The organism is Bradyrhizobium sp. 14AA, assembly GCF_054185205.1.
Map to the genome: position 1 here is coordinate 80001 of NZ_JAVAYM010000018.1, position 113124 is coordinate 193124.

Here is a 113124-nt window from a genome sequence, read left to right on the forward strand (position 1 = left end):
ACTTGAACTTCCGACCTCACGCTTATCAAGCGCGCGCTCTAACCAACTGAGCTACAAGCCCCTAACGCATATCCAGTCAAGGACCAGGGATTCTGCAAGCTTGCAGCCCCAGCGCGTGTTCGTCCGCGAAGAAAGAGAAACGAAGACGGCGAAATCCCGCCAATGCAGCTCAACAATCCTGACGATTGTTGGCCACTGATGTTTCTAAAACGATCCGATAGTGAGCCGAAGCTCGCTGAAGGATCATCCTTAGAAAGGAGGTGATCCAGCCGCAGGTTCCCCTACGGCTACCTTGTTACGACTTCACCCCAGTCGCTGACCCTACCGTGGCCGGCTGCCTCCCTTGCGGGTTAGCGCACCGTCTTCAGGTAAAACCAACTCCCATGGTGTGACGGGCGGTGTGTACAAGGCCCGGGAACGTATTCACCGTGGCGTGCTGATCCACGATTACTAGCGATTCCAACTTCATGGGCTCGAGTTGCAGAGCCCAATCCGAACTGAGACGGCTTTTTGAGATTTGCGAAGGGTCGCCCCTTAGCATCCCATTGTCACCGCCATTGTAGCACGTGTGTAGCCCAGCCCGTAAGGGCCATGAGGACTTGACGTCATCCCCACCTTCCTCGCGGCTTATCACCGGCAGTCTCCTTAGAGTGCTCAACTAAATGGTAGCAACTAAGGACGGGGGTTGCGCTCGTTGCGGGACTTAACCCAACATCTCACGACACGAGCTGACGACAGCCATGCAGCACCTGTGTTCCAGGCTCCGAAGAGAAGGTCACATCTCTGCGACCGGTCCTGGACATGTCAAGGGCTGGTAAGGTTCTGCGCGTTGCGTCGAATTAAACCACATGCTCCACCGCTTGTGCGGGCCCCCGTCAATTCCTTTGAGTTTTAATCTTGCGACCGTACTCCCCAGGCGGAATGCTTAAAGCGTTAGCTGCGCCACTAGTGAGTAAACCCACTAACGGCTGGCATTCATCGTTTACGGCGTGGACTACCAGGGTATCTAATCCTGTTTGCTCCCCACGCTTTCGTGCCTCAGCGTCAGTATCGGGCCAGTGAGCCGCCTTCGCCACTGGTGTTCTTGCGAATATCTACGAATTTCACCTCTACACTCGCAGTTCCACTCACCTCTCCCGAACTCAAGATCTTCAGTATCAAAGGCAGTTCTGGAGTTGAGCTCCAGGATTTCACCCCTGACTTAAAGACCCGCCTACGCACCCTTTACGCCCAGTGATTCCGAGCAACGCTAGCCCCCTTCGTATTACCGCGGCTGCTGGCACGAAGTTAGCCGGGGCTTATTCTTGCGGTACCGTCATTATCTTCCCGCACAAAAGAGCTTTACAACCCTAGGGCCTTCATCACTCACGCGGCATGGCTGGATCAGGGTTGCCCCCATTGTCCAATATTCCCCACTGCTGCCTCCCGTAGGAGTTTGGGCCGTGTCTCAGTCCCAATGTGGCTGATCATCCTCTCAGACCAGCTACTGATCGTCGCCTTGGTAGGCCATTACCCTACCAACTAGCTAATCAGACGCGGGCCAATCTTTCGGCGATAAATCTTTCCCCGTAAGGGCTTATCCGGTATTAGCACAAGTTTCCCTGTGTTGTTCCGAACCAAAAGGTATGTTCCCACGCGTTACTCACCCGTCTGCCGCTGACGTATTGCTACGCCCGCTCGACTTGCATGTGTTAAGCCTGCCGCCAGCGTTCGCTCTGAGCCAGGATCAAACTCTCAAGTTGGACTTGAACTTTGAACCGGCTGATCACAACGTTTGACGAGGTCCCACCATTATCGACCGAAGTCGATGTGCTGCCTGCGATTCACATCGCTGGCAACGATGGTGTTTCCTTTGAAACGTGTACCGCCGAAGTCTTTCGTCCGGTCTCGACCAGAAAAGCCGAAGCTTCTCAGGAGCGAGACCCGCAAGGACTCCGCCGTCCACGTTTCTCTTTCTTCATCTTCACTTGTCAAACAGCCCGGAACCGGAGAGGTCCCAACCTTCCTGAGAGGAAGGGTTCCGACACCCTTACCGACGATGGATGAACTCCAACCGACTTGTGTCGGCTGTTGTGTCACTCAACAAGGTGAGGAGCATCAGTGGCGCGTCCGCTCGCCTTGGTCAGTGACCCGGCGGCGCCGCGCTCAGTGGTTGGGTTATAGGCCCCCCCGCCCGGGATTGTCAACGCCCATCGTCAACAAATCGTCGCACAGTGGATTGTCGTAAAAAATCGCGCGATTCCAGTCGGTTAGCGAGGCACCCAGCGCGCGGGTCGGGCCCGCCCGGCAAAAAATCTGAAAAAAAGTTTGGCTCCAGGTGGGCTCCGGAGGGGCTCGGAGGGGGCTCCCCGCGGACTCCCGGAGGCGGCCTGCGGCGCCCCTCCAAGGAGGCGCGTCGCGCCGGGCCGTTCAGGAAACTTTTTCCCTATTAGGCGCCGTACTAGAGCCACAATCCCGCGGCGTTCTGGTATGAGACAAGCTTGAATCGCAGGGACGCCAGTGGGGGCTGCCGGCGGTTTTCATGAGGTCAGAGGAAGGCATCTTGCAGATGACGCGGCCTTCCCCGGACGTTCGAGAGACATCGAGAGAGCTTTTTCCGCCCTTCTGTTCGTAATTTCGGCCGGCCCCTTCGTGGGGCTTTCTGAGCGCGGACATCTGTGCGGCTTGCCTTTTCCCGGCAATCCCCCTTCAAGAGGGCAGCCTGGGACGGGGTTCGAAGCGGGCTTCTTGGGTCGTTGATTGGGGGACTTGAGTGAACCACAGGACGTCACGCGGCGCTTACGGGCGTGAGACCGGGATCATCGATCTCGGCCACGAGCCGCCGCTGTCCGTCGATGGTTCCGAAGCCGCCGTGATCGACCGCCGCCGCGTCTCGGTACAATGGTTCAGCGGGACAATTCTGACCGGACTCTGCGGCGCAGCCCTGATCGGCGGCGCCGTTTTCGCATCTCTCGATGGCGAGATGACCTTCGCCAAGGTGCCGGAGCGGGTCGAAGGCGCGCTGCGCGGCGCATTCGGCGCAGCTGACCGCGCCGCCACGCTGCACAAGAGCGATCGCCTGCCGCCGCCGAACGAATCCACGGCGTCGCGCAACATCGTGCGCGTCTCCACCGTTGCCCGCGTCGGCAACCGCGACGTGATGCGGGTGCGCCCGTTCGTCCGGATCGCCGGCAATCTGTCGATGACGACGAGCGACCTGTCGGCGAAGATCCCGCCGTTCAACGCCCAGCGCCTGCTCACCGATGTCGGCTCCGATCCGAAGACGGCCTCCGACGATCCCAACAATCCGGAAGCGGTCGAGCCCGACGCCGAGGTCTCCTTCGTCACCAAGGACCTGTCGCCGGTGCTGCCGAAGGCCAAGATTTCCGCGGTGGTGGCGCTCGACGACATCCTGATGCGGGTGCGCGATGCCGCCAACTGGCGCGGCAATGGCGGGGTGCGCTACGCCGCGCTCGCCAATGCCGCCGCCGACGTCTCCGGCGCGACCGGCCCCTCCGACATGAAGATGGCCTACGCCACCGAGGCGTCGCCGTCCGATCCCTATGCCGGTTTCGAGACGCGCGTGGTGCCGGAAAACGTCACGCTGCTGCCGAAGACCAAGGAGCAGATCACCGGCGGCAATCCCAACGGCGAACGCGTCCACATGGTCAAGAAGGGCGACAGCGTCGGCTCCGTCCTGCGCGATCTCGGCGCCACGCCTGAGGAGATCAAGGCGATCACCGCGACGCTCGGCCCGCGCGGCCGCGACGGCGGCCTGAAGGAAGGCGAGAAGCTCCGCATCCTGATGGCGCCCGCAAGCCCCGGCGCCCGTTTGCAGCCCTATCGCGTCGTGGTTGCAAACGAGACCATGGTCGAGGCGATCGCGGCGCTGTCCGATCTCGGCAAGTATGTCGCGGTCGACGTCTCCAGCATGAACACCGTCGCCGACGCTGCGGCCAACGCCAGCAGCGACGACGATGACGACGATGACGGCACCGGCGTCAGGCTCTACCAGAGCATCTACGAAACCGCGATGCGCAACAAGGTCCCGATGCCTGTCATCGAGGACATGATCAAGATCTACTCCTACGACGTCGACTTCCAGCGCAAGGTGCAGCCGGGCGATTCCTTCGACGTGTTCTACGCCGGCGAAGACGAGGGCGTGACGTCGAGCGAAAAGAACGACGTGCTGTTCGCCTCCCTCACGGTCGGCGGCGAGACCAAGAAATACTACCGCTACCAGAGCCCCGACGACGGCGTCGTCGACTACTACGACGAGACCGGCAAGAGCGCGAAGAAGTTCCTGGTCAGGAAACCGGTCAACAACGCCATCATGCGCTCCGGCTTCGGCGGCCGCCGCCATCCGATCCTGGGCTATGTGAAGATGCACACCGGCGTCGACTGGGCCACCGCCTACGGCACGCCGATCTTCGCCTCCGGCAACGGCGTGATCGAGAAGGCCGGCCCCGAGGGCGGCTACGGCAAATACATCCGCATCAAGCATTCCAACGGCTACGAGACCGCCTACGGCCACATGTCGGCCTTTGCCAAGGGCATGGAGCTCGGCAAGAAGGTGCGGCAGGGCCAGGTGATCGGCTTCGTCGGCTCGACCGGCCAGTCGACAGGTCCGCACGTCCACTACGAGATCCTCGTCAACGGCCGCTTCGTCGACCCGCTGCGCGTGAAGCTGCCGCGCGGCCGTTCGCTGGAAGGCGCGGTTCTGGCGGGCTTCGAGAAGGAGCGCGACCGGCTCGACGGCATGATGAGCGGCCGTGGCGGCGCCATCGCCCGCATGTCGGATGCGACGGGCGGACCGTTGCAGGTCACCAACCGGTAAGCCGACAACCCTCCGACGCCAGCCGGACATCTTCAGACACGATTGAACGGGACGCTGCGAAACAGCGGCCGATTCATTGCGTCACAACGTCAAGTTTCGTTTGCCAAAGCCGTATGACGGGCGAATACTTTCCAAAAAAGGGAGGTCTCGCCATGAAGAACAGGCTCGCCTGCGCGGCCCTGATTGTCGCGGTTTTCTCCATCACGAGCGCGTCCGCAGAAAACTGGGAGGTGACCAAGCTCGTTCCGGGCTCGGCGTTCCATGGCGTGCACGGGCTTGCGATCGACAAGGCCGGCCATCTGTTTGCCGGCAGCGTCGCCGGCGCGGCGCTTTACGAGGTCGACATATCGGGCGGTACCGCCAAGGTTGCAATCCCCGCGCCCCTTGGAATGGCCGACGACATCGCGTTCGCGCCCGACGGCACCATGGCCTGGACCGGCTTCCTGGCCGGCGATCTCTATGCGCGCAAGGGCGACGGCCCGATCAGGAAGCTCGCGAGCGGGCTTCCCGGAATCAACTCACTCGCCTTCCGCAAGGACGGCAGACTGTACGCCACCACCGTTTTCCTCGGCGATACGCTCTATGAAATCGACGTCGAGGGCGTCAAACCGCCGCGCCAGATCATGGAGAAGATGGGCGGCCTCAACGGCTTCGAATTCGGTCCCGACGACAAGCTCTACGGTCCGCTCTGGTTCAAGGGACAGGTTGCGAAAGTCGACGTCGACAAGGCCGAGCTGACCGTCGTCGCCGACGGTTTCAAGGTCCCGGCCGCGGTGAACTTCGATTCCAGGGGCAACCTCTGGGTGGTCGACACCGCACTCGGCCAGCTCGTTAGGGTCGATCCCAAGTCGGGCACCAAAACCATGGTCGCGCAACTGAAGCCGTCGCTCGACAATCTCGCGATCGACGACAAGGATCGAATCTACGTCTCCAACATGGCCGACAACGGCATCCAGGAGGTCGACCCGGCGACCGGCCAAGCCAAACAAATCATCATCGGCAAGCTCGCTCTGCCCGGCGGCATCGGCGTCACATCGGACGACGGCAAGGATACGATCCACGTCGCCGACGTGTTCGCCTATCGCACGGTGAACGGGGCGACCGGCGAGGTCACCGAGAAGGCGCGCATGCACGCCGCCGGCACCACGCTCGAATATCCGATGAGCGCGACGGCAAGGGGCAACGACGTGGTCCTGTCGAGCTGGTTCACCGGCACGGTGCAGGTGATCGACGGCAAGACCGGCGCCACACGCGACATGCTGCACGGCTTCAAGGCGCCGCATGACGCGATCGTGCTCGCGGAGGGCAGCATTTTGGTGGCCGAACTCGGCACCAAGTCGCTGGTCCGCGTCAGCGGCGAGCACGGCAAGGATCGCACCACGCTGATCGGCAACCTCGAAGGCCCGGTCGGGCTCGTCGTCGGATCGCGCGGCGAGGTCTATGTCACCGAAGCCTTTTCGGGCCTCCTCTCCATGATCGAGAGCAACGGCGAAAAGACCGTGCTCGCCAAGGAGCTGAAAATGCCCGAGGGCATCGCACGCACCGGCGACGGCAAGCTGATCGTCGCGGAGGTCGGCGCCAAGCGCCTGATCGAGATCGCGCCGGAGAGCGGTGAGGTCAGGGAGATTGCGGCCAATCTTCCGATCGGCCTCATGGGTGCGCCCGGCGGCCTGCCGACGCATATTCCGACAGGCGTGGCGGTCGGAGCGAGCGGAGTGATCTATTTCAGCTCGGACATCGAGAACGCGATCTACAAGGTGGTGAGGAAGTAGGCGACGCCAGCGGAATCTGGCTGCGAGGGAGCCGGTCCCGCCGGCTCCCGGTCAGAGGCTAACGGGACCGACCAGCAAGAGGATCGCTCCACGAGCGCGCGTCTTACGCAACGATGTCGTCAAGACCGTGGACCGGGCCGACGACGTCACCATTGCCCAGATCATTGGGACCGGCGCGACCATCGAGGAACTCACTGAGGCCCAGACCTGGCTCGCCAATGATGAGTCGATGCTCACGATTTGCGACCACTGGCGCGGGGACGGGCGCGCGAGGAGCCCGGTCCAGCCGCGGGCTCCGCGCCCGCAGCGATTTGAGGCGGTCAGCATGCCGGATGAATTCTGTCGAGCCGTACTCACCAGTGCCGTGCCGAACCCGGTCAACGGCCGTTCCGCGGCGCCACTCGACGGCGCTGCGGACCCCGAACGTTGAATCGTCAGGTAACCTTGGTCGTTTGATGCTTCGGTGTGCCGGGTGGAACGATGATCTTCGCAATCTGTGGCTGCGTGACCGACGCAGGCCACCAGTAACCTCTGAGCTGGTTCTTCGTCAGAGGCTCAATCTGGACCATATCGTCCTCGTTGCCGCCCAGCACGTAGACCGATTCAGACGTTTCACCGCGATAGAATCCCACGTGCCCTAGTCCCGACCGTGGGCTCTTGCGCCAGAACACTACGACCGCTCCCAGCGCTGGCCCATCAAGCTGCTTGAAATCGGGGCTGCTGCGAAAAGACTGAGATGATGCCGATTTGGTGCCCGTGACAGCAGGCTGACACAGCGCAAACATCGCATTCACAAATATTGCGCACCATGGGTCATGATCGCTGCCGCACTGGGCCAACTGGCGGTAGCGAGCTATCACCGCTCCGCTGTTATTCCCCTCTTCACGCGTCCCGATTTCTCCCATCGCCAACGCATACCATTCCGGTGCGACCCCAGCGCCCGTCGGCGGGGCCGGCGAAACCGGACGTTCGGTGGCCTCACCGATTTCTGTAAGCGGTGGTGGTGCAGAATCGGGATCGTCGAAGACAGCTTTAACGGCCGGTTCGAGCAATGGCGCCGTCGCACCCAGCGCCTGCTGGAGGTTTTCGTCGAACTTCTTCGGTGGGGTGTCGGGCCATTGTTGCAGATAGAGTTCCTTCACGCTCGGATTACGACCTTTGATCGAAACGAAAGTATCGAAAGCACGGTGAGCCATCAGGCCGAATACCGCACACTGCCGGATCGCGCTGCCGATCTGTTCAGGCGTGAAATGAACATCGAATTCTTCATTGTCCCGGTTGGCATTCCATTGGCTTTGCCGCAACTGGAAGGGCCCAATTTGGCCGTCAGCACTCTCATCCGATATGCCCGACCGGTACTGCGCGACGGTCAGCATATAGTGAGGGTGCATGCCGAAAAATGTACCTTGGCGAACACATTCCTGAGCGAACATCGCGCGATCAATGACCATGGCAGGACCATCCGTAAGAACGTTTCAGTTGACGCCGAACTCACGTTTCCAAAGCTCGACCTGCTTGATTCTGTCGGGCAGCCCGTTGATCTTTTCGGGGGACGTGGTCGGATGACCAAGGTTGACGCGGGCCGAGACCTGCACGACGTTGTCGCTATCGCACTCCTGCAGGCAACCAAGCTTCACGAACTCGGTCGCGGCAATGCGAAGCATGTTGTTTGGATCGATCGCCAGATCCGGATTCGCGATCAGATTAAGGCCGCAGCTCTTGCCGATCGCATTATAGCTGTCACGGCCGGTGAGCTGGAGCCCTCCGCGCCCACGGAAGTCGAATCCGTCATTGGAGCCCGTACGATTACCCATGCGTCCATTGTACACCTTGTTGCCGAACGCCCTCTCGTCGTTGACGAAGCCCTGGGTCGAGGCGAGCGTCGGAAAACGCTTTGGAAAAACTTTCATCATTCTCTGGGCGCTGTAGTTCAATTTCTCCACCATCTCGGTGCCACTGCCGCACTCCTGGCTGATTTGCCCCATGAAGTGGGTCATCCGAAGTGGCGTGTTGATCCCCAGCTGTTCGAGCACATCGGCAGTGTTCGCCATGCCCTGAATGAGATCGACGTCCGCTCTAGGCCAACGTCTCTTCAGCATCGCCAGCGTCAACATCGAACTGCTTCCCCCGTTTTCCAGGGGAACATCGGGAAGCGGATCGGAACTGAACTCCTGGACCGGCTCCGCAACGGGCTGATCCGACCTCGCAATCGGCGCTGTCGACTTCGGATCGCCCAGCACGGCCTGCGCCGCAGGCTCGATTAGAGCGGCGGTGTCGTCCAGTGCCTTCTGGAGACCTGTCGCAACGCCATCGGGCCACTGTTGCAGATAGAGCTCCTGAGCGGACGGTGCGCGGCCGTTAGTTTCCTCGAATAAATCGAACGCGCGTAGCGCCATCAACCCGAACACTGCACACTGTCGCGTCGAACTGTGAATCTGCTCTGGCGTGAAATGGACGTCAAACAGACCATCATTGCTGTTTGCGTTCCATTCCGCCTGCGTCAACCGAAACGGGCCGATCCGTGCGCCCTCAGCCTCGTCCGAAATATTTGATCGAAGTTGCGCGACGCCCAGAAGGTAATGCGGTTGAACCGTGAAGAACACGCCCTGCCGGACACATTCTTCAGCGAATAGCGCACGATCGATCGTCATGGATCACCTGATGATCAAACAAGAAATCGGGCAAACAAGGCAATGCGAACATCTTCGTTCGTCTGCAACTACTGAAGTTCAGGGGCATTTCACTTTGCCTTGAGAACTCAGCTCTCTCAGATCGGTGAAGTTGCCAGTGTTGATCCGGTTGGTAACTGTCAGGCCATTGTTCTTCAGTACAGAAGCCAACTTTTTCCGCGCCAGCGAACCTTCGCCGCCGAGATCTGTCTCCGTGTCTGGTCGGCACAGGATGCTCAACGCCGTTCTCATGTCGGGACCCTTCATATCTTCCTCGAACTTCCCAAGGCGCGTCGGTCCTGTCACTCGCGCCGCTCGAACACGATCCATCGGCTTATTGACATCCTGAATTGCCACAACACGCGCGACCGTCGGTGGGCGCGTCAGCAGCGGCTCGGAGCGAAGTCCCTCCGCGCCACCGCGGCTGTAGACTGTCATCGTATTGTTGATGCTCATCTCTATCGAGAACGGCATGCAGATGCGCAGATAATTGCGTAGGATATAGATCGCAGCCGGCCTATTATCGATGGGCGTCTGCGCGACCTTAACTCGGAACTGATTCTGATTGTCGAGCACGACAGCTTGCACGACAGAGTGATCGATCTCCGTCAGCAGCCTGGAATTGATATTGACGAACGTATCCTGGGCAAATCCAAACGCGGCCGCCACGATAGCTATTGGCACGGCATCTACGCCCGTAAGCCCCATGATAGCAGCGGTCGTCGCAGCTGTCGTATGAAGCTGCTTGAGAACGGGCTCTCGCCAGCGCCGCTTGTTGTCAAGCCAAGCTAGATAGGCGTCGCATCGCCTATCAATGTCATTCATTCCGGCTTGAACAAAGGCCATCCATTCTGATGGCCTCATGCCCACTTCCTCGCAAAAGAGGAAGTCGCCATCGCGCAAGACCCTTAGCCCGGCTTGACGACACACCTCGCCGATGTAGACGTCTTGCAGACGGCTCACCTCGGACAGATCGGTAGTCGCCAGGTTGGTACCGATACCCTCTCGCACAAGTGTAAGATCGTTGCAGGCCGTGAGTGACAGCGCCAGCGCAACGCAACTCGCAACGATACCCGTACGCATCGCACGCCCCCAAAAATTCCTTTCGGGTTATGGCGAGCGCCCCTGCCAGGAAGCACACTCTTACGCGAGCAATATCCGGCGTACGCGCCGTGCTTCGCCACAATCCCTTAAATATCTATTAGGGATTGTGGCGGCCCTCGGCCGAATTGTTCAAGAAGATTCATGCACGCTCCAAGAGAAAGCGCACAGCGTGTTCTATTTATATCACACCTCTCCTGCGTGCGTCGCAGTGAGGCAGCCGGTGGTTGTGCTACTCGGCGTGTGTAGAGTGCAGCGCCCGGCCGCCTCGTCGCCTGAGGCACATGGCTCGCGGCACGGCACAAAAAAAACCTCCCCGCATTTGCGGGGAGGTTTGAGCAGGTTCAGTAGGTTGGTTCGCGCCCCTCAGTTCAGCTTCCGCTTCGACACCGGCGTTTCGAACTGGGTGATCTCGGCGGTCTGCGGCGCCTTGCCGTTGAAGGTCAGCACGTTGCCTTCGGAAGAGATCGCGACGCTGTCGCCGTCCCTGACGTCGCCGGCCAGGATCATCTCGGCGAGCGGATCCTGGAGGTAGCGCTGGATCACCCGCTTGAGCGGCCGTGCGCCGTAGGCGGGGTCCCAGCCCTTGGCGGCGAGCCAGTCGCGGCCCGCGGCATCGAGCGTCAGCGCGATCTTGCGATCGGTCAGGAGCTTCTGCAGCCGCGCGAACTGGATCTCGACGATCCGGCCCATCTCGCTCCGCTGCAGGCGGTGGAACAGGATGATCTCGTCGACGCGGTTGAGGAATTCGGGGCGGAAATGTCCCCGCACCATTCCCATCACCTGGTCACGCACGGCCGAGGTGTCCTCGCCCTCCGGCTGGTTCACCAGGAACTCCGAACCGAGGTTCGAGGTCATGATGATCAGCGTGTTGCGGAAGTCGACGGTGCGGCCCTGGCCATCGGTCAGGCGGCCGTCGTCGAGCACCTGCAACAGGACGTTGAAGACATCCGGATGCGCCTTCTCGATCTCGTCGAACAGCACCACCTGATAGGGCCGGCGCCGCACCGCTTCGGTGAGTGCGCCACCCTCGTCATAGCCGACATAGCCCGGAGGCGCGCCGATCAGCCGCGAGACCGAGTGCTTCTCCATGTATTCGGACATGTCGAGGCGGACCATCGCGGTCTCGTCGTTGAAAAGATACTCGGCGAGCGCCTTGGTCAGCTCGGTCTTGCCGACGCCGGTGGGGCCTAAGAACATGAACGAGCCGGTCGGGCGGTTCGGGTCCTGCAGGCCGGCGCGCGAGCGGCGCACGGCGGTTGCGACCGCACGCACGGCCTCGGCCTGGCCGACGACGCGGGTGCCGAGCTGCTCCTCCATCTTCAGGAGCTTCTCCTTCTCGCCCTCCAGCATCTTGTCGACCGGCACGCCGGTCCAGCGCGAGACCACCTGCGCGATGTGATTGGCAGTGACCGCCTCCTCCATCATCTCGCCGGACCCTTCACGCGCCTCGATGTCGGCCAGCTGCTTCTCGAGCTGCGGAATCCGGCCATAGGCCAGCTCGCCCGCCTTCTGGAACTCGCCGCGCCGCTGCGCGTCCGCGAGGTCGACGCGCAAGCCGTCGAGCTCGGACTTCAGCTTCTGGGCGTTGGAGAGCTTGTTCTTCTCCGCACTCCAGCGCGACGTCAGGGCCGCAGATTTCTCCTCGAGCTCGGCGAGCTCCTTCTGCAGCGTCTCAAGACGGGTCTTGGAGCCGAGATCGCTTTCCTTCTTCAGGGCTTCCTGCTCGATCTTGAGCCGGATGATCTCGCGGTCCAGCGAATCCAACTCTTCCGGCTTGGAATCGACCTGCATCTTCAGCCGCGCAGCCGCCTCGTCCATGAGGTCGATCGCCTTGTCGGGCAGGAAGCGGTCGGTGATGTAGCGGTTGGACAGCGTCGTCGCGGCCACGAGCGCGGAATCGGTGATCCGCACGCCGTGGTGCTGCTCGTACTTGTCCTTCAGGCCGCGCAGAATGGAGATCGTATCCTCGACCGAGGGCTCGCTGACGAAGATCGGCTGGAAGCGCCGCGCCAGTGCGGCGTCCTTCTCGACGTGCTTCTGATACTCGTCGAGCGTGGTCGCGCCGATGCAGTGCAGCTCGCCGCGGGCGAGCGCGGGCTTGAGCAGGTTGGAGGCGTCCATCGCGCCGTCGCCCTTGCCGGCGCCGATCAGCGTGTGCATCTCGTCGATGAACAGGACGAAATTTCCCTCGCTCGCAGTCACCTCCTGGAGCACGGATTTCAGCCGCTCCTCGAACTCGCCGCGGTATTTTGCACCCGCAATCAGCGCGCCCAAGTCGAGCGAGAGCAGCTTCTTGTCCTTGAGGCTCTCCGGCACGTCACCGTTGACGATGCGCAGCGCGAGCCCTTCCGCGATGGCGGTCTTGCCGACGCCGGGCTCGCCGATCAGGACGGGATTGTTCTTGGTCCGGCGCGACAGCACCTGGATGGTGCGGCGGATCTCCTCGTCGCGGCCGATGACCGGGTCGAGCTTGCCGTCGCGCGCCGCCTGGGTCAGGTCGCGGGCATATTTTTTCAGCGCGTCATAGGCGTTCTCGGCGGTCGCAGAGTCCGCAGTGCGGCCCTTGCGCAGCGCCTCGATCGCCGCGTTGAGATTTTGCGGGGTGACGCCGCCCTTGCTGAGGATCGCGCCAGCCTCGCTGGTCTTCTCCAGCGTGAGGCCGAGCAGCAGCCGCTCCACGGTGACGAAACTGTCGCCGGCCTTCTCGCCGGCCTTCTCAGCCGCGTCGAAGGTGCGGGCGAGCTCGGGCGCCAGATAGATCTGGCCGGCGCCGCCGCCACTGACCTTCGGCACCTTGCCGAGGGCGTCCTCGGTCGCCTTCAGAATTGCACGGGAATTGCCCCCGGCGCGGTCGATCAGACCGGCGGCGAGGCCCTCATTGTCGTCCAGCAGGACCTTCAGCACATGCAGCGTGGAAAACTGCTGGTGCCCCTCGCGCACCGCAAGCGACTGCGCGGACTGGATGAAGCCCCTGGAGCGTTCGGTATATTTGTCGATATTCATGTCTTTTCTGTCCCTCGGCCTGCCCCCGGAGCCCTCTAAGGCACTCCAGACGGCATCTTCATTGGGTTTCCGCTGCCTGCGTTGACGTTCCTCAACCGGCAACGGTCGTTATCAGCCGGCGCTGGCGCCGGCCTGACCCAAATGTGGGAAGGAGCCCCTCGGATCGGAAGAGGCCAGTTCACAATTTCGTGCACTGATGGGCGGGTTGGCGCCGGGAGGTCGAATCCCGCTAAGTAGCGGCATGACAGTCAGCCAGACCGCCGAGATCATCGGCCTTTACCGTTATCCGATCAAGGGCCTCACGCCGGAGCGCCTGCCCCGCGTCCCCTTGCGGCGGGGGGAGACCCTGCCCGCCGACCGCCGCTACGCCGTCGAGAACGGCCCAAGCGGATTCGATCCGGATGCGCCCGAGTGGAAGCCGAAAATCCAGTTTCTGATGCTGGCGCGCAATGAGCGGCTGGCCAGCCTCGACAGCCGGTTCGAGGACGCGACCAACCGCCTGACCATCCGCAAGGACGGCCAGATCGTCGCCAGCGGCGATCTCGAGACCGCCGCCGGGCGCGCCGCCATCGAGGCCTACTTCCGTGAAAACTTCCAGCCGGAGCTGAAGGGTCCGCCAAAAGTCCTGTCCGGCCGCGACCACAGCTTTTCCGACGTCGCCCGCAAGGTCGTGTCCATCATCAATCTCGGCAGCGTCCGTGCGATCGAGGAGATGCTCGGTGGCGCCGCCGTGAATCCGCTGCGCTTCCGCGCCAATCTCTACGTGAAGGGCTGGCCGGCCTGGTCCGAGCTCGATCTCGTCGGCCAGACGCTCGCGATCGGGCAGGCCCGGCTGAAGGTGGTCAAGCGCATCGTTCGCTGCCCGGCCACCAACGTCAATCCCGAGACCGCGAACCGCGATCTCGAGATACCGCCGACGCTTTCGCGCCATCTCGGCCACATGGATTGCGGCATCTATGCCGAGGTCATCGCCGATGGCGAGATCGGTATCGGCGATGCGGTTGCGGTGGAAGAGCCGAGACTGGTGTGAACTGGCCCCGCTGCCGTAGGGTGGGCAAAGCGTAAGCGTGCCCACCATTCCCGTTCTCGTGCGTTGACGCGCCGCCGGTGGGCACGGCGCTTCGCGCCTTTGCCCACCCTACGGCTCCGTCGTTAGTTCGGCATCACATACGCATAGATGCGGCCGCGCGAGATTGGCGCTTCACGGACGCGATTGCCGTTGTTGCCGGAGATCATGATCGGATTGCCCTGCGCATCGACGCCGGTGATGATGCCGACGTGACCGCCCCGACCGCCGCGCGACATCACCGCGATGGCACCGACCTGCGGACCGGAGACACGCGTGCCGTAACGCGCGAACGAGCTCGCCATGTCGGATCCGGTGCCCTGATGGCCGGTGTGCTGCAGCACCATGTTCATGAAGCGCGCGCACCACAGGCTGCCGCGCCCGGTCGGATTGCCGCCGATATAACGGCGCGCCTCGGACACGAGGCCCGATCCGCCACCGAAGCCGCCACCATTGGCCATTGCAGTGTTGGCCATGCCGTTATGGGCCATGCCGCCGCTGTTGGCGTTCGGATCATAGCTCGCCTGGGTGTCGGCGAAGCCGCTCGCCTGCAACTGCGCCGCGCTGCGCTCGAAGCGAGAGCTGCGTGCATGGTGCCGGTAATGATGATGTCTGGCGTGGTGCACGTAAGCGTGCCGCTCTGCGCTATGACGATGATGCGGCCGCGCTGAGGCCGGAGAAACGAAAGCGGCGACCGCCGCGAAGAAAACCGCCAGCGCGATGACACAACGCGACAGGCGAGACGCAAACAACTCAAACATTCTTCATCCTTCGTTGACACCCCCACTTCCAATCGGCCCGTGCGGTGGCCGACATCCGTCTGGCCGTTAAGCCGCCCGATGTGGCGAGAAAAAGACGCCGCGGCTGCGAATGGCTGCGATGATTTTGCGCCGGTGCTGGTCCGATGCTGCCGCATTGCGGACAACAACATTAACTGCGATCCTGCAAAGGCGGCTTGAAGAGAGGGAAACAGTTAATGCCCCACGCCACGACCAGGGACGACGTCCGCATCTATTTCGAAGAGGCGGGCCAGGGATCGCCGATTATTTTTCTGCACGAGTTCGCGGCCGACTACAGCAATTGGGAGCCGCAGATGCGCTACTTCTCGCGCGGCCATCGCTGCATCACTTATTCCGCGCGCGGCTACACGCCGTCCGACGTGCCCGATGGCGAGGTCTACACCTACAAACACTTCTACACCGACGCGCTCGCGGTGCTCGATCATCTCGAGATCGCGCGCGCGCATCTCGTGGGATTGTCGATGGGGGCCTATTCGTCGCTCCAGATCGGATTGAACGCTCCGCAGCGTGCGCTGTCGATGACGCTGGCCGGTGTCGGCTCCGGCTCGGAGATCGAGAACCTGGAGGCCTGGCGCAAGCAATGCCGCGCCAATGCCGAGCAGTTCGAGACGCTGGGCTCTGCCGAGGTCGCCAAGGTCACGCGCGAGGCGCCGAGCCGGATTCCCTTCCTGGTGAAGGATCCGCGCGGCCACGCCGATTTCTACGCCGCGCTGGCGCGGCACGACGCCAGGGGTTCGGCCAATACGATGCGCGGCTTCCAGGGCGGCCGGCCCTCGCTCTACACGCTGACGGATGCGATCAAGAAGGTGTCAACGCCCGCGCTGATCATCTGCGGCGACGAGGACGATCCCTGTGTCGGGGCGAGCCTATTCCTGAAGAAGCATCTGCCCGCGGCCGGGCTCGCGATGTTTCCGAAATCCGGCCACGTGCTGAATCTCGAAGAGCCCGCGCTGTTCAACGCGAGCGTGGAGCGGTTCGTCGCGCTGGTGGAAGCGGGAAGATGGCCGGTGCGCGATCCGCGGTCGCTGGCGGCGCATTGATCTGGCCGTCATTCCGGGGTGCTCGAAGAGCGAACCCGGAATCTCGAGATTCTCAGGTGCGCAATTGCGCACCATAGTTCGGCACTTCGTGCCGCCCCGGAATGACGCCTACGGCGTCACTTCGCCCCGCCCCTGCTCAGCAGAAACACGCCCTGCTCGCCGAACATGTTCCACACCCACCAGGGCAGGTTCAGCGGCACCGGGCGGCCGTAGAGATCGAGCGCCACCGAGCGCTCCATCTTGACGTTGATCTCGTCGCAGAGCTCGACGAAATCCTTGATGGTGCAGAAGTGGATGTTGGCGGTGTCGTACCAGCTCGCCGGCAGGTTCTCCGTGCGCGGCATGTGGCCACCGATCAGGAGCTGGAGCCGCATCTTCCAGAAGCCGAAATTCGGGAACGAGACGATGGCGCGGCGGCCGATGCGCAGCAGATTTTCCAGCACCACCCGCGGCTGGCGCGTCGCCTGCAGCGTCTGCGACAGGATCACGTAGTCGAAGGCGTCGTCCGGATAGTTGACGAGGTCGGTGTCGGCATCGCCCTGCACCACCGCGAGCCCCTTGGCGACGCAGCGGTTCACGCCTTCGCGCGACAGCTCGATGCCGCGCCCGTCGATGCCGCGGGCCTCGAGCAGCTGAAGCAGGTCGCCCTCGCCGCAGCCGACGTCGAGCACCTTGGAGCCCGGCTTCACCATCTCGGCCACCAGCAGATGGTCGGCGCGAAACTGGCCGGACTGTTCCGCGGTGAGGCCGCCCAGCGGCAGCACTTCCTGTACGGACATCGCTAGCCGTCCTTGAAGGTGAGCCCGCGGGCCTTGCCTGCCGATTGCAGGAAGGCGCGGGAGATGTCGAAGAATTCGGGCACGTCGAGCAGGAAGGCGTCATGGCCGCGATCGGTCTCGATCTCGGCGAACGACACCCGCGCGCTCGAGGCGTTCAGCGCATGCACCAGCGCGCGCGATTCCGAGGTCGGGAACAGCCAGTCGCTGGTGAAGGAGACGACGCAGAAGCGGGTCTGGATTTCCGCGAACGCCTTCGCCAGCACGCCGCCATGATCGGCGGCGATGTCGAAATAGTCCATCGCACGCGTCAGGTAGAGGTAGGAGTTGGCGTCGAAGCGCTCGACAAAGGACGAGCCCTGGTAGCGCAGATAGCTCTCGACCTGGAAGTCGGCGTCGAACGAGAAGGTCGGCAGCTCGCGGTCCTGCATACGCCGGCCAAACTTGCGATGCAGTGCCGCGTCCGACAGATAGGTGATGTGCGCCGCCATGCGCGCCACCGCGAGACCGCGATGCGGATGGATGCCGTGATCGGCATAGCCGCCATTGTGCCAGTCGGGATCGGCCATCACGGCCTGGCGGCCGAGCTCGTGGAAGGCGATATTCTGCGCCGAGTGCCGCGTCGAGCAGGCGATCGCCAGCGCCGAGTACACGCGCTTGGGATAGGCCGCGGTCCATTGCAGCACCTGCATGCCGCCCATCGAGCCGCCGACGACGGCGAACAGCGTGTCGATGCCGAGCCGGTCGATCAGCATCGCCTGCGCGCGCACCATGTCGGGGATGGTGATGACGGGGAAATCGAGGCCCCACACCTTGCCGGTCGCGGGATTGATCGAGGCCGGCCCCGTCGAGCCCATGCAGCCGCCGATCACGTTGGAGCAGATGATGAAGTAGCGCTGAGGATCAAGGGGCCGGCCGGGGCCGACCAGCGTCTCCCACCAGCCGGACTTGCCGGTGACGGGATGCACATTGGCGACGTGCTGATCGCCGGTGAGCGCATGGCAGATCAGCACCGCGTTGGAGCGATCGGCGTTGAGCTCGCCATAGGTCTGGTAGGCGATCTGGAACGGGGTGAGATCGACGCCGCAATCGAGCCGCAGCGGCTGGTCGGCGCCGAAATGCACCACCTGCGAACTCGGATGATCGACCTCATGCGACCGGTCGTCGGCACTGATCGCGGGACTGGGTACAGACTTGACGCCAACCATCATCGACCTCGTTTGCGACGGCCGCTAGAGCGCCGCTGACATCAGGCCATGAAAAACCCGGCCTGAACGATAGGTTCGGCCGGGATCGAAAGCGTCCCCGGCCTGTTTAGCGAGTTTTTTAACGTGGCTGCAAGCCGGCCGGCTCAAATGACCACGGAACAGGCAAAAACTACTGGCTTGGGCGCTTTTCGTCAAGACACGATCCGGATTAGCCAAATTCGTCTCCGTCGCGTCGGCCGAAAAGGCCATCATTTCTCTTTGCTTTCGCCGGCCCGACTGCCTAATCAGGACGTCGACCCCAGCAGGTCCGGCCTTACCAATCTCCTTGGCCCGGCCCGCATTGGAACGCCTCTCAAAAGCCCAAGACTCTCAAAAGCCCAAGTCAGATATGTCCCAACGTCCGCCCGCGCCACCATCGCTCCAGGAACTGCGCAAGGAGATCGACGCGATCGACGAGGGCATGCATCGCCTGCTGATGCAGCGCGGCGACATCATCGACCGCCTGATCCAGGTGAAGCAGACCCAGGAGGTGGGCTCGGCGTTCCGCCCGGCGCGCGAGGCCTCCATGATGCGTGACCTCGTGCAGCGTCATCGCGGCATCCTGCCGCTCGACACGGTCGAGAGCATCTGGCGCGTCATCATCGCGACCTTCACCTATGTCCAGGCGCCGTTCTCGGTGCATGCCGACATCTCGGTGAGCGAACCGGCGATGCGCGATTCCGTGCGTTTCCATTTCGGCTTCACCGTGCCTTACGTCGCGCATTTCAGCGCACAGGCCGCGGTCGAGGCGGTGGCGAAATCCAAGGGCGATCTGGCGCTGGTCTCGGCGACCTCCAGCCGCACGCCATGGTGGCTCTCGCTCGAGGCGGCCAGTGCGCCGAAGATCATCGCGCGGCTGCCCTTCGTCGAGCGCGCCGACCATCCGGCCGCGCTGCCCGTGTTCGCAGTCTCGCGCGTCGCCGACAGCGCGCTGGTGACGGAGGTCGAGACCTTCAGCGTGCGCGTCTCCGGGTGGAACGCCGAGGTGGCGCGCGCGCTGTCGCCGCTCGCCGAGATCGTGGCGGTGCCCGACACCGCCTTCGACGGCGCGGCACTGCTGGTCTCGGTCACCGCGGCAAGCGGCATCGACAAAATCAGGGCTGCCCTGATCGAGGCGGGGGCCTCGGTGCGCTCCACGGCCCTCGTCGGCAGCCACGCAACGCGCTATACGGTGGCCCCGACCGGGCCGAAATCGTAAATCGCGAACCGCCTGAAGCCTATCCGGAGTTGAAGATGTCCCGCCCCGTGCCGAATCCCGGCATTCTCGATATTGCGCCCTACACGCCCGGCAAGAGTCCGGTGGCGGAGCCGGGCCGCAAGGTGTTCAAGCTCTCGGCCAACGAGACGCCGTTCGGGCCCTCGCCCAAGGCGATCGAGGCGTTCAAGCACGTGGCGGGTCACCTGGAAGACTATCCGGAAGGCACTTCGCGCGTGCTGCGCGAGGCGATCGGCCGCTCCTTCGGTCTCGACCCCAACCGCATCATCTGCGGCGCCGGCTCGGACGAGATCCTCAACCTGCTCGCCCACACCTATCTCGGCCAGGGCGACGAGGCGATCTCCACCACGCACGGCTTCCTGGTCTACCCGATCGCGACCATGGCGGTCGGCGCCAGGAACGTGGTTGCGCAGGAGACCAACCTCACCTGCAACGTCGACGCCATCCTCAATGCGGTGACGCCGCGCACCAAGCTGGTCTGGCTCGCCAACCCCAACAATCCGACCGGCACCTACGTGCCGTTCGACGAGGTCAAGCGCCTGCGCGCCGGTCTGCCCTCGCACGTGCTGCTGGTGCTGGACGCCGCCTATTCCGACTACGTCTCGCGCAACGATTACGAGATGGGGATCGAGCTCGTCGCCACCACCGAGAACACGGTGGTGACGCACACCTTCTCCAAGATCCACGGCCTTGCCGCGCTGCGCGTCGGCTGGATGTTCGGCCCCGAGCACATCATTGACGCCGTCAACCGCATCCGCGGTCCCTTCAACGTGTCGACGCCGGCGATGTACGCCGCGGTCGCCGCGATCGAGGACACCGCGCACCAGGCGATGTCGAAGCAGTTCACCGAGACCTGGCGCAACTGGCTCACCGAGGAGATCGGCAAGCTCGGGCTGAAGGTGACGCCGAGCGTCGCCAATTTCGTGCTGATCCACTTCCCGACCGACAAGGGCAAGTCCGCGGATGACGCCGACGCCTTCCTCACCAAGCGGGGCCTGGTGCTGCGCGCGCTGAAGAACTACGGCCTGCCGCACTCGCTGCGCATGACCATCGGCACCGAGGAAGCCAACCGCCTCGTCGTCGAGGCCCTGCGCGACTTCACGGCCGGCAAATGAGCAACGCACCGCACTTCCAGCGCGTCGCGCTGATCGGCTTCGGCCTGATCGGCGGCTCGATCGCGCGGGCTGCGAAGCTCCAGGGCCTGGCGGGCGAGATCGTCACCACCGCGCGCTCGGAAAAGACGCGCGCGCGGGTGATGGAGCTCGGCATCGTCGACCAGGTCGTGGCGACCAATGCGGAAGCGGTGAAGGATGCCGATCTCGTCATCCTCTGCATTCCCGTCGGCGCCTGTGGTCCGGTGGCGCAGGAGATCGCTGCGCATCTGAAGCCGGGTGCGATCATCTCCGACGTCGGCTCGGTCAAGGGCGCGATCGTCAGGGACATGGCACCGCACCTGCCGAAAAACATTCACTTCGTGCCGGCGCATCCGGTGGCGGGCACCGAGCATTCGGGCCCCGATTCCGGCTTCGCCGAACTCTTCATCAACCGCTGGTGCATCCTCACCCCGCCGGAAGGCGTCGATGCGGCGGCCACAGATCGCCTGCGCGCGTTCTGGGCGGCTATGGGCGCCAAGGTCGAGGTCATGACACCGGATCATCATGATCTGGTGCTCGCGATCACCAGCCATCTGCCGCATCTGATCGCCTACACCATCGTCGGCACCGCCGACGAGCTGGCGCAGGTGACGGAGTCCGAGGTGATCAAATTCTCCGCCGGCGGTTTCCGTGATTTCACCCGCATCGCCGCGTCCGACCCGACGATGTGGCGCGACGTGTTCCTCGCCAACAAGGAAGCCGTGCTGGAGATGCTCGGCACCTTCACCGAGGATCTCGCAAAACTCACCCGCGCGATCCGGCGCGGCGACGGCGAGGCGCTGTTCGACCACTTCACCCGCACCCGCGCCATCCGCCGCGGCATCGTCGAGATCGGACAGGATTCGGCGGCGGCGGATTTCGGCCGGCAGCATGGGGCGCTGAAGAAGCCGTAGCGCGCGGCTTCGTAGCCCGGATGAGCGAAGCGACATCCGGGAGAGATTCCCGCATATCGCTCCGCTCATGCGGGCTACGGGAGCTACGAAGAACCTAATACAACGGCGGGATCTGGCCGACCTTGACCGGACCCAGCAGCACCGCGCCGTCGACGAACTTCAGCGGGAAGCTGCGGGCCTTCTTGCCCTCCAGCGTGCTCTCGGTGCCGATCGAATTGATGCCGGCGGCAACGCCGGCATTGGCGTTCTGCTTGATGACCTTGCCGAGACCGGGAACGGCGCGGTCGAGCGCGCCGAACAGGTTGTTGAGGTCCTGCGACTTCACACCGGGCGCAACACGGTCGAGGGTAGCCTGCGGCACGCCCTCTTCCAGCATCTTCTCGATGCCGAGCGCCGGGATCACGCGCTCGAGCCCGGTCACCGTCATCTGCAACTCGCCGTCTAAACGGCCATTGGCCGAGAGGCCGAGCGTGCCGGCCGCAACCGCGATCATCTCGCCCTGCTGGATGCGCGACTGCACGATCTCGATATGGCCGCCGGCGGCCTGGATCTCGCGGAAGCGCTGCGGCCACGGCTTTGGCGTGAGGTCGGAGAGCCCGGTGACCTTGGCACGGGTGTCGGCCTCGAACGGCTCGGCGAGCAAGGGATGAACGCCCTGGATGCTGCCCTGCGCGATCTGGAGCACGGTCTCGATAACAGGATGATCCGACGGCGATCCATCCGCGAGACGCCCGTGCAGCTCGACCTGTTTTGCGCGCGCCAGCGGCACCTGCACGCTGCCGTCGAGCCGGTTGACGGTGGGATCCTCGAACACGATGGAGGCGCGCTCCGGCACGGCAGGCAGGCCCACCACGCTGCTGCGGCCCTTGCTCCAGTTCACCACGAAGGTGTTTTGCGTGACGCCGTCGGTCAGCGTCGCCGGCGCCGAGAATTCGGCGATGACGCGCTTGGGATCGTAGACCTGGGCGACGACGAGGATGTTGTCGAGCTTGGCCGTGAACGGCGTCTTGCTGGCGTTTTGCGAGACCAGGGCGACGCTGGCGCCGGAACACTGGACCTCGAAGCGGAACGGGAAGCCCGCGATCGAGCGCTTGGCGCAATCATAGATGCGGCCGGATTTGGCCTCCTGCGCGCGCCAGGCGTCGGCGGCGATTTCGGCCTGCGAGGCGGCATAGAACCAGAAGCAGCTCCACGCGACCGCGAGGATCAGGAGGAGAACGGGTGCGATGAAAAGGCCCCAACGGGAGCGCCGGCCTGCGGCAACGGTCATATCGGACATGCGGCGACCCTTTGACCCCAGATTTTGTCAAATGTAAGCGAGGTTGGCTTGCTCCGAAAGGCGGAGAATTCGCTTCGCTTGAGGGCGCCGTTCTGGTAGCCGTGCCCGAAATGTCGGAAATCACCCTCCCCTCCGTCTCCACCGCCACGGGCGACCTCTGGGTGTTCGGCTACGGCTCGCTGATGTGGCGGCCGGGCTTCGAATTTAGGGAACGCGTCCCGGCCCGGCTGGTCGGCGAGCATCGCGCGCTCTGCGTCTATTCCTTCGTGCATCGCGGCACGCCGGAGAAGCCGGGCCTGGTGCTCGGGCTCGACCGCGGCGGCGCCTGTCGCGGCATCGCCTTCCGCGTCGCTGAAGAGGACCGCGCCGACGTCGTCGCTTATTTGCGCGCGCGCGAGCAGGTCACCTCGGTCTATCGCGAGGTGATGCGCTCGGTTTGGCTGGAGAACGATGCGCGGCAGCGCGTCTCTGCGCTCGCCTATGTGGTCGATCGCGGCCACGTCCAATATGCCGGCCGGCTGTCGCTCGCCGACCAGCACCGCCACGTGATCCAGGGCCACGGCCAGTCCGGCGCCAACCGCGACTACGTGACCGCGACGGTGAAGGCGATCGAGGCCGAAGGCTTTCGCGACACCCAGCTGCATCAGCTCGCGACCATGCTGCATGGCGATGCGCATTCCCTGCACGCGCCGGCTCCCGCGGAAGATCAAGAGAACCGCTAGCGCTCCGAGGGAGCATAGCTCGGCGCTGAGCCGATCAACTGCTCCTGCTCCCTGCGGCCCGCCTCGACGAGGCGGCCGGTCGCCTCTTCGATCGCTGTCTGCACACGGGAGAGAAATTCGTCCTTCGGCAGGCCTGCGGGCAAGGGATCGAGAAACTCCACCACCAGCGTGCCGGGATAGCGCATGAAGGTCCGGCGCGGCCAGAACAGGCCGGAATTGAGCGCGATCGGCAGGCACTGCACGCCGCAAGACGAATAGATCTGCGCAAAGCCGGTCTTGTAGTCGGGCGGCGCGCCCGGCGCCCGACGCGTGCCTTCCGGAAAAATGACGAGCTGGCGGCCCGAGCGCACCGCTTCGCGTGCGCGCCGCGTCATGTCCAGAAGCGCCTTCACGCCGGCCTTGCGATCGATCGCGATCATTCCGGTCTTGACCAGGAACTGACCGAACACCGGAATCTGCATGAGTTGGCGCTTGAGGATGAAGATCGGGCGATCGAAGAACCCGGGCAACACGAACGTCTCCCAGAACGACTGATGCTTCGCCACGATCACCAACGGTCCCTCTGGAATTTTCTCGACGCCGCGGAATTCCACCTTGATGCTGCAGACCACCCGCATCAGAAACAGCGTTGCCTTCGCCCAGCACTGCGCGACCGTCAGCATCGCGCGCGGCGGCAATGCAAAGGTCGGCAGCGCCACGATCGCGAGGCACACCAGCACGGCGTAGAACAGCACGTTGAATAGGAGCGAGCGCAGGAAAATCAAGAACATCGACGATCCGATCAATTGGCCTGTGCGGTGGCGGGCCGCTTCGGCTGCAGCCCGGGAGGCTGCTCCGACATCTCGGGCGAAAGGTCAATCCCGAAATCTTCCAGCCGTACCCTGAGCTCGGCCGCGATGTACTTGACATATTCCGACAGCAGCAGCCGCAGCGTCGAGGCCGAGGTCCACCATGGCTCCTCGCGCCATTTGTCGCCGACCACCGCGAACGGAATCAGCGTCGTCTCCGGCATCGCATGCGAGAATTCCACCAGCGCGCGCGGCATGTGATAGTTCGAGGTCACCACGATCAGCGATTTGAACCGGCGCTCGTGCGCCCAGCGCCGTGCCTCCGCCGCATTGCCGCGGGTCGTGAGCGCGGTGCGATCGAGGTCGACGCAACAGGTCATGAAGGACTGGTTCTCCGGCAGGGTCCGGGAGATGTCGCTCGCCGTCGACGTCGGGTGCACGCCCGAGATCAGGAGCCGCCTGCCGTAGCCGGCCGCCAGGAGCTCCATCGCATCCGACACCCGGGAGGAGCCGCCGGTCAAGACCACGATGCCGTCCGCCTTGCGGTCCGGCGCAAGCTCGGCGCCGCGCAATTGCGACAGGAACGCAACGAAGCCCGCCGCCGCGCCGACGAAGGCGAACGCGATCGCCGACACGATTATCGCGCGCAGCCAGCCGCGCGGCAGTTTCGGCGATCGATCGTCGGTCGGCGAGGTCATGCGATGTCGGTGGTCCCTTCCCCGGATGATTTTAGGACGTTTTGAGGCGAAGTGGAGTCCGGTTTGTTGGGCTCTGTGAACGCAAAGAATACTCAGGCGGCGAGCTCTTTCCCTCTCCCCTTGTGGGAGAGGGTGGCTCGGCGCGCAGCGGCGAGACGGGTGAGGGGTCTGTCTCCACGAGTCTAGCTCTCATTTGAATCCGCGGAGAAAACCCCTCATCCGGCGCTTCGCGCCACCTTCTCCCACAAGGGGAGAAGGAAGAAATCAACTCAATCCACATCATTCAGCGTCGCGAACAGGGTCTGGCGCGAAGCCACCGCGGTGATGGCGCCGATCAGGACCGCCTGCACCGCGAGCACGATGTAGCCGGATGGCCGCAGCGAGAAGGTGCCGAGCAGGGCTGCGAACTGGTCGCCGACGGGGGTGCCGGAAAACCAGCCGGCGATCGACTCGGAGAAGCCGAACACCAGCATGGCGACGCCGCCGCCGATCACGCCGCCCTCGAGGCCCAGCCTGAGGAAATGCCGCAGGAAGCGGTTGGCGATGTAGCGATCGCCGGCGCCGACGAAATGCAGGACCTCGACGATCGGACGGTTCGCCGCCATGGCGCCGCGCGTCGCGAACGACACCGAGATGATGGTGGCGATGATGACCAGCGCGAGGATGCCGAGGCCGGCAAGCACGGTGGCGTTGGTCATCGAGCGCATGCGCTCGATCCATGCGCGGTGATCGTCGACGCTGGCGCTCGGCGCGACCTGGGTCACGCGGGCGCGCAAGGCGACGAGATCGAGCGCCGTGCCAGGCTGCACGCGCGCGATGATCATGCGCGGCACCGGCAGATCGTCCATCGACAGCCCCGTGCCGAGCCAGGGCTCGAGCAGCTTGCCGCTCTCGTCCTTGCTGAACGGCTTGACCTCGACGATGCCGGCCTGCGCGCGCATCGCCTCGGTCACCGCCGCGGTGTCGCGTTCGAGATCGCGGCCGGTCTGCGGGCGGACCTGGATGGTGATTTCGCTGGCGACGTCCGATTGCCATTCGGCGGCGGAGGCGCTGACCAGCAGCACCGTACCCGTCGTCATCGAGGCGAGGAAGGTCATGATGGCGACGACGGCGACCAGCGCGCGGCCGTGGATCGAGGCGCGCGGCACGATCGGCGACATGTTGCGTGCCTTGGCCGGAAGCTGCGGACGCTCTTGTCCGAGATCCACCAGCACGCCGCGCTCGTCGGTCCTACTCATAGACGTGCAGCCGTCCCTGATGCAGCACTAGCCGCCGCGCCTCGTACTGGTCCATCAGGCCGATGTCGTGGGTCGCGATGATGACGGCGGTGCCTGACTTGTTGAGCTCGATGAACAGCCGCAGCAGGCGGCGGCCGAGCGTGGGGTCGACGCTGCCGGTCGGCTCGTCCGCGAGCAGCAGTTGCGGCCGCGAGATCACCGCGCGCGCGATCGCCGCGCGCTGCTTCTCACCGCCGGACAGGATCGGCGGCAGCGCATCCATGCGCTCGCCGAGGCCGACCCATTTCAGGAGATCGATCACCTCCTTGCGGTAGCTCGACTCGCTGCGACCCATGACGCGGAACGGCAGCGCGACATTCTCATACGTCGTCATGTGGTCGAGCAGACGGAAATCCTGGAGCACGATGCCGATGCGCTTGCGCAAGTCCGCGATCTCGTCCTTGCCGAGCTGTGAGATGTCGTGGCCGAACAGATTGACGAGGCCGCGCGTCGGCCGGTGCGACAGGAACAGCAGGCGCAAAAGCGAGGTCTTGCCGGCGCCGGACGGGCCGGTGAGGAACTGGAAGGAATGCGCCGGGATCTGGAAACTGAGATCGCGCAGGATCTCCGGCCCCAGACCGTAACGCAATCCGACATTTTCGAACCGAACCAAGCTCAGCTCCGTTCGAGAGGGGGCGCGGGCCGCACTGCGCTCCGCTACACGCGATCACCGGGTTTTGCGGCCGTTATGGTTTCCGGTTCGTTAACGGTCACCCTGTAGCATATTGGGTGACATCCCTGCCGCCCGGTTCTCCGCGACCGGGTCATCGTCAAGACTGGTCCAAGACCTCGTTCATGCATCAAGGCTCGTCCATGCATATCGTCTGCCCCCATTGTACGACATCCTACGCCATCAAGCTTGCGAGCCTGGGGGCAAATGGACGGACGGTGCGCTGCTCCCGCTGCAAGGAAACCTGGGTCGCCCATGCCGAGGATGCCATCGAGGAGGCGTCCATCCCGGCTATGGCCGCTGCCAGCCAGGCCGACGACCAGTCCGATCTCGCTGAGCAGTGGAACTCCTACGCCAACGACGGCGCCGCTGATGCCCCCATCGTCGACAGCCCCTCCATCGCCAGCGACTGGCCGGCCGAAGATGCCAAGGAGATCGAGGACGAGTGGTCAGCGGCGGCCAGGGCCGCCGAGGAAGACGTCGCCGGCGCGCAGCACCAATCCTGGTTCCGCGGCCTGTTCTCCCGCCGCGGGGCGCGGGTGAGCCGCCCGGTCGCCACCACGGCACCGCGAAAATCCCATTTCGGCCTGCCGACGGCCTGTGCCGCCATGGGCGCGCTGGTGCTGGCGCTCGTGATCTGGCGCGGCGACATGGTGCGGCTGCTGCCGCAGACGGCGGCGTTCTACAAGATGGTCGGACTCGAGGTTAATCTGAGGGGGCTGGCCTTCAAGGACGTCAAGCTCTCCAGCGAGACCGTGGACGGTAAGCAGGTGCTGGTGATCGAGGGCGTGATCGTCGGCCAGGGCAAGAAGCCGCTCGATATCCCGCGGCTGCGCTTTGCCGTCCGCGACGCGCAGGGCGCGGAGATCTACGCCTGGAATTCGGTTCTGGAACAGACCGTGCTGCAGCCCGGCGAACGCGCCTTCTTCCGCTCGCGCCTGGCCTCGCCGCCGCCGGAGGGCCGCAATATCGACGTTCGCTTCTTCAACCGGCGCGACATTGCCGGCGGCAGCGTATAATCGATCTCGCAGGTCCCGCACGGGAGGGTTGATCCCAAGGTTGGTCTCATGCCGAAAATCCTGATCGCCGACGACGAGGATTCGATGCGCCAGCTGGTGGCGCGCGCCATCGCCATGGACGGCCACGAAACCATCACCGCGCAGGACGGCGCCGAGGCGCTGGAGATCCTGACCCGCGAGGACGGCGCGTTCGACCTGCTGCTCACCGACATCCAGATGCCCATCATGGACGGCATCGCACTGGCGCTCTCCGCCGCGCGCGATTTCCCCGATTTGACGATTTTGCTGATGACCGGCTTTGCCGACCAGCGCGAGCGCGCCTCGAACCTCAATGCGCTGGTGCATGACGTCGTGACGAAACCATTCTCGGTCGCCGACATCCGCACCGCCGTGGCGGATGCGCTGGCGGCGAAGAAGGGGTAGCGGCTCGAATGTCGTAGCCCGCATGAGCGTAGCGACATGCGGGACCAGCGGCCCCGGATATCGCTTCGCTCATCCGGGCTACGCACCGCCGCTGAGAGGCGACATCGCCCCCACCCACTCGATGTCGTCCTGGCTCCCCGCGCGCAATTGCGCGCTAGGCCAGGACGACATTGGGGAGAGAGCCCTTCCTCAAAAATCCTTCAGCAGCCGCTCGATGTAGTCGAGCTCGATCTGCGGGCGCGAGGTGTCCCCGAGGCGGCGGCGGAGTTCTTCGAGGATGCGGCGGACGCGCTGGGCGTCGATCTCGCCGGGGATCTTCACCGTGTAGTCGTCGCTGAGGTCGCGGCCATGGAGGGGGCGGCCGAGCGGGTCGGTCTGATTGGCGCCGCTCTGCTGACGGCCGTTCCGGTTGCCGGGACCATCGCCCTGCCCGTCACCATCGCCCTGCTGCATCGCCTCGGCCATCTTCTGCGCGCCCTTGCGCAAGGCCTCGAGAGCCTTCCCTTGCGAGTCCACGGCACCGTCGGCATTGCCCTCGCCGAGCTTCGAACCGGCATCGCCCATGGCACCGTCGGCGGTGTCCAGGCTGCCGTCGTCGTCGCCCTGGTCGCCGGCCTGATCGCCATCCTGGCCGGACTGTCCCTGCTCGCCCTGCTGACCCTTCTGCCCTTGCTGCTTCTGGCCCTTTTGTCCCTTCTGCGTGAGGCCGCGCTTGGCGAGCTCGTCCTGCAACTTCTTCAGACGGTCGCGCAGCGACTGCTGATCCTGCTGGAGGTCCGACATCGACTGGTCGCCCTGCTGCTTGCCGCGCGAGCGGTCACGCCGGGAGTCCTGGCCCTGCTTGAAGGTCTTGTCACGCAATTGCTGCTGCTTGCGGATCATGTCGCTGAGCTCGTTGAGCGCCTGCTCCATGTCGCTGTCGCCGGATTGCCCGGGCTGCGCCATCTGGAGATTTTCCATGATCTGCGCGAGCTGCTCGAGCATGCGCTGGGCCGCCTCGCGGTTGCCCTCGCGCGCCGCCTTCTCGATCTGCTTCAACAGCTCGTCCAGATCGCGTTGCGTGATGACGTTGCGATCGCGACTTGAGGACTGGCTTCGTTCGGTCGCGCGCTTGTATTCCTCGAGCTTCTGGATGGCGTCGGACTGATTGTTCAGGCTCTTCCCGGATTCCTTCTGCCTGAGGCTGTCGCCGGAATCCTGCATCGCCTTTTCCGCGCTGTCGAGCAGCGCGTCGGGATCCTGATCCAGCTGGGCAGCGACCGGCGAGACGCCGCCCAACAGCAAGGCGAGGCAGGCGATCGAGATCGCCTTGAAGACTGGCGCTCGTGCTAGCTTCCGCATTTCCGGTCCCGCGTAAACTGGTTGGCCCCGTCGTTGCCCGCCTTCGCCCGGTTGTTCGCCGACTTGCGATAGGCCTGAAGCTGCTCCCGCAACGCGTCCTGCTGCTTCGACAGTTCTTCGAGCTGGTCGGGCGTGGCTTTCTGGGTCTTCTGTTTCAGCTCGACGGCCTTGTCGAGGATGAGCTGGACCTCCGCCGGGAATGGCTGCCGGGGCCCGAGCGGATTCTGCTCGGCGCGCCGCGCGAGATCGCGCACCTTGCCGGCCATGGCTTCACGGAGCTTCTGCGTCAGCACCCGGATCTCATCCTCGCTGGCACCGCGTTCCAGCGCCCGCTTGAGCGCGTCCTGCGCGGAGCGCAGCGCGGCGTTGACGCTGCCGGCGACACCGTCGTCCTCGATGGTGACCGCGAACGCCCACATGCTCGCCACCACATTGCGCAGCGCCTCGTCGGTGCGGGCAGCCTCCAGCTGGGCCGCCAGGCTGCGCAGGCCGAGATAGCAGCCGGCATCCGGCGTGAACAATTCCGGCGCGATCATCAGCGCATCGAGGGCGACGTAGACGTCTGAATTCTTGTTGGCGTCGAGCGCGAGGATGCGGCGCTGCTCGATCAGCGCGCGCGCGAGCGAGTTCGTGAACAGGCGCTCGGGCAGGCGCATGTTGAAGGGCTCGCTTTTCGCCTCGTTGCCGGCCTCGTCCTTCGCGGTCAGCGTCAGCGTGACGTCGGCGCCGGCATAGGGATCCTCGCTGAGGTCCTTCACGGTCTGGCCGACGCCATTGCGGGTGCGCGCATTCGGCAACACGAGCGGGAATTGCGGCGGCTGGAACAGCGGGCGCGCGCCGCCATCCTTACCGCCATCCTTGGCGTCCGCAGGCCGCAGGGCAATTTGCGCGTCGGCACCGGTGACGCCGTAATCGTCCTCGATCTTGTAGGAGAGCTGCAGCCCGCCGCGCGCCTGGCGCTCGGGATCCTTGGCGAGCGCGATCGTAGGCGGACGGTCCGGCGTTGCCGCAAACGCCCATTGCGGCTGGCCGGAGGGCGCGCGGACATGCGCGGTGCCGTCGCCGGTGATGGTGAAGTGCTTCTCGTTGGTGCCCTTGGGCGTGGCCTCAGTGGGGGCGACCTCCTTGAGGCCGCCGGAGACGGTGACGTCCAAGGTGCCGCCGGAGGAGCGCACGATCAGGGTCGAGCCGGCGGGCACGGCGAGCGGGCCGGAGGCCGGCAACGCCGCGGCCTCCTTGTTGGCGGCCGACAGGATGATCGGCGGCTTGCCGGTGTAGAGCGGCGGCGTGACCCAGGCGTCAACGCGGACATTCGTCGGCGCCAGCACGCCGTTCCAGTCGAAGGCGGACCCGAGCCGCATCGCACGTTCGTCGCCGGCGGCGAAGAAGGTCGCAACCAGCATCACCATGACCAGCGCGCGCAACGCCCAGGGGTCGTGCAAAGCGAGCCGCGGCTGCGGCAGACCAGCGCGGATGCGCTTGAGCGAGGCCAGCGTGCGCTCGCGCTGCGCTTGCCACAATGCCTGCGCAACCGGGTCCTGCGAGCTCAGCGTGTCCGTGAGCGTCGTGGCCGGGCGGTGGCGGATGCCGGAGCCGCGGTCGAGCCGGCCCAGAGCCTCCTCGCGGCTCGGCCAGCGGAAGCTGACCAGCGGAAGCAGGACGGCAATCGCGATGCCGGCGAAAACGACGAGGCCGATGGCGCGGGCGACGGACGGCAAGGCCAGCCAGAGACCGGCCCAGGACACCACCAGGAATAACCCGACGATGGTCAGCACCCGCGCCAGATGCGGCCAGGCACGTTCCCACGCGATGGCATAAGTGGCCCGCTCGAGGGCCTGCGCCAGCTTCAGCCGCGACAGAGCGTCACTGTTGCGGATCGGGTCTGACGGGTCGGGGGTGACGCCGTTCAATAAGCTCTCCAGGTTGCCCGGTAGAGAAGCGTACCACAACGGCAGCACTGAGGCATCCGTTCCTGTACGGGAGACACCCCTTTTCCCGCATAACACGAGGACGTGACTGGCCCGCCGCAACCCCCTAATTTCCGCGCCGCCATTCCCAAGGAATTGAAGGAAACGCCATGGACAAGAAGATGCACGACAAGGGCCTGGAAGTCCGCAAAGCGGTACTGGGCGAGGCCTATGTCAACAACGCCCTGAAGAACGTCGACGATTTCAACCGCCCGTTCCAGGAGATGCTGAACGAATATTGCTGGGGCACGGTGTGGGGCCGCGAGGAGCTGCCGCGCAAGACCCGCAGCATGCTCAACATCGCGATGATCGCGATCCTCAACCGCCAGCACGAGTTTCGCGCGCATTTGAAGGGCGCGCTGACCAACGGCGTCACCCGCGACGAGATCCGCGAGATCCTGATGCAGGTCGCGATCTATGGCGGCATGCCGGCCGCGGTCGACAGTTTTCGCATCGCGCGCGAGGTGTTCGCGGAGATTGATGGGAAGGCGTGAGGCGCAGCTTAAGGTGAGGGACGCGAAGTCCCTCACCCATCGTCGAGGGTGACCGTGAGCCGTTCGACAAACAACGAATAACAAGCACAAGGAAACACCATGGACATCGGATTCATCGGCCTCGGAAACATGGGTTTCCCGATGGCGCGGCGATTGATCGAGGCGGGGCACAAGCTCGTCGTGTTCGACACGCGCAAGGAGGTCACGGACAAGCTCGTGGCGCGCGGGGCCACGGCTGCGACGTCGCCGAAGGACGTCGCCGACAAGGTGGAGACGGTAATGGCGAGCCTGCCCTCGCTGCAGGCCTCGCTCGCGGTCGCGACGGGCGAGAACGGCGTGATCGAGGGCAGCCGCGCAAAACGCTTCATCGATCTGTCGACCGTCGGATCCGCGATGGCGGTGAAGATTCACGGCCTACTCGCCAAGAACAACATCGTGCAGATCGACTGCCCCGTCTCCGGCGGCGTCGGCGGTGCCGAGAAGGGCACGCTGGCGGTGATGGTGTCGGGGCCGAAGGCGGAGTTCGAGCTGCTCAAGCCCGCGCTCGACGTGATCGGAAAGGTGTTCTTCATCGGCGAGAAGCCGGGTGCGGCGCAGACCATGAAGCTCGCCAACAATTTCCTGTCGGCCACCGCCATCGTGGCGACGTCGGAAGCCGTGGTGATGGGCGTGAAAGCCGGGCTCGATCCCGCCGTGATGATCGACGTCATCAACGCAGGCTCCGGCATGAACACCGCAAGCCGCGACAAGTTTCCGCGCGCGGTGCTGCCGCGAACCTTCGACTTCGGCTTTGCCACCGGATTGATGGTGAAGGACGTGCGGCTGGCGCTGGAGGAAATGAAGCAGCTCGGCCTGTCGATGGAGGTTGCGGACGCGGTCGGACGTCTCTGGGAGACCGTGATCAGCACGGAAGGCGCCGAGTCGGATTTCACCGCGGCGATCAAGCCGATCGAGAAGAAGGCGGGTGTTGTGGTGGGTGGGGCGAAGGGCGGATTGGCGGGGAAGTAGCGCCTGCCTTCCGCCGTCGCCGGGACGACACCGTAATTGTTGAGCGAGGCGGTCTCACAACCACGGCGCCGGCTGATCCATCGCGATCAGCTGCTCGACCTCGATGCGCGGACGCACTACCGCGTACTGGTCGTCCTTCACCAGCACCTCGGGCACCAGCGGGCGGGTATTGTAGGTGCCGGCCTGCACCGCGCCATAGGCGCCGGCGGTCATGATGGCGATGAGATCGCCCGCCTTCGGCGTCGGCAGCGTGCGATCGAGGGCGAGGTAATCGCCGGTCTCGCAGACCGGACCGACGACGTCGGCCGTGATGGTGGCGGCGCCCTTGGCGGGCTGCGTCACCGGCAGGATGTCATGGTGGGCTTCATACAGCGTCGGACGAATGAGGTCGTTCATGGCGGCGTCGATGATGACGAAGTTCTTGCCGTCACCGTGCTTCACGTAGATCACCTTGGCGACCAGGATGCCGGCGTTGCCGACGATCATGCGCCCCGGCTCGAACATCAGCGTGCAGCCGAGATTGTGACTGACGCGCTTGACCATGGCGGCATAGGCGGCAGGCGCCGGCGGCGCCTCGCGGTCCATGTAGTAGGGAATGCCGAGGCCGCCGCCGAAATCGACGTGGCTGATGTTGTGGCCGTCGGAGCGCAGCGTCTGCACGAACTCGGAGAGGATGCGAAACGCAGTCTCCATGCCGGAGAGGTCGGTGATCTGGCTGCCGATATGCACGTCGGTTCCGGTCACCTCGATGCCCGGCAGCTTTGCGGCGCGCGCATAGACCTCGCGGGCATGCACGATCGGGATGCCGAACTTGTTCTCGGACTTGCCGGTCGAGATCTTGGCGTGCGTGCCGGCATCGACATCGGGATTGACGCGCAACGAGATGCGCGCGGTCTTTCCCGTCTCGGTCGCAAGCCGCGACAATAGCTCGAGCTCCGGCTCGGATTCGACATTGAGACAGAGGATGTCGGCGGCGAGCGCGGCGCGCAGCTCTTCCTCGGTCTTGCCGACACCGGAGAAGACGATCTTGCCAGCGGGAATGCCGGCGGCCAGCGCGCGCTTCAATTCGCCGCCGGAGACCACGTCGGCGCCGGCGCCGAGCCTGGCCAGCGTGCGCAGCACCGACTGGTTGGAGTTCGCCTTCATGGCGTAGCAGACCAGCACCTTCTCGCCGGCGAAGGCCTCGGTGAAGACGCGGTAGTGCCGCTCCAGCGTTGCGGTCGAATAGCAATAGAACGGCGTGCCTACGGTCGCGGCGAGCTCGGACAGGTTCACCGCCTCGGCGTGCAGCACGCCGTTGCGGTAGTCGAAATGGTTCATGGCGTTGGCTCGGTTGCCCCAGCTATCTGCTGGGCTTGTCGTCCAGGAGCGGGTCGAGAATAAACGATTTCTTCTTGCCCTTGGCCGCCGCGGGCGGGGCATCCGCACCGTAGGTGGGATTGAACACGCTCGGCGTCTTCTGGGCTTCGGTCTCGGTGTCGGTCGGCGCGACGCCATTGGCCGTGGACGCGCTGGAGGCGGTCGGCGGCAAATCCAGCGGGCCCTTGCGGCCGCAGCCGGCCAGCGCGAGCGCGCTCAGGCTCAAGACAATGATGGCCCACCCCGAGCCGGCCGGGCGAAACTTTGACGTCACGACGAAATCCCCACTACGCGCGGCGCACCATACAGAGATTGGCGCGCTCTGGCGAGAGCCGGATGAGCATGAAAGATAAGCGAAATTTTGCCCTCAGCCCAATTTTCGCTCTTTTTCCAGCCGCTTCGCCCAGGCCTTGGCCTGCGACGTCACGTTCTTCGGCGCGGTGCCGCCAAAGCTGGTCCGGCTCTTCACCGACGATTCGACCGAGAGCACGCCGAGCACGTCCTTGGTGATCTTCGGCTCGATCGCCTGCATCTCCCTCAGCGGCAGCTCATGCAGCGCCACGCCGCTCTCGGCGGCCTTGGCCACGATGCGGCCCGTAACGTGGTGCGCCTCGCGGAACGGCATCTTCAGCGTCCGCACCAGCCAGTCGGCAAGATCGGTCGCGGTGGCATAGCCCTCACCGGCAGCCGCCTTCATCTTCGCCTCGTCGGGCACGAGATCGCGAACCATGCCGGTCATGGCGCGGATCGCCAGCGACAGCGCGGCAAAGCCTTCCATCGCGCCCTGCTTGTCCTCCTGCATGTCCTTTTGATAGGCGAGCGGCAGGCCCTTCATCACGATCAACAGACCGTTGAGCGCGCCGATGACGCGGCCGGTTTTGGCGCGGACCAGCTCGGCAGCGTCAGGGTTACGCTTCTGCGGCATGATCGAGGAGCCGGTCGTGAACTTGTCGCTGAGGCGGATCATGCCGACCAGCGGCGAGGTCCAGATCACGATCTCCTCGGCAAAGCGCGACATGTGCACGGCGCAGATCGAGGCGGCCGAGAGCGTCTCCAGCACGAAGTCGCGGTCGGAGACGGCGTCGAGCGAGTTTGCCATCGGACGGTCGAAGCCAAGCGCCTTCGCAGTGGCGTGGCGGTCGATCGGGAACGAGGTGCCGGCGAGCGCGGCGGCGCCGAGCGGGGATTCATTGAGCCGCTTGCGCGCGTCCTGGAAGCGGCCGCGGTCGCGCGCGGCCATCTCGACATAGGCGAGCAGATGGTGGCCGAAGGTCACCGGCTGCGCGGTCTGCAGATGCGTGAAGCCGGGCATGACGGTTGCGGCATGCTCCAGCGCGCGTTCGACCAGCGCCTGCTGGAACGCGGCGAGCGCCGCATCGGTCTCATCGAGGACATCGCGGACATAGAGACGGAAATCGGTCGCAACCTGATCGTTGCGCGAGCGCGCGGTGTGCAGGCGGCCGGCGGCGGGGCCGATCAGCTCCGACAAGCGGCTCTCGACATTCATGTGAATGTCCTCGAGCGCGCGCTTGAACGTGAAGCCGCCCTTGCCGATCTCTGACAAAATCGTGTCTAGACCCTTGCCGATATTTTTCGCATCAGAGGCCGTGATGATGCCCTGGTTGGCGAGCATCGCGGCGTGGGCCTTGGACGCGGCAATGTCCTGGGCAAAGAGGTGACGATCGACGTCGATGGAGACGTTGATCTCTTCCATGATCTCGTCGGGACGTTCCGAGAACCGGCCGCCCCACATCTTGTTGCTCATGATCCCCTGCTCACGCCTTGCTTTGCCGCATGTTTGCTGGCCGAGGCCAGCCGTATTAAGAGGCCCCTGATAGCCATATCTGCGACCGGATGACAAACGATATGCTCGACCAGAAGCCCTCCGCCACGCGCCGGATCCCCCTCGTCATCGCCACCGTGGCGATCGGGGGCCTGGCCGGCTTCGCCGCGCTGTACGGGCTGGGCCTGAGCCGGGCTCCGTCAGGCGATCCGACCTGCAAGCCGGCGGTGGCCACGGCGCAAAAGATCGCCCCGCTCGCCCACGGCGAGGTGGCGGCCCTGACCATGGCGAGCGCCCCCCTGAAGCTGCCCGACCTCGCCTTCGAGGATTCCGACGGCAAGCCGAGGAAACTGTCCGATTTCCGCGGCAAGACGCTGCTGGTGAACCTCTGGGCCACCTGGTGCGTGCCCTGCCGCAAGGAAATGCCGGCGCTGGACGAGCTCCAGGGCAAGCTGTCGGGCCCGAATTTCGAGGTGGTGGCGATCAATATCGACACCCGCGATCCCGAGAAGCCCAAAACCTTCCTGAAAGAGGCCAATCTGACCCGGCTCGGCTATTTCAACGACCAGAAAGCAAAGGTTTTTCAGGATCTTAAGGCCATAGGCCGGGCCCTGGGCATGCCGACCTCGGTGCTGGTCGACCCGCAGGGCTGCGAGATCGCGACGATCGCGGGGCCGGCGGAATGGGCGAGCGAGGATGCGCTCAAGCTGCTCCGGGCGGCGACCGGCAAGGCCGCCGCGTCGCTTTAAAAGTTCAGGCGGTCACGTTGAGGTTGCCGCCGACGCCGGCACCGACATTGGCGAGCGAAGGCTGACCGGCGCCCATCAGCGTCAGGACGGTGGATTTCTCCATATCCATGTTCTGCTTGGTCAGCGTCGCCGAGATATTCGACTGCAGCGCGCCCTGCTGAGCGGCCAGCATGGTGCTGACCATTGCCATCATGTCCATTACGCGAACCCTCGTACCGGCTGTAACCTAGGCGCGAGAGGTTAACGCGACATGAATTGTCACAGGGCGGATGGATGCGTGCCAATGGGGGTTGTTCCGTGTCCCGGCTCTGCGGTGCGTCACTGCGTGCCGCGCTGCGTCCGGGGCACGAGAGAGCCCTTACCTCGTCGGAACCGGCTTGGCGCCACGGTAATCGTAGAAGCCGCGCTGGGTCTTGCGGCCAAGCCAGCCGGCCTCGACGTATTTCACCAGCAGCGGGCACGGACGGTACTTGGAATCGGCCAGGCCCTCATGCAGCACCTGCATGATGGAGAGACACGTATCGAGGCCGATGAAATCGGCAAGCTCCAGCGGGCCCATCGGATGATGCGCGCCGAGCTTCATCGCCGCGTCGATCGCCTCGACGTTGCCGACGCCTTCATACAGAGTGTAGATCGCCTCGTTGATCATCGGCAGCAGGATGCGGTTGACGATGAAGGCCGGGAAATCCTCGGAGACGGCGACCTGCTTGCCGAGCTTGGCGACGAATTCCTTGGACGCCTCGAAGGTCGAATCGTCGGTGGCGATGCCGCGGATCAGCTCCACCAGTTCCATCAGCGGCACCGGATTCATGAAGTGAATGCCGATGAAGCGCTCGGGCCGGTCGGTAGCGGCGGCAAGCCGGGTGATCGAGATCGAGGACGTATCGGAGGCGACGATCGCCTCGGGCTTCAGCACTGCGCAGAGTTCGTGAAAAATCTTGCGCTTGACCTCTTCCTTCTCGACCGCGGTCTCGATCACGAGATCGCAATCGGCGAGGTCGTCCAGCTTCTCGGCAAGGGTGATGCGCGCCATCGCCTTGGACTTGTCGTCCTCGGAGACGGCCTTCTTGGAGACCTGGCGCGCCAGATTGCCGTTGATGGTGGCCATGCCCGACTTGAGGCGATCGGCCGAAACGTCGTTGAGCACCACGTCGAAGCCGGCCAGCGCCGCAACATGCGCGATGCCATTGCCCATCTGCCCCGCGCCGATCACGCCGACCTTCTTGATCACTGCCGCCATAATGTCATCCACCGGAACGGCGCGCATATCGCGCCTGCCTATCCCCCGAGCCGGGAGGTCTGATTGATCAGAAGCTTGATTTAATCAGAACCTTGGCCCGAAACCTAGATTGGATCGCTTCCCCGGCGTGTCCCACGCCAAAGAAAACGCCTCAAAAATGAAACACCGGCCGGAGTTGATGCCTCCGGCCGGTGTTTTTAACGCGTTTTACTTGCCGAGCTTGCCGAGTTCGGCCGTCAGCTCCGGAACCGCCTGGTAGAGGTCGGCGACCAGGCCGTAGTCGGCGACCTGGAAGATCGGCGCGTCCTCGTCCTTGTTGATCGCGACGATCACCTTGGAGTCCTTCATGCCGGCCAGATGCTGGATCGCGCCGGAAATGCCCACCGCGACATAGAGCTCGGGGGCCACCACCTTGCCGGTCTGGCCAACCTGCCAGTCGTTCGGCGCATAGCCGGCGTCGACCGCCGCGCGCGAGGCACCGACGCCGGCGCCGAGCTTGTCGGCGAGCGGCTCGATGTACTTGGCGAAGTTCTCGCGGCTCTGCATGGCGCGGCCACCGGAGACGATGATCTTGGCCGAGGTCAGCTCGGGACGATCGCTCTTGGCGACCTCCTCGCCGACGAAGGTCGACAGGGCCGGATCGGCAGCCGCCGCCACGGTCTCGACCGGCGCGCTGCCGCCTTCACCCGCTGCGGCGAAGGTGGAGGTCCGCACCGTGATGACCTTCTTGGCGTCCTTCGACTTCACCGTCTGGATGGCGTTGCCGGCATAGATCGGACGCTCATAGGTGTCGGGCGCGACGACCTTGATGATCTCCGAGACCTGCATGACGTCGAGCAGGGCGGCGACACGCGGCATCACGTTCTTGAAGCGCGAGGTCGCGGGCGCGACGATGGCATCATAGCCGGACGCCAGCGAGACGATCAGCGCGGCCAGCGGCTCGGCGAGATCGTGCGCGTAGAGGTCACCGTCGGCGAGGAGCACCTTCTTCACGCCGGCAAGCTTGGCAGCGGCGTCCGCCGCGGCCTTGGCGTTCTGGCCGGCGACCAGCACCTCGACGTCCGCGCCGAGCGCGGCAGCCGCTGTCAGAGCCTTGTTGGTCGAATCCTTCAGCGACGCGTTGTCGTGTTCGGCAATCAGAAGCGTCGTCATCAGAGCACCCCGGCTTCGTTCTTGAGTTTGGACACCAGCTCGGCGACGTCCTTGACCTTGACGCCCGCCTTGCGGCCCGCCGGCTCCGTCGTCTTGAGAACCTCGAGGCGCGCGGCGACGTCGACGCCGTAATCGGCGACGGTCTTCTCGGCGATCGGCTTCTTCTTCGCCTTCATGATGTTGGGCAGCGAGGCATAGCGCGGCTCGTTGAGACGGAGATCGGTGGTGACGATCGCCGGTCCCTTCAGCTTCACGGTCTGGAGACCGCCGTCGACTTCGCGGGTGACCTTGAAGTCGGAGCCTTCGACCTCGAGCTTCGAGGCGAAGGTCGCCTGCGACCAGCCGAGCAGCGCAGCCAGCATCTGGCCGGTCTGATTGCTGTCGTCGTCGATCGCCTGCTTGCCGAGAATGATCAGGCCGGGCTGCTCTTCTTCGGCGACCTTCTTCAGGATCTTGGCGACAGCGAGCGGCTCGACCGTGCCTTCGGCCTTCACGAGGATGCCGCGATCGGCACCCATGGCGAGACCGGTGCGGATCGTCTCCGACGCCTGTGCCGGTCCAATGGAGACCACCACGACTTCGGTGGCCTTGCCGCCTTCCTTCAGGCGCAACGCTTCCTCGACCGCGATTTCGTCGAACGGGTTCATCGACATCTTCACGTTGGCGAGTTCAACGCCCGATCCATCGCCCTTGACGCGGACCTTGACGTTGTAATCGACCACCCGCTTTACCGGCACCAAGACCTTCATCGATCCTCTTTCACTCAATTTGGGAGGGGGATTATCAACTGGCGCGGAACCTAAAGGCCCGATTAGGCGCGGTCAACGCGCGAACGGGCCAAATTTTAGACCTTGGAAATGCGGTAGCTCAAATGGGTCAGCGGTTCTGGCCCGGAACCCAGAGCACGTCCCCGGTGCCGTTATGGTTGGCGGCACGGCTCGCCACGAACAGGAAGTCCGACAGGCGGTTCATATACTGGATGCCAGCCGCACCGACTGGCTCGCCTGGCCGGGCCGCCAGTTCCACCATCACGCGTTCCGCCCTGCGGCATATCGTGCGCGCCATATGCAGATAGGCCGCCGCCGGCGTGCCGCCGGGGAGCACGAAGGAGGTGAGCGGGGCGAGCTTGTCGTTCAGCGCGTCGATGTCGCGCTCGAGCCGTTCGACCTGGCTCGCCACGACCCGCAGCCGCTCGGCCTGGCCTTCGCGCTCGGGGACCGCGAGGTCAGCGCCGAGGTCGAACAGATCGTTCTGGATGCGGCCGAGCATCGCATCGAGTTCTGCCGCGTCATGCGTATGGAGCCGCACCACGCCGATCGCCGCATTGGTCTCGTCGACCGTGCCATAGGCCTCGATACGCAGATCGTATTTCGGACGCCGCTCGCCCGAGCCGAGGGCTGTCGTGCCGTCGTCACCGGTCTTCGTATAGATGCGGTTCAGTACCACCATGTTCAGCGTCCCATCGCCCAGACCGCGATCATCGCGATGATGATCGTCACGAACTGAAGCAGCACGCGCCAGCGCATCAGCTTCTGCGAGGTGTTGGGCGAGCCGCCGCGCATCATGTTGACGAGGCCGAGCAGCAGCACCAACGCCACGGCGCCGGCTGCCGCCGGCAGGATGAAAGTACTTAAGACAGATGCCATTGGGGGTAGATAACACCGTGCGTGCCGGTTCGCTATCTCCCCATCCGCCATTCCGGGGCGCTCGCGATCTGGCTTTTAGGCCCATAATATCAGATGGTAGCTGAATGATTTCCGATTTGCGCCAATTGCCTGCTCCCCCCACCTCTCCCCGCAAGTGGGGCGAGGGAGCGGCGACAGCAGCGTAGGTGCCGCGTGAAAGCGATCCGCACCATCTACATCGTCGTGGAGGACGCCTTCTACACGTTCCTGGCCGACGACGGCTGGGCGATCGCGAGCCATATCGCGCTGTCGACGCTGATGGCGCTGTTCCCGTTCCTGATCGTGCTGACCTCGCTCGCCGGATTCTTCGGCTCCAAGGAACTCGCCGACCAGGCCGCCAGCCTGATGCTCCAGATCTGGCCGAAGCAGGTCGCCGATTCGATCTCGGGCGAGGTGCATGACGTGCTGACCACGACCCGCACCGGGGTGCTGACCATCGGCGCGGCGCTGTCGGTTTATTTCGCCTCCAACGGCGTCGAGGCGCTGCGGGTCGCACTCAACCGCGCCTATGCGGTGGTGGAGATGCGGCGCTGGTACTGGCTGCGGCTGGAATCGATCGGCTACACGCTGGTCGCAGCCTTCACCGCGCTCGCCATGGCATTCCTGATCGTGCTCGGCCCGCTCTTCATCGAGGCGGCGCGGCGCCATATCCCGTTGTTCGTCGAATCCAACGAGAGCATTCTCACGTGGATACGCTACGGCATCACCGTCGGCGCGCTGGTGGTGGCGCTGCTGATCCTGCACGCCTGGCTGCCGGCGGGGCGGCGCAGCTTCTTCCAGATCCTGCCCGGCATCGTCTTCACCATCGTGGCGTCGCTGATCTCGGGCATCGTGTTCGGACAATATCTGGCGCGCTTCGCCAACAACTACGTCACGATGTATGCGGGGCTCGCCTCGGTGATCATCGCGCTGGTGTTCCTGTACTTCATCGCCGCGATCTTCGTTTACGGCGGCGAGCTCAACGCCGCGATCATCAAGTCGCGACTTCCTCACGGCGTGTCGCTTCAAGCAGCGCAGTCGCTAAAGCCCGCGGAGACACAGGCTTGACCAGGAAGGCGTCGGCGCCGGCCTCGCGCGAGGCCGCCTCGTCCTCGCCACGCCCGGACACGCCGATGATGGGGATCTGAGCCAGCGGCGTTTGCATGGTGCGGATCCGCCGGATCGCTTCGACCCCGTCGATGCCGGGCAGCACCATGTCCATCAGCACCGCGTCGAACGCCCCTTGCGCGAGCCGGCCGACCGCATCCTCGCCGCGACCGATGAACTCGGCATGATGGCCGAGCTCGGTCAGGATGGTGTTGAGCACGACGCGGCCGAACGGATTGTCCTCGACGCTGAGCACGCGCAACGCCGCGACCACGTCGGCTTCAGCCTCGCCCTTCCCCTTGCGGGATTTGCCCGATCCCGTCGCATCCAGCGACACCGTCAACGTGAAGGTGGCGCCGCCACCGCGCCGCGGGGCGACCGAGATGTCGCCACCCATCGCGCGCGCCAGTTGCTTCACCGACGATAGCCCGAGGCCGGCGCCGCCGAAGCGCGAGGCGATGGTGACATTGGCCTGGGTGAAGGGGCGGAACAGCCGCTTGATCTCGGCCATGGTGAGGCCGATGCCGCTGTCGGACACCGCGAAGGCGACGCCGACCCTGCCTTTGCCCTTTGTCCTGCCCTTCAGGACACGCAAGGGCGTGACCGCGAGCGCCACGCCGCCGTGCTCGGTGAATTTCACCGCATTGTCGATCAGGTTCTCGAGCGCGGCGCGCAGGCGGACGGGATCGCCGACCACGAGGCCGGGCAGCTTTTCGGAGATCTCGACCTGGGCCTGGAGGCCCTTGGCCGCGGCGCGGCCCGCCAGCGAATCGCCGGCGCTGCGGGCGAGCGTCCGCAGGTCGAACAGATCCTGCCGTAGTGCGCCGCCGCCTGTCCCCGCCCCTTTGCCGGTCCTCGCGGCATCCACGAACAGCGTGGCAAGGCTCGCCAGATGCTCCGCGCCGGCCTTGATGGTGTCGGCCCAGCGCCGCTCCCGTTCGCCGAGATCGGAGGTTGCAAGCAGGTCGCTGATCGCGAGAATGCCGGTCAGGGGGGTGCGGACCTCATGGGCAAAGGCGGCGAGCGCGGCCTGGACCACATTCGGCGCGACCGCCTTGGTGCTGCGCTTACGCGCCTTGCCCACCGCCCCGGCACGCTTCCGAGGCGGCCGTCGCCTGGACGTTCGCGTAGTGCGCGCTGGGCGCGTTTTAGCCGCCATAAATCCCCTTCGAAGTATTCCCTTCGAACCCCGGGCCGTCAGGCGAGCATGGCACGGCGGAACCCCCGGAGTCACGGCGGCGTTTGGCTAAACCCCAGAGAAACTTAACCTAATCCCATCAGCTGGCGGATGCCGGCCGGCGTCATGCCGGCCGCGCGCAACTCGCGCAGACCGGTCGAGCGGCCCGATTTCGACAGCTTCTGTCCCGTCTCATCGCGAATCAGGGCGTGGTGGCGGTAGGCGGGTTCCGGCAGGCCGAGCAGGACCTGAAGCAGGCGGTGGACCGAGGTGGCGTGAAACAGGTCCTGCCCCCGCACCACCTCGCTGACGCCCTGGAGGGCGTCGTCGACGACCACGGACAGATGGTAGCTGGTCGGCGTCTCCTTGCGGGCCAGGATGACGTCGCCCCAGGCCTCCGGCCGCGCAGGAACGATGCCGCGCTCACCATCGGGCCCCTCGCCGAGCTCGTCCCAGGTCAGGTCGGCGGCGTTGCGGCAGGCAGCCGCCATGTCGAGCCGGAGCGCATAGGGCGCGCCCGAAGCGATCAGGCGCGCCCGCTCGTCGTCAGGCAACGATTTGGCATCGCCGGGATAGAGCGGCGCGCCGTCGGGATCGCGCGGCCACGGCCCGTTCGCCTCGCGCGCGGTCACCAGCCTTGCGATCTCGGCCCGGCTCTCGAAGGCGGGATAGACGAGGCCGAGCGCGGAGAGCTTGTCCAGCGCGGCGCCGTACTCGGCGAGATGCTCCGATTGCCGCCGCACCGGCGTCTCCCAGGCGATCCCCAGCCAGGCGAGGTCCTCGTAGATCGCGGTCTCAAACTCCGGCCGGCAGCGTGTCGCGTCGATGTCCTCGATCCGCAGCAGCAGCCGCCCGCCGGTCTCGCGCGCCCGGTCGAAGTTGAGCAGCGCGGAAAAAGCGTGGCCGAGATGGAGGTGGCCGTTCGGGCTCGGGGCAAATCGGAAAACGGGTGGCGCCATATGCAAAAATCTCGTCGTGGCCGGGCTTGACCCGGCCATCCATCCTCCAGGACTCTGTTACGATAGGAGATGGATGCGCGGGTCAAGCCCGCGCATCACGAGTTGAGCCCCATGACCATCCACCTCGAAACCCAGTCCGATCTCGAAGAGGCGGTCCACGCGCTGATCAAGCGCGATCCGCGCCTGAAACCCGTGTTCGAGGTCGCCGGCATGCCCGCCTTGCGGCGGCGCGAGCCGGGCTTTGCGGGGCTGGCGCACATCGTCTGCGGGCAGCAGCTCTCGACCGCGAGCGCGGCGGCGATCTGGGGGCGGCTGTCGGCGGCGTTCGATCCGTTCGACCACGAGGCGGTGGGACGCGCCCGCGCCGACCGGCTGGGACGGCTCGGGCTCTCGGCCGCGAAGATCAAGACGCTGAAACATCTCGCGCGCGAGATCGCCGCGCAGCGGCTGAACCTCGACGTGCTCGCGGAGGAAGATGCCGACGCCGCGCATCACACGCTGATCGCGCTGCCCGGCATTGGGCCGTGGACGGCCGACGTCTATCTGCTGTTTTGTCTCGGCCATGGCGATGCCTGGCCGGCCGGCGACCTCGCCGTGCAGGAGAGCATCAAGATCGGTCTCGGCCTTCAGGCGCGGCCGACGGAAAAACAGATGGCGCCGCTCGCCGAGCCCTGGCGTCCGCTGCGCGGCGCTGCCGCGCATCTGTGGTGGAGCTATTATCGCGCGGTGAAGAAGCGCGAGGGCGTCATCGCCGGCGAGGCGAACGCCGTTTCAAACAATGTTGCTGTTGCAAAGCGCAGAGCCGTGAAAGAGAAGATGTCGGCACGGAAAAAGCCGAGGCCTTCACCATGACATCGACCGATTTCATCGTCGCACGCAACGACCTCGAACAGTGCAAGCTGATCGAGACCGCCATTCCGGATGCCGCCGCGCTGCCGGCGGATGCGCTGCTTGTGAAGGTCGAGCGCTTCGCGTTCACCGCCAACAACATCACCTATGCCGTGATGGGCGACGAGCTGAAATACTGGCAGATCTTTCCGGCGCCGCAGGGCTTTGGCAACATCCCCGTATGGGGCTTCGGCGAGGTGGTCGCCTCGAAACATCCCGGCATCGCCGTGGGCGAGCGGCTGTTCGGCTATTTCCCGATGGCGACGCATCTCGTCGTCGAGGCCACTGACGTCAGCAAGCGCGCGCTTCGCGACGGCGCCGAGCATCGCAAGCAGGTCTCGCCGGTCTACAATCTCTATTCCCGCGTCACCGGCGATCCCGCCTTTGCCGGACGTGAGGGCGACCTTCAGGCGCTGCTGCGGCCGCTGTTCATGCTGTCGTTCCTGGTCGACGACTTCCTCGCCGAGAACGACGATTTCGGGGCCCACACCGTGCTGCTCTCCAGCGCGTCCAGCAAGACCGCGTTCGGGCTTGCTCATCTCCTGCACAGCCGCGGCCGCAAGGTGATCGGGCTGACCTCGGCGGGCAACGCCGGCTTCGTCGGCTCGCTGCCATGCTACGACGAAGTCGTCACCTATGACCGCGTCGGCGCGCTGCCGACGGATAAGCCGGTCGCCTTCGTCGACATGGCCGGCAGCAGCGCGTTGCGGGCCGGGCTGCACCACCATTTCGGCGAGCAGATGGCCTGCTCGGTGCGTGTCGGTTTGACGCATCGCGCCACCGACGCCGATGAAGGCGCCCTGCCCGGCGCAAAGCCGCGCTGGTTCTTCGCGCCCGATCATATCCGCAAGCGCGCCAAGGAGTGGGGTCCCGGCGGCATCGAGCAGCGTTTTGGCGCGGCCTGGTCGGGCTTTGCGCCTCTGTTGGAGAGATGCCTCACCGTCGTCGAGAGCCGTGGGCCGGAAGCGGTGCAGCGCGTTTATCAGGACACGCTGAAGGGCCGCATTCCGCCTGAGCAGGGGCACATGCTCTCGCTGCTCGGGTAAAGCGCTTTCGACGACCGGAGAACCAGTATAGCGTTCGACCCTCTAACGCCGCGAAGACGGCCACGAGGTCGCGCATGCTGGACAGGACGAAGGATATCTCCGTCGCCGCACAAGCCTGGCTCGACGAGCTCGAGCGCGTGCTGGGCAAGCCGGATCCCGCCGCGCTGGACCGCCTCTTCCTCGCCGACAGCTTTTGGCGCGATGTGCTGGCGCTGAGCTGGAACCTGCAGACGGTCGCCGGCCGCGAGCCGATCGCGCAAGCGCTGACTGCGCTTGCGCCCAAGGCGGCGCCGACCAATTTCAAGATCACGCCGAACCGTGCGCCGCCGCGCTGGGTGAGGCGCGCCGGCACCCACAACATCGAAGCCATTTTCAATTTCGAAACCGCAATCGGCCGCGGCAGCGGCATCGTCCGGCTCGTTCCCGATGCCGCCGACGGCGACCGGTTGAAGGCATGGACGCTGCTCACCGCACTCGACGAGCTCAAGGGGTTCGAGGAGCAGCTCGGCATCTCGCGGCCGCGCGGCCAGGCCTATTCGCGCGACTTCCGCGGGCCGAACTGGCTCGATTTGCGCAACGCCTCGCGCGATTATTCCGACCGCGATCCGGCCGTGCTGGTGGTCGGCGGCGGCCAGGCCGGGCTCGCGATTGCGGCACGGCTGAAGCAGTTGCAGGTCGACGCGCTGATCGTCGATCGCGAGATGCGGATCGGCGACAATTGGCGCAGGCGCTATCACGCGCTGACCCTGCACAACCAGGTGCAGGTCAATCACATGCCCTACATGCCGTTCCCACCGAGCTGGCCGGTCTATATCCCCAAGGACAAGCTCGCCAACTGGTTCGAGGCTTACGTCGACGCCATGGAGTTGAACTTCTGGACCGGCACCGAATTCGAAGGCGGCGCCTATGACGAGGCCAAGCGCCATTGGACCGTGACGCTGCGCCGCGCCGACGGCAGCCGGCGTACGATGCATCCGCGCCATGTGATCATGGCGACCGGCGTCAGCGGCATCGCCAATATTCCCGCTATTCCAACCCTCGACAATTTCAAGGGTACGCTGCTGCATTCCAGCCGCTACGAGGACGGCGAGAACTGGACCGGCAAGCGCGCCATCGTCATCGGCACCGGCAACAGCGGCCACGACATCGCGCAAGACCTTTATTCCAGCGGCGCCGAGGTGATGCTGGTGCAGCGCTCTCCGACGCTGGTCACCAATATCGAGCCGTCGGCGCAGCTGGCGTACGCGACCTACAATGAAGGCACGCTCGAGGATAACGACATGATCGCGGCCTCGATGCCGACGCCGCTCGCCAGGAAGACCCATGTCATGCTGACCGAGCAGTCGAAGGAGCTCGACAAGGAGCTGCTCGACGGCCTCTCCCGCGTCGGCTTCAAGCTCGATTTCGGCGAGGCCGGCACCGGCTGGCAGTTCAAATACCTCACCCGCGGCTATTATTTCAACGTCGGCTGCTCCAACCTGATCGTAGAGGGCGCGATCAAGCTCAGGCAGTTTTCCGACATCGAGAGCTTCGTCACCGAGGGCGCGCGCATGAAGGACGGCTCGATCATTCCAGCCGACCTCATCGTGCTCTCCACGGGCTACAAGCCGCAGGAATACCTCGTGCGAAAACTGTTCGGTGACGGCACTGCCGACCGTGTCGGCCCGGTCTGGGGGTTCGGCGACGGTTTTGAGCTGCGCAACATGTATGCGCGCACGAGACAGCCTGGCCTGTGGTTCATTGCCGGCAGCCTCGCACAGTGCCGCATCAACTCGAAATATCTCGCGCTCCAGATCAAGGCGATCGAGGAAGGGATGCTGGAGGCGTGAGGTGGGCACACCCAAGCCCTCGTCATTGTGAGCGTAGCGAAGCCATCCAGACTGCCTCCGCGGAGAGATTCTGGATTGCTTCGCTACGCTCACAATGACTGCGTGGATGCAGATGAGCAGGACAGAGACAGATAAAGGAAGGGACCATCCATGCCAGCCATTCTCGGCAGCGGCGAGCACCGCTACCGTGTCGTCGAAAATTTCGCAAAGCTGCCGGACGGCTGGCAGCTCACCGACGTCGCGTCCGTCGCGGTCGACAGCAAGGACCGCCTCTACGTCTTCAACCGCGGTGCCCATCCGATGGTGGTGCTGGACCGCGAGGGTCATTTCTTGCGCAGCTGGGGCGAAGGCCTGTTCTCCCGTGCACACGGGCTGCACATCGACGCCGACGACAATCTCTATTGCACCGACGACGGCAACCACACCGTGCGCAAATGCACCACCGACGGCAAGGTGCTATTGACGATCGGCATCCCCGAGAAGCCGACGCCGTTCATGAGCGGCAATCCCTTTCATCGCTGCACCCACACCGCGCTGTCGCCGAAGGGAGAGATCTACGTCTCCGACGGCTATGGCAATGCGCGCGTGCACAAGTTCACGCCCGACGGCAAGCTGATGAAGAGCTGGGGCGAGCCCGGCACCGATCCCGGCCAGTTCAACATCGTGCATAATATAGCCACCGATGCCGATGGCTGGGTCTATGTCGCCGACCGCGAGAATCATCGCGTGCAGGTCTTCAATGGCGAGGGCAAGTACGAGACGCAGTGGAACAATCTGCACCGTCCCTGCGCGCTGTGCTGCTGCGGCGGCAAGAGCCCGACCTTCGTGATCGGCGAGCTCGGCCCGGGCCTCGCCATCAACCGCAAGGTGCCCAATATCGGCCCGCGGCTATCGATTGTGGATGCGCAGGGAAAGCGCATCGCGCGGCTCGGCGGCGAGGAGGGGCCGGGCGTCGCCAGCGGCAAATTCCTGGCGCCGCACGGCATCGCGCTGGATTCCAAGGGCGACATCTATGTCGGCGAGGTCGGCGTCGCCGACTGGAAGACGAGCTTTCCGGACGAGGAGGTGCCGGCGGCGGTGCGCGCGACGCGGTGCCTGCAGAAGCTGGAGCGGGTATGGGAGTAACTGCCGCGGCGGAGCCACGACGCGCCGGCGAAGACAGTTCCGCGCCAGCCGCGGGACCGCACCCCAAATCGCGGCGGTTTTACGCATTTTGCCACCCCGCCGCCGCATTGCCTGCGCCTGAATAAGTCGCTCAACGGGCTTCACAATCCCGTCACGCTGCATGTAGTATGTCAGTACATGCTGCTTCGCAGCGTATATTGGAGGCCGGGAGCGTTACTTGAACGCACATGTCTCGCAAGGCAGTTGGCCGGTGTTGGTGCTGAATGCGGACTTCCGGCCGCTGAGTTACTACCCGCTGTCTCTTTGGTCGTGGCAGGACGCGATCAAGGCGGTGTTCCTCGACCGCGTCAACATCGTCGCTCACTACGATCAGGCGGTCCACAGTCCCACGCTGCAGATGCAGCTGCCGAGCGTCGTCTCGCTCAAATCCTTCGTCAAGCCGACCACCCATCCCGCCTTCACCCGTTTCAACGTCTTCCTGCGCGACCGCTTCAATTGCCAATATTGCGGCTCGCCCGAAGACCTCACCTTCGATCACATCATCCCGCGCAGCAAAGGCGGTCAGACCACCTGGGAGAACGTGGTCGCGGCGTGCTCGCCGTGTAACCTGCGCAAGGGCAACCTCACCCCGGCGCAGGCCAAGATGTTCCCGCGCCAGCACGCTTTCGCCCCGACCGTGCACCAGCTCCACCGTAACGGCCGGCTGTTCCCGCCGAACTATCTGCACGACAGCTGGCTCGACTATCTCTACTGGGATACGGAGCTGGATCCGTAGGGCTGGCTTCAGGCCCCGATCGCGATCCTTGCCATCCCGTCGCGATGCATTCAGCAGGCCTGCGCAGACCTGGCCGAGAACGGAACCCGAAGCACCGGTATCCGTTCAGAGTGAGGGACCGGATCTATCCTGGCCCGCCATAGCCCAAGATAGCCCAAGGGGAGAGTCCTCATGCCCGCAGCCGAGACGGATCACGTCTACAAGATCCTGGAACTGGTCGGATCGTCCGAGACCTCGATCGAGGATGCGATCAAGAACGCGGTCAGCCGTGCCGCCAAGACCGTTCGCGAGATGAAATGGTTCGAGGTGGTGCAGACCCGCGGCCACATCGAGAACGGTACCGTACGACACTACCAGGTGACGCTGCGGGTCGGCTTCACGCTGGAGTGATGACGCGGCGGATACCAACCGTCGCGCCACGGCGGCATGGTTAACATCCGCCCGCGAGAGTCGATCAAGATATATCGACCCCCACCGGTTGAATACGGACCGCGCACAATCATCGCGGATATTGCAACAGGCCGTTAAGTCGAAAGTGAGAGGTTTGCACCGATTTGGAGCAAACCCGATGGTCACCAGCCGCGAATTCGGCAAGACGCGCCTTCCGCTCTGGGCGGCGGGTTTCGTCGCGCTGATTTGCGTGGCGATCCTCGGCTTGAGCGCCTGGCGCGAATGGGAAGCGCGTAATGCCGATCTCAGGAACGCCGAGATCGACGTGACCAATCTCGCGCAGTCGCTGATCCAGCACGCGGACGATACGTTCGAGCTCGTCGACACGGTCCTCGTCGGGCTGGTCCATCGGCTTGAAATCGACGGAACGGGCCCGGACACGATTGCAAAGCTGCAGGCCTATCTTCCGACACGCAAATCGTCGGACCGCATCCGCGGCATCTTCGTCTATGATGCGACCGGCCGGTGGCTTGCCACGACTGAGCGCCTCGACTTCTCCAAGCTCAACAACAGCGACCGCGAGTATTTCCGGCGCCATCGCGACTCGCCGGAGACGGGCACGCTGATCGGACCGCCCATCAAGAGCCGCGCCGGCGGCCAGTGGATCATCACCGCATCACGCCGGATCAACGATTCCGACGGCGGCTTCGCCGGCGTCGCCCTGCTCACGGTCGACGTCAGCTATTTCGTCAAGTTCTACGAGCGGTTCGACATCGGTCCGAACGGCTCGGCATCACTGCTCAACAACGGCGGCATCATGCTGGCGCGCAGCCGCGACGAGGCCGGCGCCTTCATCGGACGCGATCTGTCCAACGCGCCCTTGTTCAAGACCTGGGAAAGCCGTCCCACTGCGGCGGTCTATTATTTCACGTCGCCGCTCGATGGCGTGCAGCGGCTGAGCTACTACCAGCGCAGCAGCCGCTATCCGCTGATGGTGCTGGCGAGCAAGTCGCAGGACGACGTGCTGGCCCCCTGGCGCCGCGCGGCGGCCGTACGCATGACCTTCGTCCTCGGCCTCGTCCTGCTGATCGCGGTGATCGGCTTCTACCTGGTCCGGCAGCTGGTGCAGCGGCAGCGCATGGCGCAGGCCCTGGTCGCCAAGGAAGCGAATTTCCGCCTGCTGGCCGAACAGTCCAGCGACATGGTGACCCGGATCGGGCTGGACAACCGGCTGCTCTACGTCTCTCCCGCATGCGCGCGCATCACCGGCTGGTCCGCCGACGAACTGCTGGCGACCTCGGCCCTGGCCGGCATTCACGCGGACGACATGGAACGTGTCGAGCAGGCCATCGCGGCGCTGAAGAATGGCGAGGCCGAAGAGGCACGGTTCGTCTATCGCCAGCGCCATCGCGACAAGGGCGAGATCTGGGCGGAGGCGGCGCTGCACGTGACCCTGGCGTCCGACAGCGGCGAGATCGACGGCGTGGTCGCGGTCGTGCGCGACATGACCGAGCAAAAGGATCTTCAGGACAAGCTCGCATCGCTTGCGACGACCGACGGCCTCACCGGCCTTGCCAACCGGCGCGCATTCGACGAACGCCTCGCCGACGAATGGGCGCGCGCCCGGCGCGACGGCACGCAGCTTTCGCTGTTGCTGATCGATGTCGATCATTTCAAGAAGTTCAACGACCATTACGGACATCTGGCGGGCGACGGGTGCCTTCGCGCGCTTGGCCGGATTCTATCCGCTCAAGCCAGGCGCCCCGCCGATCTCGCCGCCCGCTACGGCGGCGAGGAATTCGCCGTGCTGTTGCCGAACACCGGGGCAGACGGCTGTGCCGAGGTCGGCGAAGGGATTCGCCAGGCGCTGCACGATCTCGCCTTGCTGCATGCGCAAAACCCGCCCTCTCGCCTGGTCACTGTCAGCGTGGGCGCCGCGGCAAGCCTCCCATCCGAGACCACGGCGGACTCCAGCACGCTGGTGGTGGCTGCCGATCGCGCGCTCTACGCCGCCAAGGACAGCGGCCGTGACCGGCTGGTGATGTCGGGACAGGTCGTCCCCTGGCCGGCGAAGACCGCGTAACAGAGAAGGGCGCTCACCAAGCGTAATACGCGCTGCCCGCCCCCGCGGGGATCGTTGGAGAACCCTCTCAGGCGCGATATGACTTTGGATCACGGCCGGATGTTCGGCCGGCCCGAGAGTGTTGCCGTGGCTGATAAGATCGAACTCGTCCTCTTCGACATGGACAATGTCCTCTGCGACTACGACCGAGGAACACGTGTCGCATGCCTGGCGGAGCTTGCGGGGACCAGCAGCGAAGCCGTTCACACCGCGATCTGGGACAGCGGATTCGAGCTCATGGGCGATTCCGGCACTCTCGGCGCAGCCGACTATCTGCGCGGTTTCGGCGAACGCATCGGCTATCCGCTGTCGCTCGACGAGTGGGTGGAGGCGCGGCGCCGTTCGATGCGGGCCGATCGCGCCATGCTGGAGATTGTCGACGGCTTGCGCAAGACCGTCGATATCGCGGTCCTGACCAACAATACCACGCTGGTCGCCGACCATATCGACACGCTGCTGCCGGATTTGCGTCCGCTGTTCGGCTCCCGAATCTACACGTCGGCTCAATTCGGGGCGGCAAAGCCGGATCCGCGCTGCTATCGCCTCTGCCTGTCGGAGCTCAATTTGAGGCCGGAGGCCGTCCTGTTCGTCGACGATCTCCTCGCCAATGTCGCCGGCGCGCGAGAGGCGGGCCTGTTCGCGCATCACCACACGTCGGTGGAGACATTCAAGCGGGCTCTTTCCGAGCACCGCCTGCTTCAAGGGTGAATTCGCGTCGAGCGTTCCCCGGCGTCAGGCCAGATGACACGACACGAAGTGCCCGCCCGCCCCTTCCTTCAACACAGGCGCGCTTTCCGCACAGCGCGGCTGGGCGATCGGACAGCGGGTGTGGAAGTGGCAGCCCGACGGCGGCTTCATCGGGCTCGGCACGTCGCCTTTGAGCCGGATACGCTCGCGCTTGAGTTTTGGATCGGGCACCGGCACCGCCGACAACAGCGCCCTTGTGTAGGGATGCTGCGGATTGCGGTAGAGGTCGCTGGCCTTGGCGAGCTCGACGATGCGGCCGAGATACATCACCGCGACGCGATCGGAGATGTGCTCGACCACCGAAAGGTCGTGCGCGACGAAAAGGTAGGTGAGGTTCAGCTCGGCCTGGAGGTCCTCCAGGAGATTGATCACCTGGGCCTGGATCGACACGTCGAGCGCGGAGACCGGCTCGTCGCAGACGATCAGCTTCGGCTCGACCGCGAGCGCGCGCGCGATCACGATGCGTTGGCGCTGGCCGCCGGAGAATTCGTGCGGATAGCGCCGCATGTGCTCGGCCTTGAGCCCGACCTTGACGAGCAGACCCGCGACGCGCTCCTCCCGCTCCCTGGCGGACGAGGCGAGATTGTGGATGGTGAAGGCCTCGCCGAGGATGGCGCCGACCGTCATGCGCGGATTGAGCGAGGCGAACGGATCCTGGAACACCAGCTGCATGTTCCGCCTCATCGCGCGCAGGTCGTTGCCGCCGAGCTTGCGCACGTCCTGGCCGTCGAACATGACCTCGCCGTCGGTCGGCTCGATCAGGCGCAGCACGCAGCGCCCCGTCGTCGACTTGCCGCAGCCGGATTCGCCGACGAGGCCGAGCGTCTCGCCGCGATTGACCGAGAACGACACGCCGTCGACCGCATAGACGGTGCCGACCTGGCGCGACAACAGGCCGCCGAGCACGGGGAAATGTTTCTTCAGGCCGCTGACGCGGAGCAAGGGCTCGCTCATGCCGCGCCTCCCAACTGTGTATCTCCGAGATGACAGGCCATGCGGTGGCCGGGCGCAATCTCGCGCAGCAGCGGCTCCTTCTCGGTGCAGACATTCATGGCGAACTTGCAGCGCGGCGCGAAGCGGCAGCCGACCGGCGGATTGATCAGGATCGGCACCGAGCCCGCGATCGCCTCGAGCCGCGTCTTGTGCTCGCTGTCGAGGTCGATGCGCGGGATCGAGCGGATCAGTCCTTGCGTATAGGGGTGGCCGGGATCGCCGAAGAGATCGTCGACGAGCGCCTCCTCCACCACCTTGCCGGCATACATCACAACGACGCGCTGCGCGGTCTCGGCGACGACGCCCATGGCATGGGTGATCAACATCACCGCCATGCCGAAGCGCTCCTTCATGTCCTGCAGGAGGTCGAGGATCTGCGCCTGGATGGTGACGTCGAGCGCGGTGGTGGGCTCGTCCGCGATGATCAGCTTCGGCTTGCAGGCGAGCGCCATCGCGATCATCACGCGCTGGCGCATGCCGCCGGAGAACTGGTGCGGATAATTGTGCACGCGGCCTTCGGCGTTCGGGATCTGCACCAGCTTCAGCATCTCGATGGTGCGCTCGAGCGCCTGCTTCCTGGTCACCGCCTCGTGGCGGCGCAGGCTCTCGGCGATCTGCTCGCCGATCGTGAGCACCGGGTTGAGCGAGGTCATCGGCTCCTGGAAGATGAAGCCGATCTCCTTGGCCCTGATCTCGTCGAGCTGATTGCTCGTCAGCGGCACGAGATCGCGCCCCTCGAAGATGATCTGGCCCGCCGCGATGCGGCCGGGCGGCATCGCGATCAGCTTCAGGATCGACATCGCGGTAACGGTCTTGCCGCAACCGGATTCGCCGACGACGCAAAGCGTCTCGCCCTTGTTGATGGAGATATCGACGCCGTCGACGGCCTGCAGAATGCCGTCGTCGGTGGAGAAGTGGGTTTTCAGGCCCTTGATCTCGAGCAGCGGCGCCATCAGATCACCCGTCGCGCATCGAGCGCGTCACGCAGGCCGTCGCCGATGAAGTTGATGGCAACCACGGCGATGAAGATCGCGCCGCCAGGAAACAGCGCCCAGTGCGGGCCGATGTCGAGAAAATCCTTGGCGTCATAGAGCAGCCGGCCCCAGGTCGGGGTGTCGGGCGGAAAGCCGAGGCCGAGGAAGGACAGCGTCGATTCCGCGATGATGGCAGCGGCGACGTCGATGGTACCGGCGATGATCACCGGGCCGACCGCATTGGGCAGGATGTGCCGCACCACCTGCCGCACCGGACTGGCGCCGAGCGCGCGCGCGGCCTCGACGAATTCCTTTTCGCGGATCGACAGGAACTGCGCGCGCACGAGCCGCGCCACCGGCATCCAGCGGAGTCCCCCGATCACGAGCACGATCAGGATGAAGATGCCGCCCTCGGGGCCGAACATCGCCTTCAACCCGTCGCGGAAGAGATAGATCAGCAGCAACAGCAGCGGCAGCTGTGGCAGCGACAGGAACAGGTCGGTGAGCCACATCAGGCCGTGCCCGAGCGCGCCGCGCGACATGCCGGCGAGCGCGCCGATCAGCGTGCCGACGAAGACCGAGACCAGCATCGCGGCGAGCCCGACCGCGAGCGAGATGCGCCCGCCATAGATCATGCGCGCCAGGATGTCCTGGCCGAGATCGTCGGTGCCGAAGGGATGGGCCAGCGAAGGACCCTGCATGCCCGCAACGATATCGATGTCGTTGATCTTGATGCGCCAGACGAAGGGGCCGGCCACGACCGCCAGCACCAGCACCAGCAGCAGGAAGGCGCTGATCACGGCGAGGCGGTGGCGGCGATAGCGCCGCCACGTCTCGCGCCAGGGCGAGTAGACGCCCCGCTCAGCGGAGGGAGATGCGAGGGTCAAGCCAGCCATAAAGGACGTCCGCGATGAGATTGAACAACACGACGAGGCACGCGAAGACGAAGGTGACAGCCATCACCACCGGCGTGTCGTTGGACAGGATGGAGGAGATCAGCAGCGAGCCGATGCCGGGGATGCGAAAGATCTGCTCGGTGACGATGGCGCCGCCGAACACCGCCGGCATCTGCAACGCAATGAGCGTCACGACCGGGATCATGGCGTTGCGCATGACGTGCTTGATGATGACCTTGGCCTGCCCGAGACCCTTGGCGCGCGCCGTGGTGACGTAGTCGAGCCGGATCACGTCGAGCATCGCCGAGCGCACGAAGCGGGTCATCGACGCCGCCTGGAACAGGCCGAGCACCGCCACCGGCATGATCGCCTGCCGGATCATCTCCAGCACCCAGCGAATGCCGGTGCCCTTGATGTCGGTGGTATAGACGAAAGGCAGCCAGTCCAGCGTGACCGAGAAGATCAGGATGAACAGGATGCCGGTGAAGAAGGTCGGCAGCGAGAAGCCGACGAAGGCGAGCGTGTTGGCAATCTGGTCGAACAGCGAATAGGGCTTCGTCGCCGCGTAGACCCCGACGGGGATCGCGATCAGCAAAGCCAGGAGCTGGGCCGAGCCGATCACGTAGAGCGTGGCCGGCAGGCGCTGGAGGATCAGCGTGTCGACGTCCATCCGGCTGACGAAGGAGAAGCCCCAGTCGCCGTGCAGCATGGCGTTGAGCCAGTGCAGGTAGCGAAGGTGGATCGGATCGTCGAGGCCGAACTTGGCGCGGAGCGCAGCCTGCACTTCGGGCGGCACGTTCGGATTGGTCGCCAGCTCAGAGAACGGATCGCCAGGGGCGAGCGCGAGCACGACAAACAGCACGACCGAAATTCCGAGCAGGCTCGGAATCGCGATCAGCAAGCGACGTAGGACGTATCGGCTCATGAGGGAAGGGCCCCGTCTAGAGTTGGGGGATCATTCCTCGCGGTACCAGTCGAACAGATTGTCGGTTTCGTTGGCCCAGCCCGAGATCACCGGGCGCAGCGTGTTCGAGGCCGCCTCCACCTTGAGCCGGTGCTGCGCCGGAATGAACACGGTCTCCTGGAACAGGATGTCGTTGGCCTTGATGAAGAGCGCCACGCGCTTGACCGGATCCATTTCGCCGTCCGCGGCATCGATCGCCGCATCGTAGTCCTTGTTGACAAAGCGCGGGTAGTTCGTGCCCTGCCACTTGTTCTCCTTGGTGGCCACGTTGCTCGAATGATAGCGGCGCATGTGCTGGGCCGGATCCGGCTGGCTCATCGGGATCTGGAACATCTCGATGTCGGCGTAGAACTTCGCGTAGGTGTCGGGATTGGCGACGTCCGACGAGAAGAACACCGAGGCCACGACCGACTTCAACTCGACGTCGATACCGGCCTTCTGACAGGCCTGCTTGACGATCGCCTGAGTCTTCTGGCGCGGGCCGTTGATCGAGGTCTGGTACAGCAGCTTGAGCTTCTTGCCGTCCTTTTCGCGGATACCGTCCGCGCCCGGCTTCCAGCCGGCGTCGTCCAGAATCTTCGAGGCCTTCTCGATGCTGAACTCCCACGAGGTGTTCTTGGAGACGAACTTTTCCGGACCGTTGAGGAAATTCGCAGTGGTGCGGCCGGCGCGGCCGTAGATCGCCTTCTTGATGGAGTCGCGATCCACCAGCAGCGACAGCGCCTTGCGCACCGCAGGATCGGAGAACAGCGGATGCTTGGTCTTCATCGAGGAGCGCTCGCCGTCGACCTCGGTGTTGGGGTCGGTGAAGTTGAGCGCGATGAATTCGGTATCGCCGCCGACGGCGTAAATGGTCTTGCCCTTGCCGCCCTTCTCCAGGCGCAGGAGGACGTCGTCCTCGACCTGGATGTTCCAGCCAAAGTCATATTCGCCGGTCTGGATCACCGCGCGCGCGGCCGAGACGGCGTCGCCGCCGCCCTTCATCTCGAGCGTGTCGAAATAGGGTCGGTTCGGCATGTGATAGTCTTTGTTGATCTCGCCGCGGATGAGATCGCCGGGCTTGAATTCGAGGAATTTGTAGGGGCCGGTGCCGACGGGCGCTAGGTTGGTCGGCGCCTCGCGCGACTTGGAGCCCTTGTAGTCGGCAAACAGGTGCTTGGGCAGAACCTGTCCGGTTGCGCCGACGAAGGCATCCGCCCAGAACGGCGTCGGCTTCTTGAAGGTGAGGCGGACCGTCAGATCGTCCACCTTCTCGACCGTGATGTCGCGATAGGTCGCCACGGTGACGGCGGCCGTCGCGGGATCGATGATGTACTCCGAGGTGAAGACGACGTCGTCAGCCGAGAACGGCTTGCCGTCGTGCCATTTCACGCCGGGTTTCAGCTTCCACGTCACCGACTTGCCGTCGGCGGCGAGCAGGCCGTTCTCGGTCGAGGGAATCTCGGACGCCAGGACCAGCTTCATGTTGCCGTCCGGGTCCCAGCAGGCGAGCGGTTCGTAGAACAGGCGCGAACCGTCCTGGTCCTTGGTGCCGGTGGCGAAATGCGGATTGAGCAAGGTCGGGCCCTGCCACCACAGCAGCTTCAGCGCACCGCCACCACCGCGCTTGGTCGGCTTGTAGGTCGAGGCGCCCTCGGCCATGGCGACGCCGCCAAGCGCGAGGATCTGGTTGGCCAGGGGAACGGTGAGACCGACCGCAGCCATGCGCTTGATGAAGCCGCGGCGATCCATCCGCCCGTCCTTCACCTGGCCGATCAGCGAACGCAGTTCTTTATCCAGCATGGTTGTCCCCCGTCTGGTTCCCGTATGGATGCAGGCGGCCGCGCGAGGCGACCGCCGGGTTTGGCTGGCGGTAGATGGCACACCGAATGGGGCAGTCGTCAACTGCGACCGTGTGTATGCAAACGGTCTTCTGGCTGTCAGTTGGGCAAAACCGTGTTCCGCAGCCCAACGGTTCGGCAATCCGGCGTCAAAACACGCCGGAAACCACGCTGCACTGCGGAAAATTTGTTCGCCGGATCAGACGAAGTATCGAGGCGTAATTCTACACCACGGACATATCGAGCGGGGGCGCGACGTGGTCCGGCAGCGGACAGACATAAGGTGTCTTGGCCGTTCGCTTCGCAAGGTCGGCCTTCGCGGCCTTGATCAGCTGCGGATCGGTCAGCGTCTTGATGCCGAGACCGGCCATCGCCTTGGCCGCCTGCACCATGGCCTTGTGCGCATGCGGGCTCTTGCCCTGCGCCACCACCTGCCAGGTGTGGAACGGCGTGCCGATTGCAACCGTGGGCGCGTGAACCTGCACGGTCGGCACCACCCAGCTCACGTCGCCCACGTCGGTCGAGCCGACCAGCGGGTTGCGCTTGGCATCGAGCGGCACCAGGAAGTCGGCCAGCGGCCGATCGGTCTGCTCCATGCCGATCGCGTAATAGACCGACGAGATGTCCTTGTCGCTCAGCGTGGCGCGGATCTCGGTGGCAAAGCTCTTGTCCGCATCGTCGAAATGCGGCGGTCCGAGCTCTTCCATGACCCGGTGCAGCGCCTGCTCCAGCGGCGTGTTCGGCAGGATGTTGGAGACCGCAGAGATGATCTTCATCTCCACCTTGGTCTCCGTCATCAGCGCCGCGCCCTCGGCGATCTTGCTCACGCGTCCGACCAGTTCGTTCATACCGGGCAGATCGCGGGCGCGGATCGAGTAGCGCACCCGCGCATGCGCCTGCACCACGTTCGGGGCGATGCCGCCGGTATCGAGCAAGGCGTAATGCACGCGCGCATCGCTCGGCATGTGCTCACGCATGTAGTTCACGCCGACATTCATCAGCTCGACCGCATCGAGCGCGGAGCGGCCGAGATGCGGCGAGGCCGCGGCATGCGAGGTACGGCCGGTGAAGATGAAATCCGCGCGCGTATTGGCGAGCGACGGCGTCACCGCGACTTCCCAGAAGCTGTGCGGATGCCAGGTGATGGCGATGTCGGCGTCCTCGAACGCGCCGGAGCGCACCATGAAGGCCTTTGCCGCGCCGCCTTCTTCCGCCGGGCAGCCGTAATAGCGCACGCGGCCGGGTACCTTGTTCTCGGCGAGCCAGTCCTTCACCGCGGTCGCGGCAAGGAGCGCGGCGGAACCGAGCAGGTTGTGACCGCAGCCATGACCGTGCCCACCGGTCTCGACCGGACGATGCTCGGCCACGCCTGCCTCCTGGCTGAGGCCGGGCAGCGCGTCGTATTCACCCATGAAGGCGATGATCGGCCCGCCCTCGCCCCACTCGCCCATCACCGCGGTCGGAATGCCCGCGACATTCTCGGTGATACGGAAACCCTGATGACGCAGCTCGGCGAGATGCTCGGCAGCGGACCGCGCCTCGGTGTAGCACACCTCCGGCATACCCCAGACCTTGTCGCTGAGGTCGATGAAACGTGCCTTGATCGTGTCAATGCCACGCCAGATGTCGCTGCGGTTGTCCATGCTTCGGTCCGTGATCTCTCTTGGTCAAACGAAGCGCCAAGGGTTAGCAGCTTCATTGTACGGCGCCTAGCGCCCCGCCGGACACCAGCCATGCGGCGGGTGCCGGATCGAGCAGCCTCCTACAGACCTTGCTCGATCCGTTTCTGTCAGAGATTTCACGCGGCGTTCTCCGGAATTGTTGCGGAACGAGGCTTTCAAGACGGCCGCCTCCGGCCTAAATTACGCGTGCTTCGCGCGTCGTTCCGCCGGCCACGGTGAAGCGATGCTCTCAGCCAGGAGAACTCCATGCCCGCCCTGACCGAATGGAGAGTGCCGCCGGCCAATCAGCCGCGTGCGAGCGATTACGGTTTCGACCTCGACCGCGCACTCGCCTCCGTCGTCGGCCTGCACGCCATCATCCCGCCGGACGCCTTCAGCGCCGAGACGCTGGGCACCGAGCGCGCCGGCAACGGCGTCGTGATCGACGACGGGCTGGTGCTCACCATCGGCTATCTCATCACCGAGGCGGAGTCCGTGTGGCTGCACGTTGGCGACGGGCGCGTGGTGGAAGGACATGTGCTGGGCTTCGATGCCGTCACGGGCTTCGGGCTGGTGCAGGCGCTCGGCCGGCTCGACGTCGAGCCGTTGCCGCTCGGCTCGTCCGCCGAAACCCGGCTCGGCGACCGCGTCGTGGTCGGCGGCGCCGGCGGCCGCACGCGATCGGTCGCGAGCCAGATCGTGGCCAAGCAGGAATTCGCCGGCTACTGGGAATATCTGCTGGACGAGGCGGTCTTCACCTATCCCGCGCATCCGAACTGGGGCGGCACGGCGCTGCTCAACGAGCGCGGCGAGTTGATCGGCATCGGCTCGCTTCAGCTCGAGCGCGAACGCGACGGCAAGGCCGAACACGTCAACATGATCGTGCCGATCGACCTGTTGAAACCGATCCTCGAGGACTTGCGCAAGTTCGGCCGCGTCAACAAGCCGGCACGGCCCTGGCTTGGGCTCTACTCGACCGAGATCGACAACCGCGTGGTGGTGATCGGGATCTCCGCCAACGGCCCGGCCGCGCGCGCGGAGCTGAAGACCGGCGACGTCATCCTCGCCGTGGACGGCGACAAGGTCACGAGCCAGACTACCTTCTACAAGAAGATGTGGGCGCTCGGCGCTGCCGGCGTCGACGTGCCGCTGACCGTGCATCATGAAGGCGTCACCTTCGACGTCACGGTGACGTCGACCGACCGATTCAAGCTGTTGAAGGCGCCGAAGCTGCATTGACGGGCTCGAACTGACATCAGGCAAGGAAAGCGGCAATGACCGAGGCCGTCGTTGACGACATCGTGGCCGTGCTGCCGCCGCTGCTGAACGCACTGGAAGCGCTCGGCTTCTTCACCCGGCAGCTGCATCCGCCGGCCTTCGCCTCGGTGATGAGCGCCATCGGTGCGCCGGACGAGGCATTGCAAGCGGCGCGAGGCGCGATCGGTGAGTGGCCGGAGCAGTTCGCCGGCTTGCGCGACCGGCTCGATCGCGCCTGCGACGAGACGCTCGCCGCCTTCGCCGGCATTCGCGATGTCGAGCGCGGCAATGGCGATCTCGTCGCCGTGTTCCGCGCACTTCGGCACGTGCCGCGCGCTCAGGAGGCATTGTATCCCCTGTCGGCGCAGTTTCCGCCCGTGAGCAGCTTCTTCCTCAACACCGCCAATCGCGAGAATGACGATCTGCTGACGCGGCTCACAGCGGGCGCAAGCGAGCACACCGGAATCTTCCACGATCACAACGAACCCGGCAGCCGCGGCGGCTTCTCGGTCTATGTGCCCGAATATTACTCGCCCGATCGCGCCATGCCGCTGGTGATGGCGCTGCATGGCGGCAGCGGCAACGGACGCGGTTTCCTGTGGAGCTGGCTGCGCGATGCGCGCAGCCTCGGCGCGATCCTGGTGGCGCCGACGGCGACCGGCCCGACCTGGGCGCTGATGGGCGACGATGCCGACACGCCCAATCTCATGCGCATCCTCGAAACCGTGCGCAGCCGCTGGAGCATCGACGCCTCGCGGATGCTGCTGACCGGCATGAGCGACGGCGGCACCTTCTGTTACGTGAGCGGTCTCGACGGCGCCTCGCCCTTCACGCATCTTGCGCCTGTTTCGGCGACCTTCCATCCACTGATGGCGGAGATGGCGGATGCGGCGCGCCTGCAGGGCCTGCCGATCTTCATCACCCACGGCAAGCTCGACTGGATGTTTCCAGTGCAGACCGCGCGGCAGACGCAGGCGGCGCTCTCCGCCGCCGGCGCGGACGTCACCTATCGCGAGATCGACGACCTCAGCCACACCTATGCGCGCGAGATCAATGCGGAGCTGGTGGCGTGGCTGAATATGAAATGAACAACCTGTCCTTAGATGCGCCGCATGGCCGCGGAACCATCGCGCCGTGCCGACGTTATCGGCGCGTCACCGGAGGTTCGCTATGAAGACGTTTTTTGGAATGATTTTGGGCGCCCTGCTTCTTGCCGGCGGCGTCTATGTCCATGACTCCATGCAGACCTCATCCGTCGCCAATGGCGAGGTCGCAACGAGCAATCGCACCATCGTGAACTGGGATGTCGCCAAGGCCGATTGGGACGCGCTGCGCGATCGCGCGCACAGGGACTGGGTTCGGATCTCGTCGAAGTAACGACGCCGTATCATGAACAAGGCGCCGTCGCGGACTCCGCGGCGGCGCCTTTGTGTTAGGTGCTAGGATATCGCGCGTCAGTTCATCTTGGCCTTGCGGGCGTCGGCGATGACCTGCTCGAACTCGGCCATGCTGAGCACGCCGGGGACGCGGTACTTGCCGACGATGAAGGACGGGGTGCCGCTGAAGCCGAAGGCTTCGGCCTGGTCGTTGTTGCGCTTGAGGAGGGCGTCGATGTCCGAGCCGTGGTTGCCGAGATCGCGCTTCAGGCGATCCATGTCGACGCCGGCGGCTGCCAGCAGCTCGTTGATGCGCGGCTCGGTCAGACGCGAGCTGACGCCCATCATGGCGTCATGGGCCTGATGGTATTTGTCCTGGAATTTGGCCGCGAGCGCGATCCGCGCCGCGGTAACCGAGACCGGCCCGAGGATCGGCCAGTCCTTCATCACCAGCCTCACCTTGCCGTCGTCCTGGACGACCTGGCGCAACTCCGGCTCGAGCTTGCGGCAATAGGGGCAGTTGTAGTCGGACCATTCGACGATGGTGATGTTGCCGTCGGGATTGCCGGCGACGGGCGTGTCGGGATCGCGCAGCACCTTGGTTTCGGTCAGCACCTCGTCATCGTCGGCGGCTGCCAGCGCCGAGGTGATGCCGCCCGCCGCGAGGGCGCCCGCCCCGATCAGCGTCAGCGCCGCACGCCGCGTCGGCACAAGGCCCTTATTCCTGAATCCAGCCATATCTCGTCCCGTTTCGGTCCCATCTCCGTCGATACGGTTCGAGACCGGGAATTGTTACAGCTCATATAGAGCGTCGCGGCGGCGATGTCATCGCACCAGCAGCGTGACCGCCAGCGGGACCAGGAACGAGGTCACCAAAGCGTTCAGGCTCATGGCAATGCCGGAGAAGACGCCGGCAATCTCGTCGACCTGGAACGCGCGGGCGGTGCCGATGCCGTGCGCGGCAAGGCCGGCGGCGAACCCGCGCGCCCTGTAATCGGTGACGCCGGTGCGGTTCATCAGCGGCGTCACGATGATCGCCCCCATGATGCCGGTGAGGATCACCGCCACCGCCGCCAGCGAAGGATCGGCGTGGAGGGATTCGGCGATGCCCATGGCAACGCCGGCCGTGACCGATTTCGGCGCCAGCGACAGCACCACGTCGCGCGGCAGGCCGGCGAGCTCGGCCAGCAGCACCACCGATACCACGGCCGTGACCGATCCCGCAACCAGCGCCACCAGCATCGGCACGATCGAGGCGATCACGCGTCCGCGGTTCTCGTAGAGCGGCACGGCGAGCGCGACGGTGGCGGGCCCGAGCAGGAAGTGCACGAATTGCGCGCCGGCGAAATAAGTCGTGTAGGAGGTCCCGGTCAGGAGCAGGAACGCGCCGATGATCCACATCGCGTGCAGCACGGGATTGGCCAGCGGATGGCGCCGCGTCGCCAGCGACACCGCGTCCGTGGCCGCATAGACCAGCAGCGTCACTGTCAGCCACAGCAGCGGCGACTGCGAGAGATAGACCCACAGCGAGAACGGATTGTTCATCGCACGTCCTGTTGCCGCAAGAGGCGGCTGACGAGGCGAAAGGTCAGCACGGTCGCGAGCAGTGTGACGACCACGGACAGCGCGAGCACGAGGACGATGGCGGTACCGTGGGACGCGAGCAGATCGAGCTTCTGCACGACGCCGACGCCGGCCGGCACGAACAGCAGCGACAGATGCGCCAGCAGGCCCTTGCTCGCCGTCTCGACGCCATCGTTACGCAGCGGCCCGCGCGCGAAAAGTGCAAAGCGATCGCGGGCGAGCAGCAGAACGAGAAGCAGCAAGAGGCCGAGCACGGGTCCCGGCAACGGCAGACCGAAACCGCGCACGACGGTTTCACCGATCAATTGGCAGAGCAGGATGAGGCCGAGACTCGCAAGCATGACCGCCGCATCAAGGGATGCGCCGGCAGCCTTGTCAATCGCCGCGCGATGCGGGGGACATGCGCGACACCTGCGGAGCCTCGCGCGGCAGCATCGCCATCAACGTCCCGGTCATCGTGGCGATCAGCGTGGTCTTGCCTCCATGTTCGGCGAAAGCCCTGGCCTCGCAGAAGGTGAGCGTGCGGCCGGGCTTGACCACCTCGGCCTTGAAGACGAAGCGCTCGCCACGGGCCGGTGCGAGCAGCGTGGTCTTGAACTCCACGGTGAGAATATCGGCCTCGGCCGGCATCAGGGTGAAGGCGGCCACGCCGCAGGCGTTGTCGAGTCCGGCCGTGATGATGCCGGCATGGACAAAACCGTTCTGCTGCGTGAAGGCCGGCGAATGCAGCATGGCCAGTTCGACCTCACCCGGCGCGAGGCGCACGATCACGATGCCGAGCGTGTGCATCGCCGGCTGGCCGTCGAACATGGAGACGGCCGCCGCCCGATAGCCCGGGTTTTTCGGCTCGAACGCAGCCATGGCTCAGGCCTCGGCCGGTTCGGCGAGATGCTTTGAGGCGGCCTCGCGGATGGCATCCGTGAAGGGCGCCGATTTGCGCTGGCTGCGGTCCATGTGCACGGCCGTGATCTCGCACGAGGCGGCGAGCTCGCCACTCTCCGCGTTCGTCATGTCGTGCCGGAAGCGGATCGACTTGTCGCGGATCTCGAGCAAATGACTGCGGACCTCGACGACGTCGCCGGCAAGCAGCTCGCGCCTGTAGGTGATGTTCTGCTGCACCGCGGCCATGCCCCGGCCCGAGGTCCGCAGATAGCTGGGCGTCAGCCCGAGGCGGGCGAACAGGTTCCAGTTGGCCTCGTCGAATTTGCCGACATACCACATGATGTTCATGTGGCCGACATGATCGCACTGCCACGGATAGACCGTGCCGCGATAGGTCGCCTCCTGCTCCATCGCAATCCCCCCTGCCCTTTTCCGTTCTTAGATTGTTGATACGGTAGCGTATCAGCGTCTCCTCGCGTTAGCAATACGGCACCGTATCAAGAATCGGCGAGGCTTCCTTCATGAGCGACGGCAAGGGCGATGTCTGGGTCGAGGCAGGGTTTACCGAGCTCGCCCGCTCGGGGGTCGAGGGTGTCAGGGTCGAAGTGCTCGCAAAGAACCTCGGCGTCACCAAGGGCGGCTTCTACCGACGCTTCGCCGACCGCGCCGCGCTGCTCGGCGCCATGCTGGAACGCTGGCGGGAGGGGCGCGCGGCGACGATCGCACAGCAGACGAGTCTGGACGGCGAGGCCCCCCGCGAGCGGCTGCGGGCGGTGATCCAGCTTTATTCCGAACGGCTCAATCCGGAGGGCATGGCGATCGAGCTCGCGATCCGGCAATGGGCGCGCTCGGACGAGAGCGCCGCGGCGGCGGTGGCGAGCGTCGATGCGGCGCGGCTGAAGCACGTCACCGAACTCTATCGGGCGACCGGCCTTGAGGCCGAGGAAGCCGAGGCGCAGGCCTTCCTGTTCTACTGCTTCATCTTCGGCCAGAGCCTGTTGTTCGTCGAGCGCGGCCCGCGCAAGCGATCGCAGCTCGTGGCGAAGTCAGCCGAAAAGCTCTTGGACTAGAGCTCTTGGACTAGAAACTCTTGGACCAGCGAAATGGCCGGAGCATTGCTCCGGCCACCGCATCAATTCGAAGCTCAGGCAGCGCCCTTCAGCTTCTTGTTGCATTCGCTGTAGTAGCCGCCGCCCTTCTCGATCCACTTCATGCCGCCGTTGCCGTTGGTGGTCTTGTTGGCGTTGTACTGGTCGACGCAGGTGTGCAGGCGCGCCTTGCCGGCGGTCTCCTTGGCGTATTTCGGATCGACCGCGTTCGGATAGATCGCGGGTCCAGCCGGCAGCGCCGGAGCGGCAGCCGGGGCTGCCTCTTTCTTGGCCTGCTTCGGCTCGGCGGGAGCGGCCGGTGCAGCCGGAGCTGCCGCGGTCGGCGCAGCGGCGGGCGTCGCATCGGCGCCACACTGGGCCTTGCGGAAGTCATTCCACTTCGTGGTGCCGAGCGAGCCGTCCTTCTTGGCGGCTTGATATTTCGCGCTGCACTCCTGCGAGGTCAGCGCCTGCGCCGGCGCGCTCGCCACCAGCGCGGCAAATCCCGACACCGCAATCGCACACAGCAATCTTGATTGAATGGTCATCCTCATATCTCCTCCTTGGTCTTCCCCGGCGAAAGTAAAACGAGGATTGCTATCCTAGCGTGCCGCAAGCGCGCGACAAGCAAGCGATGGCCCCTGCCGCCAAAATATAGTGATCGCGCCGTTCAGATTATTCATGTCGCGTTCAGCAACACGAGCCGACGTTGCCAGCCCTTCGCAATTCTCGCAAGAAGAGTGCAACACCATGATCCTCGCCTCTCGCCTCGCCGCCGTCGCCCTCGCCTCCCTGCTCGCCACCGGCACTGCCTTCGCGCAGACCGCGGCGCCGGCCGCCAAGACCGAACCTGCCGCCACCGCCGACAAGAAGGCCCCGAAGGAGCGTTCGGCCGAGTCGCTCGACTGCTCCAAGCAGGCGGATGCCAAGGGCCTGCACGGCAAGGAGCGCAAGAAATTCCGCTCCGAGTGCATCAAGACCGCGAAGGCCGGCACTGCGGCTCCCGCCGCCGACAAGAAGTAACTCCGTCACGATCCTCCGCGAGCCTCCGGCGAGAGGCGCGCGCATTGCGGCATGACGAGCCTGCAATTGTGCGCCTCTCGCCGATTTGCGATAAGGTGGCGTGAAGCAAATCACCGCCTCCCTGCCGTTCGAATGGCCGAGCCGTGCCGAGATCCTGAGCACGCTGGAGACGCTTGTCATCGGCACCGCCGGAGGCCTCGTGTTTCTCCTCGCCGGCCTTCCCGGCGGTCTGATCTCGGGCTCGATGATCGCGGTCGGTATCGCCGCGATCGCCGGCCGCCAGCTGACGCTGCCGCCGATCCTGACCCAGACCGTGCTGGTGCTGCTCGGCATTTCGCTGGGCTCGGTCGTCTCGCGGCACCTGATCCAGCAGGTCAGCGCCTACCCCCTGACGATCGGACTCTTGGCGCTCGCGACCTTCTGCTCGACGTTCGGCTCGAGCTATTACCTGCAGCGCGTCCACGGCTGGGACCGCACCTCGGCCTTCCTCGCCGGCAGCCCCGGCGCGCTCTCGCAGATCACCATTCTTGCGGTCGAGCGCGGCGCCGACCTGCCGGGCATCGCGGTGGTGCAGACCATGCGCGTCATCATCCTCACCGCGGCCTTGCCGATGGTGCTGGCGTTCGCGGGCATGGCGCCCTCCGCGGCACCATCGCTGACGACGGCGATCGCCTCGCCGCTCGACCTCGTGGAGCTGGCCGCGGCCTCGCTGGCCGTGGCGCTCTTCCTGCGGCTGATCAAGTTTCCGGCGAGCTGGATGTTCGGCGCGATGATCGCCTCCAGCGTGCTGCATGGCGCAGGCTGGGTCGAGGGCGGCCTGCCGGACTGGGTTCGCGGCGTGGCACTGGTCGGCATCGGTGCGCTGATCGGCAGCCGTTTCGCGCGGATGCGGATCAAGACCCTCGCCGGCCACATCAACGCGGCGCTCGGCTCATTCACCGTCGCGATCGCCGTTTCCGCCATCTTCGTCGGCATCGTCGTGCTCACCACGCAGGTGAAATTCTCCGATGTCGTCGTCGCCTTCGCGCCCGGCGCGATGGACGCGATGCTGGCGCTGGCGCTGACGCTGCACATCGACCCGATCTTCGTCGGCGCCCATCACCTCTCGCGCTTCGTGTTCGTGACTATCGCGACGCCCGGCATCGTGCACCTGTTCGGCCGCACGCAGGACGATGTGGACGATTGACGGGGCGCAGCTGCCGTAGGGTGGGCAAAGGCGCACAGCGCCTGTAGCCCGCATGAGCGGCTTGTCCGCCGTAGCTCGAAGAGCGAAGGCGGAAGCGACATGCGGGACCGGACACCCGGCAGGACCGAAGCCGATCCGCGCCCTGCGCTCCCGGGCCTCCTCGTCTGGCCGGCTCGGGAGCCCTTCTGCAAAAAAATGAAAAACAACCCCATGCACAGTAGAACCATGGCTGCCGGCCGGCGCAGGGGCCGCTCGGTCAAGCCATTGTTGCGTCGAGCAAATCAGAACCAAACCGGCAAGGATCGCGGCGCCTGCGGCGCGGGCTCGTTTTCGCGACCGGGCACGCCGTTAGCCGGGCGCGATTCACGGTCGGCAAGAATTTCGTCTTTTACGAAAATCGTTTGACGCGTCGGGCAAAACAGTGGCAGTATGGCATGCTCGCCTTTTCGGAAATCGCTGTCGGTTGGTCGCGACGCGCGAGCGGTGACCGTGAAAGATTCGGAGCGGCGGCTAACCATCAAATTGGGTGCACGCGACCAGCCGGATGATGATCGCGATTACGGAGAGCGGTGACCGGGACAAGATGGGTTTCGCAAGGGCTCAACCCATCCTTGTATTAGAGCGATCGCGCAGATTGAGGCGTTACGGGCTAACGATTTCTCAAGTCGGCACCACATTTGGAGCATGTCGGCGCAGGCCAAAATGTACTCGTGTATCCTCTTTCAAAGATGGATGTCCCGCATACAGGACATTTAAAGATGCTTCTCAACCACATGTTTACGGGAAGAAGAAAGATGAAAGCGAGGCCACCAAACACAAGTGAGTATGGTTGACTAGGCCGAAGCGCTGCAAACATAAACCCAAAGGCCGTCAAGAACGCAGCAATTACTGAAAGCAGTGCTCGCGTTCGAAGAGTCATTTAGCATCTAAATCGGATTCTATTGGGCCGGGAATGGTAGTGCTCCCGGAAGGGAGTGCCGATCGTTCGGTTGCCTGCTCTTCCGGCGAAGTCCGCTGAGGCGTCGTTTCTTGGGGCTTGCTGTCGCAAGAGGACCAGCACGTAGGGCTAGTGTAGCTCCAGCCCAACATAAAGTCGAAAGGCGCTCCACGACCTGCGCTCAAATAGCCGCCTGTGACTCGCATCGTCGGTTCTCCGGTTGCGGGGTCCTTCACCGGCTCCGTTATAGAATTAGGCGTGGTTATCGTACCGGCAACCGGCCCCCCACCAACTCGACCCTGAAAAGACCAACCGCCGAAAGTACTGAGAGACTCCGAGCGGCCGCCAGTTATTCCAAGACCTAACCCTATACCTACCCCCAATTCGCCCGTCTTGTAGCCGCCGATCTGCCCGGTTACCGTGTCGTAGCCCGTAGGATGGGTTGAGCTCTTCGCGAAACCCATCGCCACCATAACTCGGATCTCTTCGGCTCTACTCATTCTACGCGCTATTCAGCCGGTTGAGCGGGCGATCAGTCAGCGATGACCGCGATTGCGGAGAGCGAGAAGAGATGGGTTTCGCAAGGGCTCAACCCATCCCACAGGCTACCGGGCATGTACGTTGCAGCTCTTGTAGGGTGGGCAAAGCGAAGCGTGCCCACCAGTGGCTTGTGCGAATGTCGATGAATGGTGGGCACGGCGCGCAAAGAGCGTGCCTTTGCCGCCCTACGGCAGCTACGAACGCTTCGCCGTCCGCGCAAATCCCCACGCGGCGATCGCGGCCATCAGCAGCGAGATCAGCACGTTGTAGCCGGCGAGCGAAAGGCCGAGGAAGCGCCACTGCACCTCGTCGCAGCGCACCACCTTCACGGTATCGAGCCGCGAGAGCAGGTCGGTGGCGCTGCCGAGATTGACGACGGGGCCGGAGCAGTCGGTAGGTCCCTTCCAGAAGCCCCATTCGACGCCGGAATGATAGGTGCCGAGCCCGGCATTGGCGAGCGTCGCCAGCGCGAGGATGGCCAGCCCGGCGAGCAGCAGCGGTCGCGGCGCGCCGCTCCTTGCGGCGAGAGCGATGAGCAGGCCGAGCGGGATCGCGAGGTAATAGGCGTAGCGCTGCTCCAGGCAGAGCGGACAGGGCACGATCCCGAGCACGAGCTGGAAGAACCAGGCGCCCGCGATCGTCGCTGCGGCAATCAGCGTGACGAGCAGCGAGGCGGTCAGCGCGGGGTTCGCGCCCGCCGGCTTGAACGCAGGTATCGCGGCACTCTGGGTCGTCACGGCGGCCTCTTTCGCATGTCTCGCGCTCCAAGCCTCTAGCCCCGGTCCAAGCGGCTGTCGAGAACGGCCGGCATCACTTTGGCGCGGGTTGACCCCGTCTGTTCCATGGCTATAGTCCGCCGGCTTCGCGACGCCCTCCTTCGGAGGGGCCGACCGAGGGCCCCTGTGGCGGAACTGGTAGACGCGCTCGACTCAAAATCGAGTTCCGCAAGGAGTGCTGGTTCGATTCCGGCCAGGGGCACCACGCTTCGCCCTTTCGGGCTTCGCGTGGCACAGCCACGCAAGACCGAAAGGACGAAGCGTGTCCGGCGAAGCCTCTTGGCGAAGACGGACTGTCTCTACCAAACCTTCCCCTCCCTGGCCATCTTCCCATCCCCACTGTATAAACCGGTAGCTTCTTCCGTAACTCGAAGGAGCTCATATGAACGACCTGCACGCGTGGCTTTCAGAGCAGCACCACGGCCTGCGCACCTTCCGGACATTTCAGCAGAAGCTCGATACGCTCGGCCGGGACGACCCCGCCCAGCGCGGCCTGTGCCGCCTGTTGAGCAGCCTCGTCGGCAGCTACGTCGAGGCCTATGACGAGGCCCCGCTGCCGGTCGAGGTGGCCGATGGCGCGTATCGCCGTCTGCTGACGCTGGTCGCGAGCATCGATCCGAATGCCGACGCCGACCGCAGGCTCGCCGACATCAACCGCGTGGCGGAGAGCCGGCTCTGGCAGTGAGGCGACGCTGCCGCGTCAGCTCCCGCGCTATTCCTCGACCGTCCGCTTCAGCGTCGCGAGCGCGCTGCGCCAGTAGAAGGCTGCGTGCTTCCAGCCCGAGTCTTCTCCGATCTCCCAACCCGGTCCGGAGCGCGGAGGCGAGGGCGGCACCTGCTGGTCGACCGTCAGGATCGTCTCCGCGCCGACGGCGCGGAGCGTCATGGTGATCGTCGACCAGAATTGAGGATGATCCGGCAGGCCGGAGACGCGCGACCAATAGGCGTAACGAAGCAACGCGGGCGGCTCGACCGCGACGACGCGACCTTTGTCGCGGTAGCGCTTCGTCCCAATCACGGCCTCGATCTCGAACGGATCGCCGACGCGCCATTCCGTCTCGAAATGGGCGTTGCGCCATCTGTCCCCGGCCTCGGGATCGGTGAGCGCGTCCCATACACGTCCCGGCTCCGCCGCGATCCGGATCGATTCCGTCACCGTCTTGAAGGTCATATCCAGAGGCTTTCGGGCTTGCAGAATCGTTGCGGGGGTCGCCGTGTCGAAACATCCCTGAACCGGCCCACCGCAAGGCGTTCGACTTCGGCGCGCCAGTACCTATATCCTGCCGCAACGCTTATCGATGCAGCGAGCAGCTTTGATGGCCAGAAGACGCGCGACGGAAGCGGACGCCGACGACCTGCCCCGCTATCTCGTCTGGGTCCGGGGCCTCGAAGGCCCCGAGCCGCAGAAATGGATGACGATGGATTTCGGCATCGGCGACTGGAAGCGGCCGCAGGTGCTGGGCTTTCTGGAGCTGCCGGAAGGCGAGCGGCATCTGCCGCTGTCGACGCTGGCGCGGCGTTATCCGCCGCCGCGGGGCGAAATATAGCGGTCTCTCACTTCCCCCCGTGCCGCGGTCGGCGTCAGCCCGAAGCGGCGGCGAAAGCAGCGGTTGAAATAAGACAGATCGTTGAAGCCGCAGGCAAAGGCGATGTCGCTGATGCGGCCCTCGCGATGGGCGAGGAGGTCGGCTGCCTTGCGCAGACGCAATTCGGTCAGGCGCGTGGTGAAGCTGGCGCCGGCTTCGAACAGCAGCTCGTTGACGTAACGCTCGGAGAGCCCGGCGGCGGCAGCGAGTTTCTGCGCGGAGAAATCCGGCTCGTGGAAGCGCGCCTCCAGGATCGGCAGCACGGCCTTGAGCCGGACGGCGCGCAGTCCCCGGCGTCGCGCGGCCATGGCGATATCGCTGCGGGCGCCGAGACCGATCGCGGCGAGATCGAGCAGGTGCGCGGCGATTGGCATGCCGGCTTCGTCCGCGGCGGTGGCGTGACGCAGCAGGAGGTCGCTGTAGTCCATCGCCAGCGACAGCGCGCCGCCGGGTTCGAGCTCGCAGCCGACGAGATCGTCGACACCGGGCACCATCGCCCGCAGCGTCTCGACCGGCAGATGCACGTTGGTGAAGCGCTTGTGGCTCGCGCCGTCGGCGGCGAAGAACGGCTCGTCCAGCTTGAGCAGCACCATCGATCCCGGCCGCATGGTGAATTCGCGCCCGCGATGGATCACCTCCGAAGGGCGATCTCCGGTATTGCGCGCGAGGCAGAAGCGGTCGTCGCCCGTCTCGATCACCTGGCGCTTCTCCCGCCGGACCGTGACGAAGCTGCCGTCGCAGCGTCCAAGCATGGTGGTGCCGATGTGAATCGAGTTCATGGTGGCCCGGAACGGCACGTCGGACGCCGGATCGAGCTCACCGGTGTTGGAGAAATGCTCGAACAGTTCGGCGAAGCGAATGAAACGCTGCCGGTCGGACAGCCCCTGCGGCAGCATGTCGGTCGAGAGCGCCTTTCTGATGACGGACATCGAAAGAACTTCCAAGAAAGACTTTTGGGAAAAGGTCGTGCGCGAAGCCCGGTGAAGCCTGTCAGGCCGAAAACGAACGCGTGATGAAGACCGGCTGAGCACAGGCTATCAGCACGCCAACGTGAATCAAGCTGCGCCGGTCAGTCCAAGCCGCGACGCCGTCGGCGCCGGACAGTCCAAGACCGCCCGCCTGAGCGAGCCCTATTCAGGCGGCGGGTGCAGCATCCCGACACATTCGGGGGTTGCATCCGGGCAAACCGGGCGGCCCCAGCCTGACGCCCGCTGGAGGAGACAACGACATGCGAACCTCTCTACCCCGCAGCCTTGTGCTCGGCGGCGCCATCGCGACCAGCCTCTGCATCGGTTACGCGCTGGGCGCGCAGCCGCACATGGACCAGGCCGTCGCGATCCTGCAATCGGCCCGCGCCGAGCTCGGCAAGGCCGAGCCGAACAAGGGCGGCCATCGCGAGAAGGCGATCGGGCTAATCGACCAGGCGATCGCCGAAGTGCGCGCCGGCATCGCGTTCGCCGCAAGTCACTGAAGCAAGCCACTGAAGCAACTTCATTCGGAAGGACAAGACATGATGCGCACCCTGTTTGCCGCAGCCCTCGTGCTCGGCGCGATCACCGGCTCTGCCAAGGCCATGCCGCTCGCTCCGCTCGGCGCGAGCGCGAATAGCGACGTCATCACGATCGCCGGCGGCTGCGGCCCCGGCTGGCATCGCGGCCCCTACGGCGGATGCCTGAGAAATTACGCCAACCCCGCCGCGCATGCCTGCCCGCGTGGCTACCATGTCGGCCCCGGCGGCGCGTGCCGCGGAAACGGCAAGTAACAGCCGACCCCAGACGGCCGCTTCGCAATAGCGGCCGCCTCGCAAATAGGAGTCAAAGCCCGGGCGTGCCCGGGCTTTTCTTTTGCCGACTGTGGCGGAGTTCATAGTTGGCCGGGGCACGACGGCGCAATCCTCCTTGCTACCTCGGCGCGATCTTGGGTGAAATACATCCATTACTTTCACGATGAAATCACGGATCGAATTTAAAGGATGCAACCCGAGGGCGGGCTTAGGCATCCCCCCTGAATTTTCGGAGGAGTCCATGACGCACCAGGACGGGGCGCTGCATCGCGGTCCTGCAGGGCCGGACCATACGCACGATGATCCAAAGGCCGCGGCGAATGCACCTGACGCACGGGCGCAGAGGCGCAAGCTGGTGCTGTTCGCCGACGGCACGGGCAATGCGTTCACAACGCAGGAATCCAGCGTCTGGCGTCTCTATGAGGCACTCGACCACACCCAGCCGGACCAGATCTCTCATTACATCAAAGGCGTCGGCACTGCGGGCTGGGCGCCGCTCGCCGCCCTCGACGGCGCCACCGGTTTCGGCGTGCCCAGCAACGTCCGCAAGCTCTATCGCTTCCTGTGCTGGAATTGGCGCGAGGGCGACGAGATCTACATCTTCGGCTTCAGCCGCGGCGCCTTCACCGCGCGCACGCTGGCAGCGCTGATCGCAAGCCAGGGCCTGGTGCCGGCGGACATCAAGGGCGAGCCGGTCTCACATGCCGAGATGGAGCGCAACGCCATGTCCGCATGGCGGGAATACCGCAAGGAATCGGTGGGCTATCGCAGCCTGCCGACGATCTGGATTGCGCGCTGGATTCGCGACTTGCTTCTCGTCATTTACCATTTCGTCTGCTGGCACCGCTCCTATTGCACGGTCCGCAAAGCCATGGCCGGCCGCAAGAACGTCGAGATCGAATTTCTCGGGCTGTTCGACACGGTCGAGGCTTTCGGCGTACCGATTGAGGAACTGCGCGTCGCTATCGACTGGGCAATCTGGCCGATTTCGTTCCGCAATCACCGGCCCTCGCGCAAGGCGAAGCACATCTGTCACGCGCTCGCGATCGACGACGAACGCACCACCTTTCATCCGCTGCGGATCGACCAGAGCCGTCTAGCGACTGACCAGACCGTCAAGGAGGTGTGGTTCGCGGGTGTCCATTCCGACATTGGCGGCGGCTATCCGGAATCCACCCTCTCCTTCGTTCCGCTGGTGTGGATGACCGAGCAGCTCGATGGCCAATTGCGATTCCAGAAGGGCACGATCGAGCGCTTCCGCGAGTATCAATCGGCGATCGGGCCAATGCACGATTCACGCGGCGGCGCCGCCGTGCTCTACCGCTACGGTCCGCGGCCGATCCTCGAAGGCGATGCGAACGGCGGCACACCGGTGGTTCACTTCGCCGTGGTCGAACGCATGCTGTTCGGATGCGACGATTATGCGCCGATCATGCTGCCGGCGAATGCGCGGGTGCTGATGCCCGACGGAAGCATCAGGGAACTCACCAATGGCGGCGCGCACCAGGCCATGCACGACGCCTATGTGAAGAAGGCGAAGGGCCCGATAAGCAAGGAGGAATCCGACGCCTTCACTGGGATGAAAGCGCCGGACGCGGACATGGCGAATCTCGCGCGCGGTGCCGTGTGGTGGCGACGCGTGGCCTATTTCTCGCTCCTGATCATGACGGGCATCATTGCGGCCTGGCCGTGGATCGCTCACAAGATCATAGATGCATCCGGCAAGAGCCTGCGCGAGACTGTCAGCGACATCGACTGGGGCTTCAGTGCCGTGCTCGGCTCCATCGCGAACCTGCTCAAGAACGTATTGCCCTCCTATGCAGCGCCATGGCTCAATATCGCACTCTATTATCCCGTCGCGACCTCACTCGTCGTGCTCGTCACGTGGTGGGTCTGGAACATCAACGCCTCGCTACGTGATGGCATCAAGGAGCGCGCACGGCTCGCCTGGTACCGGCCGGAGCGCAAGGCGAGCGAAAAAAACCTCAGCCGGATGAGCCCGTTGTTCACGTTTGGCGGTTTGATGCAGCGAAATGCACGGTGGATGAGCTTTCCGTTCACCAAGATCATCTTTCCCATCGTCTCCATCGTCGCCATCTACGCCGCGGCCGTGCTGATCGCCTCGAGCAGCTTTTTCACCTGGCGCGTCGCGACCGGACAGGTTTGCGAGACCCCGGAAACAAGAGCCGCAGAGGCGAAGAAAAAGGGAGTGAATGTCGCGACGGACATTCCGCCGGCCAAGCCGGTGGGCGACAATGCGCTTCCCGCGACCGAGCTGTTCAACGTCAACCAGTTCTGCTGGGCAAGCAGGCTCACTGTCGAGAAGGGCCGCAAATACCGGGTCTGGATCGATATCGACCAACGCTGGTTCGACCGCACGATCATGACCGGCGTCAACGGATTCCAGACCTACGAAAACCACCACTACCTCGCTCTTCCGACCCGGCGAATGCTCGGCGCGGACTGGTTCCAGCCGGTCGTACGCGTTGGCGAAAAGGGCCTGAACGATCAGCCGCTGCAGGCCGTGAACGTGATGTCGGCAGATGAGCTGCCGCGCCGCATTGACCCGACCCGTCCCGAGGAAAATGCTCAGGATGAGCTGAAGAACAGATATCCCGTCCGCATCGAAAACACTGAGGAATCGAGCACGGACGATGCAACGAAGCTGACGATACTCAAGGCGGATATCGCTAGGATGGGCACATTCGATGCGCTTCCGCCGGACGAGACGGCGCGCAAGGTATGGGACACGCAGAAACTTGCAGACCGGATGGTGGCCGAATTCATCGCACCTGATTCCGGCGAGTTGTTCTTCTACGTCAACGACGCCGTGCAGATCGTCCCGGGCTTCCTGAGATGGCTGGTCCCGGCGAAATACGCCGACTATTTCGGGCCGGACGAACAATACTACAAGAACAACAGCGGCACGGCGCGGATCAAGGTACAACGTCTACCCGCGCCGCCGACGCCATCGGCCGCTGCAAAGCAGTAGGCGCCGTCCACGACGGAGCGGAAGAGTGGCAATGCGCCCCCATGATTATGGGTGTCGTAGCCTGTCCGCTGCGGCTAAGCTGACCTCGCGCCGCGGGGGACACGCGGTTGCGGGACGACGATCATGAGCGAACAGGGCGAGACGGGTGAGGCCATCACCATCCTCCTCGTCGAGGACGACGCGCCGACCTGCTGGCGGCTCCAGGATGCGCTGGTCAAGGCCGGCTACGAGGTGCGCACCGCCGGCACGCTCGGCGAAGCCCGTTCCGCCCTCGCCGGCGGCGCGCCGCGCGTGCTGCTGACCGACCTGCGGCTGCCCGACGGCCACGGCATCGAACTGATCCGCGAGACCCGGCAACGCTTCCCCGACACCGAGATCATGGTGATCTCGGCGCTCGGGGACGAGGAAAGCGTGATCTCCGCGATCACGGTCGGCGCCACCGGCTATCTCCTCAAGGACGCCTTCCCCACCGACATCGCCACCACCGTGCGCGACCTGGTCGCCGGGCATTCGCCGATCTCGGCCTCGATCGCCCGCTTCATCGTGCGCAGGACACAAGGCGCCGCGCAGAATGCGGCGGAGCCGCCGCCCGGGCCCGTGCTCAATACGGCCAGGCTGACACCGCGCGAGATCGACATCCTCTGGGGCATCGCAAAAGGCTTCAGCTATGCCGAGATCGCCGGCCATCTCGGCCTGTCCAGGCAGACCGTGCCCGGCCACATCAAGAACATCTATCGCAAGCTCGAGGTCCACACGCGCAGCGAAGCGGTGTTCGAGGCGGTGCAGCAGGGCCTGATCAAGCTGTGAGCGAGATCGCGGCGAAGGCACCGACACGCCCGCGGCGCCGCCTGATCGTGTCGCGCCTCGTGCCCTATCTGCTGCTCCAGGCGTTGATCGTGATCGCCACCATCCTCGGGCTGCGGCTGCTCCAGCCCAGCGACCCCGACGATTTCGCGGTCAGCGGATTTTCCCTGCGCGAGGACGGTGTGACGCGCCCGGTCACCTTGCCGCATTTCACGTCTTCGCGCTATTCGCTGGCCGATCCTCCGCTCTATACCGGTGCCTTCACGTTCCGGCGCGACGAAGCGGCGCCGGGATGGTCGGTGTTCCTGCCACGCTTCAGCAACGCCGTGGAGGTCGCCGTCAACGGCGTCGTCGTGCTCGACTCCCGCCGCGATGCCAACGCCAACCGGCCCGACCGCAACACACCGCAGATCGCGCTCATCCCGGCTTCCTTGCTGCGCGACGGCAGCAATGAGATCACGGTGCGGCTGTTCGTATGGGGCCCGTTGAAGGGCTTTCTCGACACCGTCTATGTCGGACCCGACACAACCCTGCGGCCGGCCTTTGAAACGCGCACGCTGCTGTTCGTGACGCTGCAGGTGGTGTTCTCCGCATGGCAGTCGATCCTCGCCGTCATCCTCGCGATCATGTGGCTGATGCGGCGGCGCGAGCCGGTTTACGGCGTGCTCGCGGTGGCGATGGTGCTCGGCGTCGTGCAGGCCTTCGTCCCACCGCCGGTGCCGCCGGCCACCACCTCTCGGCTTGCCGCGGTCCTGCTGGCGTCGGCGCCGACCGAGAGCGCGCTGATCGTCATGTTCGGCGTGCTGTTCTTCGGCTGGCGCTGGCCGCGTTACGGCACGCTGCTGTTCGCTCCGGGCCTCATCGTGTTCGTGGTCGGGCTGATCGCCGGCCCGCCGCTGCCGCGCATTCTGTTTCTCATGCTCGGCATTCCCACCGTCGGAATCTGCCTGTTCCTGATGGCCTGCGTGACCGCGACCGTGGTGGTGCGGCGGCAGGACGCGGCGAGCTTCACGATCGGTTGCGCGGTGACCATCGTGCTGACCTGCTGGGTCCACGACATGCTGTCGGTGTTCGAGATCGTGACCAACGAACGCATCTTCGTCTCGCGCCTGTCCTATTCGGCGATGCTTGTCGCGATCGGCGCCGGACTGACCTGGCGCTTCGCCCGTGCGCTGAACCAGGTCGACAGCTTTGCCGGCCAGCTCGTGATGCGCGTGCGCGAGGCCGAGGAGCGGCTGAAGGCGAGCTTTGCCCGCGAGGAGGAGCGCGCGCGCGCCGCCGCGCTCGCCAACGAGCGCACGCGCCTGATGCGCGACCTGCATGACGGCCTCGGCGGCCAGCTCATCAGCATCGTCGCTCTGTCCGAGCGCGGCCATGAGGGCGCGACCATCACCGACGCGGCCCGTGCCGCGCTGAAGGATCTGCGCCTCGTCATCGATTCCATGGACGACATCGGCGGCGACCTCATGCTTGCACTCGGCTCCTGGCGCGAACGCGCGGCGGCGCAATTGCGGCCCCACGATATCGTGCTCGACTGGCGGGTGACGACGCCGCAAGGCCTGCCGCTGCATCCCGAGCTGCGGCCATGGCACGTCATCCAGATCGTACGTATCCTCGACGAGGCCGTGACCAATGCGGTCAAGCACGCACAGGCCCGCCACATCGCGGTCACCATCGAGACATTCGAGGAGGCCCGGGGGCCATATGGCGTGATCAGCGTTACGGACGATGGCCGCGGTTTTGCGTTGGCCGGCAATTGCGAGGCCGCGAGCGCGGGTCAGACCGCGCGTGGCCTGCGCAACATGAGAAGCCGCGCCGTGCGCTGCGGCGCGCTGCTCGATCTGAGTTCGGATGCCTCCGGGACGCGCGTGCGGCTGCAATTGCCGCAGCGTTTCCCCGACAGCGACGCCGCCGCGGGTTGAAAAGCCCCCTCCCCGAGGTGTGGGACGCTCGGAGAGAGGGAACGGGCCGGATTGTTTGCCTGCGGAGGACGGGGGGGTTCGTCCGCAAGGCTCCTTTGCCCGAAACGATGCAATCGACTTAATGCAACGAGATCGTCAGCGGACGCCGACGCGATTGACCGGACCGCCGCGGTTCATCGGTGTGCCCGCGCGCACGCCGACACCAGGCGCACCGACACCGGGTGTCGCGACCGCAGCGGCAGCGACCGGGGCTCCCGGCGCGACCACCACCGCCGCCGTCGGCCGCACCACGCAGCCCTTGGGCACGCCGACCGTCTTGCAATAGACCACCGCCTGCGCCGGGCTCGTGCCCAGCGACCGCCAGCGTCACGATCGTCAGCCCGGCGCTCAGCGCTCCCGCTCTTTTCGACATCTTGCTCTCCTGCTTCCCGTTCGGCGGCCCGATGCAATCACCGGGTTTCGCAGCCGACGTGCAGCCTGAATGGCAAAAGACGGCGCACGGATACATGCCATGAAGATGGGGGTGCCGCGGCCGGGAGGGCGAGCCGATGCCATGAACATGGCATGGACCGGCAGCAGGCCTCCGCGAGATGGTCCGGCCTGCTCGATCCCAAGCCGGACCCACGAGATTCCCAAGAACGACATTCCCAAAGAGGTGTTTTATGAAGACTTCGGTTCTTGCCGCGCTGCTGCTCGCAGCCGCCGCCCTGCCCGCCACCGCGCAATCCGGTCCGACTCCTCAGGAGCAGATGGCCTGCCGCAGCGACGCCAGCAAGTTCTGCGCCGAACATATCGGCAAGCCGCCGCAGATGAATGCCTGCCTGCGCGAGAACAAGACGAAGCTCTCCGACGGCTGCCGCAAGGTGGTGGAATCGCACGGCGGTTGAGCCGGTCGTCATTCCGAGGCGATGGAGTCCGGGCCTTGCGTCCGGCGCGCGCAACCGGCGGCATGAACCGCGCCGCGGCCTCAGGCGCTAGTCGTCGTCAGATCCAAACAGCCTGATCTGCGGGAAGCCGCCGCGCGGGCGGCTCGCAACATCGCGCGCATCGGAATCCTCGCGGACGTTGCGCGCGATATCGTCCCAGTCGTTACGGTCGCGCATGCCACGCTCCTCGCGGGGATCGTAATGGCGACGTTCGGCCCAGCGCTCGCGGCGCTCCATCCGGCGCCGTTCGGACGCGGCACGCTTCACCTCGGAATCCCTGGCCTTGGCATAGGCGTTGTCGGGTGAGGACGGCCCCGTCGCAGCCTGTTGCTCCGCAGATCGTGCGCCTTGCGGAGGCAATGCGGGCGCCGGCTTGGGCGGCTCGACGGCGGCCGCTTGCGAGGGCTGCGGCGCCAGCGGTTCGGCATTCGCCTGAGTGGTCTGCGCGTCGGGCTTTGCGGCTTCAGGCTTTGCCTCGGCTTGCGCTGGCGCGGCGACTATGGTGCCGAAGGCCTGCGAGCCGGTGAGGTATTGCACGCGCTCGGACGGCGCCTTCGCCGCCGCCGTGGCGACGGCTTCAGCGCGCTGTGCCATCTTGCCGGTGTCGGGCCCCTGCTTGGGCGCGACCGGGTTCATGATGTTGCCGGCGACAATGCCGCCGCCGAGACCGATGGCGATGGCCGCGATGATGGTTCCGGCACCGACGAAATAGGCTGTCGAGGCGCGCATTCGTCCACTCCCTCTTTGGAGCGGGCAACGCCTGAAGATTGCCGGATGTTCCTGACAGCGCGGGGAACCCGCGCGTCAGATCTGCTGCGCGACCTTCTCCAGCCCGATGAGGCGGGCGAGCTTGCGCACTTCTTCCTTCTGGTCGTCGCGCAACTGGAACAGCAGCGGCATTGCGGCCGATTTCAACTGCTGGACCTCGTCGCAATTCGGATCGATCTGCGAGCCGGGCGGCGCGTTCGGATTCGACAGCTTGTTCGCCTGGATCTTGCGGGCGACGTTACGCAGCGCGGTCTCGACCGAAGGCCAGTAATATTCCTGCGACGACGACAGCTTCAGGCGATCCCTGATGCCCGAGATCTGCACGTCGGAGAGCAGCGAATAGGATTTCTGCGGCTGCGGCTTGGCAACGACCTTCGGCTTGGCCGGGACTTCGACGGCGGGAATGTCAGCGGCGGCGGGCGCTTCATTCACGTTCGCCGATGAACCCGCCCTGGGCATCGGGAAATCGGAAGGCGTTGCGGCGGCAAAGGCCTGGCGCAGCGGCTCAGTCAGCACCGGCGCCTGCGCGAGCCTGTCGGCGGGCACCTGGACCGGCTCGATCGCGGCCGAAGCCAGCGCCAGCGTCGGAACCAGACGGTCGGTCTTGGTGGCGCGGTTGGTCGCGAGCGGCTTGGGTGGAGGCGTCTGCGCGATCATCTCGGCGCTGACGCTGGGCACGCTGTCACGGCCGAGAATGGCGGTGGTGGCGGCTCCCAGGACGAGGAAACAGGTCAGCACGACAATGGTGATGGCTTTGGACAAACGTCTCTCCGCGCACAACTTCAAGTCCACGTGATCACTGCCCGGAAACTGGGCGGTAATTAAGGCTTAACCGTGCCAATGCGGCGACAATCGCGCGGACTGCGGCGACAGCGCCCGGAAAACTCAAGAAAATCAGGCAGCTGCGGCCAGATCGTAGGCGTCCTGGATGTCGGCCACGATCTCCGAGGCCTCCCAGACTCCGCGCGGCTCGACCGATTGCAGCGTCACCGTCCAGTTGCCGCCCCGGCGGGTGCGGGGGACACTGACGATGTCGAAGCGCACGTTGCGGCACAGCGGGTGGCGCGCCAGCGCGTGGGCGACGCGAACGCGGATTTCGTCCAGCGAAGCCGCCGTCTTGGCATTGAGAAAATCGTAGTCCATCGCCTGTCCCTCTCGGTCCTGATTGGCGGCCGTGAGGGGGATTCTTGGCGGGCGTTGGTTAATCTGCCGTTAAGTGAGGGGGCGCGGAGCCATGCGGGATTAACCGTGCTCCCCAGCCGCACCGCGATATTCGGCGAGCGTCCGCGCAACGAGATCGTCGGCCCCAGGCACGTCGGTCACCCCGGACGTCGAGTGCCCGCCGCTCCAGATATCGCGCCAGCGCTTGGGACGGTTCTCGCGCGCGGTCACATCGATGTCCTTGCCGATGTCGATCGCGCCGCGCGCCGGCAGATCGTCGGGATCGAGGCCGGCGGCAACAATCGAGGGCCTGAGCATGCTGGTCTGCAGGCCCGTGAACGCTGTGGTGAGCAGGATGTCGTCGGCACAGCTCTCGACCAGCATTCGCTTGTGGCGGTCGTCCGCCATGCTCTCCCGCGTCGCGATGAACTTCGTGCCCATATAGGCGAGATCGCAGCCGAGCACTTCGGCCGCATAAAGCGCAAGGCCGTCGCTGATGCCGCCCGCGAGCACGATGACGCCGTCGTAGAACGCGCGCACCGCGCGGACGAAGGCGAATGGATTGAGCCAGCCGGTCTGGCCGCCGGCGCCTGCGGTGAGCAGCACCAGCCCGTCGGCACCTGCTTCCGCCGCGCGTTCGGCATGGCGGATGGAAGCAACATCCGCCAGCACCAGCGCGCCGGCATCGTGGAGCGGCTTCAACACCGGCGCGGGCGAGCCGACCGAGGTGATGACGATCTCCACCTTGTGCCGCAGCAGCACGGCAAGATCCTGCTCCAGCCGCGCATTGGAGCGGTGCACGATCAGGTTGGGACAGTGCGGCGCGGCCTTGCGGCCGGTTTGATCTTCATGCTGACGCAACCGCGTCGCGATCTCGGTGAGCCACGCGTCGAGCTGGTCCGTGCTGCGGCAATTCACGGTGGGGAAGCTGCCGACCACGCCGTTGCGGCAGACCGCAACCATGAGCTCGACGCCCGACACCAGAAACATCGGCGCGGCGATCAAAGGCAAAGCGAGACGATCGCGAAAGCGTTGCAGTCGATCGGACGTCACCCAAATCTCCCTGTCACGCCGGCCTCCTGCGCGGGCTTTGTCGTTTCCTCCCGCGTTCCCTGTGCTAGCGTCGTCGGCAACATTGGCACGCCAGAAGCCGGTGACAAAGCAACGAGGAAGCATATGCCCGATCCGCTCCACGCATCGTCCCCGACTTGCGCGCAGACGCTACGGGCGCTGTCGCGCTATCCCGGCCGCACCGCGTTCGCCTGGCCCGGCGGATCGCTGAGTTATCAGGGCACCATCGACCTGATCGGGCGCATCCAGGGCGTATTCATGCGGCTTGGGTTGCAGCCGGGCGCGCGCGTCGCTCTCCTCACCGCAAACCGCGCCGATACCTGGTGCGCCGGCGTCGCGGCACAATTGTCGCGGCTCTGCGTCACCTGGCTGCACCCGCTGGGATCGCAGGAAGACCAGCTCTTCCAGCTCGAGGATTCCGAAGCCGAGATGCTGGTGGTCGATGCGGCTGCCTTCCGCGATCGCGGCGGCGAGCTCGCGGCGAAGGCGAGGACGCTCAAGGCGGTCTTCACCATGGGACCGGCCGACTATGGTGTCGACCTGCTGCAGGCGATCGAGATCGAAGGCCACGCCAGCCCGTTGTGCCTTGCCGGCGCCGACGATCTCTCGACACTGAACTACACCGGCGGCACCACCGGCAAATCCAAGGGCGCGCTGCGTTACCACCGCGAAAACAGCGGAGCGGCCGCCGCGATCCTCGCCGACTTCGAAATCCCGGAAGACGCGCGCTATCTCACGGTCGCCCCGATCAGCCATGTCGCGGGCACGAAGGTGCTGCCGACGCTGATGCGCGGCGGCACGGTGCACATGCTGAAAGGCTTCGATCCCGAGGCCGTGCTGGCGACGATTGCGCGCGAGCGGATCAATTTCACGCTGTTCGTGCCGACCATGATCTACGTGTTGCTCGATCAGCCCGCGCTCGGCAAGACCGACCTCTCCTCGCTCGAGCTCGTGCTCTACGGGGCGTCGGCGATGTCGCCGAGCAGGTTGGTCGAAGGCATCGAGCGCATCGGACCGGTGTTCTCGCAGCTCTACGGCCAGACCGAATGCTACCCCGTTTCGGTGCTGCGCAAAAAAGATCACGATCCGAAGACGCCGGAGCTGTTCCTGTCCTGCGGCTTCCCGATCGCGGCCTGCGAGGTCAAGATCCTCGACGACGACGACCAGGAGGTGAAGACGGGCGACGCCGGCGAGATCTGCGTGCGCGCTCCGCATGTCATGGCGGAGTACTGGAAGCGGCCGGACATCACCGCCGAGACGCTGAAGAACGGCTGGGTGCACACCGGCGACATCGCGCGCAAGGACGAACGCGGCTACATGTTCATCCTCGACCGCAAGAAGGACATGATCGTCTCCGGCGGCTTCAACATCTTCCCGCGCGAGGTCGAGGACGTGCTGTCACAGCATGCGGACGTGGCGATGGTCGCGGTCGTCGGCATTCCAGACGAGAAATGGGGCGAAGCCGTCACCGCCGTCGTCGTGCCGCGCGAGGGCGCAAGGCCTGATCCGAACGAGCTGATCGACCTGGTGAAGACGCGAAAGGGTTCTGCGCACGCCCCGAAGCAGATCCAGTTCGTCAAGCAATTGCCGATGACCGGCGTCGGCAAGGTCGACAAGAAGGTATTGCGTGCCGGGTTTTGGAGCGGGCGAGACCGGATGGTGGGGTAAATCCCCGGGGTTTTACGGTGTCATTGTGGCCCCGGCACCACAACGCGCGACGGAGTGCGCATTCGCGATGACCGCCCGATTGCACGCGAATCAGGGAATCAACTAGACCGCTGATGGGGCTGGGAAGCGGAGTAAGCAATGAGAGTCGCTTCCCTGGAAAGTGCAGTCGCCGCGGTCACCTTGATCACGGCTATCGTCGTGGTGCTGTGGGAGATCAAGATCTTCTACGGAATGTGAACTGGCAGGATGCCTCGTCGCACACGACCAAGCATCCCTTCCGCGGCGGCGGAAGCCTGCCGTTCGATCGGCTCACTGAGCGACCGCTGCAAAGGCCGTCCCGCTCACCGCTTCTCGATCACCAAACTCTGTACCGCGCGGCCGAAATAGCCTTGCCGGTCGGCGAGCCGCGACATCGCAAGGCCGGCGCCGTCGGGGCCGATCCAGGAGTCGCCGTCGAGCAGGATCCACTCGCCGACCGGCTGGCGCGCAAAGCTCACGGTGAGGTCGGCGTTGATGTAGGTCCAGGCCCGGAAGTCGAGCGTCGAGGCGGTGCCGTTGGAGAAGTCGGCCGCGACCACGGCGCGCATCGCCTGCGACAGCGCTTCGCCTTCGATCAAGGGGTGGTCGACGCGAAACCAGATTGCGCCGGCGCCGGCCTGGCCGAAGCGGCCGCGCGCGGCGCGCATCGAGACCGAACGCACGAACGGGCTGGTGGCGGCGTGACCGTCCTCGACCAGCGAGTCCTCGGGCGAGGGCAGCGTGACCGGCAGCTCCTTGACGCCGTCGGGCAGCGCCTGTGCCTGGCGCCGGATCTTCAGCACGGTGGCACCGACCACCTGCACGCCATCCGCGAGCAGCTTGATTTCGCAAAGCTGGATCTTGCGGCCCTCGCGCAAAATCTCGGTCTCGATCGTGAGCGGCGCCACCGGCACCGGGCGCATCAGATCGATGGTGACGCGCGCGATGTCCATCGCAACCGGCGTCGGAATGCGTTCAGCCGCCCACGTCACCAGCGAGGCCGGCGCCGAGCCATGCTGCATGCGCCTGTCCCAGGGACCGGCGGCGTCCGGGCTGGTGACGACGCTGTTGCCGTCGACGCTGAAGATGGGGGGCATGGTGCAGATCTCGGTTTGCGAACGGGCGTAGTTTTAAACCGCGGTGTCGTCCCGGCGAAGGCCGGGACCCATTACCCCAGGGGGAGGTGGGGCACAAAACTGGCAACCACGAGTCTTCGCCAAACTACTCCCTGTGGTTATGGGTCCTGGATCTGCGCTCCGCTCCAGACAACGCTACGCGTTGCCAGGAGCTGCGCTTGTCCAGGACGACGGAGGAAAGATACGCGCGCTGCAATCGCCGCCGCTCACAACGGCGGATCGATCGCCTCGTCGTATTCCTTCTTGAAACGCGCGATCAACTCGGCGGCGGGCAAGATGCCCTCGACGCTGCCGATGCCCTGGCCACTTCCCCAGATCTCCTTCCAGGCCTTCGGCTTGGCGCGCTCGCCGGAGGCGTCGGTGCCGAAGTTCATCTTGGAGGGATCGGAGGTCGGCAGGTTCTCGGGATCCATGCCGGCCGCGAGGATCGAGGGCTTCAGGTAATTGCCGTGCACGCCGGTGAAGAGGTTGGAATAGACGATGTCGTCGGCCGTCGAGCCCGCGATCATCTCCTTGTACTTCTCGACCGCGTTGGCTTCCTTGGTCGCAATGAAGGCCGACCCGATATAGGCGAAGTCGGCGCCGAGGATACGCGCGGCGCGGATCGCCTTGCCGTTGCCGATCGCACCCGACAGTGCGATCGGGCCGTCGAACCACTTGCGCGTTTCCGCGACGAAGGCGAGCGGCGAGATGGTACCGGCATGGCCGCCGGCGCCGGCCGCGACCAGGATCAGGCCGTCGGCGCCTTTCTCGATCGCCTTGTGCGCGAATTTCTGGTTGATCACGTCGTGAAAGACGATGCCGCCCCAGCCGTGCACGGCCTGATTGAGCTCCTCGCGCGCGCCGAGCGACGAGATGATCATCGGCACCTTGTACTTGGCGCAGAGCTGCATGTCGTGATCGAGCCGGTTATTCGACTTGTGCACGATCTGGTTGACCGCAAACGGCGCCGACGGCTTGTCGGGATGGGCGCGATCATAGGCCGCGAGCTCTTCGGTGATGCGCGCCAGCCACTCGTCGAGCAGTTCCGGCGGCCGCGCGTTCAGCGACGGGAACGAGCCGACCACCCCCGCCTTGCACTGCGCGATCACGAGATCGGGCACCGAGATGATGAAGAGCGGCGAGCCGATCACCGGGATCGACAGGCGCCCCCTAAACAAGGCAGGCATGGACATCGCGAGACGATCCTCTGTTGGCAGGTCAATGGAAGGTTGGGCGCCATACCAACAAGGCAATCTTTCCACTGTCAAGTATTGCGTTGTGACGCCGTCGGGACGCCATTGCCGCAATTCCAACCTGCGGAATTCGCCTTCCTGTCATTCCGGGGCGGCGCACAGCGTCGAGCCCGGAATCCATCGGGCGTCAGCGCAAATGGCGAAATGGATTCCGGGTTCGCGCTTCGCGCGCCCCGGAACGACAGCGCACGCCTACCCAATCAGATCCGGATTGATCAGCCGCTCGAACGAGAACATCTCGTCCCACTTCTCCTGCGTCAGCAGCTTGCGCTCGACCACGACGATCTGGTGCAGCGACTTGCCGCTCTTGTAGCCCTCGCGCGCGATCTCGGCGCACTGCTTGTAGCCGAGCAGCGGCTTCAGCACGGTGACGATGCCGAGCGAGTTCAGCACCATGTTGCGGGTGTGCTCCTCGTTCGCGGTGATGCCGAGCACACAGTTCTCGCGCAGGCTGTTGACCGCGCGCTCCATCGTGCGGATCGAGAAGAACAGCGCGAACGATATCACCGGCTCCATCACGTTGAGCTGGAGCTGGCCGGCGGAGGCCGCCAGCGTCACCGTGGTGTCGAGGCCGATGACGAGGAAGCTGGTCTGGTTGACGACCTCGGGGATGACCGGATTGACCTTGCCCGGCATGATCGAAGAGCCCGGCTGCAGCTGCGGCAGGTTGATCTCGTTGAAGCCGGCGCGCGGCCCGGAAGCGAGCAGGCGGATGTCGTTGCAGATCTTCGTCAGCTTGCTCGCGGTGCGCTTCAGCACGCCGGAGAGCTGCACATAGGCGCCGGTGTCCGAGGTCGCCTCGACGAGATCGCCGGCGAGGATGAAGTCGACGCCGGTGAGCGCGCTGAGGTGCCGGACCGCGAGCTTGGGATAGCCCACGGCGGCCGTGACGGAGGTGCCGATCGCGGTCGCACCGAGATTGATCTCGCGCAGCAGCGCCCTCGCCTCCGAGATGCGGTCGACCTCCTCGCCGATCGTGGTGCCCCATCCCCGGAATTCGGCGCCCAGAGACATCGGCACCGCGTCCTGGAGATGCGTGCGGCCCATCTTCAGCACGCGATCGAACTCGCGGCCCTTGGTGAAGAAGGCTTCCTGGAGCTGGCGTAGCGCCGTCATATAGCTCTCGAGCCGCAGGATCAGCGCCAGGCGAAAGGCGGTCGGATAGGTGTCGTTGGTCGACTGGCCGTAATTGACGTGATCGTTGGGGCTGACGTGCTGATAGTCGCCCTTGCCGAAGCCGAGCGATTCCAGCGCGAGGTTGGCGATCACCTCGTTGGCGTTCATGTTGGTGGAGGTGCCGGCGCCGCCCTGGATGAAGTCGGTGACGAACTGGTCCATCATGTCGCCGGCGATGACGCGGTCGCAACCGAGGATGATCGCATCCGCGACCTTGGCCTCGATCGCACCGAGATCGCGGTTGGCCATGGCGGCGGCCTTCTTCACGTAACCAAGCGCCTTCACGAAGTAAGGCTCCTGGTTCATGGGAATGCCGGTGATGTGGAAGTTCTCCTTCCCGCGGATGGTCTGGACGCCGTAATAGATGTCGTCGGCGATCTCACGCTGTCCGAGGAAGTCCTGCTCCGTACGGCTCATGGGCGCTCCTTGTTGCTGCGCGCGGCATCAATCATGTCAGTTCTGACACAGCGCGCTGGTCACGAAAGTATCGGTGCGGCAGTCGTCCGGCTTGCGAGCCCTGCCCGGAATCAGGACTTTGGCCGAGCATTTTTCGGCGGAGTCGGCGTTCAGGCTCTTGCCGTCCTTGTAACCCTTGCTCTGGCAGAGCTGGTCGGCGGCCTGCTTGCAATCGGGCGCGCCGTTGGACGAGGCCGGACAGACCACGCGGCCCGAAACCATCGTCGACGGCTTCGCAAGCCGCGACAGGTCGTTCATGGTCTCGCCAGGGCTTTTGATCGGCGGCAGGATCGAGGGCAGCTTGTCGAACAGCTTGCCCATTTCGTTGATCAGCCCGGGATTTTCCTCGTGCCCAGGCGCGGGGGTCGAGGGCGGCGCCCCCTGCTCCTGGAGGCCGAGCGTCGGCGGCGCGGATTGCGGCCATCCGGTCCCGCCGGCACCGAGCAGGAGCAGCAGCGTTGCTGACATCAGCGTCCCGAGCCGCACAGCCGGATTGCCGGATCGAACCATCATAACGACAACCGTAGCCGAAGCCGGCCCTGCGGCAAAGCGCTGTGGTTCTAGATCAGCTTGATCGCCACCACGAAGCCGAGCACCAGCACGGCGGCGCCGATCGCCACCACGAGACCGAGATGCTTCTCGATCTTGACCCGGATCCAGTCGCCATAGCGGTTGAGAAGGATGGCGACGATGAAGAAGCGTCCGCCGCGCGCGACGATCGAGCACAGAATGAACAGGATGAGATTGTAGCCGGCAAAGCCCGAGGTGATGGTGACGAGCTTGTAGGGGATCGGCGTCAGCCCCTTGAGCAGGATGATCACCGCGCCCCATTCCGCATAGGAGGCGCGGAAGGCATCGACCTTGTCGCCGAGACCATAGACCTGGATCAGCCAGTGACCGACCGAGTCGAACAGCAGCGCGCCGATCGCGTAGCCCAGCAGGCCGCCGAGCACCGAGGTGACGGTACAGACCATAGCATAGACCCAGGCACGCTGCGGGCGCGCCAGCGACATCGGGATCAGCATCACATCCGGCGGGACCGGAAAGAAGGAGCTTTCTGCGAAAGCCACGGCTCCCATGATCCAGAGCGCGTAGGGCTTGTGGGCGGCGTCGATGCACCAGTCGTAGATACGTTTCAGCATGGCGCCGCGATGAAGCACCATGGGACGGATTTGTCCATCGCGAGTTTGTGACGTTCTAGTGGCGCTTGCGCGCAGTACGACCTTCCAGCGCGACAATTGGCCGCCTGGCGGCCACGCGCGGTGACGCAACTTTGGGCAGCTTCACCGGCGACTTCGGCAGCTTCTCGGCGATGCCGAGCATGTCTTCCCGCCGCGACATCTCGCGCCAGACATCCTCGGGGCGTACGCCGGCCGAGGCCCAGAGCACCGTGAGATTGTAGAGCAGATCGGCACTTTCCCGGATCACGGCTTCGCTATCGCCGTTGACCGCATCGATCACGACTTCGATGGCCTCTTCGGCCAGCTTCTTCGCCATTTTGGAAGGCCCACGCTGAAACAGCCGGGCCGTGCGCGATGTTGCCGGATCAAGATCTCTGGCCGCGAGCACAGCCAGATATAGCCGCTCAAGCGAATCACTCATGGTACTCGAAACTACTCCAAACCAATGGAAAGCACGTTAACGCGCCACAATAAAACCAAGAAACAGGCCGCCGCGGCAAGCGTGGCGGCCTGTTTTGGTCAACCTTTGGTAGCCAGGGTTTCCTAACCAGGGCTAGTAGCAGTTCGTGTAATAGCCTTGGCCGCAGAGCTCGGACGGAGCCGTGCCGCCGTAGCGCTGGTACTGATAATTCGGGCCCGGGCCGTAATAGGGGCCGTAGGCCGGGGCACTGTAATAGGCGGGACCGCCGTAATAGCCGTAGCCCGGACCGTAGTCATAGGCGTATGCGTCGCGGGTCGCAGCGATGGCGAGACCGGTGCCAATGGCTGCGAAAGCTGCGGCAGCCGCCGCACCGCCGCCACCACCGTGCCAGTGGCGGCCGCCTGCGTACGAAGCGGTCGGCGCAACCGAGGTCAGCGCCAGCACCGCGGCGGTGGCAAGAACGGCCTTGCGGCCGGAAAACTTCGAAAAGCTGTCAAACATGTCCTGGACCCTCCTTGGGACCTCGAATGGTGCCTGTAGACAGGCTCATGTCTTTCAAACACCCGCATCCCATGTTGGGTTCCCCAACCCCAACCCAAGCTGAACGGGGTTGCGTAATCATGACGCAAGCGCCACTCATCCCCCGTTCATCTTGGCGCGGAGAGACTGACCGCCAGCCGGCGCTGCAAGCGTCACGAAACCACAACAATGCGGGACCGGCGCAACTGATGTCGGAATTCAAGACGACCGCCCTTCGTTGCCTGCTGGCTCTCTCGATCTCGCTGGCGACACTGTTTGCACGCGATGTCACGGCGGCCGAGACCGCCGTGCCTTCCAGCGCGATCCACTTCACCTTCGACCGCCCGATCGACGCGAGCATGGCGCCATTCTTCCTTGCCGCGAGGGACGGCGGGTTCGGCGCCGAGCGTCTCAACGTGTCGTTCAACAGTGCGGCCGGATCGCCGGAAGCGCTCGCGCGCGTCGCCAAGGGCGACAGCGAGCTCGCGCTCGTCGACATCAACGAGCTGATCCGTTATCGCGACAGGGACGATGCGGCACCGCTCAAGGCGGTGTTCGTGCTGTTCAACCGCGCGCCTTACGCGATCGTTGCGCGCAGGAGCCGCGGCATCCATCTGCTGCCCGATCTCGACGGCAAGACCGTCGGCGTCGCCGACAGCGATCTGTCGATGCGGCTGTGGCCGGCGCTGGCGCAGCAGAACGGCATCAACACAACACATGTGAAATTCCACAAGATCAGCGCCGCGGTACGCGAGCCGATCCTCTCCGCGGGGCAGGTCGATGCGGTCGCCGGCTTCAGCTATCTCTCGGCGGTGAACCTGCGTGACCGCGGCGTGCCCGGAGGCGATCTCGTGGTGCTCCGCTATGCCGACTATGGCTGTGAGGCCTACGGCTTTGCCGTCGTCGCCAATCCCGCTTTCGCCACAGCGAAGCCGGACGCGGTGAAAGGCTTCGTCCGCGCCTTGATCGCCGGCGTCAATGCGACAGTCAAAGAACCCGCGCGTGCGGCGGACGAGGCCGCAAGCCGGATCGACGATGGCGACCGCGACCTGGAGCTGGGACGCCTGCGCACCGTGCTCGTCGACAACATCCTGACCAACGAGGTCAAGCGCAACGGCCTCGGCGGTATAGACCCCGCACGCCTGGAGCGCTCGATCGACCAGATCGCGCAGGACTTCAAATTCCGCAAACGACCCGCGGCCGCCGACATCTTCGACGACCGGTTCCTGCCGCCGGTCGCGGGGCGGCTGATCAACTGAGCAAAACCGACAGCTTTCGCTATATCTCGCGCGCGATCCCTGCTTAGAATACAGCCTCCGTTATCCGCTCGAGTTCGTCGCCCGCATGTCCATCCTCCGCCTCTACACACGCGTTCTCGAACTGCTCGGCAAAGAGGCGCGACTGGGCTGGCTGCTTGCGGTCGCCAACCTCCTGCTCGCGGCCTCGCAGTTTGCTGAACCCGTGCTGTTCGGCCGGATCGTCGACGTGCTTTCGGGCAAGGCAGTGGCCGGGTCGAATTCGGCATGGCCGTTCCTGGCCGCCTGGGTGACGTTCGGGCTGTTCACCATCGCCTGCAGCGCGCTCGTGGCCCTGCAGGCCGACCGGCTCTCCCATCGCCAGCGCCAGGCGGTGCTGACGGATTATTTCGAGCACATCCTGCAACTGCCGCTGACCTTCCACTCCGGCACCCATTCCGGCCGGCTGATGAAGGTGATGCTCAACGGCACGGACGCGCTGTGGCGGCTATGGCTCGGTTTCTTCCGCGAACATTTTGCCGCGATCCTCTCGGTCTTGGTGCTGCTGCCGCTGTCGCTCTATCTGAACTGGCGGCTCGCGATCCTGCTGTTCGTGCTCTGCGTCGTCTTCACCGCGCTGACCACCTTCGTCGTGCGCAAGACGTTCGGCATGCAGATGGAGGTCGAGGAACATTACAGCGAGCTCTCCGCCCGCGCTTCGGATGCGCTCGGCAACGTCGCGCTGGTGCAGAGTTTCGTCCGTGTCGAATCCGAGGTGAAAGGACTGCGCTCCGTCGCCGACGAGCTGCTCGCCGCGCAAATGCCGGTGCTGTCATGGTGGGCGCTGGTCACCGTCATCACGCGCGCGTCCACCACCATCACGGTGCTGGCAATCTTCACCCTCGGCATCGCGCTTCACGACCAGGGGCTGACCTCCGTCGGCGAAATCGTGATGTTCGTGAGCTTCGCGACGATGCTGATCCAGAAGCTCGAGCAGGTCGTCAGCTTCATCAACAACGTGTTCATGGAAGCGCCGCGCCTGCGCGAGTTCTTCAACGTGCTCGATGCCGTGCCTGCGGTGCACGACCGGCCCGACGCGATCGATGCCGGCAGGCTCTCCGGCCTCGTCGAGTTCAACGACGTCACCTTCTCCTATGACGGCAAGCGGCCGGCGATCGAGGACCTCTCGTTCACCGCGCTACCCGGCCAGAGCATCGCACTGGTCGGACCGACCGGCGCCGGCAAGTCGACGGCGATCGCGCTGCTGCACCGGGCCTTCGATCCGCAATCCGGTTTCATCAAGATCGACGGCATGGACGTGCGCGGCGTCACGCTGACGTCGCTGCGGCGAAACATCGGCGTCGTGTTCCAGGAAGCGCTGCTGTTCAATCGCTCGATCGCGGAGAATTTGCGCGTCGGCAAGCCGGACGCGACCGACGCCGAGATGCGCAAGGCGGCCGAGCGCGCGCAGGCGCTCGAATTCATCGAGCGCAGCGGCGGCTTCGAGACCAATGCCGGCGAGCGCGGCCGCATGCTCTCCGGCGGCGAACGGCAGCGGCTGTCTATCGCCCGCGCGCTGCTGAAGGATCCGCCGATCCTGATCCTGGACGAGGCCACCAGCGCGCTCGACGCAGTCACCGAGGTCAAGGTGAACGCCGCTCTCGACGAAGTGATGAAGGGCCGCACCACCTTCGTGATCGCCCATCGCCTCTCCACCATCCGCAACGCCACGCGGATCCTGGTGTTCGAGAATGGCCGCGTGATCGAAACCGGAACTTTCGATGAACTCGTGGCCAAAGGCGGCCATTTTGCCGAGATGGCCAAGGCCCAGTTCATGGTTCAGGAGCATGCACGGGCCAGCGTGACGGCCGCCGAGGCTGCCGCGACTGCGGTCAAATCCCCATAGCAAGTCCCCATAGGACCGTCGAAATTCGGCCTATTTCATTGCGGAATACCCGCCCGAAACCCCTGTTCTCGACGCACCAGCCGGTATAGGTTTGCGACGCCGCAAGCGGCGGCGCTGGATTTCAGAACCGAACATCAGATCACGAGAGCCGACCGTATCAGGCGGGTCTCCAAGGACCGGAATCGGATAGTGCACGCTCTACGCCCGCTGCTTCGCAAGTCCCTGTTCAATCTGTTCGCCGCGACACTCGCATGTGCCGCGTTGCTTGCGCCGCGCGCGGCGAGCGCCGAAGCGCTGCTGCTGATCGAAGCCGACAGCGGCAAGGTGTTGCAGGCGGAGAACGCGACCATCCCCTGGTATCCGGCGTCCGTCACCAAGATCATGACAGCCTATGTGACCTTGAAGGCGGTCAAGGACGGCAGGCTCACGCTCGACACGCTGCTCACGGTGTCGCCGACGGCGGCCTCGCAATCGCCGTCAAAGATGGGATTCCGTCCGGGAACACAGCTCACCGTCGACAACGCGCTGAAGATGATGATGGTCAAGTCGGCGAACGACATGGCCGTGGTGCTCGCCGAAGGCGTCGGCGGCTCGATCGACGGCTTCTCCGCGATGATGAACGACACCGCGCAGAAGCTCGGCATGACGCAGACGAGCTACGTCAATCCGAACGGCTTGCCCGCCGACGGCCAGATCACGTCCGCGCGCGACCTCGGCATTCTCGCACGCTCGTTCCTGCGCGACCTGCCGGAATACGAATACTTCGTGCACATCCCGGCGATCCGCTTCGGCAAGCGCACCACCGGCAATTTCAACAAGCTGATCGGCCGCTATCCCGGCGCCGACGGTTTCAAGACCGGCTTCATCTGCGCCTCCGGATACAATCTCGTGGCCTCCGCCACGCGCAACGGCCGCCGGCTGATCGCCGTCGTGCTCGGCGCCAACTCCGGCACTGCGCGCGCGGTGAAAGCGGCGCAACTGCTCGAGCGTGGCTTCAGTCAGGACAATCTCACCTGGCTCCGCCCCTCTCTCGGCACCGTCGACAAGCTGGTGCCGGTCGACGCCTCGCCGCCGAACCTGCGCGAGGACATGTGCGGCGGCCACCGCAAGCGGCCGGCCAGTGACGACGACGATGCACTGATCGCGACCAATGGCGGCACGTCCGGATCGGCCTCCGCGACCGGCGGCGAAGCCCAGGTCACCTTCTTCACAGCCGGCCTCCAGCCGCCGGTGATGAGGGCTTCCGAGCTGATGGCCTCGGCTCCGGCTGCGACCGAACCCGTGCTGGTCTATACCGGCCCGACCCGCACCGGCCCGGCCCTGATCGCGGCGGTCGCGGCCGATGCCGACCAGCAGGCGACGCCAAAACCGCGTGGCAAGAAGTCGCGAGTCGCCAAGAAGCCTGACGCGGCCGACAAGCCGAAGGATGCCAAGACCGCGGCGGCGAAGCCGGACAAGCCTGACGTCAAGAGCGATGCCAAGACGGCAGCCAAGCCGGCCGGCGCCAAGCATGCCGCGGCCAAGCATGACGCGGCGGCAAAACCTGCGGAGAAGCCCGCAGCGAGCGGCGATCAGGCGACGAAACCCGCCAAGCCCAAGGCCGCGACCAAGCCCGCCGCCGCCAAGCCGGCCAACAACAGTTAACGGCGCGCCGAGCCGAGACCGCGCAGCACTTCGCACCTGCGGTAGCGTGGTTTTGCGACGATTCCAGTAGCCACTCTCCGACGTTTGCCCTAAGCCACGACCGCTTGCCACCCGTTCCGGCAGGCTCGATACTGGCGGTAATGAGGCAAGCCCGAGACACAACGGGCTCAGGTCAATGAGGGGAGTTTCCATGGAGCGCATCTGGCTCAAGCAATATCCGCCCGGCGTGCCTGCCGATATCGAGCCGACGCAATACGCATCGCTGGTCGACCTGCTGGAGGAGAGCTTCACCAAGTTCGCCGACCGCAAGGCGTTCATCTGCATGGACAAGTCGATCAGCTACCGCGACCTCGACCAGATGTCGCTGGCGCTCGCTTCCTATTTGCAGGGACGCGGCCTCCAGCGCGGCGCCCGCGTCGCGATCATGATGCCGAACGTGCTGCAATATCCGGTCGCCACCGCCGCCGTGCTGCGCGCCGGCTTCGCGGTGGTCAACGTCAATCCGCTCTACACCCCGCGCGAGCTCGAGCATCAGCTGAAGGATTCCGGCGCCGAAGCCATCATCGTGCTGGAGAATTTCGCCCACACCGTCGAACAGGTGATCACGAAGACGCAGGTCAAGCACGTCATCGTCGCCAGCATGGGCGATCTGCTCGGCTTCAAGGGCGTGATCGTCAACCTCGTCGTCCGCCGCGTCAAGAAGATGGTGCCGGCATGGTCGCTGCCGGGCGCAGTGTCCTTCAACGACGCACTGTCGGCCGGCCGCGGCACGACCTTCAACAAGCCGAAGCTGTCGCCGGGCGACGTCGCTTTCCTGCAATACACCGGCGGCACCACCGGCGTCTCCAAGGGCGCCATGCTGCTCCACCGCAACATCGTCGCCAACGTCTTGCAGAACGACGCCTGGCTGCAACCGGCGCTCGCGTCGCCGCCGCATGTCGATCAGCTCATGATCGTCTGCGCGCTGCCGCTCTATCACATCTTCGCGCTGACGGCCTGCTACCTGCTCGCGGTGCGCGCCGGCGGCTGCAATCTCCTGATCCCCAACCCGCGCGACATTGCCGGCTTCATCAAGGAATTGGCGAAGTATCAGGTCAACAGCTTCCCGGCGGTGAACACGCTCTATAACGGCCTAATGCACCATCCCGACTTCAAGAAGCTCGACTTCTCGAAGCTGAAGATCTCCAACGGCGGCGGCATGGCGGTGCAACGCCCGGTGGCCGAGCAGTGGAAGGCGGTGACCGGCTGCTTCATCGCCGAAGGCTATGGCCTGTCGGAGACCTCGCCGACGCTGACCTGCAACCCCGCGACCACGACCGAATTTTCGGGATCGATCGGCATCCCCGTGCCGTCGACCTGGATCTCGATCCGCGACGACGACGGCAATGAGCTGCCGCTCGGCCAGGCAGGCGAGATCTGCGCCAAGGGCCCGCAGGTGATGTCGGGCTACTGGAACAGGCCGGAAGAGACCGCCAAGGTGATGACGGCGGACGGCTATTTCCGCACCGGCGACATCGGCGTGATGGACGAGAAGGGCTACACCAAGATCGTCGACCGCAAGAAGGACATGATCCTGGTCTCCGGCTTCAACGTCTATCCGAACGAGATCGAGGAAGTGATCGCGAGCCATCCGGGCGTGCTCGAATGTGCCGTGATCGGCATCCCCGATTCCAAGTCCGGAGAAGCCGTGAAGGCCTTCGTGGTCAAGAAGGACCAGAGCCTGACCGCCGAAGCCGTGATCAAGTTCTGTCACGAGCAGCTGACCGGCTACAAGGTGCCCAAGCACATCGAATTCCGCACCGACCTGCCGAAGACCAATGTCGGCAAGATCCTGCGTCGGCAATTGCGCGACGAGAAGAAGGCCGAGGCGGCGTAAGGCATTTTCCGGTCAGTCCGAAGGGGCGCTTTGCGCCCCTTCGTCATTGCGAGCGCAGCGAAGCAATCCAGTGTCTCTCCGCGGAGGGCTTCTGGATTGCTTCGTCGCAAGGGCTCCTCGCAATGACGAGAAATTGGCAGCGGTCCTCGTCTCGCCCGTTTGAAGCCGTTTCCCTCCGGCGGTAAAATGCTCTAGAACTGCGCCGGCCCTTTTTCAGGAGAAACGACGATGGCGATCCAGACTGGCGACAAGCTGCCCGAGGCGAAATTCCGCGTGATGACGGCGGAAGGCCCGCAGGTGAAGACCACCGACGATATCTTCAAGGGCAAGAAGGTGGCGCTGTTCGCGGTGCCCGGCGCCTACACCGGCACCTGCCACAAGATGCACCTGCCGAGCATCTTCCTCAACGCCTACGCCATGAAGGACAAGGGCGTCGACACCATCGCCATCGTCTCGGTCAACGACGCCTTCGTCATGAACGCCTGGAAGCGCGACACCGACCAGCGCGACGAGGCGATCTTCCTCGCCGACGGCAATGCCGACTTCGCCAAGGCGATTGGCATGGAGCTGGATGCCTCCGGCAACGGCCTCGGCATCCGCTCCAAGCGCTATTCGATGCTGGTCGAGGACGGCGTGGTGAAGAAGCTGAACCTCGAAGCGATGCCCGGCAAGGTCGAGGTGTCGGGCGGTGATACGCTGCTGGGGCAGCTGTAAGCTTTAGCCGCGGCGGAAGTACCGTAGGGTGGGCAAAGGCGCGTTAGCGCCGTGCCCACCATCTTTCCCTTATTAGAAGACGGTGGGCACGCTTCGCTTTGCCCACCCTACGAAACCTGAGAGTGGAGCGCGGACTACGCGCCCTACTCCGCCACCCTCTGCTGCAGCCTTGCCTTCACGATGCCGTCGCGCGCGAGCTGATCGGCGCGCTCGTTCTCGGGATGTCCGGCGTGGCCCTTGACCCAGTGCCAACGCACGTCATGCGCCTTCAGCGCCGCATCGAGGCGCTGCCATAGCTCGACATTCTTGACCGGCTTCTTGTCGGCGGTGCGCCAGCCATTGCGCTTCCAGCCATGGATCCAGCCGGTGATGCCCTGCCGGACATATTGGCTGTCGGTGTAGAGGTCGACGGTGCACGGCTTCTTCAGCGCTTCCAGCGCGGAGATCGCCGCCATCAATTCCATCTGGTTGTTGGTGGTGTGGCGCTCGCCGCCGTTCAGCTCTTTTTCCTTGTCGCCGAACTTCAGGATCGCGCCCCAGCCGCCGGGACCCGGATTTCCCGAGCACGCGCCATCGGTATAGATCGTGACATTGGGGAGCTCGCTCACGCGACCAGTCCTGACGGCATCAGCCCATAGTCGCGCACGCTGGAAACACTCTGGTGGAAGCGCAGCTTGCGGACATATTCCAGCGGATCCTTCGGCTTGACCAGCGCGCCCTCGGGCACGTTGAGCCAGTCGACCAGCCGCGTCAGCAGGAAGCGGATCGCAGCGCCCCGCGCCAGCAGCGGCAGCGCGGCCTCTTCCGCCTCGGAAAGTTTTCGCACGCGGCCGTAAGCATTGAGGAAGGCGCGCGCCTTGGTGACGTTGAAGGAATGATCCGGCTCGAAGCACCAGGCGTTGAGGCAGATCGCAACGTCATAGGCCAGCATGTCGTTGCAGGCGAAGGTGAAGTCGATGATCCCGGAAAGCTTGTCGCCGAGGAAGAAGACGTTGTCGTTGAAGAGGTCGGCGTGGATCACGCCCTCGGGCAAGTGCTTCGGCCAGACCCCGTTCGAGAGATAGTCAAGTTCCGCTGCGAGAAATGCGCAGAGGCCCGGCTGCACCTCGTCGGCCCGGTGTGATGCCGCATCGAACAGCGGCCGCCAGCCCGAAACCGAAAGCGCATTGGGGCGCTTGATCGCAAAGTTGGCGCCGGCCAGATGCATCCTCGCCAGCCCTTCGCCAACGCCAGCGCAATGGGTCGCGTTCGGCTTGCGCGGCCAGACGCCTTCGAGAAACGTGATGATTGCAGCCGGCCGGCCCGACAGCTCGCGCAGCGGCTCGCCGTCCATTCCTTTCACCGGCAGCGGGCAGTTGATGCCGTGCTCGGCGAGATGCGTCATCAGCGCGAGGAAGAACGGCAGGTCGTTCTTCGCCACGCGCTTCTCGTAGAGCGTGAGGATGAACGAACCCTTGGTGGTATGCAGCAGGAAGTTGGAATTCTCGACGCCCTCGGCGATGCCCTTGTAGGAGAGCAATTCGCCGAGATCGTATTGCCTCAGGAAATCCGCAAGCTCGTCGGCGGCAACGTCGGTGTAGACCGCCATAAAGGTCTACTCGGCGGCGGCTTCGGGGCGCACCTGACGCGGCAGCGGGAAGAACTCGTTCTCTTCCGCGGCCGAGACCGTCTCCACGTGCAGCGTGTAGCGCTCGGCGAAGGCGTCCATGATCTCCTCGACGATCACTTCCGGCGCCGAGGCGCCCGCGGTGATGCCGAGGCTTGCGATGTCGCCGAACTTGTCCCAGTCGATGTCGGTGGCGCGCTGCGCCAGCACCGCGATCTTGCAGCCCTCGCGCTCGGCGACCTCGCGCAGGCGCTGCGAGTTCGACGAGTTCGGCGCGCCGACCACGATCAAGGCGTCGACCACCGGCGCCACCTTCTTCACCGCGAGCTGGCGGTTGGTGGTGGCGTAGCAGATGTCTTCCTTGTGCGGCCCGTTGATGTTCGGGAAGCGCTCCTTCAGCAGCGCCACGATCTCCGCGGTGTCGTCGATCGACAGCGTGGTCTGGGTCACGAAGGCGAGGTTATTCGGATCCTTCGGGGCGATGGTCTTGGCGTCCTCGGCGGTCTCGATCAGGGTCACGGCGCCGACCGGAAGCTGGCCGAGCGTGCCGACCACCTCGGGGTGATGGGAGTGGCCGATCAGGAAGATCTCGCGGCCGCGCTTGAAGTGGATCGCGGCCTCGCGGTGCACCTTGGTCACCAGCGGGCAGGTCGCATCCAGCGAGAACAGGTTGCGGGACGTGGCGTCGGCCGGCACCGATTTCGGCACGCCATGGGCCGAAAACACCACCGGCGCGGTGGTATTTTCCGGGATCTCGGCGAGTTCCTCGACGAAGATGGCGCCCTTCTTCTTCAACCCATCGACGACGTATTTGTTGTGCACAATCTCATGGCGAACATAGACGGGGGCACCGTACTTATCGAGCGCCCGTTCCACGGTGTCGATCGCCCGGACCACCCCGGCGCAGAAGCCGCGGGGAGAACAAAGCACGATCTTGAGGTCTGGTTTGGCTGACATTGAGCAATCTCGGGACCGAATCACCCCGCCAAATGGGCGGGAAGCGGTCGATGGATGGAATAGGGCTTAGGTACGGGCTTACAGGGAATTGGGCCCCCTTTCGGGCGCTGTCAAGGCACTATCTATAGCAGAACCATTGCGTGGCTAGCCCCTCCGGGCTTATATAGCGCGAATTCCCAGTCATCGCTGATGACCACCGGTTTCGCCTCCAGAGGGGTGGGCGAAGCACAAAGGAGATTTGCCATGAGCAACGCACCTCTGATGCCCAAGGCGACCGCCGTCTGGCTGCTCGACAACACCGCGCTGACCTTCGACCAGGTCGCCGATTTCACCAAGATGCATCCCCTCGAGGTGCGTGCGATCGCCGACGGCGACGCTGCCCAGGGCATCAAGGGCATGGACCCCCTCTCCAACGGCCAGCTCACCCGCGAGGAGATCGAGAAGGGCGAGAAGAACCCGGATTACCGGCTCCGCCTCCAGGAGAGCAAGGTGGTGCTGCCGCCGCAGCCCAAGCGCAAGGGCCCGCGTTACACCCCGGTCTCCCGCCGCCACGAACGCCCGAGTGCCATCCTCTGGCTGCTGCGCAACCATGCCGAGCTGAAGGACGCCCAGATCATGCGCCTCGTCGGCACCACCAAGAGCACGATCGCGAGCGTGCGCGACCGCACCCACTGGAACACCTCCCAGCTGACCCCGATCGACCCTGTCACCCTCGGCCTCTGCTCGCAGATCGAGCTCGATTTCGAAGTGGCGCGCGCGGCCAAGGAAAAGCCGATCGACGCAGCCTATGGCGGCGCGACCCTGCTGCCGGCCTCCGAGACCACCAAGAAGGACGAGTTCGAGCCGGCCGAGCGCTCCAGCGACGACCTCAACGTCGACGCCGTGTTCGCCAAGCTGAAGACCCTCGGCGGCAAGAAGCAGGAAGACGAAGAGGAGTAAGGCTCCGCTCTTCGTTCGTTATCGAATGCAAACAAAACGCGGCGGGAAAACCCCGCCGCGTTTTTGTTTGTCGAAGTCTCTCCACCGTCGTCCTGGCGAAAGCCAGGACCCATTACCCCAGGGAAGAGTTTGGCGAAGATTCGTCGTTCGGGATTGCTACCGTCCACCACGTTGGATCACGCGGTATGTGTCCTGGCTTTCGCCAGGACGACGTTGGGGAAGCAGTGTGCTTCCCTAACGCCACTACACCTCAAAACTTATACGTCACGCCCCCGCCGACCAGCCACGGGTCGATATGCGCGTTGCCGGTGACAGGCAGTCCGGAAACGGTCGCCGAGTAGTCCGGCCGGAGCCAGAGCTTCTTGACGTCGACGTTGAGACCCCAGTGCCGGTCGAGCATGTAGTCGAAGCCAAACTGCACGGCGCCGCCCCACGCGTTGCTGACGTGCAGGTTGGTGGTGGTGGCGACGATCGCGGGCGGGCCGACGATGGCCGCCGGCGCGTTGGCGGCGGAATTGTTGAAGAACATTGTGTAGTTCACGCCGGCGCCGATATACGGCTTGAACGCGCCGAAATTGTCGAAGTGATATTGCAGCGTCAGGGTCGGAGGCAGCAGCGTGGTCTTGCCGATCGGCAGGTTCGCGAGCGAGCCGGTGCCGCTGATCGAATGCCTGGTCACGCCGAGGATCAGCTCGGCCGCGATGTTCCTGGTGAAGAAATAGCTGATGTCGAGCTCAGGCACGACCTGGTCGCTGATCGAGAGGCCGGAATTCGGCGACGACAGCGAGGGGACACCCGCGACATTCACGGTCGAACCGCCGGCGTCCGGCAACACGCCGAGCACGCGCAGACGCACCATCCAGGGATTGAAGCTCTCCACCGGCGGCGGTGCCTTCTTGTAAACAGGCAAATCGGCGGCCTGCACCGAGGCAAAAGTCCCCATCAGCATCGCGCCAAGCGTCGCAAGCCGCGCCAGGTTTCTTGTCGTTCCGTCCATTGCATTCCCCTTCAGCCATAGCCGCGCGTCGTTGCGCGACATCAGCGTCAGAGCAGAAAGGGGATGGTGAAGGATTTGATGCCGATCAAATCAGGACAAACGCGCCACGATTTGGCTGCTGCGTTGCAGAAGTGTCACGGCCGATGCGAATGCACGACGCAGGATAATTCCGCGCCTCATCTCACGGTCGATCGGGATGGTTCAGCATGTATTCGCCGAGATCGCGCTGGCGGCGGTCGGCACGGGCGGTGGCGGCGTTGCGCTGGACGTCGCGATCCTTGCGGCAGGCCACGTATTCGGGCGAGCCCTGGGCATAGCCGCGGCTCTGGCAGACCGCGTCGTCATCGTCACCGCCCACCGCCACCGGCGTCTGGTAGCGCGCGGAGCAGGCGGAGAGCATGAGGCCCGCAAACACAATCGCAAGAAACGGCTTCGAATACATGGCAGCTCTTTCGTCCTCATGGTGAGGAGCCCGCGCAGCGGGCGTCTCGAACCATGAAAGGCCCCGCTGCAGATCCCGGCCTTTCATCCTTCGAGACGCGCGCCGGGCGCGCTCCTCAGGATGAGGGTTGAGCGGAAAAATGCGGCCTATTCAAGCCCCCAATAGAGTCGGTCATTCCGGGATGGTGCGTAAGCACCAGACCTCAGGTGCGCAATTGCGCACCGGGGAATCTCAAGATCCTCAGGTGCGCAATTGCGCACCATAGTTCGGTCCTGCGGACCGCCCCGGGATGACGCATCGCCTCACACCCGCCCCTTCAGCGCATCCCCGATCTCGTCCAGCACCTTGGGGTCCTCGATTGTCGCCGGCATGGTCCAGGACTCGCCGTCGGCGATCTTCTTGATGGTGCCGCGCAGGATCTTCCCGGAGCGTGTCTTGGGCAGGCGGCCCACGGTGATCGCGAGCTTGAAGGCGGCGACGGGACCGAGCTTGTCGCGCACCAGCGCGACGATCTCCTTCTCGATCTCGGCAGGTGGCCGCGTCACGCCGGCCTTGAGCACCAGGAAGCCGCAGGGCACTTCGCCCTTGATCGCATCCTTGACGCCGAGCACGGCGCATTCGGCGACGTCCGGATGGGAGGCCAGGATCTCCTCCATGCCGCCGGTGGAAAGCCTGTGGCCGGCGACGTTGATGATGTCGTCGGTGCGGCCCATGACGAAAACGTAGCCGTCCTCGTCCTTGTAGCCGGCGTCCGAGGTCTTGTAGTAGCCGGGGAACTCGCTGAGATAGGCCTCCGCGAAGCGCGAATCCTGATTCCACAGCGTCGGCAGGCAGCCCGGCGGCATCGGCAACTTGATGACGATCGAGCCCATGGTGTTGGGTCCGACCGGCTTGGCCGCCTCGTCGACGACGTCGACCTGGTAGCCCGGCATCGGCACCGTCGGCGAGCCGTGCTTCACCGGCAGCACGCCGAGGCCGACCGGATTGCCGGCGATGCACCAGCCGGTCTCGGTCTGCCACCAATGGTCGATCACCGGCACCTTGAGCTGCACTTCCGCCCATTCCACCGTCGGCGGATCGGCGCGCTCGCCGGCGAGGAACAGCGTGCGGAATTTCGACAGGTCGTATTGCCGGATGAACTTGCCTTCCGGATCGTCCTTGCGGATCGCGCGGAACGCCGTTGGCGCGGTGAACAGCGCCACCGCCTTGTGCTCGGAGATGACGCGCCAGAACGCGCCTGCATCGGGCGTGCCCACCGGCTTGCCCTCATACATGATCGAGGTCGCGCCGTGCAGCAGCGGGCCGTAAACGATGTAGCTGTGGCCAACCACCCAGCCGATGTCCGAGCCGCACCACCAGACCTCGCCCGGCTTGACGCCATAGAGGTTGAACATCGACCACTTCACCGCAACCAGGTGGCCACCATTGTCGCGCACGACGCCCTTGGGAATGCCCGTGGTGCCTGAGGTGTAGAGGATGTAGAGCGGATCGGTCGCCGCAACCGGCACGCAAGGCGCCTTCCGGCCGTCGTTCATCGCCTTGCGGCGCAGGCTTGCCCAATCATAGTCGCGGCCCGGCGTGAGATCGCAGGTGAGCTGCGGACGTTGCAGCACGATGCAGGCCTTCGGCTTCACGCTCGCGAGCTTGATCGCCTCGTCGAGCAGCGGCTTGTACTGCACGATGCGGCCGGGCTCGATGCCGCAGCTCGCGGACAGAATGAGCTTCGGCTGGGCATCGTCGATGCGGGTGGCCAGTTCCTTTGCTGCGAAGCCGCCGAACACCACGGAATGTACCGCGCCGATACGCGCGCAGGCGAGCATCGCGACCACGGCCTCCGGCACCATCGGCATATAGAGGATGACGCGGTCGCCCTTGGCGACGCCGAAATCCTGCATGATGGCGGCCAGCGCCTGCACCTCGCTCAGCAATTCGGCGTAGGTCAGTTTGGTGACGCTGCCGGTCAGCGGCGAATCGTGGATCAGCGCGACCTGGTCGGCGCGGCCGCGTTCGACATGGCGGTCGAGCGCGTTGTAGCAAGTGTTGACGACGCCGCCCGTGAACCAGCGGCCGTAGACACCCTGCGAAGCATCGAAGATCTTTTTCGGCGGTTCGATCCAGTCGATCTCCTTGGCCGCCTCGGCCCAAAAGCCCTCGGGGTCGGCCAGCGAGCGCGCGTGGACCTCGTGATATCGGCTCGTTCCCTGGACGTTCATGAAAGCGCTCCCGTTCCCTTTATTCGCCTGGTCTTGACCTGACGGCAGGACAAGCGTCCCGCCATGACCAGGATCAAGTACCGGCCTTGTTTGCGGGCTATTTTCCCGGGAACGGGCCGCGGTTCAAGCTGAAAAGAACGGTGCATCCTCTCCCTCTCCCCGTTCTGACGGGGACAGGGTGGGGTGAGGGGCTGTTTCCGCAAACACGGTAAGAGCTGGACTCGCGGAGAGCCCCCTCACCCGGAATTTGCCGACGCAAATTCCGGCCGCTCCGCGCAGGCGGGGAAGGCAAGGAAGAGCGCTTCAGCTCTCCATCGCATTCAGCCGCTGCAACCGATCCTGCATGACCTTCTTCAGATCGTAGCCGGGACGGCCGAAACTGGCATTGCGGGTGCTGAGGAAATCGCGTTGGGTCTTGCGCAGGTCGTTCGCCGAGCGCTTGCTCGCAGATTTCAGCGCACGCTCGTAGGTCTCGGCGATCTGGCGGTCGAGCACACCAAGTTGCGGATCGGCACAGATCACCTTCTCGACCTCGCGCCTCGCCGTGGCACAATCGAACGACGGACCGCTATCGTCGGCCGAACGCGCATGCAGCGGGCCCGCGGACGTGGCGCCGAACTTGGCGATCTCGGCGATCATGCTGCGGCGGCCGTCGGCCGCACTCTGGTTGCCTGGATCGAGCCGCAGCGTCGTCTCGAAGTCGGCCAGGGCCTTCTTGCGATCGCCCATCTTGGTGTAAAGCACGGCGCGGTTGTTGTAAGCGAGCGCGAAATTCGGATTGAGCCGCAGTGCAGCGTCGTAGTCGCTGAGCGCGGCGCCGAGCGTGCCCTTGAACTGGTGGGAATCGCCGCGGTTGGTGAAGAAGTTCGGCCGCTGCTCGAGCCGCAGCGCCTGGTCGTAGTCGGCGATCGCCTTGTCGTACTCGCCGAGGTCGGCATAGGACAGGCCGCGGTTGTCGAAGAATTCCGGTTCGGTGGGATCAAGCCGGATCGCCTCGGTTTCGTCGGCGATGGATTTGTCCAGCTGACCGAGCTTCCTGAAGGCCGCAGCGCGGTTGGCGTGGGCGCGCGCGTGGTTCGGATCGAGCCGCAGCGCCTCGTTGAAATCGCGGACGGCCTTTTCGTGGTCGCCGCCGAGATAGAAGGTCGTCCCGCGGTCAGACCAGGCCTGCGCATGATCAGGCTTCAGCTTGATCGCCTGGTCGTAATCGGCGAGCGCGCGGTCGAACCGGTGCTGATTGGTATAGACGATGCCGCGCATCTCGTAGGCTTCGGCATCATTGGGATCGAGCTTGATCGCGGTCGAAAGGTCCGCTGCGGCGCGGTTGAGATCTCCGCCCTCTTCGCGCAGAAGGTCGCCACGCACGCGCCAGGCGCGCGCGTTCTTGCCGTCGAGCGCGATGGCCCGGTCGAGGTCCTTCAAGGCCTGGGTCAGGCCGCTCTCTGTCCTCGCAGTGGCGTCTGCGCGAACGACCAGCGCAGCGGAACGGTCCCGGTCCGGATTGCCGGTCCGATCGATGATCGCATTGCAGGCCGCGATCAGCTCGGATCGGGGCGCCTTGCTGTCGAGCATGCAGTCGACGCCGGCGGCGGCAGGGCCGGCCGCGAGGACAAGGCCGACCGCCAGACTGGCGCCGAGCAGCGCCGATCGGGCAACGGATGACAGTTGCGCGCGAGGCATGCCGCACATGGCTTTGAACTCCGTGGCAGGGGTTTCCCCGTTGTCGCGGCCATGCAGCTCCAGGTTCAAGGTCGCGCGCTTCGCCGCGCCGTACCGGAGCATACCGAAGTCTCCGACTTCTACCTGTGAGCGAGTTAACAGACTTGCATTACCAGTGAGGGTTATTGTGCGCCGGGCATTTCTGGCCAGTCTTGAGACACCGTCCTGAAACCGCGTATCGGCACATTGCCAAATACCACCTAAAATAATTCACTTATATATTTACATCTGGAGGAAACGATGCGGTATGCGATGCCAATCTTCCGACTGCGTTACTGTTCCATCTGGCTCAGCGCTGCCCTGCTCGTCGGAACCACTCTTGCCACAACAGCGCAATACGTCCCCAATCGCCCGACCGATCCGAACCAGCGGCAGGTGGTGCTCGTTCACCAGGACACATCCGATTGTTCAGGCCGCGATGTCCCCAATACCGATTCACCGTCGGTCAGGGGCACGATCTGGGCAACGCGGCTGTTCGACGGCAACACCAGCGTGAAGGTGGCAATAACGGCGAGGCCCAACACGGTCTATCACGTCTCGCTCAAATGCGTTCGCCCGATCGGCGACATCAAGACGGATGACGAGGGCGTCGGCATCCTGTCGCTCGTGTTTCCGACCAATCTGGTCGGCGCGGAGTACTCGTTCGAACTTGCGCCGGAAGTCGCGTCGGCGGGAAGTCGTTACCAGAGCGCGCAGATTTCATTCAAATAGCCGGCCTCTCGCAAGGGCGAGCCTGCATCATTCCATATTCTTGCGTGGCAGAGCCATTGGCAATCGCCACACTCATTTCGGAGAGCACCATGAACAGGATTGCACTGTCGCTCACCATCGCCGCGACATTTCTGCTGCTCGCGCTACCGGCCACTTGCGCTCATGCCCAGGCTTCGCGGACCTGGGTGTCGGGGGTCGGCGACGACGTCAATCCCTGCAGCCGCACCGCGCCATGCAAGACCTTCGCCGGCGCGATTTCCAAGACCGCCATCAACGGCGAGATCAACTGCCTCGATCCCGGCGGCTTCGGCGCAGTGACCATCGTCAAGTCGATCACCATCGACTGCCATGAGATTTTCGGCTCGATCGTCTTCAGCGGCACCAACGGCATCAACATTCCGTTCAACAGCTTCGCGGCGACAGATACGAGAAAGACCGTCCGGCTGCGCAACCTCAATTTGAACGGCGTCGACACCGGCCTTGTCGGGATCCGGATCAGCGGCGGCGCCACCATCACCGGCGGTGTGGTCATCATTGAAGACACCCTCATCGACGGCGTTTTCGCCGGTTCGGCGTCCGGCATCCTGGATGATCGCACGGGCGGCGGCGAATTATACGTTTCCAATACCACCGTCCGAAATACCGGCACCTTCGGTATCGCGTACAATCCCGGAGCCGCCGGGCAGCGCGTCGACATCGCGCTCGACAACGTGCGCGTTCAAAATTCGGCCAATATCGGCATTCTCATCGGCAACAACGGCCGCGCCATGATCAACCGGGCGGTGGTGACGGGCAACGCCCAGGTCGGCGTCGGCGCGTCGGGCGGCGCCGCGGCGGTGGAAATGAACCTCAGCAACAGCGTGGTCAGCAACAACGGTCTCGGCGTGGGCAACCTCAACGGAACAGTCACCGTCCGCCTCTCGAACAACGATATCTCGTTCAATGCCACCGCGTTCAGCGGCGTCACCCAGTCGCATTTCAACAACCGGGTTCAAGGTAACGGTGCGCTTGGTCCGGCTCCGACGCCGATCGGCTCGACCTCCAATCCCACCGGTCTGCAGTAGATGCAGCCAGGACGGGCAACTGGCGATACGGCAAGAGCATGATCGGTCCGATCATGCTCTTGATCCCCGTCTGACGCGTCTTCTTCAGGCGAACCGGTATCCACTTCGCTCGAAAGCGCTCTAGTACCCGTCCACCCCATTGATCCGCTGCAGCCGCTCCTGCATCGCCTTCTTCAAATCATACCCCGGCCGCCCGTAACCGGCATTCCGGCGTGCGATGAACTCGTCCTGCTCGCGCTGAAGCGCCTTGGCTTCAGCCGTATTGCGCGCCTCGCGGATCACGCGCGCATGCGACGCAAAAATCTCGCGGTCGAGATCGGCGAGCTCGCGATTTCCGCAGATCGCCTTCTCCACGGCACGCGTCGCGCTTCTGCAATTGAAACTGGGCTTGCCGGCGACCGCCATCTGCGCCCCGATGCGCTCGAGCTCGCGCGCCATTGCCTTGTGATTGGCCTTGGCCTTCTCATGGTTCGGGTCGATCTTCAGCGCCGCGCCGAAATCCTGCACCGCCCTGGGCTTGTCGCCCTTCTTCAGCCAGAGCTCGCCGCGCGCGTTGAAAATATCGGCGAGCCCGGGATCGAGCTGAAGCACGCGGCTGTCGTCGGCGATCGCACGATCGATCTGGTCGTGCCGCGCATAAAGCGCGCCGCGCGCGATCAGCGCCTTGATCAGGTCGCCCTTCGCCGTCTTCTCATTGTCGATCACCGCCGCGCAGGCCGTGGCCGCCTTGTCCATGTCGTCGGCCGCGGTCGCCGCAAGGCACGGCGCGACATCGACCTGCGCGACGGCCGCCGGCTCGCCGCCGGTCGCAGCATGGGCCGCCGCGAGCGAGAGCGCGCAGAGCAGCCCGGCGCCGGACAATCGAATGAGGAAGGAACGCATGCTCGTCACGGTCGGAAAGTCTCGTCCTTGGGTCGCTTAAGTCTTGCCTTTAAGTCCTTGCCTTGGGGCCGCACTATCCATCATACGGCCGGATTGGTGCTAGCTTGTGGCGCCGCTCAAATCCGTTTCGGGGATCATCGTGTCGACATTCGAATGGATCATCGCGCTTCTGCTCGGCGCCGTTGCCTTATCGGCGCTGGCGCGGCGGATCAAGGTCCCCTACCCGACCTTTCTGGCGATCGGCGGCGCGCTGATCGCCTTCGTGCCGTCGAGCCCGTCCTGGGCGCTGGAGCCCGACCTGGCGCTGGCACTTTTTGTCGCACCGGTGCTGCTGGATGCCGCCTTCGACACCTCGCTGCGGGACCTGCGCAAAAACTGGGTTCCGGTCTCCACGCTGGTGGTCGCCGCGGTCGGCCTGACCACGGTGGGCGTCGCCTACGTCGCGCACCGGCTGATGCCTGACATGCCCTGGGCCGCCGCGATTGCGCTCGGCGCCATCGTGGCACCGCCGGACGCCGCAGCCGCAGTCGCGATCCTGAGCCAGGTCAAGCTGCCCCACCGCATGGTGAAGGTTTTGGAGGGCGAAAGCCTGCTCAACGACGCGACCTCGCTGCTGATCTATCGCATCGCGGTCGGCGCGGTCGCCACCGAGCATCTGACATGGAGCCAGGTCGCGCCGACGATGGCACTGGCCCTGGTCGGCAGCGTCATCGCCGGCCTTCTCGCGGCCCGCATCATTCCGCTGTTCATGGAACGGGTGACGGAGGCGCCGAGCGCGATCATCGTGCAATTCGCCACCACCTTCATGGTCTGGATCGCCGCCGAGCATCTCGGCCTCTCCGGCATCCTCACCATCGTCGTCTACGCCATCACGATCGCGCGTACTGCGCCGGCGCGCATCCCGGCGCGGCTGCGGGTGCCGTCCTATGCGGTCTGGGAGACGATGGTGTTCGTGCTCAACGTGCTCGCCTTCATGCTGATCGGCATGCAAATGCGGCCGATCTGGACGCGGCTGGACGCCGACGTGCGCTGGGAATATTGCGTGGCGGCAGCATGGATCCTGCTGACCGTGGTACTGGTCCGGCTGCTCTGGGTGACGTTCTACCGCACGACGCTGCGCGCGCTGATCGCGCACGGGCTCTATCATCCCAAGGATCCGAAGCAGGTCGCTTCCCCCAAGGGCGGCCTCATCATCTCCTGGTGCGGCATGCGCGGCCTCGTCACGCTCGCCACCGCCTTTGCCTTGCCTGAAAACTTCCCCTACCGCGATTTCATCGTCTTCATCGCCTTTGCGGTGGTGCTGGGTTCGTTGGTCATCCAGGGCCTGACGCTGCGGCCAATGATCCTGGCGTTCGGACTCAAGGATGACGATCCCGTCGGCATCGAGGTCGCTCGCGGCCGCGCGGTCGCCTATCGCGCGGCGCTCGATGCGATCGAGAGCGATCCATCGGAGGAGGCGGAAATCCTGCGGCTCGAATATCGCGCGATCCTGATGCAGGCCGAGACCGATCCCAACGGCGGCATCGCCAATGGCGAACTGCCCGCCGATCCCTTGCGCCGCCGCGCCATCGAGGCCGCACGCAAATCGATCTTCGACCTCCGCGCCACCGAGGTGATCGGCGACGATGCGTTTCACCGCATCGAGGAGGAGCTCGATCGCGCAGAATTGAGCGCGGGGGGCTAGCTCTCTCAACTCGTCGTCCCGGCGAAAGCCGGGACCCATACTCCCAGACAGCAGTTGTCACGCAAGACTGGTAACTCCGAGTCTTCGCCAAACACAATCCTGTGGCTATGGGTCCCGGCCCCCGTGCGCAAATTGCGCACTAGGCCGGGACGACACCGGAGGGTGAACAGCGGGGTTTGAACCAAACCCCGCCCCTCCAGACTCATTCCTGATGACAACCCTGATCGACGACCGTCGTGTACGCGCGCGTGATGCGTCGCCTGCACGATATTTTTATTTCCACATGGCGCTGGCCTGCGCCGCCACCGCGTTTCTCGGCTTCGCACCGACCTATTGGCTTCCCCTCGCGCGCGGTGCGTTTTCCGCGAGCCCCGTGATTCACTTTCACGGGCTCCTGTTCT

At 64.8% G+C, this 113124-nt stretch carries 107 protein-coding genes, 2 tRNA genes, 1 rRNA gene, 1 pseudogene and 1 riboswitch (2 of these 112 running past the window's edge); of the genes and pseudogenes, 49 read left to right on the forward strand and 62 right to left on the reverse strand.

Annotated features, from left to right (window positions below; genetic code table 11):
- Window positions 1-61: transfer RNA gene (locus tag RAD15_RS28155), tRNA-Ile, on the reverse strand; it reaches 16 nt to the left of the window's first position.
- Between the two features lie 192 nt (window positions 62-253).
- A 16S ribosomal RNA gene (locus tag RAD15_RS28160) occupies window positions 254-1742 on the reverse strand.
- A 1010-nt stretch (window positions 1743-2752) separates the two neighbouring features.
- Here RAD15_RS28160 and RAD15_RS28165 point away from each other — a divergent pair.
- The 3 genes from RAD15_RS28165 (at window position 2753) to RAD15_RS28175 (ending at window position 7018) form a co-directional block, all read left to right on the forward strand.
- Window positions 2753-4816, forward strand: coding sequence for a M23 family metallopeptidase (locus RAD15_RS28165; protein WP_458181472.1), 2064 nt, complete (start codon window positions 2753-2755; stop codon window positions 4814-4816).
- A gap of 152 nt (window positions 4817-4968) precedes the next feature.
- Complete coding sequence (locus RAD15_RS28170; protein WP_458181473.1) at window positions 4969-6588, forward strand: hypothetical protein; 1620 nt, start codon at window positions 4969-4971, stop codon at window positions 6586-6588.
- A 127-nt stretch (window positions 6589-6715) separates the two neighbouring features.
- Window positions 6716-7018 carry a hypothetical protein gene (locus RAD15_RS28175; RefSeq protein ID WP_458181474.1) on the forward strand — a complete coding sequence of 101 codons (303 nt, stop codon included), beginning with the start codon at window positions 6716-6718 and terminating at the stop codon, window positions 7016-7018.
- Between the two features lie 4 nt (window positions 7019-7022).
- Here RAD15_RS28175 and RAD15_RS28180 read toward each other — a convergent pair whose 3' ends face one another.
- From RAD15_RS28180 to clpB, 4 genes are all read right to left on the reverse strand, one after another.
- The gene (locus RAD15_RS28180; RefSeq protein ID WP_458181475.1) at window positions 7023-8039 is read right to left on the reverse strand and encodes a hypothetical protein; all 1017 of its coding nucleotides are present in this window, start codon (window positions 8037-8039) and stop codon (window positions 7023-7025) included.
- Between the two features lie 24 nt (window positions 8040-8063).
- Window positions 8064-9239, reverse strand: a complete 1176-nt coding sequence (locus RAD15_RS28185; protein WP_458181476.1) for a glycoside hydrolase family 19 protein — start codon at window positions 9237-9239, stop codon at window positions 8064-8066.
- A 78-nt stretch (window positions 9240-9317) separates the two neighbouring features.
- Window positions 9318-10340: a hypothetical protein gene (locus RAD15_RS28190; RefSeq protein ID WP_458181477.1), complete on the reverse strand. Its 1023-nt coding sequence runs from the start codon at window positions 10338-10340 to the stop codon at window positions 9318-9320.
- A gap of 384 nt (window positions 10341-10724) precedes the next feature.
- The gene (gene clpB / locus RAD15_RS28195) at window positions 10725-13364 is read right to left on the reverse strand and encodes an ATP-dependent chaperone ClpB (RefSeq protein ID WP_458181478.1); all 2640 of its coding nucleotides are present in this window, start codon (window positions 13362-13364) and stop codon (window positions 10725-10727) included.
- Window positions 13365-13605: 241 nt separating this feature from the next.
- On the opposite strand from clpB, the gene RAD15_RS28200 reads away from it, so the two are divergent.
- Window positions 13606-14394, forward strand: a complete 789-nt coding sequence (locus RAD15_RS28200) for an MOSC domain-containing protein (RefSeq protein ID WP_458181479.1) — start codon at window positions 13606-13608, stop codon at window positions 14392-14394.
- A 122-nt stretch (window positions 14395-14516) separates the two neighbouring features.
- On the opposite strand, the gene RAD15_RS28205 is transcribed toward RAD15_RS28200, so the two are convergent.
- The gene (locus RAD15_RS28205) at window positions 14517-15191 is read right to left on the reverse strand and encodes an NlpC/P60 family protein (protein ID WP_458181480.1); all 675 of its coding nucleotides are present in this window, start codon (window positions 15189-15191) and stop codon (window positions 14517-14519) included.
- A 215-nt stretch (window positions 15192-15406) separates the two neighbouring features.
- Here RAD15_RS28205 and RAD15_RS28210 point away from each other — a divergent pair, with 215 nt between their 5' ends.
- Window positions 15407-16270: an alpha/beta fold hydrolase gene (locus RAD15_RS28210; protein ID WP_458181481.1), complete on the forward strand. Its 864-nt coding sequence runs from the start codon at window positions 15407-15409 to the stop codon at window positions 16268-16270.
- 116 nt (window positions 16271-16386) lie between these two features.
- On the opposite strand, the gene metW is transcribed toward RAD15_RS28210, so the two are convergent.
- On the reverse strand, window positions 16387-17049 hold the full coding sequence (gene metW / locus RAD15_RS28215) for a methionine biosynthesis protein MetW (protein WP_458181482.1): 663 nt from the start codon (window positions 17047-17049) through the stop codon (window positions 16387-16389).
- 2 nt (window positions 17050-17051) lie between these two features.
- Window positions 17052-18254, reverse strand: coding sequence for a homoserine O-acetyltransferase MetX (gene metX / locus RAD15_RS28220; protein WP_458181483.1), 1203 nt, complete (start codon window positions 18252-18254; stop codon window positions 17052-17054).
- A gap of 85 nt (window positions 18255-18339) precedes the next feature.
- Window positions 18340-18419, reverse strand: a riboswitch (SAM riboswitch).
- 223 nt (window positions 18420-18642) lie between these two features.
- Between metX and RAD15_RS28225 the strand changes: the two genes are divergently transcribed.
- From RAD15_RS28225 to RAD15_RS28235, 3 genes are read left to right on the forward strand one after another with little or no spacing between them, the layout of a single operon-like run.
- Complete coding sequence (locus RAD15_RS28225; RefSeq protein ID WP_458181484.1) at window positions 18643-19491, forward strand: chorismate mutase; 849 nt, start codon at window positions 18643-18645, stop codon at window positions 19489-19491.
- 35 nt (window positions 19492-19526) lie between these two features.
- Window positions 19527-20624 carry a histidinol-phosphate transaminase gene (hisC, locus tag RAD15_RS28230; RefSeq protein WP_458181485.1) on the forward strand — a complete coding sequence of 366 codons (1098 nt, stop codon included), beginning with the start codon at window positions 19527-19529 and terminating at the stop codon, window positions 20622-20624.
- A complete protein-coding gene (locus RAD15_RS28235) occupies window positions 20621-21556 on the forward strand; it encodes a prephenate/arogenate dehydrogenase family protein (RefSeq protein WP_458181486.1) in 936 nt (311 codons plus the stop codon). Before hisC ends, RAD15_RS28235 begins: the two co-directional genes overlap by 4 nt.
- A gap of 94 nt (window positions 21557-21650) precedes the next feature.
- On the opposite strand, the gene RAD15_RS28240 is transcribed toward RAD15_RS28235, so the two are convergent.
- Entirely contained in the window at window positions 21651-22835 is a 1185-nt protein-coding gene (locus tag RAD15_RS28240; protein ID WP_458181487.1) for a DUF2125 domain-containing protein, read from the reverse strand.
- Between the two features lie 110 nt (window positions 22836-22945).
- On the opposite strand from RAD15_RS28240, the gene RAD15_RS28245 reads away from it, so the two are divergent.
- A complete protein-coding gene (locus RAD15_RS28245; protein WP_458181488.1) occupies window positions 22946-23557 on the forward strand; it encodes a gamma-glutamylcyclotransferase in 612 nt (203 codons plus the stop codon).
- Here RAD15_RS28245 and RAD15_RS28250 read toward each other — a convergent pair.
- The 4 genes from RAD15_RS28250 to ftsE form a co-directional block, all read right to left on the reverse strand.
- On the reverse strand, window positions 23554-24327 hold the full coding sequence (locus RAD15_RS28250; protein WP_458181489.1) for a lysophospholipid acyltransferase family protein: 774 nt from the start codon (window positions 24325-24327) through the stop codon (window positions 23554-23556). The two genes, RAD15_RS28245 and RAD15_RS28250, sit on opposite strands and share 4 nt — an antisense overlap.
- An 11-nt stretch (window positions 24328-24338) precedes the next feature.
- Entirely contained in the window at window positions 24339-25043 is a 705-nt protein-coding gene (locus RAD15_RS28255) for a YdcF family protein (protein WP_458181490.1), read from the reverse strand.
- A gap of 269 nt (window positions 25044-25312) precedes the next feature.
- Complete coding sequence (locus RAD15_RS28260; RefSeq protein WP_458181491.1) at window positions 25313-26281, reverse strand: cell division protein FtsX; 969 nt, start codon at window positions 26279-26281, stop codon at window positions 25313-25315.
- On the reverse strand, window positions 26274-26933 hold the full coding sequence (gene ftsE, locus RAD15_RS28265) for a cell division ATP-binding protein FtsE (RefSeq protein ID WP_458181492.1): 660 nt from the start codon (window positions 26931-26933) through the stop codon (window positions 26274-26276). The genes RAD15_RS28260 and ftsE overlap by 8 nt, the downstream gene beginning before the upstream one ends.
- A gap of 200 nt (window positions 26934-27133) precedes the next feature.
- Here ftsE and RAD15_RS28270 point away from each other — a divergent pair, with 200 nt between their 5' ends.
- Together RAD15_RS28270 and RAD15_RS28275 are read left to right on the forward strand one after the other, a co-directional pair.
- Entirely contained in the window at window positions 27134-28009 is an 876-nt protein-coding gene (locus tag RAD15_RS28270) for an MJ0042-type zinc finger domain-containing protein (RefSeq protein ID WP_458181493.1), read from the forward strand.
- A gap of 48 nt (window positions 28010-28057) precedes the next feature.
- The gene (locus tag RAD15_RS28275) at window positions 28058-28432 is read left to right on the forward strand and encodes a response regulator (protein ID WP_458181494.1); all 375 of its coding nucleotides are present in this window, start codon (window positions 28058-28060) and stop codon (window positions 28430-28432) included.
- Window positions 28433-28621: 189 nt separating this feature from the next.
- Here the strand turns inward: RAD15_RS28275 and RAD15_RS28280 are convergent, their stop codons facing one another.
- Both RAD15_RS28280 and RAD15_RS28285 read right to left on the reverse strand, forming a co-directional pair.
- Window positions 28622-29773 (reverse strand): DUF4175 family protein, encoded by a 1152-nt coding sequence (locus tag RAD15_RS28280; protein WP_458181495.1) that lies wholly within the window; start codon window positions 29771-29773, stop codon window positions 28622-28624.
- On the reverse strand, window positions 29761-31683 hold the full coding sequence (locus RAD15_RS28285; protein ID WP_458181496.1) for a TIGR02302 family protein: 1923 nt from the start codon (window positions 31681-31683) through the stop codon (window positions 29761-29763). Before RAD15_RS28285 ends, RAD15_RS28280 begins: the two co-directional genes overlap by 13 nt.
- 167 nt (window positions 31684-31850) lie before the next feature.
- On the opposite strand from RAD15_RS28285, the gene RAD15_RS28290 reads away from it, so the two are divergent.
- The gene (locus RAD15_RS28290) at window positions 31851-32234 is read left to right on the forward strand and encodes a carboxymuconolactone decarboxylase family protein (protein ID WP_008567285.1); all 384 of its coding nucleotides are present in this window, start codon (window positions 31851-31853) and stop codon (window positions 32232-32234) included.
- A 99-nt stretch (window positions 32235-32333) separates the two neighbouring features.
- Window positions 32334-33242, forward strand: coding sequence for an NAD(P)-dependent oxidoreductase (locus RAD15_RS28295; RefSeq protein WP_458181497.1), 909 nt, complete (start codon window positions 32334-32336; stop codon window positions 33240-33242).
- A 54-nt stretch (window positions 33243-33296) separates the two neighbouring features.
- On the opposite strand, the gene lysA is transcribed toward RAD15_RS28295, so the two are convergent.
- The 3 genes from lysA to argH form a co-directional block, all read right to left on the reverse strand.
- Complete coding sequence (gene lysA / locus RAD15_RS28300) at window positions 33297-34562, reverse strand: diaminopimelate decarboxylase (protein ID WP_458181498.1); 1266 nt, start codon at window positions 34560-34562, stop codon at window positions 33297-33299.
- A gap of 22 nt (window positions 34563-34584) precedes the next feature.
- The gene (gene lptM / locus RAD15_RS28305; RefSeq protein WP_458181499.1) at window positions 34585-34875 is read right to left on the reverse strand and encodes an LPS translocon maturation chaperone LptM; all 291 of its coding nucleotides are present in this window, start codon (window positions 34873-34875) and stop codon (window positions 34585-34587) included.
- 93 nt (window positions 34876-34968) lie between these two features.
- Window positions 34969-36366, reverse strand: a complete 1398-nt coding sequence (gene argH, locus RAD15_RS28310; RefSeq protein WP_458181500.1) for an argininosuccinate lyase — start codon at window positions 36364-36366, stop codon at window positions 34969-34971.
- A 101-nt stretch (window positions 36367-36467) separates the two neighbouring features.
- Between argH and tlpA the strand changes: the two genes are divergently transcribed.
- Window positions 36468-37133, forward strand: coding sequence for a thiol:disulfide interchange protein TlpA (gene tlpA, locus RAD15_RS28315; protein ID WP_458181501.1), 666 nt, complete (start codon window positions 36468-36470; stop codon window positions 37131-37133).
- Window positions 37134-37137: 4 nt separating this feature from the next.
- Here the strand turns inward: tlpA and RAD15_RS28320 are convergent, their stop codons facing one another.
- From RAD15_RS28320 to RAD15_RS28345, 6 genes are all read right to left on the reverse strand, one after another.
- The gene (locus RAD15_RS28320; protein ID WP_091960250.1) at window positions 37138-37332 is read right to left on the reverse strand and encodes a hypothetical protein; all 195 of its coding nucleotides are present in this window, start codon (window positions 37330-37332) and stop codon (window positions 37138-37140) included.
- A 159-nt stretch (window positions 37333-37491) separates the two neighbouring features.
- Window positions 37492-38373, reverse strand: coding sequence for a 3-hydroxybutyryl-CoA dehydrogenase (locus tag RAD15_RS28325; RefSeq protein ID WP_458181502.1), 882 nt, complete (start codon window positions 38371-38373; stop codon window positions 37492-37494).
- A 207-nt stretch (window positions 38374-38580) separates the two neighbouring features.
- Complete coding sequence (locus tag RAD15_RS28330; protein ID WP_458181503.1) at window positions 38581-39525, reverse strand: electron transfer flavoprotein subunit alpha/FixB family protein; 945 nt, start codon at window positions 39523-39525, stop codon at window positions 38581-38583.
- Window positions 39525-40274, reverse strand: a complete 750-nt coding sequence (locus tag RAD15_RS28335) for an electron transfer flavoprotein subunit beta/FixA family protein (protein ID WP_271589480.1) — start codon at window positions 40272-40274, stop codon at window positions 39525-39527. The genes RAD15_RS28330 and RAD15_RS28335 overlap by 1 nt, the downstream gene beginning before the upstream one ends.
- A 127-nt stretch (window positions 40275-40401) precedes the next feature.
- Window positions 40402-40974: a cob(I)yrinic acid a,c-diamide adenosyltransferase gene (locus RAD15_RS28340; RefSeq protein ID WP_458181504.1), complete on the reverse strand. Its 573-nt coding sequence runs from the start codon at window positions 40972-40974 to the stop codon at window positions 40402-40404.
- A 2-nt stretch (window positions 40975-40976) separates the two neighbouring features.
- Entirely contained in the window at window positions 40977-41171 is a 195-nt protein-coding gene (locus tag RAD15_RS28345) for a twin transmembrane helix small protein (RefSeq protein ID WP_458181505.1), read from the reverse strand.
- 192 nt (window positions 41172-41363) lie between these two features.
- On the opposite strand from RAD15_RS28345, the gene RAD15_RS28350 reads away from it, so the two are divergent.
- Window positions 41364-42257 carry a YihY/virulence factor BrkB family protein gene (locus RAD15_RS28350; protein WP_458181506.1) on the forward strand — a complete coding sequence of 298 codons (894 nt, stop codon included), beginning with the start codon at window positions 41364-41366 and terminating at the stop codon, window positions 42255-42257.
- Here the strand turns inward: RAD15_RS28350 and RAD15_RS28355 are convergent.
- Both RAD15_RS28355 and gluQRS read right to left on the reverse strand, forming a co-directional pair.
- The gene (locus RAD15_RS28355; RefSeq protein ID WP_458181507.1) at window positions 42184-43455 is read right to left on the reverse strand and encodes an ATP-binding protein; all 1272 of its coding nucleotides are present in this window, start codon (window positions 43453-43455) and stop codon (window positions 42184-42186) included. The two genes, RAD15_RS28350 and RAD15_RS28355, sit on opposite strands and share 74 nt — an antisense overlap.
- A gap of 104 nt (window positions 43456-43559) precedes the next feature.
- Window positions 43560-44432, reverse strand: a complete 873-nt coding sequence (gene gluQRS, locus RAD15_RS28360; RefSeq protein WP_458181508.1) for a tRNA glutamyl-Q(34) synthetase GluQRS — start codon at window positions 44430-44432, stop codon at window positions 43560-43562.
- Window positions 44433-44543: 111 nt separating this feature from the next.
- On the opposite strand from gluQRS, the gene RAD15_RS28365 reads away from it, so the two are divergent.
- From RAD15_RS28365 to RAD15_RS28400, 8 genes are all read left to right on the forward strand, one after another.
- Window positions 44544-45284: a DNA-3-methyladenine glycosylase family protein gene (locus tag RAD15_RS28365; RefSeq protein WP_458181509.1), complete on the forward strand. Its 741-nt coding sequence runs from the start codon at window positions 44544-44546 to the stop codon at window positions 45282-45284.
- Entirely contained in the window at window positions 45281-46366 is a 1086-nt protein-coding gene (locus RAD15_RS28370; RefSeq protein ID WP_458181510.1) for a DUF2855 family protein, read from the forward strand. The genes RAD15_RS28365 and RAD15_RS28370 overlap by 4 nt, the downstream gene beginning before the upstream one ends.
- Before the next feature lie 74 nt (window positions 46367-46440).
- Entirely contained in the window at window positions 46441-48195 is a 1755-nt protein-coding gene (locus tag RAD15_RS28375; RefSeq protein WP_458181511.1) for a flavin-containing monooxygenase, read from the forward strand.
- 150 nt (window positions 48196-48345) lie between these two features.
- The gene (locus RAD15_RS28380) at window positions 48346-49320 is read left to right on the forward strand and encodes a peptidyl-alpha-hydroxyglycine alpha-amidating lyase family protein (protein ID WP_458181512.1); all 975 of its coding nucleotides are present in this window, start codon (window positions 48346-48348) and stop codon (window positions 49318-49320) included.
- Window positions 49321-49537: 217 nt separating this feature from the next.
- Window positions 49538-50095: an HNH endonuclease gene (locus RAD15_RS28385; protein WP_254123568.1), complete on the forward strand. Its 558-nt coding sequence runs from the start codon at window positions 49538-49540 to the stop codon at window positions 50093-50095.
- A gap of 171 nt (window positions 50096-50266) precedes the next feature.
- On the forward strand, window positions 50267-50485 hold the full coding sequence (locus RAD15_RS28390; protein ID WP_458181513.1) for a dodecin: 219 nt from the start codon (window positions 50267-50269) through the stop codon (window positions 50483-50485).
- Between the two features lie 178 nt (window positions 50486-50663).
- A complete protein-coding gene (locus RAD15_RS28395) occupies window positions 50664-52568 on the forward strand; it encodes a sensor domain-containing diguanylate cyclase (protein ID WP_458181514.1) in 1905 nt (634 codons plus the stop codon).
- A 99-nt stretch (window positions 52569-52667) separates the two neighbouring features.
- Window positions 52668-53315, forward strand: a complete 648-nt coding sequence (locus RAD15_RS28400; RefSeq protein ID WP_458181576.1) for an HAD family hydrolase — start codon at window positions 52668-52670, stop codon at window positions 53313-53315.
- Between the two features lie 24 nt (window positions 53316-53339).
- On the opposite strand, the gene RAD15_RS28405 is transcribed toward RAD15_RS28400, so the two are convergent.
- The 6 genes from RAD15_RS28405 to RAD15_RS28430 all read right to left on the reverse strand — a co-directional run bounded on the left by RAD15_RS28405 (window position 53340) and on the right by RAD15_RS28430 (window position 60644).
- Entirely contained in the window at window positions 53340-54308 is a 969-nt protein-coding gene (locus RAD15_RS28405) for an ABC transporter ATP-binding protein (protein WP_458181515.1), read from the reverse strand.
- A complete protein-coding gene (locus tag RAD15_RS28410; protein WP_458181516.1) occupies window positions 54305-55300 on the reverse strand; it encodes an ABC transporter ATP-binding protein in 996 nt (331 codons plus the stop codon). Before RAD15_RS28410 ends, RAD15_RS28405 begins: the two co-directional genes overlap by 4 nt.
- Window positions 55300-56217 carry an ABC transporter permease gene (locus tag RAD15_RS28415; protein ID WP_458181517.1) on the reverse strand — a complete coding sequence of 306 codons (918 nt, stop codon included), beginning with the start codon at window positions 56215-56217 and terminating at the stop codon, window positions 55300-55302. Before RAD15_RS28415 ends, RAD15_RS28410 begins: the two co-directional genes overlap by 1 nt.
- Window positions 56183-57142 carry an ABC transporter permease gene (locus RAD15_RS28420; RefSeq protein ID WP_458181518.1) on the reverse strand — a complete coding sequence of 320 codons (960 nt, stop codon included), beginning with the start codon at window positions 57140-57142 and terminating at the stop codon, window positions 56183-56185. The genes RAD15_RS28415 and RAD15_RS28420 overlap by 35 nt, the downstream gene beginning before the upstream one ends.
- A 30-nt stretch (window positions 57143-57172) precedes the next feature.
- Complete coding sequence (locus RAD15_RS28425) at window positions 57173-58963, reverse strand: peptide ABC transporter substrate-binding protein (RefSeq protein ID WP_458181519.1); 1791 nt, start codon at window positions 58961-58963, stop codon at window positions 57173-57175.
- A gap of 262 nt (window positions 58964-59225) precedes the next feature.
- Window positions 59226-60644 carry a M20 family metallopeptidase gene (locus tag RAD15_RS28430; RefSeq protein WP_458181520.1) on the reverse strand — a complete coding sequence of 473 codons (1419 nt, stop codon included), beginning with the start codon at window positions 60642-60644 and terminating at the stop codon, window positions 59226-59228.
- Between the two features lie 285 nt (window positions 60645-60929).
- Between RAD15_RS28430 and RAD15_RS28435 the strand changes: the two genes are divergently transcribed.
- From RAD15_RS28435 to RAD15_RS28445, 3 genes are all read left to right on the forward strand, one after another.
- Window positions 60930-61901, forward strand: a complete 972-nt coding sequence (locus RAD15_RS28435) for a S1C family serine protease (protein WP_458181521.1) — start codon at window positions 60930-60932, stop codon at window positions 61899-61901.
- 35 nt (window positions 61902-61936) lie between these two features.
- On the forward strand, window positions 61937-63007 hold the full coding sequence (locus RAD15_RS28440) for a carboxylesterase family protein (RefSeq protein ID WP_458181522.1): 1071 nt from the start codon (window positions 61937-61939) through the stop codon (window positions 63005-63007).
- A gap of 82 nt (window positions 63008-63089) precedes the next feature.
- Window positions 63090-63296, forward strand: coding sequence for a hypothetical protein (locus tag RAD15_RS28445; RefSeq protein WP_458181523.1), 207 nt, complete (start codon window positions 63090-63092; stop codon window positions 63294-63296).
- Between the two features lie 77 nt (window positions 63297-63373).
- On the opposite strand, the gene RAD15_RS28450 is transcribed toward RAD15_RS28445, so the two are convergent.
- From RAD15_RS28450 to RAD15_RS28470, 5 genes are all read right to left on the reverse strand, one after another.
- Window positions 63374-64033, reverse strand: coding sequence for a DsbA family protein (locus tag RAD15_RS28450; protein WP_458181524.1), 660 nt, complete (start codon window positions 64031-64033; stop codon window positions 63374-63376).
- A gap of 87 nt (window positions 64034-64120) precedes the next feature.
- Window positions 64121-64840, reverse strand: a complete 720-nt coding sequence (locus RAD15_RS28455) for an LrgB family protein (protein WP_458181525.1) — start codon at window positions 64838-64840, stop codon at window positions 64121-64123.
- Entirely contained in the window at window positions 64837-65220 is a 384-nt protein-coding gene (locus tag RAD15_RS28460) for a CidA/LrgA family protein (RefSeq protein WP_458181526.1), read from the reverse strand. Before RAD15_RS28460 ends, RAD15_RS28455 begins: the two co-directional genes overlap by 4 nt.
- A gap of 34 nt (window positions 65221-65254) precedes the next feature.
- A complete protein-coding gene (locus RAD15_RS28465) occupies window positions 65255-65740 on the reverse strand; it encodes a PaaI family thioesterase (protein ID WP_458181527.1) in 486 nt (161 codons plus the stop codon).
- A 3-nt stretch (window positions 65741-65743) separates the two neighbouring features.
- Window positions 65744-66172: an acyl-CoA thioesterase gene (locus tag RAD15_RS28470; protein WP_458181528.1), complete on the reverse strand. Its 429-nt coding sequence runs from the start codon at window positions 66170-66172 to the stop codon at window positions 65744-65746.
- A gap of 110 nt (window positions 66173-66282) precedes the next feature.
- Between RAD15_RS28470 and RAD15_RS28475 the strand changes: the two genes are divergently transcribed.
- Window positions 66283-66831, forward strand: a complete 549-nt coding sequence (locus RAD15_RS28475; RefSeq protein WP_458181529.1) for a TetR/AcrR family transcriptional regulator — start codon at window positions 66283-66285, stop codon at window positions 66829-66831.
- Window positions 66832-66905: 74 nt separating this feature from the next.
- Here the strand turns inward: RAD15_RS28475 and RAD15_RS28480 are convergent, their stop codons facing one another.
- On the reverse strand, window positions 66906-67397 hold the full coding sequence (locus tag RAD15_RS28480) for a hypothetical protein (protein WP_458181530.1): 492 nt from the start codon (window positions 67395-67397) through the stop codon (window positions 66906-66908).
- A gap of 202 nt (window positions 67398-67599) precedes the next feature.
- On the opposite strand from RAD15_RS28480, the gene RAD15_RS28485 reads away from it, so the two are divergent.
- Both RAD15_RS28485 and RAD15_RS28490 read left to right on the forward strand, forming a co-directional pair.
- Window positions 67600-67872 (forward strand): PsiF family protein, encoded by a 273-nt coding sequence (locus RAD15_RS28485; protein WP_458181531.1) that lies wholly within the window; start codon window positions 67600-67602, stop codon window positions 67870-67872.
- Between the two features lie 100 nt (window positions 67873-67972).
- On the forward strand, window positions 67973-69058 hold the full coding sequence (locus RAD15_RS28490) for an AbrB family transcriptional regulator (RefSeq protein ID WP_458181532.1): 1086 nt from the start codon (window positions 67973-67975) through the stop codon (window positions 69056-69058).
- Window positions 69059-70729: 1671 nt separating this feature from the next.
- Here RAD15_RS28490 and RAD15_RS28495 read toward each other — a convergent pair.
- Window positions 70730-71272, reverse strand: a complete 543-nt coding sequence (locus tag RAD15_RS28495; RefSeq protein WP_458181533.1) for a disulfide bond formation protein B — start codon at window positions 71270-71272, stop codon at window positions 70730-70732.
- Between the two features lie 159 nt (window positions 71273-71431).
- On the opposite strand from RAD15_RS28495, the gene RAD15_RS28500 reads away from it, so the two are divergent.
- Both RAD15_RS28500 and RAD15_RS28505 read left to right on the forward strand, forming a co-directional pair.
- Window positions 71432-71516: transfer RNA gene (locus RAD15_RS28500), tRNA-Leu, on the forward strand.
- Between the two features lie 177 nt (window positions 71517-71693).
- Window positions 71694-71996, forward strand: coding sequence for a hypothetical protein (locus tag RAD15_RS28505; protein WP_458181534.1), 303 nt, complete (start codon window positions 71694-71696; stop codon window positions 71994-71996).
- A gap of 27 nt (window positions 71997-72023) precedes the next feature.
- Here the strand turns inward: RAD15_RS28505 and RAD15_RS28510 are convergent, their stop codons facing one another.
- Window positions 72024-72482, reverse strand: coding sequence for an SRPBCC family protein (locus RAD15_RS28510; protein WP_458181535.1), 459 nt, complete (start codon window positions 72480-72482; stop codon window positions 72024-72026).
- 145 nt (window positions 72483-72627) lie between these two features.
- Here RAD15_RS28510 and RAD15_RS28515 point away from each other — a divergent pair, with 145 nt between their 5' ends.
- Window positions 72628-72858, forward strand: coding sequence for a hypothetical protein (locus RAD15_RS28515; protein ID WP_458181536.1), 231 nt, complete (start codon window positions 72628-72630; stop codon window positions 72856-72858).
- Here RAD15_RS28515 and RAD15_RS28520 read toward each other — a convergent pair.
- Complete coding sequence (locus tag RAD15_RS28520) at window positions 72831-73826, reverse strand: AraC family transcriptional regulator (protein WP_458181537.1); 996 nt, start codon at window positions 73824-73826, stop codon at window positions 72831-72833. The genes RAD15_RS28515 and RAD15_RS28520 overlap by 28 nt on opposite strands.
- A 299-nt stretch (window positions 73827-74125) precedes the next feature.
- On the opposite strand from RAD15_RS28520, the gene RAD15_RS28525 reads away from it, so the two are divergent.
- The 5 genes from RAD15_RS28525 (at window position 74126) to RAD15_RS28545 (ending at window position 80398) form a co-directional block, all read left to right on the forward strand.
- On the forward strand, window positions 74126-74368 hold the full coding sequence (locus RAD15_RS28525) for a hypothetical protein (protein ID WP_458181538.1): 243 nt from the start codon (window positions 74126-74128) through the stop codon (window positions 74366-74368).
- A 39-nt stretch (window positions 74369-74407) separates the two neighbouring features.
- Entirely contained in the window at window positions 74408-74659 is a 252-nt protein-coding gene (locus tag RAD15_RS28530; RefSeq protein ID WP_458181539.1) for a GCG_CRPN prefix-to-repeats domain-containing protein, read from the forward strand.
- A 262-nt stretch (window positions 74660-74921) separates the two neighbouring features.
- Window positions 74922-77672 carry a DUF2235 domain-containing protein gene (locus RAD15_RS28535; protein ID WP_458181540.1) on the forward strand — a complete coding sequence of 917 codons (2751 nt, stop codon included), beginning with the start codon at window positions 74922-74924 and terminating at the stop codon, window positions 77670-77672.
- A gap of 123 nt (window positions 77673-77795) precedes the next feature.
- Window positions 77796-78479, forward strand: a complete 684-nt coding sequence (locus RAD15_RS28540; RefSeq protein WP_458181541.1) for a response regulator — start codon at window positions 77796-77798, stop codon at window positions 78477-78479.
- Window positions 78476-80398, forward strand: a complete 1923-nt coding sequence (locus RAD15_RS28545; protein ID WP_458181542.1) for a sensor histidine kinase — start codon at window positions 78476-78478, stop codon at window positions 80396-80398. Before RAD15_RS28540 ends, RAD15_RS28545 begins: the two co-directional genes overlap by 4 nt.
- A 135-nt stretch (window positions 80399-80533) precedes the next feature.
- Here the strand turns inward: RAD15_RS28545 and RAD15_RS28550 are convergent.
- A pseudogene (locus tag RAD15_RS28550) lies at window positions 80534-80810 on the reverse strand (hypothetical protein).
- Window positions 80811-81060: 250 nt separating this feature from the next.
- Between RAD15_RS28550 and RAD15_RS28555 the strand changes: the two are divergent.
- A complete protein-coding gene (locus RAD15_RS28555) occupies window positions 81061-81285 on the forward strand; it encodes a cysteine rich repeat-containing protein (RefSeq protein WP_458181543.1) in 225 nt (74 codons plus the stop codon).
- A gap of 87 nt (window positions 81286-81372) precedes the next feature.
- On the opposite strand, the gene RAD15_RS28560 is transcribed toward RAD15_RS28555, so the two are convergent.
- From RAD15_RS28560 to RAD15_RS28575, 4 genes are all read right to left on the reverse strand, one after another.
- Window positions 81373-82053, reverse strand: a complete 681-nt coding sequence (locus RAD15_RS28560; RefSeq protein WP_458181544.1) for a hypothetical protein — start codon at window positions 82051-82053, stop codon at window positions 81373-81375.
- Between the two features lie 75 nt (window positions 82054-82128).
- On the reverse strand, window positions 82129-82854 hold the full coding sequence (locus RAD15_RS28565) for a hypothetical protein (RefSeq protein ID WP_458181545.1): 726 nt from the start codon (window positions 82852-82854) through the stop codon (window positions 82129-82131).
- A 132-nt stretch (window positions 82855-82986) separates the two neighbouring features.
- Window positions 82987-83235, reverse strand: coding sequence for a hypothetical protein (locus RAD15_RS28570; RefSeq protein ID WP_458181546.1), 249 nt, complete (start codon window positions 83233-83235; stop codon window positions 82987-82989).
- Between the two features lie 99 nt (window positions 83236-83334).
- On the reverse strand, window positions 83335-84306 hold the full coding sequence (locus RAD15_RS28575) for an NAD(P)H-dependent flavin oxidoreductase (protein ID WP_458181547.1): 972 nt from the start codon (window positions 84304-84306) through the stop codon (window positions 83335-83337).
- Between the two features lie 123 nt (window positions 84307-84429).
- On the opposite strand from RAD15_RS28575, the gene RAD15_RS28580 reads away from it, so the two are divergent.
- Window positions 84430-85992, forward strand: coding sequence for an AMP-binding protein (locus RAD15_RS28580; protein WP_458181548.1), 1563 nt, complete (start codon window positions 84430-84432; stop codon window positions 85990-85992).
- A 341-nt stretch (window positions 85993-86333) separates the two neighbouring features.
- Here RAD15_RS28580 and RAD15_RS28585 read toward each other — a convergent pair whose 3' ends face one another.
- The 7 genes from RAD15_RS28585 to RAD15_RS28615 all read right to left on the reverse strand — a co-directional run bounded on the left by RAD15_RS28585 (window position 86334) and on the right by RAD15_RS28615 (window position 92116).
- A complete protein-coding gene (locus RAD15_RS28585) occupies window positions 86334-87107 on the reverse strand; it encodes a thioesterase family protein (RefSeq protein ID WP_458181549.1) in 774 nt (257 codons plus the stop codon).
- A gap of 245 nt (window positions 87108-87352) precedes the next feature.
- Window positions 87353-88321, reverse strand: coding sequence for an NAD(P)H-dependent flavin oxidoreductase (locus RAD15_RS28590; RefSeq protein WP_458181550.1), 969 nt, complete (start codon window positions 88319-88321; stop codon window positions 87353-87355).
- A 252-nt stretch (window positions 88322-88573) separates the two neighbouring features.
- A complete protein-coding gene (locus tag RAD15_RS28595) occupies window positions 88574-89974 on the reverse strand; it encodes an aspartate ammonia-lyase (RefSeq protein WP_458181551.1) in 1401 nt (466 codons plus the stop codon).
- A gap of 36 nt (window positions 89975-90010) precedes the next feature.
- Window positions 90011-90526 carry a hypothetical protein gene (locus RAD15_RS28600; protein ID WP_458181552.1) on the reverse strand — a complete coding sequence of 172 codons (516 nt, stop codon included), beginning with the start codon at window positions 90524-90526 and terminating at the stop codon, window positions 90011-90013.
- A 47-nt stretch (window positions 90527-90573) separates the two neighbouring features.
- The gene (locus RAD15_RS28605; RefSeq protein ID WP_458181553.1) at window positions 90574-91176 is read right to left on the reverse strand and encodes a YqaA family protein; all 603 of its coding nucleotides are present in this window, start codon (window positions 91174-91176) and stop codon (window positions 90574-90576) included.
- Window positions 91177-91210: 34 nt separating this feature from the next.
- On the reverse strand, window positions 91211-91615 hold the full coding sequence (hisE, locus tag RAD15_RS28610; protein ID WP_458181554.1) for a phosphoribosyl-ATP diphosphatase: 405 nt from the start codon (window positions 91613-91615) through the stop codon (window positions 91211-91213).
- Window positions 91616-91747: 132 nt separating this feature from the next.
- On the reverse strand, window positions 91748-92116 hold the full coding sequence (locus tag RAD15_RS28615) for a hypothetical protein (protein ID WP_458181555.1): 369 nt from the start codon (window positions 92114-92116) through the stop codon (window positions 91748-91750).
- A gap of 227 nt (window positions 92117-92343) precedes the next feature.
- Between RAD15_RS28615 and RAD15_RS28620 the strand changes: the two genes are divergently transcribed.
- The 5 genes from RAD15_RS28620 (at window position 92344) to RAD15_RS28640 (ending at window position 99509) form a co-directional block, all read left to right on the forward strand.
- Complete coding sequence (locus RAD15_RS28620) at window positions 92344-93393, forward strand: ABC transporter substrate-binding protein (protein ID WP_458181556.1); 1050 nt, start codon at window positions 92344-92346, stop codon at window positions 93391-93393.
- Window positions 93394-93478: 85 nt separating this feature from the next.
- Window positions 93479-95275 carry a glucan ABC transporter ATP-binding protein/ permease gene (locus RAD15_RS28625; protein ID WP_458181557.1) on the forward strand — a complete coding sequence of 599 codons (1797 nt, stop codon included), beginning with the start codon at window positions 93479-93481 and terminating at the stop codon, window positions 95273-95275.
- Between the two features lie 189 nt (window positions 95276-95464).
- Window positions 95465-96919, forward strand: coding sequence for a D-alanyl-D-alanine carboxypeptidase family protein (locus RAD15_RS28630; protein WP_458181558.1), 1455 nt, complete (start codon window positions 95465-95467; stop codon window positions 96917-96919).
- A gap of 190 nt (window positions 96920-97109) precedes the next feature.
- A complete protein-coding gene (locus RAD15_RS28635) occupies window positions 97110-98795 on the forward strand; it encodes a long-chain-fatty-acid--CoA ligase (protein ID WP_458181559.1) in 1686 nt (561 codons plus the stop codon).
- A gap of 228 nt (window positions 98796-99023) precedes the next feature.
- The gene (locus tag RAD15_RS28640; RefSeq protein WP_007597501.1) at window positions 99024-99509 is read left to right on the forward strand and encodes a peroxiredoxin; all 486 of its coding nucleotides are present in this window, start codon (window positions 99024-99026) and stop codon (window positions 99507-99509) included.
- Window positions 99510-99652: 143 nt separating this feature from the next.
- Here RAD15_RS28640 and rnhA read toward each other — a convergent pair whose 3' ends face one another.
- The 3 genes from rnhA to ispH are packed head-to-tail and all read right to left on the reverse strand — an operon-like array spanning window position 99653 to window position 102072.
- Entirely contained in the window at window positions 99653-100117 is a 465-nt protein-coding gene (gene rnhA, locus RAD15_RS28645; protein ID WP_270165637.1) for a ribonuclease HI, read from the reverse strand.
- Complete coding sequence (locus RAD15_RS28650) at window positions 100114-101097, reverse strand: homoserine kinase (RefSeq protein ID WP_458181560.1); 984 nt, start codon at window positions 101095-101097, stop codon at window positions 100114-100116. Before RAD15_RS28650 ends, rnhA begins: the two co-directional genes overlap by 4 nt.
- 6 nt (window positions 101098-101103) lie before the next feature.
- Window positions 101104-102072: a 4-hydroxy-3-methylbut-2-enyl diphosphate reductase gene (ispH, locus tag RAD15_RS28655; RefSeq protein WP_458181561.1), complete on the reverse strand. Its 969-nt coding sequence runs from the start codon at window positions 102070-102072 to the stop codon at window positions 101104-101106.
- A gap of 243 nt (window positions 102073-102315) precedes the next feature.
- Between ispH and RAD15_RS28660 the strand changes: the two genes are divergently transcribed.
- Window positions 102316-103011 (forward strand): DUF1013 domain-containing protein, encoded by a 696-nt coding sequence (locus tag RAD15_RS28660; protein WP_458181562.1) that lies wholly within the window; start codon window positions 102316-102318, stop codon window positions 103009-103011.
- 250 nt (window positions 103012-103261) lie between these two features.
- Here the strand turns inward: RAD15_RS28660 and RAD15_RS28665 are convergent, their stop codons facing one another.
- From RAD15_RS28665 to RAD15_RS28680, 4 genes are all read right to left on the reverse strand, one after another.
- Window positions 103262-104008, reverse strand: a complete 747-nt coding sequence (locus RAD15_RS28665; protein WP_458181563.1) for an OmpW/AlkL family protein — start codon at window positions 104006-104008, stop codon at window positions 103262-103264.
- 181 nt (window positions 104009-104189) lie between these two features.
- The gene (locus RAD15_RS28670; RefSeq protein WP_458181564.1) at window positions 104190-104450 is read right to left on the reverse strand and encodes a hypothetical protein; all 261 of its coding nucleotides are present in this window, start codon (window positions 104448-104450) and stop codon (window positions 104190-104192) included.
- Between the two features lie 302 nt (window positions 104451-104752).
- On the reverse strand, window positions 104753-106663 hold the full coding sequence (locus RAD15_RS28675; protein WP_458181565.1) for a propionyl-CoA synthetase: 1911 nt from the start codon (window positions 106661-106663) through the stop codon (window positions 104753-104755).
- A 303-nt stretch (window positions 106664-106966) separates the two neighbouring features.
- Window positions 106967-108352 (reverse strand): tetratricopeptide repeat protein, encoded by a 1386-nt coding sequence (locus RAD15_RS28680; protein ID WP_458181577.1) that lies wholly within the window; start codon window positions 108350-108352, stop codon window positions 106967-106969.
- Between the two features lie 270 nt (window positions 108353-108622).
- On the opposite strand from RAD15_RS28680, the gene RAD15_RS28685 reads away from it, so the two are divergent.
- Both RAD15_RS28685 and RAD15_RS28690 read left to right on the forward strand, forming a co-directional pair.
- Window positions 108623-109093 (forward strand): hypothetical protein, encoded by a 471-nt coding sequence (locus RAD15_RS28685; RefSeq protein ID WP_458181566.1) that lies wholly within the window; start codon window positions 108623-108625, stop codon window positions 109091-109093.
- A gap of 89 nt (window positions 109094-109182) precedes the next feature.
- On the forward strand, window positions 109183-110157 hold the full coding sequence (locus RAD15_RS28690) for a right-handed parallel beta-helix repeat-containing protein (RefSeq protein WP_458181567.1): 975 nt from the start codon (window positions 109183-109185) through the stop codon (window positions 110155-110157).
- A gap of 120 nt (window positions 110158-110277) precedes the next feature.
- On the opposite strand, the gene RAD15_RS28695 is transcribed toward RAD15_RS28690, so the two are convergent.
- Window positions 110278-111039: a hypothetical protein gene (locus tag RAD15_RS28695; RefSeq protein WP_458181578.1), complete on the reverse strand. Its 762-nt coding sequence runs from the start codon at window positions 111037-111039 to the stop codon at window positions 110278-110280.
- A gap of 106 nt (window positions 111040-111145) precedes the next feature.
- Between RAD15_RS28695 and RAD15_RS28700 the strand changes: the two genes are divergently transcribed.
- On the forward strand, window positions 111146-112723 hold the full coding sequence (locus RAD15_RS28700) for a cation:proton antiporter (protein WP_458181568.1): 1578 nt from the start codon (window positions 111146-111148) through the stop codon (window positions 112721-112723).
- 211 nt (window positions 112724-112934) lie between these two features.
- Window positions 112935-113124, forward strand: partial view of a hypothetical protein gene (locus tag RAD15_RS28705; RefSeq protein WP_458181569.1) — the start only. 581 nt of this gene lie beyond the right edge of the window; the window shows 190 of its 771 coding nt (coding positions 1-190); its start codon is at window positions 112935-112937; its stop codon lies off the right edge, out of view.

Bases quoted from the DNA above. Each gene is read 5' to 3' on its own strand.
- RAD15_RS28170 (WP_458181473.1), top strand. From the start codon at position 4,969: ATGAAGAACAGGCTCGCCTGCGCGGCCCTGATTGTCGCGGTTTTCTCC.
- RAD15_RS28180 (WP_458181475.1), bottom strand. From the start codon at position 8,039: ATGGTCATTGATCGCGCGATGTTCGCTCAGGAATGTGTTCGCCAAGGT.
- RAD15_RS28185 (WP_458181476.1), bottom strand. From the start codon at position 9,239: ATGACGATCGATCGTGCGCTATTCGCTGAAGAATGTGTCCGGCAGGGC.
- RAD15_RS28190 (WP_458181477.1), bottom strand. From the start codon at position 10,340: ATGCGTACGGGTATCGTTGCGAGTTGCGTTGCGCTGGCGCTGTCACTC.
- clpB (WP_458181478.1), bottom strand. From the start codon at position 13,364: ATGAATATCGACAAATATACCGAACGCTCCAGGGGCTTCATCCAGTCC.
- RAD15_RS28200 (WP_458181479.1), top strand. From the start codon at position 13,606: ATGACAGTCAGCCAGACCGCCGAGATCATCGGCCTTTACCGTTATCCG.
- RAD15_RS28205 (WP_458181480.1), bottom strand. From the start codon at position 15,191: ATGTTTGAGTTGTTTGCGTCTCGCCTGTCGCGTTGTGTCATCGCGCTG.
- RAD15_RS28210 (WP_458181481.1), top strand. From the start codon at position 15,407: ATGCCCCACGCCACGACCAGGGACGACGTCCGCATCTATTTCGAAGAG.
- metW (WP_458181482.1), bottom strand. From the start codon at position 17,049: ATGTCCGTACAGGAAGTGCTGCCGCTGGGCGGCCTCACCGCGGAACAG.
- metX (WP_458181483.1), bottom strand. From the start codon at position 18,254: ATGGTTGGCGTCAAGTCTGTACCCAGTCCCGCGATCAGTGCCGACGAC.
- RAD15_RS28225 (WP_458181484.1), top strand. From the start codon at position 18,643: ATGTCCCAACGTCCGCCCGCGCCACCATCGCTCCAGGAACTGCGCAAG.
- hisC (WP_458181485.1), top strand. From the start codon at position 19,527: ATGTCCCGCCCCGTGCCGAATCCCGGCATTCTCGATATTGCGCCCTAC.
- RAD15_RS28235 (WP_458181486.1), top strand. From the start codon at position 20,621: ATGAGCAACGCACCGCACTTCCAGCGCGTCGCGCTGATCGGCTTCGGC.
- RAD15_RS28240 (WP_458181487.1), bottom strand. From the start codon at position 22,835: ATGTCCGATATGACCGTTGCCGCAGGCCGGCGCTCCCGTTGGGGCCTT.
- RAD15_RS28245 (WP_458181488.1), top strand. From the start codon at position 22,946: ATGTCGGAAATCACCCTCCCCTCCGTCTCCACCGCCACGGGCGACCTC.
- RAD15_RS28250 (WP_458181489.1), bottom strand. From the start codon at position 24,327: ATGTTCTTGATTTTCCTGCGCTCGCTCCTATTCAACGTGCTGTTCTAC.
- RAD15_RS28255 (WP_458181490.1), bottom strand. From the start codon at position 25,043: ATGACCTCGCCGACCGACGATCGATCGCCGAAACTGCCGCGCGGCTGG.
- RAD15_RS28260 (WP_458181491.1), bottom strand. From the start codon at position 26,281: ATGAGTAGGACCGACGAGCGCGGCGTGCTGGTGGATCTCGGACAAGAG.
- RAD15_RS28270 (WP_458181493.1), top strand. From the start codon at position 27,134: ATGCATATCGTCTGCCCCCATTGTACGACATCCTACGCCATCAAGCTT.
- RAD15_RS28275 (WP_458181494.1), top strand. From the start codon at position 28,058: ATGCCGAAAATCCTGATCGCCGACGACGAGGATTCGATGCGCCAGCTG.
- RAD15_RS28280 (WP_458181495.1), bottom strand. From the start codon at position 29,773: ATGCGGAAGCTAGCACGAGCGCCAGTCTTCAAGGCGATCTCGATCGCC.
- RAD15_RS28290 (WP_008567285.1), top strand. From the start codon at position 31,851: ATGGACAAGAAGATGCACGACAAGGGCCTGGAAGTCCGCAAAGCGGTA.
- RAD15_RS28295 (WP_458181497.1), top strand. From the start codon at position 32,334: ATGGACATCGGATTCATCGGCCTCGGAAACATGGGTTTCCCGATGGCG.
- lysA (WP_458181498.1), bottom strand. From the start codon at position 34,562: ATGAACCATTTCGACTACCGCAACGGCGTGCTGCACGCCGAGGCGGTG.
- argH (WP_458181500.1), bottom strand. From the start codon at position 36,366: ATGAGCAACAAGATGTGGGGCGGCCGGTTCTCGGAACGTCCCGACGAG.
- tlpA (WP_458181501.1), top strand. From the start codon at position 36,468: ATGCTCGACCAGAAGCCCTCCGCCACGCGCCGGATCCCCCTCGTCATC.
- RAD15_RS28320 (WP_091960250.1), bottom strand. From the start codon at position 37,332: ATGGACATGATGGCAATGGTCAGCACCATGCTGGCCGCTCAGCAGGGC.
- RAD15_RS28325 (WP_458181502.1), bottom strand. From the start codon at position 38,373: ATGGCGGCAGTGATCAAGAAGGTCGGCGTGATCGGCGCGGGGCAGATG.
- RAD15_RS28330 (WP_458181503.1), bottom strand. From the start codon at position 39,525: ATGACGACGCTTCTGATTGCCGAACACGACAACGCGTCGCTGAAGGAT.
- RAD15_RS28335 (WP_271589480.1), bottom strand. From the start codon at position 40,274: ATGAAGGTCTTGGTGCCGGTAAAGCGGGTGGTCGATTACAACGTCAAG.
- RAD15_RS28340 (WP_458181504.1), bottom strand. From the start codon at position 40,974: ATGGTGGTACTGAACCGCATCTATACGAAGACCGGTGACGACGGCACG.
- RAD15_RS28345 (WP_458181505.1), bottom strand. From the start codon at position 41,171: ATGGCATCTGTCTTAAGTACTTTCATCCTGCCGGCGGCAGCCGGCGCC.
- RAD15_RS28355 (WP_458181507.1), bottom strand. From the start codon at position 43,455: ATGGCGGCTAAAACGCGCCCAGCGCGCACTACGCGAACGTCCAGGCGA.
- gluQRS (WP_458181508.1), bottom strand. From the start codon at position 44,432: ATGGCGCCACCCGTTTTCCGATTTGCCCCGAGCCCGAACGGCCACCTC.
- RAD15_RS28365 (WP_458181509.1), top strand. From the start codon at position 44,544: ATGACCATCCACCTCGAAACCCAGTCCGATCTCGAAGAGGCGGTCCAC.
- RAD15_RS28370 (WP_458181510.1), top strand. From the start codon at position 45,281: ATGACATCGACCGATTTCATCGTCGCACGCAACGACCTCGAACAGTGC.
- RAD15_RS28375 (WP_458181511.1), top strand. From the start codon at position 46,441: ATGCTGGACAGGACGAAGGATATCTCCGTCGCCGCACAAGCCTGGCTC.
- RAD15_RS28380 (WP_458181512.1), top strand. From the start codon at position 48,346: ATGCCAGCCATTCTCGGCAGCGGCGAGCACCGCTACCGTGTCGTCGAA.
- RAD15_RS28390 (WP_458181513.1), top strand. From the start codon at position 50,267: ATGCCCGCAGCCGAGACGGATCACGTCTACAAGATCCTGGAACTGGTC.
- RAD15_RS28395 (WP_458181514.1), top strand. From the start codon at position 50,664: ATGGTCACCAGCCGCGAATTCGGCAAGACGCGCCTTCCGCTCTGGGCG.
- RAD15_RS28400 (WP_458181576.1), top strand. From the start codon at position 52,668: ATGTTCGGCCGGCCCGAGAGTGTTGCCGTGGCTGATAAGATCGAACTC.
- RAD15_RS28405 (WP_458181515.1), bottom strand. From the start codon at position 54,308: ATGAGCGAGCCCTTGCTCCGCGTCAGCGGCCTGAAGAAACATTTCCCC.
- RAD15_RS28410 (WP_458181516.1), bottom strand. From the start codon at position 55,300: ATGGCGCCGCTGCTCGAGATCAAGGGCCTGAAAACCCACTTCTCCACC.
- RAD15_RS28415 (WP_458181517.1), bottom strand. From the start codon at position 56,217: ATGGCTGGCTTGACCCTCGCATCTCCCTCCGCTGAGCGGGGCGTCTAC.
- RAD15_RS28420 (WP_458181518.1), bottom strand. From the start codon at position 57,142: ATGAGCCGATACGTCCTACGTCGCTTGCTGATCGCGATTCCGAGCCTG.
- RAD15_RS28425 (WP_458181519.1), bottom strand. From the start codon at position 58,963: ATGCTGGATAAAGAACTGCGTTCGCTGATCGGCCAGGTGAAGGACGGG.
- RAD15_RS28430 (WP_458181520.1), bottom strand. From the start codon at position 60,644: ATGGACAACCGCAGCGACATCTGGCGTGGCATTGACACGATCAAGGCA.
- RAD15_RS28435 (WP_458181521.1), top strand. From the start codon at position 60,930: ATGCCCGCCCTGACCGAATGGAGAGTGCCGCCGGCCAATCAGCCGCGT.
- RAD15_RS28440 (WP_458181522.1), top strand. From the start codon at position 61,937: ATGACCGAGGCCGTCGTTGACGACATCGTGGCCGTGCTGCCGCCGCTG.
- RAD15_RS28445 (WP_458181523.1), top strand. From the start codon at position 63,090: ATGAAGACGTTTTTTGGAATGATTTTGGGCGCCCTGCTTCTTGCCGGC.
- RAD15_RS28450 (WP_458181524.1), bottom strand. From the start codon at position 64,033: ATGGCTGGATTCAGGAATAAGGGCCTTGTGCCGACGCGGCGTGCGGCG.
- RAD15_RS28455 (WP_458181525.1), bottom strand. From the start codon at position 64,840: ATGAACAATCCGTTCTCGCTGTGGGTCTATCTCTCGCAGTCGCCGCTG.
- RAD15_RS28460 (WP_458181526.1), bottom strand. From the start codon at position 65,220: ATGCTTGCGAGTCTCGGCCTCATCCTGCTCTGCCAATTGATCGGTGAA.
- RAD15_RS28465 (WP_458181527.1), bottom strand. From the start codon at position 65,740: ATGGCTGCGTTCGAGCCGAAAAACCCGGGCTATCGGGCGGCGGCCGTC.
- RAD15_RS28470 (WP_458181528.1), bottom strand. From the start codon at position 66,172: ATGGAGCAGGAGGCGACCTATCGCGGCACGGTCTATCCGTGGCAGTGC.
- RAD15_RS28475 (WP_458181529.1), top strand. From the start codon at position 66,283: ATGAGCGACGGCAAGGGCGATGTCTGGGTCGAGGCAGGGTTTACCGAG.
- RAD15_RS28480 (WP_458181530.1), bottom strand. From the start codon at position 67,397: ATGACCATTCAATCAAGATTGCTGTGTGCGATTGCGGTGTCGGGATTT.
- RAD15_RS28485 (WP_458181531.1), top strand. From the start codon at position 67,600: ATGATCCTCGCCTCTCGCCTCGCCGCCGTCGCCCTCGCCTCCCTGCTC.
- RAD15_RS28505 (WP_458181534.1), top strand. From the start codon at position 71,694: ATGAACGACCTGCACGCGTGGCTTTCAGAGCAGCACCACGGCCTGCGC.
- RAD15_RS28510 (WP_458181535.1), bottom strand. From the start codon at position 72,482: ATGACCTTCAAGACGGTGACGGAATCGATCCGGATCGCGGCGGAGCCG.
- RAD15_RS28515 (WP_458181536.1), top strand. From the start codon at position 72,628: ATGGCCAGAAGACGCGCGACGGAAGCGGACGCCGACGACCTGCCCCGC.
- RAD15_RS28520 (WP_458181537.1), bottom strand. From the start codon at position 73,826: ATGTCCGTCATCAGAAAGGCGCTCTCGACCGACATGCTGCCGCAGGGG.
- RAD15_RS28525 (WP_458181538.1), top strand. From the start codon at position 74,126: ATGCGAACCTCTCTACCCCGCAGCCTTGTGCTCGGCGGCGCCATCGCG.
- RAD15_RS28530 (WP_458181539.1), top strand. From the start codon at position 74,408: ATGATGCGCACCCTGTTTGCCGCAGCCCTCGTGCTCGGCGCGATCACC.
- RAD15_RS28535 (WP_458181540.1), top strand. From the start codon at position 74,922: ATGACGCACCAGGACGGGGCGCTGCATCGCGGTCCTGCAGGGCCGGAC.
- RAD15_RS28540 (WP_458181541.1), top strand. From the start codon at position 77,796: ATGAGCGAACAGGGCGAGACGGGTGAGGCCATCACCATCCTCCTCGTC.
- RAD15_RS28555 (WP_458181543.1), top strand. From the start codon at position 81,061: ATGAAGACTTCGGTTCTTGCCGCGCTGCTGCTCGCAGCCGCCGCCCTG.
- RAD15_RS28560 (WP_458181544.1), bottom strand. From the start codon at position 82,053: ATGCGCGCCTCGACAGCCTATTTCGTCGGTGCCGGAACCATCATCGCG.
- RAD15_RS28570 (WP_458181546.1), bottom strand. From the start codon at position 83,235: ATGGACTACGATTTTCTCAATGCCAAGACGGCGGCTTCGCTGGACGAA.
- RAD15_RS28580 (WP_458181548.1), top strand. From the start codon at position 84,430: ATGCCCGATCCGCTCCACGCATCGTCCCCGACTTGCGCGCAGACGCTA.
- RAD15_RS28585 (WP_458181549.1), bottom strand. From the start codon at position 87,107: ATGCCCCCCATCTTCAGCGTCGACGGCAACAGCGTCGTCACCAGCCCG.
- RAD15_RS28590 (WP_458181550.1), bottom strand. From the start codon at position 88,321: ATGTCCATGCCTGCCTTGTTTAGGGGGCGCCTGTCGATCCCGGTGATC.
- RAD15_RS28595 (WP_458181551.1), bottom strand. From the start codon at position 89,974: ATGAGCCGTACGGAGCAGGACTTCCTCGGACAGCGTGAGATCGCCGAC.
- RAD15_RS28600 (WP_458181552.1), bottom strand. From the start codon at position 90,526: ATGATGGTTCGATCCGGCAATCCGGCTGTGCGGCTCGGGACGCTGATG.
- RAD15_RS28605 (WP_458181553.1), bottom strand. From the start codon at position 91,176: ATGGTGCTTCATCGCGGCGCCATGCTGAAACGTATCTACGACTGGTGC.
- hisE (WP_458181554.1), bottom strand. From the start codon at position 91,615: ATGAGTGATTCGCTTGAGCGGCTATATCTGGCTGTGCTCGCGGCCAGA.
- RAD15_RS28615 (WP_458181555.1), bottom strand. From the start codon at position 92,116: ATGTTTGACAGCTTTTCGAAGTTTTCCGGCCGCAAGGCCGTTCTTGCC.
- RAD15_RS28620 (WP_458181556.1), top strand. From the start codon at position 92,344: ATGTCGGAATTCAAGACGACCGCCCTTCGTTGCCTGCTGGCTCTCTCG.
- RAD15_RS28625 (WP_458181557.1), top strand. From the start codon at position 93,479: ATGTCCATCCTCCGCCTCTACACACGCGTTCTCGAACTGCTCGGCAAA.
- RAD15_RS28635 (WP_458181559.1), top strand. From the start codon at position 97,110: ATGGAGCGCATCTGGCTCAAGCAATATCCGCCCGGCGTGCCTGCCGAT.
- RAD15_RS28640 (WP_007597501.1), top strand. From the start codon at position 99,024: ATGGCGATCCAGACTGGCGACAAGCTGCCCGAGGCGAAATTCCGCGTG.
- RAD15_RS28650 (WP_458181560.1), bottom strand. From the start codon at position 101,097: ATGGCGGTCTACACCGACGTTGCCGCCGACGAGCTTGCGGATTTCCTG.
- ispH (WP_458181561.1), bottom strand. From the start codon at position 102,072: ATGTCAGCCAAACCAGACCTCAAGATCGTGCTTTGTTCTCCCCGCGGC.
- RAD15_RS28660 (WP_458181562.1), top strand. From the start codon at position 102,316: ATGAGCAACGCACCTCTGATGCCCAAGGCGACCGCCGTCTGGCTGCTC.
- RAD15_RS28665 (WP_458181563.1), bottom strand. From the start codon at position 104,008: ATGGACGGAACGACAAGAAACCTGGCGCGGCTTGCGACGCTTGGCGCG.
- RAD15_RS28670 (WP_458181564.1), bottom strand. From the start codon at position 104,450: ATGTATTCGAAGCCGTTTCTTGCGATTGTGTTTGCGGGCCTCATGCTC.
- RAD15_RS28675 (WP_458181565.1), bottom strand. From the start codon at position 106,663: ATGAACGTCCAGGGAACGAGCCGATATCACGAGGTCCACGCGCGCTCG.
- RAD15_RS28680 (WP_458181577.1), bottom strand. From the start codon at position 108,352: ATGTGCGGCATGCCTCGCGCGCAACTGTCATCCGTTGCCCGATCGGCG.
- RAD15_RS28685 (WP_458181566.1), top strand. From the start codon at position 108,623: ATGCGGTATGCGATGCCAATCTTCCGACTGCGTTACTGTTCCATCTGG.
- RAD15_RS28690 (WP_458181567.1), top strand. From the start codon at position 109,183: ATGAACAGGATTGCACTGTCGCTCACCATCGCCGCGACATTTCTGCTG.
- RAD15_RS28695 (WP_458181578.1), bottom strand. From the start codon at position 111,039: ATGCGTTCCTTCCTCATTCGATTGTCCGGCGCCGGGCTGCTCTGCGCG.